This window comes from Nonomuraea sp. NPDC059023 (assembly GCF_042740095.1).
Taxonomy (GTDB): Bacteria; Actinomycetota; Actinomycetes; order Streptosporangiales; family Streptosporangiaceae; genus Nonomuraea.
In genome coordinates this window covers 281,698-396,047 of sequence record NZ_JBHYIO010000001.1, presented here as the reverse complement: position 1 = coordinate 396,047, position 114,350 = coordinate 281,698, and the positions used below count along the sequence as shown (strand labels likewise).

General features: G+C 70.3%; 98 protein-coding genes and 1 pseudogene (2 of these 99 only partly in view). 40 read left to right on the top strand and 59 right to left on the bottom strand.

Annotated elements, in window-relative coordinates; genetic code table 11:
* The 17 genes from atpD to rpmE form a co-directional block, all read right to left on the bottom strand.
* Positions 1-1,219, bottom strand: partial view of a F0F1 ATP synthase subunit beta gene (atpD, locus tag ACFWYW_RS01775; protein WP_379609106.1) — the 5' portion only. The gene continues 215 nt to the left of window position 1, outside the view; only the first 1,219 of its 1,434 coding nucleotides appear in the window; the start codon lies at positions 1,217-1,219; the stop codon falls past the left edge of the window.
* Between the two features lies 1 nt (position 1,220).
* Entirely contained in the window at positions 1,221-2,123 is a 903-nt protein-coding gene (locus tag ACFWYW_RS01770) for a F0F1 ATP synthase subunit gamma (protein WP_379609105.1), read from the bottom strand.
* 3 nt (positions 2,124-2,126) lie between these two features.
* A complete protein-coding gene (gene atpA, locus ACFWYW_RS01765; RefSeq protein ID WP_379609104.1) occupies positions 2,127-3,776 on the bottom strand; it encodes a F0F1 ATP synthase subunit alpha in 1,650 nt (549 codons plus the stop codon).
* 24 nt (positions 3,777-3,800) lie between these two features.
* Positions 3,801-4,610 carry a F0F1 ATP synthase subunit delta gene (locus ACFWYW_RS01760; protein WP_379609103.1) on the bottom strand — a complete coding sequence of 270 codons (810 nt, stop codon included), beginning with the start codon at positions 4,608-4,610 and terminating at the stop codon, positions 3,801-3,803.
* Between the two features lie 37 nt (positions 4,611-4,647).
* Positions 4,648-5,193: a F0F1 ATP synthase subunit B gene (locus tag ACFWYW_RS01755; RefSeq protein ID WP_379609102.1), complete on the bottom strand. Its 546-nt coding sequence runs from the start codon at positions 5,191-5,193 to the stop codon at positions 4,648-4,650.
* Positions 5,194-5,226: 33 nt separating this feature from the next.
* Positions 5,227-5,457: an ATP synthase F0 subunit C gene (gene atpE / locus ACFWYW_RS01750; RefSeq protein ID WP_101784104.1), complete on the bottom strand. Its 231-nt coding sequence runs from the start codon at positions 5,455-5,457 to the stop codon at positions 5,227-5,229.
* Positions 5,458-5,529: 72 nt separating this feature from the next.
* Entirely contained in the window at positions 5,530-6,330 is an 801-nt protein-coding gene (gene atpB, locus ACFWYW_RS01745; RefSeq protein ID WP_379609101.1) for a F0F1 ATP synthase subunit A, read from the bottom strand.
* Between the two features lie 67 nt (positions 6,331-6,397).
* On the bottom strand, positions 6,398-6,616 hold the full coding sequence (locus ACFWYW_RS01740) for an AtpZ/AtpI family protein (protein WP_379609100.1): 219 nt from the start codon (positions 6,614-6,616) through the stop codon (positions 6,398-6,400).
* A gap of 64 nt (positions 6,617-6,680) precedes the next feature.
* Complete coding sequence (locus tag ACFWYW_RS01735) at positions 6,681-7,103, bottom strand: hypothetical protein (protein ID WP_184965958.1); 423 nt, start codon at positions 7,101-7,103, stop codon at positions 6,681-6,683.
* 131 nt (positions 7,104-7,234) lie between these two features.
* The gene (locus tag ACFWYW_RS01730) at positions 7,235-8,404 is read right to left on the bottom strand and encodes an MraY family glycosyltransferase (RefSeq protein ID WP_379609099.1); all 1,170 of its coding nucleotides are present in this window, start codon (positions 8,402-8,404) and stop codon (positions 7,235-7,237) included.
* Between the two features lie 151 nt (positions 8,405-8,555).
* Positions 8,556-9,812: a serine hydroxymethyltransferase gene (gene glyA, locus ACFWYW_RS01725; protein WP_379609098.1), complete on the bottom strand. Its 1,257-nt coding sequence runs from the start codon at positions 9,810-9,812 to the stop codon at positions 8,556-8,558.
* A 67-nt stretch (positions 9,813-9,879) separates the two neighbouring features.
* A complete protein-coding gene (locus ACFWYW_RS01720) occupies positions 9,880-10,254 on the bottom strand; it encodes a hypothetical protein (protein ID WP_379609097.1) in 375 nt (124 codons plus the stop codon).
* Positions 10,254-12,074 carry a hypothetical protein gene (locus ACFWYW_RS01715; RefSeq protein WP_379609096.1) on the bottom strand — a complete coding sequence of 607 codons (1,821 nt, stop codon included), beginning with the start codon at positions 12,072-12,074 and terminating at the stop codon, positions 10,254-10,256. The genes ACFWYW_RS01720 and ACFWYW_RS01715 overlap by 1 nt, the downstream gene beginning before the upstream one ends.
* Before the next feature lie 80 nt (positions 12,075-12,154).
* A complete protein-coding gene (locus ACFWYW_RS01710; protein ID WP_379609095.1) occupies positions 12,155-12,802 on the bottom strand; it encodes an L-threonylcarbamoyladenylate synthase in 648 nt (215 codons plus the stop codon).
* A gap of 49 nt (positions 12,803-12,851) precedes the next feature.
* Complete coding sequence (prmC, locus tag ACFWYW_RS01705; protein ID WP_379609094.1) at positions 12,852-13,706, bottom strand: peptide chain release factor N(5)-glutamine methyltransferase; 855 nt, start codon at positions 13,704-13,706, stop codon at positions 12,852-12,854.
* Positions 13,703-14,755: a peptide chain release factor 1 gene (prfA, locus tag ACFWYW_RS01700; protein WP_379609093.1), complete on the bottom strand. Its 1,053-nt coding sequence runs from the start codon at positions 14,753-14,755 to the stop codon at positions 13,703-13,705. Before prfA ends, prmC begins: the two co-directional genes overlap by 4 nt.
* 90 nt (positions 14,756-14,845) lie before the next feature.
* Positions 14,846-15,064: a 50S ribosomal protein L31 gene (gene rpmE, locus ACFWYW_RS01695; protein ID WP_184965973.1), complete on the bottom strand. Its 219-nt coding sequence runs from the start codon at positions 15,062-15,064 to the stop codon at positions 14,846-14,848.
* Between the two features lie 241 nt (positions 15,065-15,305).
* Between rpmE and ACFWYW_RS01690 the strand changes: the two genes are divergently transcribed.
* Positions 15,306-16,388, top strand: coding sequence for a hypothetical protein (locus ACFWYW_RS01690; RefSeq protein ID WP_379609092.1), 1,083 nt, complete (start codon positions 15,306-15,308; stop codon positions 16,386-16,388).
* A gap of 42 nt (positions 16,389-16,430) precedes the next feature.
* On the opposite strand, the gene ACFWYW_RS01685 is transcribed toward ACFWYW_RS01690, so the two are convergent.
* The 5 genes from ACFWYW_RS01685 to thrC form a co-directional block, all read right to left on the bottom strand.
* Complete coding sequence (locus tag ACFWYW_RS01685; protein ID WP_379609091.1) at positions 16,431-17,066, bottom strand: response regulator; 636 nt, start codon at positions 17,064-17,066, stop codon at positions 16,431-16,433.
* 10 nt (positions 17,067-17,076) lie between these two features.
* Positions 17,077-18,327 (bottom strand): sensor histidine kinase, encoded by a 1,251-nt coding sequence (locus ACFWYW_RS01680; RefSeq protein WP_379609090.1) that lies wholly within the window; start codon positions 18,325-18,327, stop codon positions 17,077-17,079.
* 337 nt (positions 18,328-18,664) lie between these two features.
* Entirely contained in the window at positions 18,665-20,746 is a 2,082-nt protein-coding gene (gene rho, locus ACFWYW_RS01675) for a transcription termination factor Rho (RefSeq protein ID WP_379609088.1), read from the bottom strand.
* A 457-nt stretch (positions 20,747-21,203) separates the two neighbouring features.
* On the bottom strand, positions 21,204-22,124 hold the full coding sequence (thrB, locus tag ACFWYW_RS01670) for a homoserine kinase (RefSeq protein WP_379609086.1): 921 nt from the start codon (positions 22,122-22,124) through the stop codon (positions 21,204-21,206).
* A 27-nt stretch (positions 22,125-22,151) separates the two neighbouring features.
* Positions 22,152-23,210, bottom strand: a complete 1,059-nt coding sequence (gene thrC, locus ACFWYW_RS01665) for a threonine synthase (RefSeq protein ID WP_379609085.1) — start codon at positions 23,208-23,210, stop codon at positions 22,152-22,154.
* A gap of 146 nt (positions 23,211-23,356) precedes the next feature.
* Between thrC and ACFWYW_RS01660 the strand changes: the two genes are divergently transcribed.
* Positions 23,357-24,862, top strand: coding sequence for a glycosyltransferase (locus ACFWYW_RS01660; protein WP_379609084.1), 1,506 nt, complete (start codon positions 23,357-23,359; stop codon positions 24,860-24,862).
* A gap of 241 nt (positions 24,863-25,103) precedes the next feature.
* Here the strand turns inward: ACFWYW_RS01660 and ACFWYW_RS01655 are convergent, their stop codons facing one another.
* On the bottom strand, positions 25,104-26,732 hold the full coding sequence (locus ACFWYW_RS01655; protein WP_379609082.1) for a glycosyltransferase: 1,629 nt from the start codon (positions 26,730-26,732) through the stop codon (positions 25,104-25,106).
* On the bottom strand, positions 26,729-27,874 hold the full coding sequence (locus tag ACFWYW_RS01650; protein WP_379609081.1) for a glycosyltransferase family 2 protein: 1,146 nt from the start codon (positions 27,872-27,874) through the stop codon (positions 26,729-26,731). Before ACFWYW_RS01650 ends, ACFWYW_RS01655 begins: the two co-directional genes overlap by 4 nt.
* 228 nt (positions 27,875-28,102) lie before the next feature.
* On the opposite strand from ACFWYW_RS01650, the gene ACFWYW_RS01645 reads away from it, so the two are divergent.
* Genes ACFWYW_RS01645 through ACFWYW_RS01630 form a run of 4 tightly spaced genes read left to right on the top strand, consistent with a single transcriptional unit; the run spans position 28,103 to position 33,655 of the window.
* Positions 28,103-28,525 carry a hypothetical protein gene (locus tag ACFWYW_RS01645; protein ID WP_379609080.1) on the top strand — a complete coding sequence of 141 codons (423 nt, stop codon included), beginning with the start codon at positions 28,103-28,105 and terminating at the stop codon, positions 28,523-28,525.
* Positions 28,522-30,021, top strand: coding sequence for a glycosyltransferase (locus ACFWYW_RS01640; RefSeq protein ID WP_379609079.1), 1,500 nt, complete (start codon positions 28,522-28,524; stop codon positions 30,019-30,021). The genes ACFWYW_RS01645 and ACFWYW_RS01640 overlap by 4 nt, the downstream gene beginning before the upstream one ends.
* A gap of 32 nt (positions 30,022-30,053) precedes the next feature.
* Entirely contained in the window at positions 30,054-31,967 is a 1,914-nt protein-coding gene (locus ACFWYW_RS01635) for a glycosyltransferase (protein ID WP_379609078.1), read from the top strand.
* Positions 31,964-33,655 (top strand): glycosyltransferase, encoded by a 1,692-nt coding sequence (locus tag ACFWYW_RS01630; RefSeq protein ID WP_379609077.1) that lies wholly within the window; start codon positions 31,964-31,966, stop codon positions 33,653-33,655. The genes ACFWYW_RS01635 and ACFWYW_RS01630 overlap by 4 nt, the downstream gene beginning before the upstream one ends.
* A gap of 7 nt (positions 33,656-33,662) precedes the next feature.
* On the opposite strand, the gene ACFWYW_RS01625 is transcribed toward ACFWYW_RS01630, so the two are convergent.
* Together ACFWYW_RS01625 and ACFWYW_RS01620 are read right to left on the bottom strand one after the other, a co-directional pair.
* Positions 33,663-34,292: a response regulator gene (locus ACFWYW_RS01625; RefSeq protein ID WP_379609076.1), complete on the bottom strand. Its 630-nt coding sequence runs from the start codon at positions 34,290-34,292 to the stop codon at positions 33,663-33,665.
* Positions 34,289-35,431 carry a sensor histidine kinase gene (locus ACFWYW_RS01620; RefSeq protein WP_379609075.1) on the bottom strand — a complete coding sequence of 381 codons (1,143 nt, stop codon included), beginning with the start codon at positions 35,429-35,431 and terminating at the stop codon, positions 34,289-34,291. The genes ACFWYW_RS01625 and ACFWYW_RS01620 overlap by 4 nt, the downstream gene beginning before the upstream one ends.
* Before the next feature lie 87 nt (positions 35,432-35,518).
* On the opposite strand from ACFWYW_RS01620, the gene ACFWYW_RS01615 reads away from it, so the two are divergent.
* From ACFWYW_RS01615 to ACFWYW_RS01600, 4 genes are all read left to right on the top strand, one after another.
* Entirely contained in the window at positions 35,519-36,490 is a 972-nt protein-coding gene (locus ACFWYW_RS01615; protein ID WP_379609074.1) for a hypothetical protein, read from the top strand.
* A 35-nt stretch (positions 36,491-36,525) separates the two neighbouring features.
* Positions 36,526-39,132: an FHA domain-containing protein gene (locus tag ACFWYW_RS01610; RefSeq protein ID WP_379609073.1), complete on the top strand. Its 2,607-nt coding sequence runs from the start codon at positions 36,526-36,528 to the stop codon at positions 39,130-39,132.
* A 61-nt stretch (positions 39,133-39,193) separates the two neighbouring features.
* Positions 39,194-39,676 carry a cation:proton antiporter regulatory subunit gene (locus ACFWYW_RS01605; protein ID WP_379609072.1) on the top strand — a complete coding sequence of 161 codons (483 nt, stop codon included), beginning with the start codon at positions 39,194-39,196 and terminating at the stop codon, positions 39,674-39,676.
* 8 nt (positions 39,677-39,684) lie between these two features.
* On the top strand, positions 39,685-40,842 hold the full coding sequence (locus tag ACFWYW_RS01600) for a cation:proton antiporter (RefSeq protein ID WP_379609071.1): 1,158 nt from the start codon (positions 39,685-39,687) through the stop codon (positions 40,840-40,842).
* Between the two features lie 17 nt (positions 40,843-40,859).
* On the opposite strand, the gene ACFWYW_RS01595 is transcribed toward ACFWYW_RS01600, so the two are convergent.
* The 4 genes from ACFWYW_RS01595 to ACFWYW_RS01580 form a co-directional block, all read right to left on the bottom strand.
* Positions 40,860-42,140 carry a homoserine dehydrogenase gene (locus ACFWYW_RS01595; protein ID WP_379609070.1) on the bottom strand — a complete coding sequence of 427 codons (1,281 nt, stop codon included), beginning with the start codon at positions 42,138-42,140 and terminating at the stop codon, positions 40,860-40,862.
* Complete coding sequence (gene lysA, locus ACFWYW_RS01590; protein WP_379609069.1) at positions 42,137-43,519, bottom strand: diaminopimelate decarboxylase; 1,383 nt, start codon at positions 43,517-43,519, stop codon at positions 42,137-42,139. The genes ACFWYW_RS01595 and lysA overlap by 4 nt, the downstream gene beginning before the upstream one ends.
* Positions 43,520-43,635: 116 nt before the next feature.
* Positions 43,636-44,340 carry an anticodon-binding protein gene (locus ACFWYW_RS01585; protein WP_379609068.1) on the bottom strand — a complete coding sequence of 235 codons (705 nt, stop codon included), beginning with the start codon at positions 44,338-44,340 and terminating at the stop codon, positions 43,636-43,638.
* Entirely contained in the window at positions 44,340-46,181 is a 1,842-nt protein-coding gene (locus ACFWYW_RS01580; protein ID WP_379609067.1) for a hypothetical protein, read from the bottom strand. Before ACFWYW_RS01580 ends, ACFWYW_RS01585 begins: the two co-directional genes overlap by 1 nt.
* 98 nt (positions 46,182-46,279) lie before the next feature.
* On the opposite strand from ACFWYW_RS01580, the gene ACFWYW_RS01575 reads away from it, so the two are divergent.
* Entirely contained in the window at positions 46,280-47,923 is a 1,644-nt protein-coding gene (locus ACFWYW_RS01575) for an asparagine synthetase B family protein (RefSeq protein WP_379609066.1), read from the top strand.
* A 260-nt stretch (positions 47,924-48,183) separates the two neighbouring features.
* A complete protein-coding gene (treS, locus tag ACFWYW_RS01570; protein WP_379609065.1) occupies positions 48,184-49,875 on the top strand; it encodes a maltose alpha-D-glucosyltransferase in 1,692 nt (563 codons plus the stop codon).
* Between the two features lie 4 nt (positions 49,876-49,879).
* Here treS and ACFWYW_RS01565 read toward each other — a convergent pair whose 3' ends face one another.
* Genes ACFWYW_RS01565 through ACFWYW_RS01555 form a run of 3 tightly spaced genes read right to left on the bottom strand, consistent with a single transcriptional unit; the run spans position 49,880 to position 53,375 of the window.
* Positions 49,880-52,144, bottom strand: coding sequence for an ABC transporter permease (locus ACFWYW_RS01565; RefSeq protein ID WP_379609352.1), 2,265 nt, complete (start codon positions 52,142-52,144; stop codon positions 49,880-49,882).
* 2 nt (positions 52,145-52,146) lie between these two features.
* Positions 52,147-52,872, bottom strand: coding sequence for an ABC transporter ATP-binding protein (locus ACFWYW_RS01560; protein WP_379609064.1), 726 nt, complete (start codon positions 52,870-52,872; stop codon positions 52,147-52,149).
* Positions 52,869-53,375: a PadR family transcriptional regulator gene (locus tag ACFWYW_RS01555; protein WP_184966027.1), complete on the bottom strand. Its 507-nt coding sequence runs from the start codon at positions 53,373-53,375 to the stop codon at positions 52,869-52,871. Before ACFWYW_RS01555 ends, ACFWYW_RS01560 begins: the two co-directional genes overlap by 4 nt.
* A gap of 126 nt (positions 53,376-53,501) precedes the next feature.
* Here ACFWYW_RS01555 and ACFWYW_RS01550 point away from each other — a divergent pair, with 126 nt between their 5' ends.
* The 5 genes from ACFWYW_RS01550 (at position 53,502) to ACFWYW_RS01530 (ending at position 59,182) form a co-directional block, all read left to right on the top strand.
* A complete protein-coding gene (locus tag ACFWYW_RS01550; protein ID WP_379609063.1) occupies positions 53,502-54,740 on the top strand; it encodes an ABC transporter substrate-binding protein in 1,239 nt (412 codons plus the stop codon).
* Positions 54,741-54,748: 8 nt separating this feature from the next.
* A complete protein-coding gene (locus tag ACFWYW_RS01545) occupies positions 54,749-56,068 on the top strand; it encodes an ABC transporter substrate-binding protein (RefSeq protein WP_379609062.1) in 1,320 nt (439 codons plus the stop codon).
* Between the two features lie 12 nt (positions 56,069-56,080).
* Entirely contained in the window at positions 56,081-57,445 is a 1,365-nt protein-coding gene (locus ACFWYW_RS01540) for an ABC transporter permease subunit (protein ID WP_379609061.1), read from the top strand.
* The gene (locus ACFWYW_RS01535; protein ID WP_379609060.1) at positions 57,445-58,344 is read left to right on the top strand and encodes a carbohydrate ABC transporter permease; all 900 of its coding nucleotides are present in this window, start codon (positions 57,445-57,447) and stop codon (positions 58,342-58,344) included. The genes ACFWYW_RS01540 and ACFWYW_RS01535 overlap by 1 nt, the downstream gene beginning before the upstream one ends.
* A gap of 160 nt (positions 58,345-58,504) precedes the next feature.
* Positions 58,505-59,182 carry a uracil-DNA glycosylase gene (locus ACFWYW_RS01530; RefSeq protein WP_184966034.1) on the top strand — a complete coding sequence of 226 codons (678 nt, stop codon included), beginning with the start codon at positions 58,505-58,507 and terminating at the stop codon, positions 59,180-59,182.
* Here ACFWYW_RS01530 and ACFWYW_RS01525 read toward each other — a convergent pair.
* Entirely contained in the window at positions 59,179-59,604 is a 426-nt protein-coding gene (locus ACFWYW_RS01525) for a DoxX family protein (protein ID WP_379609059.1), read from the bottom strand. The genes ACFWYW_RS01530 and ACFWYW_RS01525 overlap by 4 nt on opposite strands.
* A 128-nt stretch (positions 59,605-59,732) precedes the next feature.
* Here ACFWYW_RS01525 and ACFWYW_RS01520 point away from each other — a divergent pair, with 128 nt between their 5' ends.
* From ACFWYW_RS01520 to ACFWYW_RS01505, 4 genes are all read left to right on the top strand, one after another.
* A complete protein-coding gene (locus ACFWYW_RS01520; RefSeq protein ID WP_379609058.1) occupies positions 59,733-60,884 on the top strand; it encodes a sensor histidine kinase in 1,152 nt (383 codons plus the stop codon).
* Entirely contained in the window at positions 60,881-61,501 is a 621-nt protein-coding gene (locus ACFWYW_RS01515; protein ID WP_379609057.1) for a response regulator, read from the top strand. Before ACFWYW_RS01520 ends, ACFWYW_RS01515 begins: the two co-directional genes overlap by 4 nt.
* A 17-nt stretch (positions 61,502-61,518) precedes the next feature.
* Positions 61,519-61,839: a hypothetical protein gene (locus tag ACFWYW_RS01510; protein WP_184966041.1), complete on the top strand. Its 321-nt coding sequence runs from the start codon at positions 61,519-61,521 to the stop codon at positions 61,837-61,839.
* Between the two features lie 309 nt (positions 61,840-62,148).
* Entirely contained in the window at positions 62,149-62,439 is a 291-nt protein-coding gene (locus ACFWYW_RS01505) for an MTH1187 family thiamine-binding protein (RefSeq protein WP_379609351.1), read from the top strand.
* A 306-nt stretch (positions 62,440-62,745) separates the two neighbouring features.
* Here ACFWYW_RS01505 and ACFWYW_RS01500 read toward each other — a convergent pair whose 3' ends face one another.
* Positions 62,746-62,907, bottom strand: coding sequence for a hypothetical protein (locus ACFWYW_RS01500; RefSeq protein WP_379609056.1), 162 nt, complete (start codon positions 62,905-62,907; stop codon positions 62,746-62,748).
* A 714-nt stretch (positions 62,908-63,621) separates the two neighbouring features.
* Here ACFWYW_RS01500 and ACFWYW_RS01495 point away from each other — a divergent pair.
* Positions 63,622-65,223: an FAD-dependent monooxygenase gene (locus ACFWYW_RS01495; protein WP_379609055.1), complete on the top strand. Its 1,602-nt coding sequence runs from the start codon at positions 63,622-63,624 to the stop codon at positions 65,221-65,223.
* A 193-nt stretch (positions 65,224-65,416) separates the two neighbouring features.
* Here ACFWYW_RS01495 and ACFWYW_RS01490 read toward each other — a convergent pair whose 3' ends face one another.
* The 9 genes from ACFWYW_RS01490 to glgX form a co-directional block, all read right to left on the bottom strand.
* Positions 65,417-66,190, bottom strand: a complete 774-nt coding sequence (locus ACFWYW_RS01490; RefSeq protein WP_379609054.1) for an SAM-dependent methyltransferase — start codon at positions 66,188-66,190, stop codon at positions 65,417-65,419.
* A gap of 135 nt (positions 66,191-66,325) precedes the next feature.
* Positions 66,326-67,231: a hypothetical protein gene (locus ACFWYW_RS01485; RefSeq protein ID WP_379609053.1), complete on the bottom strand. Its 906-nt coding sequence runs from the start codon at positions 67,229-67,231 to the stop codon at positions 66,326-66,328.
* Positions 67,232-67,421: 190 nt separating this feature from the next.
* A complete protein-coding gene (locus ACFWYW_RS01480) occupies positions 67,422-69,131 on the bottom strand; it encodes an ABC transporter family substrate-binding protein (RefSeq protein ID WP_379609052.1) in 1,710 nt (569 codons plus the stop codon).
* Positions 69,128-71,197, bottom strand: a complete 2,070-nt coding sequence (locus ACFWYW_RS01475; protein WP_379609051.1) for a dipeptide ABC transporter ATP-binding protein — start codon at positions 71,195-71,197, stop codon at positions 69,128-69,130. The genes ACFWYW_RS01480 and ACFWYW_RS01475 overlap by 4 nt, the downstream gene beginning before the upstream one ends.
* A complete protein-coding gene (locus ACFWYW_RS01470) occupies positions 71,194-72,039 on the bottom strand; it encodes an ABC transporter permease (protein WP_379609050.1) in 846 nt (281 codons plus the stop codon). Before ACFWYW_RS01470 ends, ACFWYW_RS01475 begins: the two co-directional genes overlap by 4 nt.
* Before the next feature lie 3 nt (positions 72,040-72,042).
* Positions 72,043-73,020: an ABC transporter permease gene (locus ACFWYW_RS01465; RefSeq protein ID WP_379609048.1), complete on the bottom strand. Its 978-nt coding sequence runs from the start codon at positions 73,018-73,020 to the stop codon at positions 72,043-72,045.
* Between the two features lie 168 nt (positions 73,021-73,188).
* Positions 73,189-74,901 (bottom strand): malto-oligosyltrehalose trehalohydrolase, encoded by a 1,713-nt coding sequence (treZ, locus tag ACFWYW_RS01460; RefSeq protein WP_379609047.1) that lies wholly within the window; start codon positions 74,899-74,901, stop codon positions 73,189-73,191.
* Positions 74,902-74,991: 90 nt separating this feature from the next.
* The gene (gene treY / locus ACFWYW_RS01455) at positions 74,992-77,178 is read right to left on the bottom strand and encodes a malto-oligosyltrehalose synthase (RefSeq protein ID WP_379609046.1); all 2,187 of its coding nucleotides are present in this window, start codon (positions 77,176-77,178) and stop codon (positions 74,992-74,994) included.
* Positions 77,171-79,264 carry a glycogen debranching protein GlgX gene (gene glgX, locus ACFWYW_RS01450; RefSeq protein ID WP_379609045.1) on the bottom strand — a complete coding sequence of 698 codons (2,094 nt, stop codon included), beginning with the start codon at positions 79,262-79,264 and terminating at the stop codon, positions 77,171-77,173. The genes treY and glgX overlap by 8 nt, the downstream gene beginning before the upstream one ends.
* Before the next feature lie 144 nt (positions 79,265-79,408).
* Here glgX and mscL point away from each other — a divergent pair, with 144 nt between their 5' ends.
* Positions 79,409-79,825: a large conductance mechanosensitive channel protein MscL gene (gene mscL, locus ACFWYW_RS01445; RefSeq protein WP_379609044.1), complete on the top strand. Its 417-nt coding sequence runs from the start codon at positions 79,409-79,411 to the stop codon at positions 79,823-79,825.
* Positions 79,826-79,918: 93 nt separating this feature from the next.
* Complete coding sequence (locus ACFWYW_RS01440) at positions 79,919-80,506, top strand: hypothetical protein (RefSeq protein WP_379609043.1); 588 nt, start codon at positions 79,919-79,921, stop codon at positions 80,504-80,506.
* On the opposite strand, the gene ACFWYW_RS01435 is transcribed toward ACFWYW_RS01440, so the two are convergent.
* Positions 80,503-81,417, bottom strand: coding sequence for a threonine/serine dehydratase (locus tag ACFWYW_RS01435; RefSeq protein ID WP_379609042.1), 915 nt, complete (start codon positions 81,415-81,417; stop codon positions 80,503-80,505). The genes ACFWYW_RS01440 and ACFWYW_RS01435 overlap by 4 nt on opposite strands.
* A gap of 84 nt (positions 81,418-81,501) precedes the next feature.
* On the opposite strand from ACFWYW_RS01435, the gene pip reads away from it, so the two are divergent.
* Positions 81,502-82,458, top strand: a complete 957-nt coding sequence (gene pip / locus ACFWYW_RS01430) for a prolyl aminopeptidase (protein WP_379609041.1) — start codon at positions 81,502-81,504, stop codon at positions 82,456-82,458.
* On the opposite strand, the gene ACFWYW_RS01425 is transcribed toward pip, so the two are convergent.
* Together ACFWYW_RS01425 and ACFWYW_RS01420 are read right to left on the bottom strand one after the other, a co-directional pair.
* A complete protein-coding gene (locus tag ACFWYW_RS01425) occupies positions 82,455-83,036 on the bottom strand; it encodes a phosphatase PAP2 family protein (protein WP_379609040.1) in 582 nt (193 codons plus the stop codon). The two genes, pip and ACFWYW_RS01425, sit on opposite strands and share 4 nt — an antisense overlap.
* 75 nt (positions 83,037-83,111) lie before the next feature.
* Complete coding sequence (locus ACFWYW_RS01420; RefSeq protein WP_379609038.1) at positions 83,112-83,420, bottom strand: hypothetical protein; 309 nt, start codon at positions 83,418-83,420, stop codon at positions 83,112-83,114.
* Positions 83,421-83,498: 78 nt separating this feature from the next.
* Between ACFWYW_RS01420 and ACFWYW_RS01415 the strand changes: the two genes are divergently transcribed.
* A complete protein-coding gene (locus ACFWYW_RS01415; protein WP_379609037.1) occupies positions 83,499-84,293 on the top strand; it encodes a universal stress protein in 795 nt (264 codons plus the stop codon).
* Here the strand turns inward: ACFWYW_RS01415 and ACFWYW_RS01410 are convergent.
* Both ACFWYW_RS01410 and ACFWYW_RS01405 read right to left on the bottom strand, forming a co-directional pair.
* Positions 84,286-85,395, bottom strand: coding sequence for a glycosyltransferase (locus ACFWYW_RS01410; RefSeq protein ID WP_379609036.1), 1,110 nt, complete (start codon positions 85,393-85,395; stop codon positions 84,286-84,288). The two genes, ACFWYW_RS01415 and ACFWYW_RS01410, sit on opposite strands and share 8 nt — an antisense overlap.
* Complete coding sequence (locus ACFWYW_RS01405) at positions 85,392-86,330, bottom strand: glucosyl-3-phosphoglycerate synthase (protein ID WP_379609035.1); 939 nt, start codon at positions 86,328-86,330, stop codon at positions 85,392-85,394. Before ACFWYW_RS01405 ends, ACFWYW_RS01410 begins: the two co-directional genes overlap by 4 nt.
* Before the next feature lie 105 nt (positions 86,331-86,435).
* On the opposite strand from ACFWYW_RS01405, the gene ACFWYW_RS01400 reads away from it, so the two are divergent.
* Together ACFWYW_RS01400 and ACFWYW_RS01395 are read left to right on the top strand one after the other, a co-directional pair.
* A complete protein-coding gene (locus tag ACFWYW_RS01400; RefSeq protein WP_379609034.1) occupies positions 86,436-87,386 on the top strand; it encodes a Gfo/Idh/MocA family protein in 951 nt (316 codons plus the stop codon).
* Positions 87,379-88,479 (top strand): zinc-binding dehydrogenase, encoded by a 1,101-nt coding sequence (locus ACFWYW_RS01395; RefSeq protein ID WP_379609032.1) that lies wholly within the window; start codon positions 87,379-87,381, stop codon positions 88,477-88,479. Before ACFWYW_RS01400 ends, ACFWYW_RS01395 begins: the two co-directional genes overlap by 8 nt.
* 9 nt (positions 88,480-88,488) lie before the next feature.
* On the opposite strand, the pseudogene ACFWYW_RS01390 reads toward ACFWYW_RS01395, so the two are convergent.
* The 3 genes and pseudogenes from ACFWYW_RS01390 to ACFWYW_RS01380 form a co-directional block, all read right to left on the bottom strand.
* Positions 88,489-89,610, bottom strand: a pseudogene (locus ACFWYW_RS01390) (hypothetical protein); the annotation flags it as partial.
* A 50-nt stretch (positions 89,611-89,660) separates the two neighbouring features.
* The gene (locus tag ACFWYW_RS01385) at positions 89,661-90,446 is read right to left on the bottom strand and encodes a sugar phosphate isomerase/epimerase family protein (protein WP_379609031.1); all 786 of its coding nucleotides are present in this window, start codon (positions 90,444-90,446) and stop codon (positions 89,661-89,663) included.
* On the bottom strand, positions 90,443-91,399 hold the full coding sequence (locus ACFWYW_RS01380) for a zinc-binding alcohol dehydrogenase (RefSeq protein ID WP_379609030.1): 957 nt from the start codon (positions 91,397-91,399) through the stop codon (positions 90,443-90,445). The genes ACFWYW_RS01385 and ACFWYW_RS01380 overlap by 4 nt, the downstream gene beginning before the upstream one ends.
* 191 nt (positions 91,400-91,590) lie before the next feature.
* Between ACFWYW_RS01380 and ACFWYW_RS01375 the strand changes: the two genes are divergently transcribed.
* The 5 genes from ACFWYW_RS01375 (at position 91,591) to ACFWYW_RS01355 (ending at position 96,840) form a co-directional block, all read left to right on the top strand.
* A complete protein-coding gene (locus ACFWYW_RS01375; RefSeq protein ID WP_379609029.1) occupies positions 91,591-92,478 on the top strand; it encodes a sugar phosphate isomerase/epimerase family protein in 888 nt (295 codons plus the stop codon).
* Positions 92,479-92,565: 87 nt separating this feature from the next.
* Positions 92,566-93,939 (top strand): ABC transporter substrate-binding protein, encoded by a 1,374-nt coding sequence (locus ACFWYW_RS01370; RefSeq protein ID WP_379609028.1) that lies wholly within the window; start codon positions 92,566-92,568, stop codon positions 93,937-93,939.
* On the top strand, positions 93,936-94,844 hold the full coding sequence (locus ACFWYW_RS01365; protein WP_379609027.1) for a carbohydrate ABC transporter permease: 909 nt from the start codon (positions 93,936-93,938) through the stop codon (positions 94,842-94,844). The genes ACFWYW_RS01370 and ACFWYW_RS01365 overlap by 4 nt, the downstream gene beginning before the upstream one ends.
* Entirely contained in the window at positions 94,831-95,676 is an 846-nt protein-coding gene (locus ACFWYW_RS01360; protein WP_379609026.1) for a carbohydrate ABC transporter permease, read from the top strand. Before ACFWYW_RS01365 ends, ACFWYW_RS01360 begins: the two co-directional genes overlap by 14 nt.
* Before the next feature lie 3 nt (positions 95,677-95,679).
* Positions 95,680-96,840, top strand: coding sequence for an ROK family transcriptional regulator (locus tag ACFWYW_RS01355; protein WP_379609024.1), 1,161 nt, complete (start codon positions 95,680-95,682; stop codon positions 96,838-96,840).
* On the opposite strand, the gene ACFWYW_RS01350 is transcribed toward ACFWYW_RS01355, so the two are convergent.
* A complete protein-coding gene (locus ACFWYW_RS01350) occupies positions 96,837-97,592 on the bottom strand; it encodes a helical backbone metal receptor (protein ID WP_379609350.1) in 756 nt (251 codons plus the stop codon). The genes ACFWYW_RS01355 and ACFWYW_RS01350 overlap by 4 nt on opposite strands.
* 140 nt (positions 97,593-97,732) lie before the next feature.
* On the opposite strand from ACFWYW_RS01350, the gene ACFWYW_RS01345 reads away from it, so the two are divergent.
* Positions 97,733-98,524 (top strand): SAM-dependent methyltransferase, encoded by a 792-nt coding sequence (locus ACFWYW_RS01345; protein ID WP_379609023.1) that lies wholly within the window; start codon positions 97,733-97,735, stop codon positions 98,522-98,524.
* Positions 98,525-98,527: 3 nt separating this feature from the next.
* On the opposite strand, the gene tpx is transcribed toward ACFWYW_RS01345, so the two are convergent.
* The 5 genes from tpx to ACFWYW_RS01320 all read right to left on the bottom strand — a co-directional run bounded on the left by tpx (position 98,528) and on the right by ACFWYW_RS01320 (position 105,832).
* On the bottom strand, positions 98,528-99,028 hold the full coding sequence (gene tpx / locus ACFWYW_RS01340) for a thiol peroxidase (protein ID WP_379609022.1): 501 nt from the start codon (positions 99,026-99,028) through the stop codon (positions 98,528-98,530).
* A gap of 36 nt (positions 99,029-99,064) precedes the next feature.
* Positions 99,065-100,798: a pyruvate dehydrogenase gene (locus ACFWYW_RS01335; RefSeq protein ID WP_379609021.1), complete on the bottom strand. Its 1,734-nt coding sequence runs from the start codon at positions 100,796-100,798 to the stop codon at positions 99,065-99,067.
* Positions 100,799-100,828: 30 nt separating this feature from the next.
* A complete protein-coding gene (icmF, locus tag ACFWYW_RS01330) occupies positions 100,829-104,008 on the bottom strand; it encodes a fused isobutyryl-CoA mutase/GTPase IcmF (RefSeq protein WP_379609020.1) in 3,180 nt (1,059 codons plus the stop codon).
* A gap of 86 nt (positions 104,009-104,094) precedes the next feature.
* Positions 104,095-104,898, bottom strand: a complete 804-nt coding sequence (locus ACFWYW_RS01325) for a CHAP domain-containing protein (protein ID WP_379609349.1) — start codon at positions 104,896-104,898, stop codon at positions 104,095-104,097.
* A gap of 163 nt (positions 104,899-105,061) precedes the next feature.
* Positions 105,062-105,832, bottom strand: coding sequence for a PP2C family protein-serine/threonine phosphatase (locus ACFWYW_RS01320; protein ID WP_379609019.1), 771 nt, complete (start codon positions 105,830-105,832; stop codon positions 105,062-105,064).
* A 76-nt stretch (positions 105,833-105,908) separates the two neighbouring features.
* Between ACFWYW_RS01320 and ACFWYW_RS01315 the strand changes: the two genes are divergently transcribed.
* The 3 genes from ACFWYW_RS01315 (at position 105,909) to ACFWYW_RS01305 (ending at position 110,183) form a co-directional block, all read left to right on the top strand.
* A complete protein-coding gene (locus ACFWYW_RS01315; protein ID WP_379609017.1) occupies positions 105,909-107,663 on the top strand; it encodes a class I SAM-dependent DNA methyltransferase in 1,755 nt (584 codons plus the stop codon).
* A 45-nt stretch (positions 107,664-107,708) separates the two neighbouring features.
* A complete protein-coding gene (locus ACFWYW_RS01310) occupies positions 107,709-108,605 on the top strand; it encodes a serine/threonine-protein kinase (RefSeq protein WP_379609016.1) in 897 nt (298 codons plus the stop codon).
* A 249-nt stretch (positions 108,606-108,854) separates the two neighbouring features.
* Complete coding sequence (locus ACFWYW_RS01305) at positions 108,855-110,183, top strand: MFS transporter (RefSeq protein ID WP_379609014.1); 1,329 nt, start codon at positions 108,855-108,857, stop codon at positions 110,181-110,183.
* Between the two features lie 76 nt (positions 110,184-110,259).
* On the opposite strand, the gene ACFWYW_RS01300 is transcribed toward ACFWYW_RS01305, so the two are convergent.
* On the bottom strand, positions 110,260-110,925 hold the full coding sequence (locus ACFWYW_RS01300; protein ID WP_379609013.1) for a response regulator: 666 nt from the start codon (positions 110,923-110,925) through the stop codon (positions 110,260-110,262).
* A gap of 437 nt (positions 110,926-111,362) precedes the next feature.
* On the opposite strand from ACFWYW_RS01300, the gene ACFWYW_RS01295 reads away from it, so the two are divergent.
* The 3 genes in view from ACFWYW_RS01295 to ACFWYW_RS01285 are tightly spaced (each overlapping or abutting the next) and all read left to right on the top strand, a layout consistent with a single transcriptional unit that may run on beyond the window.
* Positions 111,363-111,596 (top strand): hypothetical protein, encoded by a 234-nt coding sequence (locus tag ACFWYW_RS01295; RefSeq protein WP_379609011.1) that lies wholly within the window; start codon positions 111,363-111,365, stop codon positions 111,594-111,596.
* Entirely contained in the window at positions 111,593-112,342 is a 750-nt protein-coding gene (locus tag ACFWYW_RS01290) for an ABC transporter ATP-binding protein (RefSeq protein WP_379609010.1), read from the top strand. Before ACFWYW_RS01295 ends, ACFWYW_RS01290 begins: the two co-directional genes overlap by 4 nt.
* Positions 112,339-114,350, top strand: partial view of an FtsX-like permease family protein gene (locus tag ACFWYW_RS01285; protein ID WP_379609009.1) — the 5' portion only. 523 nt of this gene lie beyond the right edge of the window; the window shows 2,012 of its 2,535 coding nt (coding positions 1-2,012); its start codon is at positions 112,339-112,341; its stop codon lies beyond the right edge, outside the window. The genes ACFWYW_RS01290 and ACFWYW_RS01285 overlap by 4 nt, the downstream gene beginning before the upstream one ends.

The window sequence follows — 114,350 nt, the reverse complement described above, 5'->3', positions numbered from 1 at the left end:
TAACCGTGACCTTGTCCTCTTCGGACAGCTCGTCGATACCGAGGATCGCGATGATGTCCTGCAGCTCCTTGTACTTCTGCAGGATGCGCTTCGTCTCCTGGGCCACCGCGTAGTGCTCGGCGCCGACGATCTGCGGGTCGAGGATGCGGGAGCTGGAGTCGAGCGGGTCCACCGCGGGGTAGATGCCCTTCTCCGAGATCGGCCGCGACAGAACGGTCTGCGCGTCGAGGTGCGCGAACGCGTTGTGCGGAGCCGGGTCGGTGATGTCGTCCGCGGGCACGTAGATCGCCTGCATGGAGGTGATCGAGTGACCACGCGTCGAGGTGATGCGCTCCTGGAGCACACCCATCTCGTCGGCCAGCGTGGGCTGGTAACCCACGGCGGACGGCATGCGGCCGAGCAGGGTGGAGACCTCGGAACCGGCCTGCGTGAAGCGGAAGATGTTGTCGATGAACAGAAGCACGTCCTGCTTCTGCACGTCGCGGAAGTACTCCGCCATCGTCAGCGCCGACAGGGCCACGCGCAGACGGGTGCCCGGGGGCTCGTCCATCTGGCCGAAGACGAGCGCGGTGTCCTTGAGGACGTCCGCCTCCTCCATCTCCAGCCAGAGGTCGTTGCCCTCACGGGTACGCTCGCCGACGCCCGCGAAGCAGGACGTACCACCGAAGTTACGCGCGACTCGGCGGATCATCTCCTGGATCAGAACGGTCTTGCCGACACCGGCGCCACCGAACAGACCGATCTTGCCGCCCTGCACGTACGGGGTCAGCAGGTCGATGACCTTGATGCCGGTGACCAGCATCTCGGTACGCGACTCAAGCTGGTCGAACGCCGGGCTGGGGCGGTGGATGCCCCACTTCTCGGTGACCTTCAGGGAGGAGGTCGGCACGTCGAGGGACTCGCCGAGCGCGTTCCACACGTGACCCTTGACGACGTCGCCGACGGGCACCGAGATCGGCTCGCCGGAGTCGGTGACGGCCGAGCCGCGCACCAGGCCGTCGGTGGGCTGCATGGAGATGGCGCGGACCAGGTTGTCACCCAGGTGCTGGGCGACCTCCAGGGTCAGCTTCTTCGTCTCGCCGCCGAGCGTGACCTCGACGTTCAGCGCGTTGTAGATGTCGGGCATCGCCTCGACGGGGAACTCCACGTCGACGACGGGACCGTTGACACGAGCCACACGGCCCGTGCCGGTCGTGGTCTCAACAGCCTCTGCAGTCATTTCACTCTTTCCCCGCTGCGGCGTCGGCCAGCGCGTTGGCGCCACCGACGATCTCGCTGATTTCCTGGGTGATCTCGGCCTGGCGAGCCTGGTTCATCTGCTGGGTCAGAACCCGCATCAGCTCGTTGGCGTTGTCCGTCGCGGACTTCATCGCGCGCCGGCGCGCGGCCTCCTCGGAGGCCGCCGACTGCAGCAGCGCGGTGAAGATACGGGACTCGACGTAGCGCGGCAGCAACGATTCCAGCACGTCGCCCGCGGTGGGCTCGAACTCGAAGTACGGCGGGATCGTGTCCGTCGCCGTGGCCTCGGTCTCCTCGATCTCAAGCGGCAGGATGCGCTTGACCACCACGTTCTGGGTGAGCATCGAGACGAACTCGGTCGAGACGATGTGGATCTCGTCGATCCCGTTGTCGTCCTTGAACGAGTCGATCAGCTCGCCCGCGATGGTCTTGGCGTCGGCGTAGGAGGGCTTCCTGGAGAAGCCGACCCACTGCCCGCCCATCGAACGCGAGCGGAAGGAGTGCCAGGTGACACCCTTGCGGCCGGTCACGAACGGGATGACTTCGAGCCCGCGGCCCGCCAGCAGCCCGCGCAGGGCCTCGGCCTCGCGCAGGACGTTGGCGTTGAAGCCGCCACAGAACCCGCTGTCGCTGGTGACGATGAGGACGCCCGCCTTGGCGGGGTTCTCCTTCGCCACCGTCAGGGGATGGTCGACGCTCGCCGCGTTGCTGACGACGCCCGTGACGGCGCGAGTGATCTCACGCTCGTACGGCAGCGCCGCGTGCATCCGCTGCTGCGCCCGCACGATCCGTGAGGAGGCGATGAGCTCCTGGGCGCGCGTGATCTTGGCGGTCGAGGTGACCGACTTGATCCGCCGCCGCAGCAGCCTTAGCTGGGCACCCATGGCCTACTTCTTCTCCGCCGGCCGGACGACCTTCTTGATCTTCTCCTGGCCGACCTCGTCCGCGTCCAGCGGCGCGACCGGCTCGTCCTTGATCAGAAGCTCACCCGAGGAGGTGGTGAAGCCCTTCTTGAACTCCGTCACGCTGTCCTTGAGCGCGGTGACGGTGTCGTCCGACAGCTCGCGGGTCTCCCGGATGCTGTCGAAGATGCCCTTGTGCGCGCTCTGGATGTAGTCGAGGAACTCCGACTCGAAGCGGCGGATGTCCTCGACCGGGACCTCGTCGAGCTCACCGGTGGTGCCGGCCCACACCGACACGACCTCGCGCTCCAGCGAGAACGGGCTGTACTGGGGCTGCTTGAGCAGCTCGACCAGGCGCAGACCACGCTCGAGCTGAGCCTTGGAGGCGGCGTCGAGGTCGGAGGCGAACGCGGCGAACGCCTCCAGGTCGCGGTACTGCGACAGGGCCAGACGGAGCGTACCGGCGACCTTGCGCATCGCCTTGGCCTGCGCGGAACCACCGACTCGGGAGACGGAGATACCGACGTTGATGGCCGGGCGGACACCGGCGTTGAACAGGTCGGTCTCGAGGAAGACCTGGCCGTCGGTGATGGAGATGACGTTGGTCGGGATGAACGCCGAGACGTCGTTGCCCTTGGTCTCGATGATCGGCAGACCGGTCATCGAGCCGCCGCCCATGTCGTCGGAGAGCTTGGCGCAGCGCTCCAGCAGGCGGGAGTGGAGGTAGAAGACGTCGCCGGGGAAGGCCTCACGGCCCGGCGGGCGACGCAGCAGGAGGGAGACCGCGCGGTAGGCGTCGGCCTGCTTGGTCAGGTCGTCGAAGACGATCAGGACGTGCTTGCCCTGGTACATCCAGTGCTGGCCGATGGCCGAACCGGTGTAGGGGGCGAGGTACTTGTAGCCTGCGGCGTCGGACGCGGGAGCGGCCACGATGGTCGTGTACTCCAGCGCGCCCGCCTCCTCCAGGCGAGCCCTGACCTGCGCGATCGTCGAGCCCTTCTGGCCGACCGCGACGTAGACGCAGCGCACCTGCTTCTTCGGGTCGCCCGAGAGCCAGTTGTCGCGCTGGTTGAGGATGGTGTCCACGGCGATCGCGGTCTTGCCCGTGCCACGGTCGCCGATGATCAGCTGACGCTGGCCACGGCCGATCGCGGTCATGGCGTCGATCGCCTTGATGCCGGTGGCGAGGGACTCCTTCACCGGCTGGCGCTGGACGACACTGGGCGCCTGGAGCTCAAGGGCGCGCAGGCCCTCGGACTCGATGTGGCCCTTGCCGTCGAGCGGGTTGCCCAGGGGGTCGACCACGCGGCCGAGGAAGTTGTCGCCGACGGGCACGGACAGGACCTCGCCCGTCCGGCGGACCGTCTGGCCTTCTTCGATCTTGCTGAAGTCGCCCAGGATAACGACACCGATCTCGCGGGTGTCGAGGTTCAGTGCCAGACCGCGCGTGCCGTCCTCGAACTCGAGCAGTTCGTTCGCCATCGCCGAGGGAAGGCCGGAGACGTGGGCGATGCCGTCGCCACAGTCGACGACGGTCCCGATCTCCTCGCGCGCGGCGCCTTCCGGTTCGTACGCCTGGACGAAGCGCTCAAGCGCGTCCCGGATCTCGTCCGGCCGGATCGTAAGCTCCGCCATCTCTACTCTGTCTCCCTATTCGCCTTAGCCGGCCAGCCGGCGGCGGACTTCTTCGATTCGTCCCACAATGGTGGTGTCGATGATCTCGTCGCCGATGCGGACCGAGAATCCACCGAGCACACGCGGATCCACCTCGACGTTCAGGTGCACGTCGCGGCCGTAGGAGCCGCGCAGCCACGCCGTCAGGCGCTGCTTCTGCTCCTCACTGAGCGCGACGGCGCTGCGCACCACCGCGACGAGGCGCTGACGCTGCTGAGCGACCAGCTGCCCGTACTCCTCGAGGCCACCCTCCAGATTACGTCCTCGCGGGTGCGTGGCCAGCTGTGTGACCAGACGCAGCGTGGACGGTGCGACCTTGCCGCCGAGCAGATCCCGCAGCAGTTGCTGCTTGCCCTCGGCGGGCGCGGCCGCGTCGGTGAGAGCGAGGCGCAGTTCGGGGTTGGCGGCGACGATGCGGCCGAAGCGGAAGAGCTCGTCCTCCACGTCGTCCAGCTTGCCCTGCCCCTCGGCCTCGGCGGCGGCGGCGACCACGCCGAGCCGCTCCAGCACGTCGGTCAGGTCCCCGGCCCGCGACCACCTGGCCGCGACCGCGGCCTCGACGGTGCCGAGGGTCGCGTCGCCGACCTTGCCCTGGAGCAGGCCGCGGAGGGTCTCCGCCTTCTGCCCGGCGGGCCTGGCCGGGTCGGACAGGGCGCGGCGCAGACCGTGCTCGCGGTCGAGCAGGTCGGTGACCGCGAACAGCTCGTCGGAGAGCGCGCCGAGGTCGGCGCTGCCGGCCGCGGCGTTGAAGCGCTCCTCGACCTCAGCCAGCGAGGTCCTGCTCAGACCCCTCATGTGTCGCTCCGCTCAGTGCGTCGGGTTCGCTCCGGCATCAGCGCACCGCCGCGGAGTTCTCGAGCTCGTCGAGGAACCGGTCGACGGTACGGCGCTGCCGGACCTCGTCCTCGAGGGACTCGCCGACGATGCGTCCGGCCAGGTCGGTCGACAGGCGGCCGATCTCGTTGCGGAGCGAGGCGAACGCCGCCTGGCGGTCGGCCTCGATCTGGGCGTGCGCCGCCTCGACGAGACGACGGGCCTCGGCCTGCGCCTCCTCGCGGAGCTCGGCCTTGATCTGCGCGGCCTGCTCACGAGCTTCCTCGCGCAGACGAGCCGCCTCATGCCGGGCCTCGGCCAGCTGGTCGCGGTACTGCTGCTGCAGCGCCTGCGCCTCGGCCTGGGCCTCTTCAGCCCTCTTGATGCCGCCCTCGATGGCGTCGGTCCGCTCGGCCAGAGTCTTCTGGACACGCGGGACGAGCACCTTGATGAGGAAGAAGGCGACAACGGCGAACGCGAAGATACCGACGACGAGCTCGTACGTGTGCGGCAGGAGGGGGTTGTACCCCTCCTCCGCAGCGAGGAGCGTAGCTGCCTTAGTCATGGGTGCAGCCTTTCGTCAGGGTGGTCTACGTCTTTACAGGTTGGCGAAGATGAACGGCGCGACCAGACCGATCAGAGCCAGGGCCTCGGTGAGAACGAAGCCGAGGAGCATGTTCTGGCGGATCAGACCGTACGCCTCCGGCTGGCGGGCAATGGCCTGCACGCCCTGACCGAAGATGATGCCGACGCCGATGCCGGGGCCGATGGCGGCGAGACCGTAACCGATGGCGGTGACGTTGCCGGAGACCTCAGCGAGAACGCTCATTGCTGTTTTCCTTTACTGGACGGCCGGTGAAGCGGAGTCTCACCGGTCACGGACTGTTCCGGTATGTGGTTCTCAGTGCTCCGCGTGCAGCGAGCCGCCGATGTACATCGAGGCCAGCATCGCGAAGAGGAATGCCTGCAGGAACTGGATGAACATCTCGAAGCCGGTGAAGATGATGGTCATCACCACACCGAGCACGCCGATCGGGGCGCCCAGCGGGGTCAGCTTCTCGAACAGGAACCAGAAGCCCACCATGCTGAAGAAGGCCAGCAGCATGTGACCGGCGAACATGTTGGCGAACAGTCGCACCGCGTGCGTGAAAGGCGCGATGATCATGTTCGAGAGAAACTCGATCGGGGCCAGCAGGAAGTAGATCGGCTTGGGAAGTCCCGGGGGGAACATCATGTTCTTGAAGTAGCCGATGGCGCCCTGGTGCTTGACGCCGAGATACACCTTGAGGATGTAGATGGTGATCGCGAGCACCGCGGGGAAGGCGATGTGGGAGGCGACAGGGAACTGGACGAAGGGCACGACGCCCATCAGGTTCCAGACCAGCACCAGGAAGAACATGGTCAGGAGCAGGCCCATCCAGCGGTCGGCGTCCTTGCCCAGGAAGGGCCGGGCGACCTGGTCGCGCACGAACATGTAGCCGTACTCGGCGACGTTCTGGATGCCCCTGGGCACGATCTTCGGCTTCGCGAAGGCCGCCCAGCAGAAGCCGATCACGATGATCGAGCTGAGGATCGCGAGGAGAACCGGCTTGGTGAACCAGGCGACCCCGGGAATGATCGGGGCAAGGTCGAACAGTGACTCGGGCGTCGGCGCCCCGAACTCGCCAGGAGTGTCGGCGGCCAGGACCGTCAGCGCATTCACGCGGCGTCCCCTTCAACGTCGTAGTGGATCACAAGGGTTTCCTCAGCGAAGCGATCGCCAGGTGGGGTCAGCGACCGTACTTCCGGTAGACCAGGTAGACGGCGAGAGCGACCCCCACGACAATGCCTATGGGGAAGAGCGCGGACGTGCCGAACCAGCGGTCCAGCAACCAGCCCGCACCGCCGTAGATCGCCATCCCGGAGAGAAGGTAGCTGGGAATCGACCACGCGGCGTTGGCGAAGTCCTGGCCGTCGTCTTCGGGCCGGCGCTTCTTCTCTTCGCTCATCGCGCGCCCGACGATAGCAGGCAAGCAGAGGACTAGTCATATCGGACCCGCCCCTTTACCTTGCTCATGAGTCGCCCTGGCCCGGGACTTTGGCGTCGGGGTCCACGTACAGCATCTTCGTCTTCACGAAGGCCCTGACTTCTGCCGCGGTCCACACGATCGTGCAGATCACGACGCTCCAGGCGAAGGCCCTCGGGTTCCACACGGTGGTGTCACCGAACGTGGAGAGCATGACCATGATGACGACGACTTTGACGAGGTAGCTGACCATGGCGGCGGCGGCCATCATCTGCGGGGAGATTCTGGCGGCGTAGGAGACGACCACCACGCTGATGCTGAAGAAGACACCGACCAGCGCGAGCCCGACCAGGGCTCCGATGACTCCCTTACCCCCCGCGAGGAAGAAGGCCACGATGGCGGCAACGGCGCCCACGACCAGCGTGGGCAGCGCGGCGCTTTTGAGTACGCGCACGTCGTTGGCCTGCATCGGTGCTCCCGTAGCGAGTTATCAAGCGAGCGTTTGCTACCCCCAGAGCCGGTGCGTCCGGGGGGCCTTGCTCGTGAAAGATATCACAAGCTCATGGAAGACCGCTTTTACCTGCCGTTTCTAGTTCGCGATCATGAACCGCCGGGGAACGCCTGGACCGTGTTGCGCTCCTGGTTGGGGGACGGGCGGCGTACCTGCTGGGTGACCTCGTCGAACGGCTGGATGACGGGCATCGGGCCGGTCGGCGGGCCGTCGTCGTCATCGCCGGAGTCGCCACGCGGGGCGGCGTGCGCGCCGCCGCGGCCGCGGAACCGGGGCAGCGCCATCATGACCAGCACGCCGAGTGCGAGCAGAATCACAATCGGGAAGAGCAGGATCGGCACCCCGAACACCGACATCGTCACCAGGCCGAAGGCGAACAGGACCGTCCACGCGTACATGATCAGGACCGTGCGGCGCTGCGAGTGGCCGATGTCGAGCAGCCGGTGGTGCAGGTGACCCCGGTCGGGCGCGAACGGGGACAGGCCGTGGGACGTGCGTCTGACCACGGCGGTGATCAGGTCGGTCAGCGGCAGGACCAGCACGGCCACCGGCAGCAGCAGCGGCACCAGCGTGCCGAACTTGTTGATGCCCTCGAAGGAGAACGGGTCGAGCGGGGTCACCGTGATGAGCGAGCCGGCCAGCACCAGGCCCAGCAGCATCGCGCCGGTGTCGCCCATGAAGATCTTGGCCGGGTGGAAGTTGTGCGGCAGGAAGCCGAGGCACATGCCGATGAGGATCGCGGTGATGGCGGCCGTGGTGTTGATGCGGTTCTGCTCGATGGCCTGGTCGAGGAAGATGGAGTACATCCAGGTGGCCGCCGCGGCGATGCCGACGATGCCGGCCGCCAGGCCGTCGAGCCCGTCGACGAAGTTCACCGCGTTGATGGCCACGACCACGATCAGGATCGTCAGCACCGTGCTCAGGTTGTAGTCGAGCACGTACGCGCCGCCCCAGCTGTCCGGCAGCGGGATCGAGGTCAGGCGCATGTCGAAGAAGACCATGACGCCCGCCGCCGCGATCTGGCCGCCCAGCTTGATGAAGGGGTCCATCCCCCACCAGTCGTCCAGGAAGCCGGTCAGCGTGATCACGCCGCCCGCCACGATCAGCGCCAGTGTGGTCTGGTCCTGCGACAGGACGTAGCCGGTGCGGTTGAGGTTGCCCGCCACCAGCAGGCCCGCGACCAGGCCGAAGTACATGGCGAGACCGCCCAGGCGCGGGGTCGGCGTGGTGTGCACGTCGCGCTCGCGAACCTCGGGCATCGCTCCGATGCGAATGGCAAAGCGACGGACCAGCGGCACGAGAAGAAACGTCACCGCTGCCGCGACCAACGCCATGAAGAGGTATTCGCGCACGGGCACCAGTTTCCCGGATCCTCCGGCCTACTGTGACCGGAAAACGACACAGAACAGCTTATAATTCGCTGAGATAAGGCTGGTGTATGACCAGCAGCTCCGAAACCCGTCTCCGCACTTCAGCGACAGTGTCCGGATATCTCACCGCCTGCGCCACGAGTGTTGCCACTTCTTTCAGCTCCTCGGGTCCCATGCCCTGCGTGGTGACGCAAGGCGTGCCGACCCTGACTCCTGACGTGACGGCAGGTGGTTCGGGATCATACGGGATCACGTTGCGGTTCAGGGTGATCGCGGCCGCCGCGCACCGGCGTTCCGCCTCCGCCCCGGTGACGCCCAGCCCCCGCAGGTCGATCAGCGCCAGGTGGCTGTCGGTGCCGCCGGACACCGGGCGCATGCCCTCCTCCGCGAGCGTGTCGCTCAGCGCCCTCGCGTTGTCGACCACCCGCCTGGCGTAGTCGGCGAACTCCGGCCGCAGAGCCTCGCCGAACGCCACCGCCTTCGCCGCGACGGCGTGCATCAGCGGCCCGCCCTGCACGAACGGGAAGACCGCCCGGTCCACCCGCGCCGCGACCTCGCGCGTGCAGAGGATGCCGCCGCCGCGCGGGCCGCGCAGCGCCTTGTGCGTGGTGAAGGTGACCACGTCCGCGTACGGCACCGCGCTCGGGATCACACCCCCCGCCATCAGCCCGATCGTGTGCGCCACGTCGGCCAGGAGCCAGGCCCCGACCTCGTCGGCGATGTCGCGGAAGATCGAGAAGTTGACCAGGCGCGGATAGGCCGTCGCGCCGCAGACGATCACCTTCGGCCGGTGGCGCAGGGCCAGCGCCCTGACTTCGTCGTAGTCGATGAGTTCGGTGTCGCGCCGCACGCCGTACGCGATCACGTCGAACCATTTTCCGGAGAAGTTCACCTTCGAGCCATGCGTGAGATGGCCGCCGTGCGGCAGCGCCATGGCCAGCATCGTGTCGCCCGGCTGCAGCAGCGCCGCGTACGCGGCCAGGTTCGCCGAGGCCCCCGAGTGCGGCTGGACGTTCGCGTGCTCGGCCCCGAACAACTCCTTGGCCCGCGAGATCGCCAGCCGCTCCGCCCGGTCAACGACTTCGCAGCCGCCGTAGTAGCGGCGTCCCGGATAGCCCTCCGCGTACTTGTTCGTGAGGGTCGAACCCAGGGCGGCGAGCACGGCGGGCGAGGTGAAGTTCTCGCTCGCGATCAACTGGATCCCGCCGCGCACCCGGTCGAGCTCGTCGAGCAACACCTGGGCGATCTCGGGATCCTGCTGCTGCAGCAGGCCGAAGTCTGGCCCGTAGTAGGGCATTTTCTCAATGTACGCCCGTTTCCCTCACCCGACGCAGGTCCCCCTGGCACCACGCGCCGGAACGCCGTCAGGAGAAGGCATGCGGCGCCCCGGCAGAACTCGGCACCCAGCGCGGCGTGTCCGCGGCCTCGTCGCTGATCGCGGTCAGCACCGCCTGCCGGTAGAGGCCCAGCCGGGTACGCCACTCCGCGAGATCCTCGACGTAGCGCGCCCCCACCGGGGCGTCCCACGTCTGCGGGCTCCTGGCGAGCTGGTAGGCCTTGTCCAGAGCGCTCGTCAGCGACTCCAGCAGCGGCATGACGGCCTGCCAGGCGGTCACCAGGCGCTGGTACTCGGGATTGAACTCCCAGGCCCTCGGCTGGCCGTCCAGGGCGCCGGAGGCGGTGGCGGGCGGGGTCTCGCCGGGCTGGCGGGGCTGGGGGGCGGGCGGGTCCACGTACATCAGCGACTCCTCTCGCCCGGCTCCACCGCACCCGGCGGGCCGTCGGGCCGAATGTCCTCAGGCACCCACTTCCCCGTGCCCCACTCCCCCTTGGGCACCTCTACACTCGGCATCTCCATCGGCTGGACGTCGCGCACGTTGTCCATGAGCGTCTTGAGCGCCGCCGGGTCGAGCGGTTCGGCGTCCACGGACACCACATCACTGCCGTCGTCGGCCCACTGCTGGGGTCCCGCGCTGCCCGCCGCCGGGCCACTGCTCTCCGCTCCGGTACGGCCGTTCGCGGGGGTGCTGTACTCGGTCCCGGTACGGTCGCCGTTCCCTGCTCCGGTACGGTCACCCGCCTGACCAAGGTCACCGGAGGTCTCCGGGGTGCCGGGATCGGCCTTGGTGCCCGGTGCGGTGTCGTTTCCGCCGGTCTTCGCGCAGCCACCCTGCTCACCGGAGGCGTCCGAGGGCTGGTTGCCGACCGGCTGGGGCGGGGTGCCGGAGGTGTCCGGGGGCTGGTTGCCCACGGGCTGGGGCGGGGTGCCGGAGGTGTCCGGGGGCTGGTTGCCCGCAGGCTGGGTCGGTGTGGCCGGGTTGCCGTAGGCGTCGGAGGTCGCGGGCGGGTTGCCGACCGGTTGGGCGGGCGTGGCCGGGTTTCCGGAGGTTGCCGGTGGTGTGGCCGGGGTGCCGGAGGTGGTGGTTGGGTTGCCGTCGGGGTTCGGGGTCGTGGTGGTTGGGTTGCCGGGGTCGAGGGAGCCCGGCGGGCCGTCGGGTTTGATGTCCTGCGGCGCCCACTGGCCGTTGCCCCACTCTCCCTTGGGCACCTCCACCCCGGGCATGTCCATGGGCTGGACGTCCCTGACGTTCTCGATCAGCGCCCTCAGGGCGGCGGGGTCGATCGGCCTGGCATCCGCGGAGACCACGTCGCTGCCGTCGTTCGCCCAGGTGCTGAGGCCACCGGCGTCGACCGTCTTCCCGCCGGGCTGGATCTGGCCCGGAGTGGTGTCGCCGGCGAGCGACGGGGTGTCCTGGGGCTGGATGTCGTCGATGTTCCTGATCAGCTCCTCCAGCTCCTCGGCTGTGGGCGGATCGAGCGGAACCTGGAGGACCTTCACCCCGTCCACCTCGACGACCTGCGGCTTGGTCGGGTCGAGGGGAGGCTCGGCGCCCCGGTCGCGCCTGCTGTCACGCTCGTCGTCCTTGGGCTCGTCGCCCTTGACCGGGTCGTCCTTCTTGTCGTTCTTGTTCTCGTCGGAGGCGGCGACGTCATCGCTCTTGCGATCCGGCTTGTCGTCACCCTTCGGATCCGGCTTGTCCTCGGTCTTGACGTCGGGCTTGTCGTCCGTCTTCACATCGGGCTTGTCATCCGTCTTGACGTCCGGCTTGTCGTCGGTCTTGACGTCCGGCTTGTCCTCGGTCTTGACGTCCGGCTTGTCGCCCGGCTTCGGATCGTCCGCCCTGGGGTTGTCGTAGCGCGAGCGGTCGTCCCCGCGCTCTTCCTTCGGCTCGTCCTCGGGACCGGTCGGCGTCTTGGCGCCGTCCTTGGGCTCGTCGTTCCCGCCCAGAACACGCACCGGGTCCTTGCCCGCGTCCGCACCCCGAGGCGCGTCCTCACGCTTCTCCAGCACCGTCAGCCGGGTGTTGACGTCCTTGGACATCGTGTCGATGGCCTCGGCGACCTGACCCGGCCGATGCATGGCCCGGGTGGCCAGCCCCGCCCCGCTCATCACCTGGGCGACCCGGCCCTCGATCGCGCGCAGTTCCCCCGCCGCCCGCTTCACCTCGGCCAGCAGGTCACGCACCAGCTTCGGGTCCATGCCGTCGAACTTGCCCATGGGCGAGCCACCTCCGGGCACCACGGTAGGCCGCCCGTGCCCCCTGTGACTCGCGTGATAAACAGCGGGTATCGCTGGGATCAGCCGTCGGTGGCGACGTATCCGACAATCCCCCGCAACTTCTCCACCGGGATCGCCCCGCCCCGCAGCAACCGCGGCACCGCGGTGGTCAGGTCGAGGATGGTCGAGGGCGTGTTGTCACTCGTCGGTCCGGCGTCCAGGTAGACGGCCACGGACTCGCCGAGCTGGTCCTCCGCCTCGTCCGCGGTGGTGGCGGCGGGCGAGCCCGAGCGGTTGGCGCTGGAGACGGCCATCGGGCCGGTCTCCTTCAGCAGGTCGAGGGCGATCGGGTGCAACGGCATGCGCAGCGCCACCGTGCCCTTCGTGTCGCCGAGGTCCCACGACAGCGCCCGGTTGGCCTTGCACACGATCGTCAGCGGACCGGGCCAGAAGGCGTCGATGAGGTCCTGGCCGTAGGGGCCGAGGTCCTCGACCAGGGCGTTGGCCGCGCGTACGGTGCCGACCAGCACGGGCGGCGGCATCTCGCGGCCGCGGCCCTTGGCCTCCAGCAGTGCGGTGACGGCGCTCTGGGTGAAGGCGTCGGCGCCGATGCCGTAGACGGTGTCGGTCGGCAGCACCACGAGTTCGCCCCTGCGCACCGCGTTGGCGGCCTCGGTCAGGCCTTCGGCCTTCTGGTCGGCGTCCGAGCAGTCAAATCGTCGTCCCACGGCGCTGTCGGCCTCTCTGCGTTCTGAATGGGCGGTGCTCGCCCGCATCCTAGTCCTGGGCCAGCCTGGCGGTGACGAACCTGTCTCGCCGGGTGAGATCCTGGCGCAGCCGTACGTCCCGCCAGCCATTGTCCTCGGGGAAGGTCAGGTAGACCGACCGGCCCTGCTGGTCGGCGTGCTCCACGGCGACCCAGCCGCCCGGCCGCAGCAGGCGGAACGCCGTACGCTCCACCGCCCTGACCTCGTCGAGCCCGTCGTCGCCGGTGCCGTACAGCGCCCGCGAGGGGTCGTAGTCGCGCACCTCGGGGTCGCGCGGGATCGCGCCGGGCGGGATGTAGGGCGGGTTGGAGATCACCATGTCGACGGTGCCGTTGAGCTCCGGCAGCGCCTCCGCGAGGTCGTCGGGGTGCAGGTGGACGCGGCCCTGGCCGTGCTCGGCGATGTTGCGCTTGGCCCACGTGTACGCGCCGGGGTCGACCTCGACCGCGTGGACCTCGGCCAGCGAGACCTCCTGGGCGATGGACAGGGCGATCGCGCCGGAGCCGGTGCCGAGGTCGACGACGAGCGGCTGGGTGACGTCCATGGCGCGCAGGGTCTCGATGGCCCATCCGGCCATGACCTCGGTCTCCGGCCGCGGGACGAAGACGCCGGGGCCGACCTCAAGCTCCAGGTAGCGGAAGTAGGCGTGGCCGGTGATGTGCTGAAGGGGCTCGCGCGCCTCGCGCCTGGCGATGCCCTCCCAGAACAGGGCGTCGAAGTCGCCGTCCTTGACCGTGTGCAGCTCGCTTCTGCGCACGCCGTGGACGAACGCCGCGATCTCCTCCGCGTCGGTGCGCGGCGACGGCACACCGGCCTCGGCCAGCCGGGCCGTTGCGTGTGCGATCTCGTCCAGCAGAAATGTCATGAGTGTTGTGCGAGCTTCTCCGCCGTTTCGGCGTCGATCAGGGCCTGGGTGACGGCGGTGAGCTCGCCGTCGAGGACCTGGTCGAGGTTATACGCCTTGAAGCCGACGCGGTGGTCGGAGATGCGGTTCTCCGGGTAGTTGTAGGTGCGGATGCGCTCGGAACGGTCGACGGTGCGGACCTGCGACTTGCGCTCGGCCTGCGCGGCGGCGTCGGCCTCCTCCTGGGCGATGGCCAGCAGGCGGGCGCGCAGGATGCGCAGCGCCGACTCCTTGTTCTGCAGCTGGCTCTTCTCGTTCTGGCAGGAGACGACCACGCCGGTGGGCACGTGGGTGATGCGTACCGCGGAGTCGGTGGTGTTGACGCTCTGGCCGCCTGGTCCGCTGGAGCGGTAGACGTCGATGCGCAGGTCGTTGGGGTCGATCTGGACGTCGACCTCCTCCGCCTCCGGATAGATGAGCACGCCCGCGGCGCTGGTGTGGATCCGGCCCTGGGACTCGGTGGCGGGCACCCGCTGGACCCGGTGGACGCCGCCCTCGTACTTCAGCCTGGACCACACGCCCTCGTCGCCCTTGGCCCGGATGCCGACGGTGACGTCCTTGTAGCCGCCGAGGTCGGAGTGCTGGGCCTCGATGACCTCGGTCTTCCAGCCCAGTCGCTCGGCGTAGCGCAGGTACATCCGCAGCAGGTCACCGGCGAACAGCGCCGACTCCTCCCCGCCCTCGCCGGCCTTGATCTCCATGATGATGTCCTTGTCATCATTGGGATCGCGCGGGATGAGCAGGTGGCGGAGCTTCTCCTCCAGCTGCGGGATGCGGGCCGCGAGCTCCTCGGCCTCGGTGGCGAACGCCTCGTCCTCGCTCGCGAGCTCCTTGGCGGCGCTGAGGTCGTCGCGCACGCTCTCCAGCTCGCGGTAGGTGCCGACGATCGGGGTCAGGTGGCGGTAACGCTTGCCGAGCGTGCGGGCCTTGGACTGGTCAGCGTGCACGGCGGGATCGGCGAGCTGCGTCTCCAGCTCCGCGTACTCCTTGAGCAACTCGTCCAGGTTCACCGTGGGTCCCTTATGTCGTCCGTGCCGGCCGTATCACCAAGAACGCCGACCCGGCGCACCAGTGAGTGCGTCGGGCCGGCGTCAGGGGAGCTACTTGCTCTGGGCCTTCTTGCCGAAGCGCTGCTCGAAGCGCGCCACCCGGCCACCGGTGTCCAGGATCTTCTGCTTGCCCGTGTAGAACGGGTGGCAGGCCGAGCACACGTCGGCGTGGATGACGCCGTTCTTCGCGGTGCTGCGGGTCGTGAAGGAGTTACCGCACGTGCAGGTCACCTGCGTGACGTGGTACTCCGGGTGGATGTCGCTCTTCATGTGAGTCCTTTCGGGGTGCGGTCGCCGGGTCGCCTCAGCTGCTCTGCGCGCGGTCGCACACTGGATGTGGTGCGCGCGGCGGGAACCGGTACCGCTTCGGTTCAGCTACCAGTGTGCCAGACGTTGCAACCATCCCAGGCCACCAGGCATTCCCCGGATCTTGATGCCCAACTCACTCCTGTCGCACTAGGCTCCCGCGCATCAATCATTAGTTTTCCTCCCATAAAGGACATCAAAAGAGATGATGAGAAAGGTGCGGTTGCTGCTCGCGACCGCCACGGGGGCCGCCGTTCTCCTCGGAGGCGCTGGAATCACAGCCACGGCAGCCGGAGCCTCCACCTCCCTGACCGCCCGCACCGCGGCAGGGGACATCACGGGCGTCTCCGCCGGCAACACCTACGTGCCGAGCGACGGAACCGTCCAGGCCGGCATCAACTTCACGGTCAAGGACCCGCTGGGCACCGACCCGAACACCACGGTCCCGGCCGGCGTGACCGCCGAGATCACGCCGCCCGGCAAGGCCGCCCGTTCGGTGAACGTCTCCTACAGCCAGCCGTCCAAGGGGAGCGACGGCAAGCTGCCCACCTCGGCGTCCGGTACGGGTTCGTTCAGCATCTCCAGCGACGACCCGGCCGGCGACTGGTCGCTGACGTTCAAGGTCAGCCGCGGCGGATCGATCAGCAGCGACTCCTTCACCGTCAACGTGACGGGCAAGAAGGCGAGCATCAGCGCCTCGGTGACGCCCGACCCCGTCAACCTCAAGAAGGGCCGCGAGGTCCAGGTCGACGTCCGCGCCAGGGTCAAGGACGCCGGCTCGGTCAGCGCCCGCCTGGTCAGCGACGACACCAGCGAGTACTACGACCTCGGCACCCTGAGCCAGGACGGCTACGGCGTCTACACCGGCAGCACGTACTTCAGCGACGACACCGAGCCCGGCGCGTGGACCCTGGAGGTGAGCGCGACCCGGGGCAGCGAGACGTTCAAGGGCCAGGTGGCCTTCACCGTCAACGAGCCCGAAGGCGGCGTCTCCAAGAAGGCCAAGTCCAAGGTCACCCTCTCCGTGCAGAAAAAGGGCACGAAGGTCAAGGTGTACGGCAAGGCCACCCGCGCCGGCAAGGCCTACAAGGTCAAGATGCTGGCCGTCTACTACAAGGCCAAGGGCGCCAAGACGTACAAGCGCATCGCGTTCGTGAAGACGGACTCGGCCGGCAAGTACAGCACCAAGGTCAAGATCAAGAAGGACGGCTACGTCAAGGTGAAGGTCTCGGGCACCAGCAAGACCAGGAGCGCCTGGTCCCCGCAGAAGTTCGTGAACATCAAGTAGCCCGCGTCCGACCGGCCCGCGCCCTCGTCGGCGCGGGCCGTTTCAGCGCCCCAGGTAGGCCAGCACCGCCAGCACCCGGCGGTGGTCGTCGGGTGCCTGGCCGAGCGAGAGCTTGGCGAAGATGCCGGAAATGTGCTTCTCCACGGCCCCTTCCTTGACCGACAGACGGCCCGCTATGGCGGTGTTGGAGCGTCCCTCGGCCATGAGCGCCAGGACCTCGCGCTCGCGCGGGGACAGCATGTCCATCGCCGTACCCCTGCGCTGCCTGCCCAGGAGCTGCAGCACCACCTCGGGGTCGATGACCGTGCCGCCCTCCGCCACCTGCCGCACCACCGCCAGGAACTCGGCCACGTCGGAGATCCGCTCCTTCAGCAGGTAGCCCACGCCGGGGCCGATGAGCTCGGCCGCGTAGCGCTCCTCCACGTACTGCGACAGCACGAGGATCGGGAAGTCCGGCCGCCGCGCCCGCACGTCGAGGGCGGCGCGCAGGCCCTCGTCGGTGTTGCTCGGCGGCATGCGCACGTCGACGATCGCCAGGTCGGGCCGGTGGCGTTCGACCGCGCTGATCAGCGAGGGGCCGTCGCCCACCGCCGCCGCCGTCTCGATGCCGCCGTCGGCCAGCAGGCGGGCCAGGCCCTCACGCAGCAGCACCGAGTCCTCGGCGATCACCACTCGCATGCGCCCATGACTACCACTCACAAGGCAGTTCCGCGCGAACCAGCGTGGGCCCGCCCACCGGACTGTTCACCACGAGCACCCCGTCGATGGTCGCCGCCCGGTCGGCCAGCCCCGCCAGGCCGCCGCCGTGGCGCAGGGTCGCGCCGCCGATGCCGTTGTCCCAGACCTCGACGGTGACCATCTGGCCCGCGCGTACGACCCGCACCGACGCCTCCGTGGCCGCCGCGTGCTTGGACATGTTGGCCAGCGACTCGGCCACGATGTAGTAGGCGATGCTCTCCACGGCCGCAGGAGGCCGCTCGCCGACGTCCACGACCGCGTCGACCCCGATCGGCGCCCGCGCGGCCAGAGCCGACAGGGCGGCGTCCAGGCCCCGGTCGGTGAGGATCGCCGGATGGATGCCGCGCGCCAGGTCGCGCAGCTCGGCGATCGCGGCCCTGGTGCCCGTGTGGGCCTGCGCGATGAGCTCCTTGGCCTGCTCCGGGTCGTCGTCCAGCTTGGTGCGCGCCCGTCCCAGGTCCATGGCGACCGACAGCAGCAGCAGTTGCGCCCCGTCGTGCAGGTCCCGCTCGATCCTGCGCCGCTCGGCCTCGGCCGCGTCGATGCCCCTGGCCCGGCTGGCCCGCAGCCGCTCCTCCTCGCCGCCGCCCAGCAGCGCCGCCGCGAGCGTCCCGTGCAAAAGACTCAGCCCACGCACCGCGTACGCCAGCACCGCCACCAGCACGAACCCCACCAGAACAGCCAGCGCCCGCTCCAGAGGAGTGTTCACCACGAAGGCCTCGCCGATCATCAGCGCTTCCCTGAACGGCGCGAGAATCAACGCGACGGACATGCTCCCGAGCACCATCACGACGACGAACTCCAACAGGCTCAACGGCGCGAGCAGTATGAGATACCCCAGATCCCGCCAGGTGGCCGGATCCCGGAAGAGCCACTTGAGATGGTTCATGACGCCCCGCTCGGGCCGCCGCCGATAGGGATCCCGGATCCGCACCCCGAACGCCAGCCACAGCAGCCGCCGCTCCAGCATCGCCGCCCCACGCCAGACGAGCACGGTCACCAGCAGCAACGGGAACCCGACCCAGACCACCATCATGACCAGCGAGATCGTGCTCCCGAACGCCACGACCAGAAACCAGGTCAACCCAAAGCACAAGCTCACCAGCAGGTACGGCACCGCCCGCCAGGTACGCGGATCGACCACGACCCCGACCGGCCCGTTGGGCCCCAACGGCACCCGCTCACGCAACGGCACATCCACGGTTACAGCGTGCCTGGGACAACGAGATCCGTGAATGCCGGTGGCGCCCGCTTCATGGTGGGGTTAACCCCCGTATAGAGCCGAACCCACCGACGGCCGGAGGTTTCCGGAGAGCCGGGGGGGTCGGGGGGTTCAGGGGTTCTGGAAGTTCGGGGGGCCGCTTGACCGTGCCGCTGGGTTACGTGCCTTGTGGCGGCGGGGTGGGGGTGCGGTGGCGGTGGCGCGCCGACGGCGGCGGGCGGTGGTCCTGGCGGCTTGCCGTAACCACAAAAGCACGCAACGACGGACGGAACGCCAAAGGGCGGCGGGAAGACCCGCCGCCCTCAAGCACTGCCGTCTAGTCGCGGTCGTTGCTCACGGTGGTCTTCTGGACCTGGAGGAGGAACTCCGCGTTGGACTTCGTCTCCTTCATCTTCTCCAGAAGCAGCTCCAGCGCCTGCTGCATGTCGAGCGCGTGGAGCACCCGGCGCAGCTTCCAGACGATCTGCAGCTCGTCCTTGGCCATGAGGATCTCTTCCTTACGGGTGCTGGACGCGTCGACGTCCACCGCGGGGAAGATGCGCTTGTCGGCCAGGGAGCGGCTGAGCTTGAGCTCCATGTTGCCGGTGCCCTTGAACTCCTCGAAGATGACCTCGTCCATCTTGGACCCGGTCTCGACCAGGGCCGTGGCGAGGATCGTCAGCGAGCCGCCGTTCTCGATGTTGCGCGCGGCGCCGAAGAAGCGCTTGGGCGGGTAGAGAGCGGTGGAGTCGACACCACCGGACAGGATCCGGCCCGACGCGGGGGCGGCCAGGTTGTAGGCGCGGCCCAGGCGGGTGATCGAGTCCAGGAGCACGACCACGTCGTGGCCCAGCTCCACCAGGCGCTTGGCGCGCTCGATGGCGAGCTCGGCGACGGTGGTGTGGTCCTCGGCGGGGCGGTCGAAGGTGGAGTGGATGACCTCACCCTTGACCGAACGCTGCATGTCGGTGACTTCTTCGGGGCGCTCGTCCACGAGCACGACCATCAGGTGGCACTCGGGGTTGTTGCGCGTGATCGAGTTGGCGATCGCCTGAAGCACCATCGTCTTACCGGCCTTCGGCGGCGAGACGATCAGGCCGCGCTGGCCCTTGCCGATCGGCGAGACCAGGTCGATGATCCTGGTCGTCATGATGTTCGGCTCGGTCTCCAGGCGCAGGCGGTCCTGCGGGTAGAGCGGCGTCAGCTTGTTGAAGTCCGGACGGCTGCGCGCCTGCTCCGGGTCCATGCCGTTGACGGTGTCGAGGCGGACCAGGGCGTTGAACTTCTCGCGGCGCTCCCCGTCGCGCGGCTGCCGGACGGCGCCGGTGACGACGTCGCCCTTGCGCAGGCCGTTGCGGCGGATCTGGGCCAGCGACACGTAGACGTCGTTGGAGCCCGGAAGGTAGCCGCTCGTCCGCACGAAGGCGTAGTTGTCGAGGATGTCCAGGATGCCGGCGATCGGGATGAGCACGTCGTCGTCGCCGATGACCGGCTCGTTGCTGTCGAAGCGGTCGCGGCCACGGCCACGGTTGCGCTCACGGAAACGGCCACGCCGTCCGCGCCCGCGCTCGTCGTCGTCCGCCCCGCCGCGCGGGTCGCCACCGCGGGGGTCGCCGCCACGCTGGTCGCCACCGCGGGTGTCACCGCCGCGCTGGTCGTTGCCGCGCTGGTCACCGCGGCTGCCCGCGTCCACCGCGCGCTGGTCGGCACGGCCGCCTTCGCCCCGGTCGTTCCCCGCGCGCTCGCCACGGTCGCTCCCGCGCTCGCCACGGTCACCGCCGCGGTCACCGCGGTCGCCGCGCTCACCGCGGTCGCCCACACGGTCGCCGCGGTCACGGCGCTCGCCGCGGGTGCGGCGCTCACGGCGGCTCTCCCTGTCGCCGCGCTCACCGCGGTCGCCACGGGACTCGCCCTGGGGGTCGCTCTGTACGGCCTCGGCCGCCTGCTGCTGCTGCTCCACCACGGCGGGAGCCGCGGCCACGACCGGCTCGGCTGGGGCGGCGGCGGCCACCGGCTCAGGGGCCGTGACCACCGGTTCCGCTACGGGTGCGCTGGTCTCCTCGGTGCTCTTGGCCCGGGAACGTTCCCTCCTCGCGCGGGTGGGCCGCTCGGCGGCGGGCGCCTCGGCCACGGCCGCCGGAGCCTCCGCGACGGGCGGAGCCGCCGGGGCGCTGTCACCGGAACCGCCACCCTGCTTCTCCTGGATGGCCGCGATCAGCTGGCTCTTCCGCATGCGTCCGGTCCCGCTGATGCCGAGCTCGGCAGCGATCTTCTGCAGCTCGGGCAGCACCTTGGCGGACAGGCCGGTGCCGGAGCGACGCGCACGCGGCTTGGCCGCGGCACGAGTGGGGGTGTCGCCGGACGCGGGCTGCGCAGACGCGCCCGATGCGTCGGAGAGGAGTTCGGTGGTGTCGCTCAACTAAAAGGTCCTTCCCAGGGGTCGGGCGCCGGCTTTGCTGTACCGGGCGTCCCGGAGGTGCTGTCGATCCGGCGGGACAGACCGGGTCGGGATGCACGCTGCGATCTTCGGCCGCCGCGCAGGTCGGCCGCCACGATTGGGGAGGGGTTCGTCCAGGCCGCCACAGGACGGTGGCGCATGGAGGACACCCCCCAGATTGCTGTCGCCAGCCAGATGTCGAGGTGATTCGAACGCGCAGATCCCCATAGTCGTCGTCTCGTGGTGAACCAACCGGGTGTAGGTCCATGGGAGACGCCGGGTTCCGGGGAGACAGCCGCGCTGCCCACGCCTCGCGACGTGCAGCATGAAGCAGCGATGTGTGGCTGACAAGCACGCACCCACCAAGGGGGCATCTGGTGCGGCTATCAGCCTAACATCACCAGCGCACACGGCTATTCCCTGAAGGTCTAAAGAGGCATCAGCGTGTCTCGGGGAACTGAACGTTCGCACCATCCGGGTCGACGTCCATTAGCTGGATGTGCCAGTCATTACCCACTTCTGGCGCGATCAAATCCTGCGTATCCGGTGTGGAAAACGCAAGAACCGTGGGGCCCGCTCCCGAAACGACCGCGGGCACGCCCACCGCACGCAGACGTTCTACCAGATCCGCGCTGTCGCTCATCGCAGGCGCGCGGTATTTCTGGTGGAGACGATCTTCGGTGGCGGCGAGCAGCAGGTCGCTCTCCGGACGCAGGGTGAGCGCGGCGATCAGCAGCGCGGCCCGGCCGGCGTTGAAGGAAGCGTCCTTGTGGGGCACGTCCTTCGGGAGCAGCCCTCGAGCGGTCTCCGTGGACACCCGTGCCGATGGGACGAGCACGACCGGACGGATTCTCGCATCGGGGGTGACTTTCACCATATGCGGTGATCCCCCATGGTCGGTCCATGAAATCGTGAGATTTCCGGCCAAACATGGGGCGACGTTGTCCGGGTGGCCTTCCATCTCCGTGGCCAGGGCGAACACCTCGTCGTCCGACAACGTGCGCGCGCCGTCCGGCGATGTTCGCTGAGAGCCGAGAGCGCGCGCGGCGAGAATGCCCGCGCAGATGGCCGCGGACGACGATCCCAGCCCGCGCGCGTGCGGGATGCGGTTACGGCAGAGCAGCCGGATGCCGGCTGGCTGCGCCATGCCCATCCGGTCGAACGCCTTGCGCATCGCCTTGACGACCAGATGGCCCTCGCCGAGGTCGAGTTCGCCCTCCCCCTGGCCTTCCACGGTGACCTGGACGCGGTCTCCCGTGAGTTCGGCCTCGACCTCGTCGTACATGCCGAGCGCGAGGCCGAGCGTGTCGAAGCCGGGACCGAGGTTCGCGGAGGTCGCGGGCACGCGAACAGTGATCAATGTGTTGTTTCCCTCAGATCGAAGGGGTCAGGCGAGGTTGAGCGCGCCCGCCGCGGCGTGGACGTCGATCGGGATCGTCACCGGGGCCGGAGCGCCGGAGATGGCCCAGTCGGGGTCCTTCAGTCCGTTGCCGGTGACCGTGCAGACGATGCGCCGGCCAGGGTCGACCAGGCCGTTGGCGTGGGCCTGCAGGAGTCCCGCCACGCTCGCCGCCGAGGCCAGCTCGACGAAGACGCCCTCTTCCTGCGCCAGCAGCTTGTACGCGGCCGCGATCTGCCGGTCGGTCACCGACTGGATGACGCCGCCGGACTCGTCCCTGGCCGCCTCGGCGAGCTGCCAGGAGGCCGGATTGCCGATGCGGATGGCCGTGGCGATCGTGTGGGGACGGGCCACCGGCGCGCCGTTGACGATCGGGGCCGCGCCGCTGGCCTGGAAACCGAACATGCGCGGACGCCGCGTGGAGACGCCGTCCTGCGCGTACTCCTGGTAGCCCATCCAGTACGCCGAGATGTTGCCCGCGTTGCCCACCGGGATGCAGTGGATGTCGGGCGCGTCGCCCAGCGTGTCGACGATCTCGAAGGCGGCGGTCTTCTGGCCCTGGAGCCGGAAGGGGTTGACGGAGTTGACCAGCGCGATGGGGTATTCCGACGACAGCTTGCGCGTCATCTCCAGGCAGTCGTCGAAGGAGCCCTCGACCTGCAGCAGCGTCGCCCCGTGGACGAGCGCCTGGGCCAGCTTGCCCATCGCGATCTTGCCGCGCGGCACGAGCACCGCGCAGGTGAGCCCGGCGCGCACCGCGTAGGCGGCGGCGGAGGCGGAGGTGTTGCCGGTGGAGGCGCAGATGACGGCCTTCGCGCCCTCTTCGACGGCCTTGCTGATGGCCATCGTCATGCCGCGGTCCTTGAAACTGCCCGTCGGGTTGGCGCCCTCGACCTTGAGGTAGACGTCGCAGCCGGTCAGCGCGGAGACCCGGTGGGCGGGCACCAGCGGCGTGCCGCCCTCCAGCAGCGTGACGACGGGCGTCGTCGTGGTGACCGGAAGACGCTCTCGGTACTCCTCGATGAGGCCACGCCACGACCTAGCCATGATGACTCCCTACCTGCGGTGTTGGGCACCGAGTGTACGGGCTTCCGGCTCGGGACGAGGAGCCGAGTCCACAGCGTGGACACCACGCCTTTTCAGGAAATATTCAGCAACCCCGGCTAAGGTTTCCCGCCAGGGGGTCATCGACTATGAACGCGCGTCCTGCTGTGCGGCAGAACGACTTTTCACCGCTCACACCGCCGGAGCTGGGCGCCTGGTCGCCGTCGCTGTCGGTGAGCGTCGTGATTCCGGCCCATGGCGGGCCGTACCTGGAGTTCGCGCTGGCGGCGCTGGCCGCGCAGACCTACCCGGACCACCTCATGGAGGTCCTGGTCGTCGACGACGGCAGCCGTCCGGCGATCGAGCTGCCGGAGATCCGGCCGTTCAACACCCGGATCGTGCGGGTCACGGATGGATGGGGCATCTCCAACGCGGTCAACACCGGCGCGCTGGCCGCCGACGGCGAGATCATCCAGCGGCTCGACGCCGACATGGTGCCCTGCCGCGAGCACATCGAGGCGCTGGCCCGCTGGCACCACGTGACCGACTATCTGGTCACGATCGGCATGAAGCGCTTCGTCGAGCCGCCGCCGCTCAAGGCCGAGCAGATCTACCGGGCGGGACACCTGGAAGAGCTGTTCGACCTGGACGCCGCCGTGGCCAGTTCCACCGAGGCGACGATCGCCAAGACCGACGGGCTGCGCAAGAGCCGCAATCCCTACCACGTGTGCACAGGGCCGACGCTCGCCCTTCCCAGGGAGATCTTCCACGCCGTGGGCGGTCTCGACCCGAACGTGCACCGCGGCGGCGACACCGAGTTCGCCTACCGGCTGGCGATGCACGGCGTGGTGTTCATCCCGGACGAGGCGGCCAAGGCCGTACATCTCGGGCTTCCGGCGCAGCGGGTGGACAAGGACCGGGTCGTGCGGGCCGTCGAACCGGCCTTCTCGCACCGGATCCCGCTCCGCCGCGACCTGCGCAAGGATCGGGGGCGGCGGTGGCTGGTGCCGTACGTGGAGATCGTGTTCGAGGTGGGCGACACCCCCGCGGCCGTCGTACGGCAGGCCGTGGCGGCCGCCCTCGACGGCAAGCTGCAGGACGTCGTCGTGACGCTGGTGGCGCCGTGGTCGACGCTGCGCGACGAGCGGCGATCGGTCCTGGGTGACCCGAGCTTCGAACTGCGCATGATGCGCGACCTGTTCGCCTACGACGACCGCATCCGCCTCATCGACGAGGCCGCGCCGACGCCCGCGCCCATCCCGTTCCGCTACCGGGGGCCGGTGGACGTGCCGCTGCACCGGGCGACGTTGGAGCGGATGGTGGAGACGGTGCAGAAGGACCTCGACGGGGTGCTCGTGGTCGACGTGGGCGCCGGGCGCAGCGCGCGGCTTGAGCGCACGTCGGCGCTGGCGCGGGCCGTGTTGCTGGCGGGCGTCTCGGACGACCTGGACGCCGTGATCGACCAGACCCATGGTGTACGGCACGCCGCCCCGGCCCGCTACTGGCCCCCACCACCCCTGCCGGAAGCCCCGCCCACCACCGGCGCGAAGGCACCCGAACCCGTCCAGATCCCCGCACCACCGGCGGTACCGGCAGTACCGGCGGAGGAGAAGACCCTCCTGAACCGCCTCAAGTCCGCCCTCCGCCCCAACTGACCGACCCCCAGGCTTCCCCCTTGAGCGCACAAGGCCGCAAAGCGCCTTTTGCCCCGGGTGGGTGCGCGGTGGGATGTCCAGGGACGCGACCTGGCAGGTGGTGTCACCCGGGTGGGCGCGACGCCGGGCCTTGCCAGGTGAGGGCGTGTGCGGCGACGTGCCCAAAGGGCACATCCCGGGAAGGGCGGATGCGCTTGTCGGCCGCGCCCCGTGCGGGGGCGTGCCGTGGTGGGTGGGGTGGTCAGGGTGAGGGGTCGTCCGGTTTTCTGGTCCAGGCGCGTTTCAGGGCGGCGGCGAGGAGGGCGCGGAGGCTGCGCTGGTTGCGGTTGGCGGCCGCGAGCTGGCGGCGTAGTCCGCCCACCTCGCGCCGGAGCTCCACCGCGCTCTTACGCCACGTGCCCGCCTCCTCCCGCCACTTGGCGGTCTGGGCGCGCAGGCGGTCGACCTCCTTGCCCAGCCGGGCGGCCTCCGACTGGGCCTCCACGCGGGCGCGGAGCGCGCTGCGGCGGCCCACAGGTTCGGCGGGGGCTTCGGTGAAGCCGTAGCTCTCGCCTTCCACCCAGGTCACCCCGGACACGTCGTCCACGGCGTCGTCGAGGTCCTCGCCCGGCCCGGCCACGATGGCGGCCCTGGCGAAGGCGGAGGCCCGCTCCAGGCGGGCGCCGACCAGGCCGGAGGGCGACTCGCTGAGCAGGATGTTGACCAGGCCCAGGCCCTCTCCGGCGGCCAGGTCGAGCATGCGGGCCAGGCCGTCCTCGGCGGGCGCCCATCCGGCGGGCAGGCGCAGGATCCAGGGCACCGCGGGGTCCGGGGCGTCGGTGACGGCCAGCCGTACCCGCGGCTCGTGCAGGTAGTGGCCGTGGACCAGCACCAGGTCGAGGGCGGGGTCGCGCAGAGGGGCGCGGCGGTCGCGGTCGAGGGTGTCCCAGGGGCCGACGAGCACCACGCGGACGTCGGGGACGGTCCCGGCGAGCACCGCGTCCACGGTGGTGCGGACGGTCTCGTACCCGGCGGTGCCGTCCACGACGACGGCGACGTAGGGGACCTTCCACGCGCGGCCCGGGTGGGCGCGCAGCCAGCGGTAGGTGGGGATGCGGTCGGCGACGAAGGCGTGGCTGACCCGGTCGATGGGCGCTTTGTCGCGCATGCGCATGGTGGGGCCCAGGTGGTACGCGCGGGCCAGCGGTTCGGGCACGAACACGGCACCGGCCTGCGCGAGCCGGTAGCCCATCTCGGTGTCCTGGCCGAGTACGAGGTCCTCGTCCATGGGTCCGGCGGCGGCGACGAGGCGGGCGTTGACCGAGGTGGCGCCGCCGACGTGCAGGCTGAAGGGGCGCTGCGGGTTGTCGGTGAGCCCGCGGGTGCGCTCGACGAGGTCGACGATCCAGGCGTGCGGGCGGGCGGGTTCGAAGGCCTTCTCGAGGTCGTCGGGCAGTTCGGCGGGGACCTTGGCCTCGGTGAACCTGATGTAGCCGGTGACCGCCAGGTAGGGGGCGCGGTGGTGCCAGCGCATGTGCGCCTCGATCGCGCCGGGGGTGAGCAGAACGTCGGAGTCGAGCCAGTGGATGACGTCGCCGGTGGCCAGGGCCAGCCCGGTGTTGCGGGCGGCGGCGCGGCCCGGTCGCGGGCAGAGCGCGAGCGTGGTGTTCCCGGGGCGTTCCGGCGGCAGGCGCAGCGGCGGGTCGCTGCCGTTGTCGACGACGATGACCTCGGTGAGCCCGGCCGGGTAGGTCTGCCTGGCCAGCGCCCGCAGGACGAGGTCGAGTTCGTGCTGCCCGCCGTACGCGGGGATGACCACGCTGACCTTGAGCGAGGGCGTCCATCGCTCGGGCGGCGCGAGCACCCGGTAGTCGTTGCCCCGTACCCTCATGCCGCTTCCATGAGCCTGCTCGGCCGGAAGCCGCGCCACTGGTTGGCGGCCACTTTGAGGAAGTGCGACAGGGGCAGTTGCCAGGTGTGCTCGTCGCTGAGGGTACGGCGCAGCACGTACCCGAGCCCGTGGGTCCGGTAGATGCGCGCGCCCTGAGCCTGGGCGGCCTTGAGGAAGGCCTTGTCCACCGCCCGAGGCAAGGCAGGAAATCCCCCTAAAGACCGAAATTTCGCCGCAGCGAGGAGAATCGTGCCCCCCGCGACGTGGTCCGCCCACACCTCGCTCGGGTACGCCGCCCCGCTGGCGAAGGTGGTACGCCGGATCGTGGTGTTGAGCGGTTCGAGGTAGAAGAACTCACCGGTGGCCCCCACGATGTCGGCGCCCGTGGCCCGCATGGCCAGCAGCAGGTCCGACAGATGCTCGGGACCGTACCAATCGTCGTCGTCCCACTTGACGAGGTAGTCGCCGCTCGCGCGGGCCGCCGCCAGGTTCAGCACCTCGCCGAACACGGCCCGCGACACCACGCACGACACCGGCAGCGGGGCGGACTCGACGGCCGCGCGCACCGCCTCGTACGGCACGCCGTGCAGCCCGATCACCGCCTCGACCTCGACGTGCCGCTGCCGCGCCATCTGCGCGAGCGCCTCGGCCACCAGGTGCGGCCGCTTGGTGGACATGACCACGCTGACCTTGGGCCGCGCCGCGAAGGCGACCTCACCGGCGAAACTCGCCGGGAACTCCCCCGGCGTCGCGGCCAGCCGGGCGGCCACGCGGCGCAGCCGTACGCTGTGCTCCTCGCGGCGCAGGTCGGCCACGCAGCGCAGGCCGCCGGCGGGCTCGCCGGCCAGCCACTCGCGGTCGGCGAGCAGCTCGGCCAGGCGCGCGGGCACCCAGGCGGGCGCCTCGGCGGCGGTCAGCGGTACGCCGGCGGCGGCAAGCCGCACGATCTCCCCGAGCGGCACGGGCCCACCGGGCCAGTCGACCTCCAGCCCGCGTAACGGCCGCAGGGCGGGCAGGTCGAGGCGGCCGGGCGGGGCCGCGGGCAGCCCTTCTCCTTCGGCCGTCCAGCCGCGTCCGGCCCAGCGCAGGCGGGCCAGTCCCTTCTCCGGCGTACGCCGGAAGCCGCAGGGGGTGACGGTCATGAACGTGGCGCTCCTCGACGGCGGGGTTCGAAGACGGCGCCTACCTTACGCCGCTTTTACCGCCCGGTAGGAGGGAGGTCCCCCATTCGTTACGGCACCTGCCGCAGGTCACGCGGTGGCGGCTCCCAGATTCCGTTCAGGAACTTATGGCACGTTAACTCGTACCTGTTTATTAGGGTGTCAATATCCCCTGGTGCCTCTCAAGTCGTGACAAGGATAGATATGCGGATGCTCTCGACTCGCCGGACAGCGGCGACGGCCGCGATTCTTGGCGTTCTCGCCCTTGCCGCGCTCCTGGTCACAGGCGTCTTCACGCTCGCCGCCGCCGCCGTGGCCGCGGCGCTTCTGGTCTCGCTGGCCGCCCTCGCCTTCCTGGTGCTGACCGTGCGCCGCCTCGACGGCAAGGCCCAGCGCATCGACCAGCGCGTGAAGAAGAACGAGAGTTCGCACGCCGCCACCGCCGCCGCGCTCAAGCGCATCGAGAAGCGGCTGGAGGAGCTGTCGGCGGCGATGGAGGACGGCGCGGCCCGCCGTACCGAGGACCTCGGCGCCATCCTCGTCTCCCTCGGCGAGGACCGCGTCAACGCCATGACCCACGCCCGCGAGGTGGAGCGGCTACGCGAAGAGGTGCGGGCGCTGGGCTCGGCATGAGGCGGATCAGGCACAACGACTACGGGGCCCTGGAGCCGCCGGCCATCGGGAGCTGGCGGCCGGCCAAACGCGTCTCCGTCGTCATCCCCGCCTACAACGACCAGGACGGGCTCGACCGCACGCTGACCGCGCTGGCCAAGCAGACCTACCCGGCCGAGCTGACCGAGGTGGTCGTCGCCGACGACGGCAGCACGCCGCCCCTGTCGGCGCCGGGCGTACGGGTGGTGCGGGTGAGCGGGGGCTGGGGCCGCGGCGCCGCCCGCCAGGCGGGCGCGGACGCCGCGAGCGGTGACGTGGTCCACTGGCTCGACGCCGACATGATCCTGGACGAGGAGCACCTGGAAGCGCACATGCGCTGGCACCACCTGCTCGACCACGCGGTCGTGATCGGCGACACCCGGTTCGTGGACGAGCTCGGCGAGGAGGGCACCCGCACCGAGTACACCACCAAGACGCTCGAATCCACGCGCATGCTCCGCGACGCGGGCACCAGCGCCTACCTGCTGCACACCGGCGCCTCCAGCTCCGTCTCCGCCGCGCTGCTACATGCGGCCGGTGGCGTGGACGTGACGCTCAACATGGCCGAGGACACCGAGCTCGGCTACCGGCTGGCCCAGGCCGGCGCCGTCTTCATCCCCGACCCCGAGGCGAAGGGCTGGCATGTCGGGCCCTCCACCGTGATGTTGCGGGCGAAGGAGGTGCACCGGCACAACTGGTCCTTCCTGGGCGACCTCATCCCCGATCTGCGCTGGCTGCGCGGCCATCCCCGCAGGCGGTGGCGGGTGCCGTACGTGCGCGTCGTCACCGAGGCCGACGGCTACGAGCGCACCCGCGCCACCGTGGACGCGGCGCTGGCCGGCACGCTCGCCGACACCGCCGTCACCATCACCGGCCCCTGGGACGTGCTGACCGGCGACCGGCACGCCGCCCTCGACGACCCGCACCTCGACCTGCGCCTCCTGCGCAACCTCTACGCCTCCGAGCCGCGCGTCGCGTTCGCCGCCGACGCGCCCGCCTCCGTGGCGCCCGCCCCGTTCCTGCTGCGCGTCCCCGCCGGATGGGCGCCGGGCGCCGACACGATCGCCCAGCTCGTACGGCAGGCGGAACAGGAAACCCTGGGCCTGGTCTGCGCCGCCCTCACCGAGTCCGGCGCCGGCGTGGTCGCCGCCCGGCTGGAGCGCACCGCCGCCTTCGCCCGCGCCGCCCGCCACGAGGGCCCGGCCGACGACCTGGTCGACGAGATGTTCGGCGCGCTGTGGGTGAGCGGCGCCGAGTTCGGCTTCGCCACCGGAGACGACATCGAGCCGCCCGCCGGTGACCCGGCCAAGTGGCGGGCGCTGGCGACCAAGCGCGCCGCCGAGATCAAGGAACTGGAGGCGGAGGTGTCCCGGCTGCGGGCCGAGGTGGACGACCTCTCGCAGCCGCCGCCCGAGCGGCCAGAACCCGCGACCGGCCCGCTCGCCGCCCTGCTCAAGCACCTGAGGAAGACCGGATGACCACGCCAGCGGGTCGCCTCATGGAGGTTGCCATGATCTCTTCTCTCATCGCGGACATGCCGCAGGCGTGGGTCTTCGCCGTCGGCATCGACGAGGACGTCAAGGGCGTCGACCTCGACCGCGACATCCTGGAGCCGCCCAGCGGCAAGGAGCGGGCGCCCGAGGTGCTGGTGCTCGCCCGTACCCCCGCCGACCTGCGCCGGGTCGCCACCCTGCACAAGCTCCTTCCCGACACGCAGCGCGTGGTCGTGGCCGTGCTGGACGCGCCGCCCTCACATCCGGCGCCGGTCCCGACGCCCACCCCGGCGAACCGGTGGCGCTCGCTCAGTGATCTGCGGGTGTACCAGCCCAAGGATCGGGTCTGGGTGGTGGACGCGAAGTTCTCGGCGCCCACGCCGGCCGGCCGTACCGTGGCCGCGACCGCGCGGGCCTTCGCCGGGCACCGCCTCGACGTGATCGCGGCCCCCGCGGCGGCGATCGCCGGGGTCGGCGCGGCTGCCTGGCGGCCGGGCGACCCGAACGCCACCCCGGCGGAAGTCGGCGGCCCGGTGCCCGGACGGGTCGGCGCGCCCGGCAGCGACCTGGTCCTGCGCACGCTCGACGACCCCGACGTGAACCCGGGCTCGGCCGACTCGCCGTGGGAGGCCCCCTGGGAGGGCGACGAGACGCCGGTCGAGCGGCCCACGCTGCGCGCGGCGAGCTGGGAGCACCTCGGCCGGCCGGGCGGCGCCGAGCTGCCGCTGGCCGATCCCGAGGTGCTGGCGGAGCCGTCGATGATCCCGCCGGTCGACGAGCGGATGGTGAACCCGCAGGGCTTCGTGACCACTCCCTCGCGCGGCATGGCGGCGCTGACCGAGCGCGAGGGCCGCTGGTCCATCGTCCTCGACGGCAAGCCGATCATCGCCTTCGCCGAGTCCGGCGGCGTCACCGACTCCGACGTGGCCAGGCTCCGGCAGATCAGGGGCGTCGAGGTCGACTGGCAGCACGCCCACAGCGGGCCGCTGACCGCGGTGCGCGTGCTGGCCGGGCTGGCCGCGGCCGGGGTGCCGCTGGTGTCGCCATCCGTGCCGCGCTGGGCGGGGGCGCTGGGCGAGCCGCTGGTGCGGCTGATCGAGTCGGGTCCCGACCTCGCCGACCAGCTCCGGCGGGAGGAGCACAGCATCCGGCTGCGGCGTACGGCGCTGCGTACCCACGGCGTGGCCGCCCGCTGGGAACAGCTCGGCGCGCCCGCGCCGGTGCCGCCGCTGACCTCCGTGCTGCTGGCCACGCGCCGGGCGGACATGGTCGGGTTCGCGCTCGACCAGATCGCCAGGCAGCGGGACGCGCAGCTTGAGGTGATCCTGGCCCTGCACGGCGTGCCCGCCGGCCACCCGGACGTGGCCGCCGCCATCGCCGCCTTCGACGGGCAGGTCACCGTGTACGAGGCGGCCGCCGACCAGATCTTCGGCGAGGTGCTGAACGAGGCGGCGTCCAGGGCCTCCGGCTCGTTCCTGCTGAAGATGGACGACGACGACTGGTACGGCCCGGACTTCCTGTCGGATCTGCTGCTGGCCCACTCGTACTCGGGGGCGCAGGTGGTCGGCACCGTACCCGAGTTCGTCTACCTGTCCTCGATCGACGTCACCGTGCACCGCAAGCAGATCACCGAGCAGATCACCAGCTTCGTGGCGGGCGGCACGATCCTGGTCGAGCGCTCCGCCTTCCAGGCCGTCGGCGGGTTCCGTCCGCTGCGCCGTTCCGTGGACACGCAGTTCCAGGAGGCGCTGCAGGCGGCCGGCGGGCAGATCTACCGCACCCACGGCCTCGGCTACATCCTCCACCGCGGTCTGGCCGCCAACCACACCTGGCAGGAGCCGATCGGCACCTTCCTGCAACGCAATCGCCACCAGTGGCGCGGCTTCCGGCCGTGCGCGCTGATGGAACTGGAAGGGAGCGCCCGGGTATGAGCAGGGACGCGGCGCGTATCCGGCGCAACGACTACGGGATCCTGACCCCGCCCGCCCTGGGTGCCTGGACGCCCGAGCTGACCGTCACCGTCGTCATCCCCGCCCACGACCGGCAGGAGACGCTCGACCTCACGCTCGCCGCGCTGGCCGCCCAGAGCTACCCCGCGGACCTGCTCGACGTGATCGTCGTGGACGACGGCAGCGCGCCGCCGCTGCGCCTGCCGGACCTGCGCCCCGCCGCCACCCGGCTCGTGCCCAGCGCCCCGGGCGGGTGGGGGCGCGCCTGGGCCCTGCAGACCGGCATCGACGCCGCATCCGGTGAGATCGTGCTCGTCCTGGACGCCGACATGGTGCCGCACCGCGGGCATGTCGAGGCGCAGTCGCGCTGGCACCATCTCGCGCCCTACCTCGTCGTGCTCGGCTGGATCGACTTCACCGCCGACGCCGTCCTGCCCGCCCCCGCCGAGGTACGCGAGGCGCTCGACGCGGGCAACGAGGACAAGCTGTTCCACCTGTCGCCGCTCCGCCACGACTGGGCCGAGAAGATCATCGAGGAGCATGACGGCCTGCGCACCGCGCCCAGCGCGCTCGCCGCCCGCGTCCACGTCGGCGCCACCGCCTCCTACCCGGCCGCGCTCCTGCGCCGGATCGGCGGGCTCGACACCTCGCTCGTGCTCGCCGAGGACACCGAACTGGGCTACCGGCTGGCGCAGGCGGGCGCCGTGTTCGTGCCCGACCCCGACGCGCGGGCCTGGCATCTCGGGCTGCCCACCGCCATGCGGGACTGGGCGGCGCTCAAGCGCTACAACGACCCGTTCGTGGCCGACCGGGTGCCGCACCGCCGCTATCTGCGCGTGAACCAGGGCCGCCAGTGGCTCGTCCCCTACGTCGACTGCGTGGTGGACGGCGAGCACCCCTACGAGGACGTCCGCGCCACCGTGGACGGCCTGCTCGCCGCCTCCCTGCCCGACGTGCGCGTCACCGTCACCGGGCCGTGGCCGGACCTGGGCAGCGGCCGCCGCCACCCGCTGCACGACCCCGACCTGGACCTGCGCCTGATCCACGCCACGTTCGAGCATGATCCCCGGGTACGGCTCACGCCCCCGGAGAGCCCGCCCCCCGGTGCCGCCGCCCCCTACCGCCTGACGGTCCCGCCCGGCTGGATGCCCGGCCACGACACCCTGCAGCGCCTGACCGAGCACCTCGACGAGCACGACCTGGGCGCGCTCTGCGTCGCGCTGGCCGAGCAGAGCGACGGCGTCGTCGTCGCCCGCCTCGAACGCACCGCCGCCCTGGCCAGAGCCGCCCTGCTCACCGGGCCGGACGAGCACCCGGACGACGTGATCCACGAGGTGTTCGGCGTGGAGTGGGTGGACGGCGAGTCGTGGGGGTTCGTCCGCCGCCCCAAGGTCTACCCGCCGCGCCGCCGTCCCCTGACCGAGCTGGAGCAGCAGGCGCTCCAGCACGAGAAGGAGGTCACCCGGCTGCGCCGCAGGGCCGCCGCGCTGCAGGCGGAGATGTCGCAACTGCGCAGGGAGGCGGGCAAGGCGGAGCGCGACGCCGTCCGGTGGCGTGAGAAGGCCGAGGCGTGGCGGCAGGAGGCCGTCCGCCTGGCCAGGGCCAGGGAGCGCACCGTGCTGAAGCGCGCGGTGCGCCGGGTGCGCGACCTGACCTTTCCCGACCAGTAGCGGCCGCTTAGGTGTGGCCGTTCTCCCAGGCCCACGCGGCGATCCCGACCCGGTTGCGGACGCCGAGCTTGCGCTGGACGTTGGCCACGTGCGTCTTGGCCGTGCCCGCGGAGATGAAGAGCTCGGACCCGATCTCCGGGTTCGACCGGCCCTGCGCCACCAGCCGGACGATCTCCAGTTCGCGGTCGCTCAGCGTCTCACCCGCCACCCCGGTACGGCCCTGCGCGGGCGTCAGGCGGCGCAGCAGCCGTACGGTCACCGACGGGCTGATCAGCGCGTCGCCCGCCGCGGCCGCCCGGATCCCCTCGGCCAGCAGCCCCGCGCCCGCGTGCTTGAGCAGGAAGCCGCAGGCGCCGGAGCGCAGCGCCGTGTGCACGTACTCGTCGAGGTCGTAGGTGGTCACGACGATCACGCGGACCGTGTCGGACAGCCGCCGGGTCAGCTCAAGGCCGTCCATGCGCGGCATGCGGATGTCGGCCACCACCACGTCGGGGGCCAGCTCAGCGGCCAGTTCCAGCGCGGCGACGCCGTCCGGCGCCTCGCCCACCACCTCCAGGTCGGGCTGGGCGTCGATGATGGTGCGGAAGCTCCGCCGCACCGCCGGCTGGTCGTCGGCGACCAGCACCCGGATCGTCATGTCCGTCCTCCCGGGAAGGCGACCTTCACCAGCCACCCGCCGTCGCCCGCCCGGCCCGCGCCGAACGTCCCGCCCAGCGCCTCGACCCGCTCGGCCAGCCCGGCCAGCCCCACCCCCGGCCGCGCGGAACCGGGCAGGCTCGGCTGGGCGGGCGCGGCGGCCTGGTCGGCGACCGTGAGCACGGTCGCGCCCGCCTCGTCCGTCACCCGGATCGCCACGCTCGACCCCGCCGGCGCGTGCTTGCGGACGTTGGTGAGGGCCTCGGCGACGATCCGGTAGACCGTGGTGGCCACCTCGCGCGAGACCGACCCCGGTGGCGCCAGCTCCAGCTCCGTCTCCGGGTATCCGGCCTCGGCGAAGCGGCGTACCAGGCCGGGCAGGTCGTCCAGGCCGGGCAGCGGCTCGGCGGAGACCGGCTCGCCCTCCAGCTCACGCAGCATCCGGACGGTACGGTCCATGGAGGCCAGCGCCCGCGTGCCGTCCTCCTCGATCGCGCGCAGCGTCGTGGCCGCCTCCCTCGGCGAGCTCTCCAGCAGGATCTGCGCCGCCTGCGCCTGCAGGACCATGGCGCTGACGTCGTGGGCCACGAAGTCGTGCAGGTCGCGGGCGAGCTGCATCCGCTGGGAGCGCCTGGCCTCGCGCACCGCCCGCTCGCGGCGGGCGTCCAGCACGCGCAGGTACGCGCCCAGGCCTACGGCGCCGGCCGTACCGAAGGACCAGAACAGCCCGAACGCGACCGACTCCACCACCGACTTCACCGGCACGACCTGCAGCGCCAGCAGCGCCTCTGCCACCGCCGCCACCACCACGGCGGGAACCCCGCGCGGCAGGGGCGACCAGCGGACGGTCATCGTGATGAGCGTGAGCACGGCCAACGTGTGGAAGTAGGTGGCGGGACCGGCCGCGCCGACCGGGTCGCTCAGCCACACCAGCGTGCACGCCGCGCCGACGGCGCCCACGAGCGCGGTGAGCGGCGCCAGCAGCGGCCGCGTCCTGGGCGACCACGCGACGGCCGCGCTCGCCGCGGCCACCGCGAGCAAGGCGGGGGCCAAGATCAACGGCTCCGGGAACGGCGGCCTGAGCGAGATCGGCCAGACGGCGCACCAGAGCACGACCGCGCAGGCCAGCACCCGTTTCATGACCGCCACTTTAGCCAGGAGGGCGCGTGGGCGAATCTGCCGATCGGCAGATGTCCGGGCGCCGGTCCCGGCCCAGGCTGGGGAACCATGAAACGACGACTGATCCTCCACGGGGCGCTGATCTGGAGCGCGATCTACGGAGCGCTCGGCTACTTCTGGTGGTCGGGCGGCGGCGGCTTCCCCTTCGGCGACCCCAACGCCGCTGTCGGGATGAGCATCTTCGCGGGCGTGACGGCGGACGCGATGGCACCGGTCATCGCCCTCGCCTGTACCGCCGGCGTCCTGCTCGCGGCGGCGGCCCTCTGGTGGCCCAAGGTTCCCGCGCCGGTGGTCGCGGCGTACGGCTGGGTGGCCGGGGCGAGCCTCCTGTTCGTGCTCCCCGACGTCCGGCTGCTGCAGAACATGGCCTACTCCCTGCGCGGCTACTTCGGCCTGGTCGACTGGCCCGTGCTCAACCAGCTCGTGTGCGTCGCGGGCGGGGCGCTGTGGATCGGCGTCGCGCTGGGCTTCGTGCGGGGCGGCGCCGCGTCGTGGCCGTGGCGGCGGATCGGGCTCTGGGCGACGGTCGTCGCGGTGCTGTCGCCGCTGCCGTACGGCATGCAGCGGGCGGCCTGGTCGGCGGGCATCCCGATGTGGGTCGACCAGAGCTTCGTCGACGACCTCGCGGCCGACGCCGTGGCCAAGGGCGTGAGCGGGCTGGGGGCGTACTCGCTTCCGCTGCTCTGCCTGGGCGGGGCACTGCTCACGCTCGGGCTGGCGCAGCGGTGGGGGCGGGTCTTCCCGCGCTGGGTGCCGGTGCTCGGCGGGCGGGCGGTGCCCGAGGCGATGGCGGTCGTGCCGGCGTCGCTGGTGTCCGTGGCCCTCACCGTGACCGGGGTGACCTCGTGGAGCGGCCTGCTGGCCGGCGACATGGACTGGTCGGTCGGCGGCGTGGGCCTGTTCTTCCTGCCGTGGGGACTGTCGCTGGGCGTGGCCACCGTGGCCTACCACTACACGCGAGGTCACGTCCCTGCAACGCCGTTCACCCTGGCCCGTCCCCAGCCTGATATGCGGCCATAATTACGGGACGGCCGGGGTTTGCGGGGTGCGGAGAGATGACGGCGTTACTCGTGCGGGGTCCGGCGGGCTTCATCCGGCTGGTGCCGGGGCAGCGGCTGCTCGTGGGGCGCGAGGGTGACATCGCCATCGCCGACGCCCGCGTCTCCCGCCACCACGCCGAGGTCGTCCACGAGTCGGGCCGCTGGATCCTGCGCGACCTCGGCAGCCGCAACGGCACGTTCATCGGGCAGAACCGCATCTCGACCGTCCACGTGGCCGTCCCCTGCACGGTACGGCTCGGCGGCGCGGAGCACGGCCCCCGCCTCGACCTCGAACCCGAACCACCCCGCCCGACCGCCCCCCAGCCACAACGCCCCCCGGACCCGCGACACACCGGACACCAGACAACCGGCCACCCAACCCCGGGACACCTCGGCACGGGCCCTTCCACCCCAGGCCACCCAGGCACGGGGTACCCGAGCGCAGGCCACCCGAGCGCAGGGCATCAGGGCGCAGGCCACCCGAGCGGGGGCCACCCGAGCGCGGGACATCCGGGCGCGGGCCACCCGAGCGCGGGACATCCGGGCGCGGGCCACCCGAGCGCGGGACATCCGGGCGCGGGGTATTCCGGGGGTGGGCAGGGTTGGGGTGGGGTGTCGGAAGGGGTGACGCAGCTCGGGCGGCCGGCCGGACAGGGGCGGCCGAGCGAGATCCCCGAGCGGATCCTCCCCCTGACCGACGTCCTGCGGATCGGCCGGGCCGCCGACAACGACCTGGCCCTGCCCGACGACCTCCTGATCTCCCGCCACCACGCCGAGATCCACCGCTCCCCCAACGGCCCGTACGTCAGGGACCTGCGCAGCCGCAACGGCACCCACGTCAACGGCCACCGTGTCACCGACGCCTACGTCCAGCCGGGCGATCTGGTCTCGGTGGGCCACTACCAGCTGGTCGTGCACCGCGACCACGTGGCGATCCACGCCGACACCGGCGCCGTGTCCCTGCGGGCCGAGGAGCTGACGGTCAAGGCGGGCTCCGCCGTACTGCTGGACCGGGTGAGTCTGCGGCTTGACGCCTGCAGTCTGCTCGCGGTGGTGGGCCCGTCGGGCGCGGGCAAGTCGACGCTGCTCGGCGCGCTCACCGGCGCCAGGCCCGCCACGCACGGCCGGATGTCGTACGAGGGCCGCGACCTGTACGCCCACTACGACGACCTGCGCCACCGCATCGGCCTGGTCCCGCAGGACGACATCCTGCACAAGGAGCTCACGGTCGAGCGGGCGCTGGGGTACGCGGCGGCGCTGCGCTTCCCCCAGGACGTGACGCGGGCCGAGCGCCGAACCCGCATCGACGAGGTGATCGACCAGCTCGACCTGGCCGAACGCCGCAGGCTGCGCATCGACCGGCTGTCCGGCGGCCAGCGCAAGCGCACCAGCGTGGCGCTGGAGCTGCTGACGAAGCCGTCGCTGTTGTTCCTGGACGAGCCGACCTCCGGGCTGGATCCGAGCCTGGACAAAGAGGTCATGAACACGTTGCGGGAGCTGGCCGACGACGGCAGGACCGTGGTGGTGGTCACGCACAGCGTGCTGCACCTGAACGTCTGCGACCGCGTGCTCGTGTTGTGCCGAGGCGGCAAGGTCGGATATTTCGGCCCACCGGATGAATTGCTGGGATTTTTCGGGGCGACGGAGTACTCGGAGGTCTTCAAGAAGGTCAGCGACGAGGCCGATCTGTGGGCCGACCGCTTCCGCCGCTCCGCCTACTACACACGCTACTGCGGCTCCGCCTCCGGCGAGGGCCTCGACGGCCACACCGTGACCCCTCCCCCGGCGCCGCCCAAGCAGAGTATGGGACGGCAGTTCGCGATCCTTTCGCGGCGGATGTTCTCGGTGATCCGCGCCGACAAGCTGGCCGCGCTGTCGATGGTCGGCCTGCCGATCATCCTGGCGCTGATGACCCGTGTCGTGGAGGGCTCGGCGGGCCTGGCGCCGCCCGGCGGCAAGATCGGGCGCAGCGAGGAGGCCGGAACCCTCCTGATCATCCTGGTGTTCGGGGCAGCGCTGATGGGCCTGATCGGCGCGATCCGGGAGATCGTCAAGGAAGGCCCCATCTACCGCCGCGAACGTTCGGTCGGCCTGTCACCGGTGGCGTACCTGCTGTCGAAGGCCGCCGTGCTGGGCGCGATCAACGTGGTGCAGGCGACGTTGTTCGTCACGCTGGCCATGATCGGCCGCAAGCCTCCGGCCGATCCGCTGATCTTCGGCTCCGGCAGCGTGGAGATCATCGTCGTGGTCTCCGCGGTGGCCTTCACCTGCAGCCTGCTGGCCCTTCTGGTCAGCGCCCTGGTCAGCACCAACGAGCAGGCCATGCTGATCATGGTGGTGCTCGTGATGGCCCAGTTCGTCTTCATCGGCAAGCTGATCGAGGTGGTCGGCCGTACCGGCCTGGAGCAGCTCACCTGGCTCGTCCCCACCCGCTGGGGCTACGCCGCCGCCGCGGCCACCACCGACCTGCAGAAGATCGACATCGCCAAGCCCGAGGACGCCCTCTGGGACCACGACCTGGTGGGCTGGCTCCGCTCGATGGCCGTCCTGATCCTCATGTCGGCGGTCCTGGCCCTGGCCACCCGCCTCGCCCTGCGCCGCTACGAGGCCAAGTCCCGCTGAACCACAAGGTCATCCCCGGCCAATAGTATGAAGTTCAACAAAAGCAATGAAAGGGCACGCAATGGACGTCGAGCAGACGGCCCTGCCGGGGATCGGACTGCGGCACGAGTTCACCACCCAGTCCGGAAGGCGGATCGGCATCGTCTCGCATCGCAGCGGCCGGCGGGATCTGGTGATCTACGACAAGAGCGACCCGGACCAGGCGTGCGAGGCGGTCAAGCTCAACGACGAAGAGGCCGACGCCCTGTGTGAACTGCTCGGCGCCCCGCGCATCGTCCAGCGGCTCAACGAGCTGCACCGGCAGGTCGAAGGCCTGGTCAGCGTGCAGTTGCCGATCAGCGACGGCGGGCCGTACGCGGGCCGGCCCATGGGCGACACCCAGATGCGCACCCGCACGGGATCGTCCATCGTGGCCGTCGCGCGCGACGGCCGGGTGGTGGCCAGCCCCGGCCCGGACTTCGTGTTCGCCGCCGGTGACGTGGTCGTGGTCGTGGGCACGCCCGAGGGCACCTCGGCCGCCGCCGACATCCTGGCCGCGGGGTAGGCCCGCGGGTGCACGCAGGGATCCTTCTTCTCGAACTCGGTGCTGTCATCCTCGGTCTCGGCGTGCTCGGCGCGCTGGCCCTGCGCGGCGGCATCTCCCCCATCCCCCTCTACCTGATCGCGGGCCTGGCCTTCGGCACCGGCGGCATCCTGCCGCTGGCCACCAGTGAGGAGTTCATCCAGGTCGGCGCCGAGCTCGGCGTCATCATGCTGCTGCTCACGCTGGGCCTGGAGTACAACGCCGACGAACTGGTCACCAGCCTGCGCGGCAACCTCCGCGGCGGCCTCGTGGACCTGGTGCTCAACGCCGCGCCGGGCGCGATCGCCGCCCTGTTGCTCGGCTGGGGCCCGGTCGCCGCCGTCGCCATGGCCGGCGTCACCTACGCCACCTCCTCCGGCATCACCGCGAAAGTCCTGTCCGACCTGGGCTGGATCGGCAACAGGGAAACCCCCGTCGTCCTGTCGCTCCTGGTCTTCGAAGACCTGACGATGGCGCTCTACCTGCCCATCCTCACCGCGCTGCTGGCCGGCGCGAGCCTGCTGAGCGGGGCGGTGACGGTGGCGATCGCGCTGGCGACCGTGAGCGTGGTGCTCGTCTTCGCCCTCCGGTACGGCAAGCTCATCGAACGCTTCGTGGCCAGCCCCAACTCCGAGGTGCTCCTCCTGAAGGTCGTCGGCCTGGCACTCCTGGTCGCCGGGATCGCCCAGCAGCTCCAGGTGTCGGCGGCCGTCGGCGCGTTCCTGGTGGGCATCGCGCTGTCGGGAGAACTGGCCGAAGGCGCGCGGGCGTTGCTGGAGCCGCTGCGCGACCTGTTCGCCGCGGTGTTCTTCGTCTTCTTCGGCCTGCAGACCGACCCGGCGGCGATCCTGCCCGTGGCCGGGCTGGCCGCGGCGCTCGCCCTGGTCAGCATGGTCACCAAGCTCCTGACCGGCGCCTACGCCGCCCGCCGTGCGGGCATCGCCAAGGCCGGTCAGGCGCGGGCGGGCATCGCGCTGATCCCGCGGGGCGAGTTCAACATCGTCATCGCGGGGCTCGCGGTGGCCGCCGGGGTCCATCCGGACCTCGGGCCGCTGGCCGCCGCGTACGTGCTCATCCTGGCTGCCTTCGGTCCGCTGGCGGCCAAGGCGGTGCAGCCGCTGATCACCGCGATCGCCCGCCGTACCTGATCACTTGTGGGGGGCGGCTACTCGTCGCCCTCCACGCGCATCACGCTGGCCACCGCGCGGACGATGTCGAGCTTGCGCAGCCCCTCCATCGTGGCGGTGAGCGCGGCGTCGGTGGCGCGGTGGCTGACGATCACGAGCTGGGCGTCGTCGCCGTGGCCCTCCTGGCGTACCGTCTGGATGGAGACGTCGTGGCGGGCGAACTCCTCGGCCACCCTGGCCAGCACGCCCGGCTTGTCGGCGACGTCGAGCGCCACGTGGCAGCGGGTCACGGTCTCGCCCATCGGGTGCACGGTCAGCGAGGCGTACGTGGACTCCTCCGGACCGCGCGCCCCGGCCAGCCGGTTTCTGGCCACGGCCACCAGGTCGCCCAGGACCGCGGAGGCGGTGGGCGCGCCGCCGGCGCCGGCGCCGTAGAACATGAGCTGCCCAGCCGACTCCGCCTCCACGAACACCGCGTTGTACGCCTCGCGCACACCGGCCAGCGGATGGGTGCGCGGGATCATCGCCGGGTGGACGCGTACGCCGACGCTCCGGCCGTCGTCGGAACGTGCGCAGATGGCCAGAAGCTTGATGACGTACCCCATGGCCTTGGCCGAGGCGACGTCGGTGGCGGTGATCTCGGTGATGCCCTCGCGGTGCACCTGCTCGGCGGTCACCCGGCTGTGGAAGGCCAGCCCGGCGAGGATCGCGGCCTTGGCGGCGGCGTCGAAGCCCTCGACGTCGGCGGTGGGGTCGGCCTCGGCGTAGCCGAGCGCCTGCGCCTCCTCCAGCGCGTCGTTGAACGAGGCGCCCGTGGAGTCCATCTTGTCGAGGATGTAGTTGGTGGTGCCGTTGACGATGCCGAGCACGCGGTTGACGTGGTCGCCGGCCAGCGACTCGCGCAGCGGGCGCAGCAGCGGGATGGCCCCGGCCACGCTGGCCTCGAAGTAGAGGTCCCCGCCGCCGGCGCGGGCCGCCTCGTGCAGGGCGGAACCGTCCTCGGCCAGCAGCGCCTTGTTCGCGGTCACGACCGACTTGCCCTTGGACAGGGCCGCGACGATCAGCGAGCGCGCGGGCTCGATGCCGCCGATGACCTCGACGACGATGTCGACGTCTTCACGGGTGACGAGGGCCTCGGCGTCGGTGGTGAGCAGCGCGGGGTCGACGTCCACCTCACGTTTACGCCCCAGCCTGCGTACGGCGACGCCCGCCAGCTCCAGCGGCGCCCCGATCCGGGCGGCCAGGTCGTCGGCCTGCTCGCGCATGAGCCTGATGACCTGCGAGCCGACGACGCCGCATCCCAGCAGCGCGACCTTCACAGTTGCCCCCTCAGCAGATCGTCCTCGGTCTCGCCCCGCACGATCACCCGGGAGGAGCCGTCGGCGACGGCGACCACGGCGGGCCTGGGCAGATAGTTGTAGTTGCTGGCCAGCGAGCGGCAGTAGGCGCCGGTGGCGGCCACCGCGATGAGGTCGCCCGGCGCGAGGTCGGCCGGGAGGTAGAAGTCCCTGATGACGATGTCGCCGCTCTCGCAGTGCTTGCCGACCAGGCGGCTGAGCATGGGCGCGGCGGTGCTCTCGCGGTTGGCCAGCACCGCGGTGTACTCGGCGCCGTAGAGCGCGGTGCGCACGTTGTCGCTCATGCCGCCGTCGATGCTGACGTAGGTGCGGATGCCCTCGACGTCCTTGACGGTGCCGACCTCGTAGAGGGTGATGCCGCCGGGGCCGACGATGGTGCGGCCCGGCTCGACGGTGAGGTTGGGCACGGGCAGCCCGGCGCCGGTGCAGACCTTGGCGACGATCTCGCGCAGGCCGTCGGCCAGTTCCTTGATGTCGGGGGCCTCGTCGCCTTCGACGTAGGCGATGCCGTAGCCGCCGCCGAGGTCGAGCTCGGGCAGGACGACGCCGTGCTCGTCCTTGATCTGCACGAGCAGGTCGGCCAGGCGGCGGGCGGCCACCTCGAAGCCGGCGGTGTCGACGATCTGCGAGCCGATGTGGGAGTGCAGGCCGACGAGTTCGAGCTGGGGCAGCGCGAGGATGCGGCGGACCGCCTCCGCGGCGGCGCCGGTGTTGAGCGACAGGCCGAACTTCTGGTCGTCGTGGGCGGTCGCGATGAACTCGTGGGTGTGCGCCTCGACGCCGGTGGTCACCCGGATCATGACCTTGGGCCGCTTGCCGAGCTCGTCGGCGAGGTAGCCGACCCTGGCGATCTCCTCGTAGGAGTCGACCACGATGTGCCCGACGCCGACCTCAAGGGCCCGGGTCAGCTCGGCGACGGACTTGTTGTTGCCGTGGAGCGTGATGCGCTCGGGCGGGAAGCCGACGCTGAGCGCGACGGCCAGCTCGCCGCCGCTGGCCACGTCGAGGCCGAGCCCCTCGTCCTGCAGCCACCGGACGATCTCCCTGCACAGGAACGCCTTCCCGGCGTAGTGCACGTCGGAACCGGCGAAGGCGGTGGCGTAGTCGCGCATGCGCGAGCGCACGTCGGCCTCGTCGACGACGTAGAGCGGAGTGCCGTGCTCGGCGGCGAGGTCCCGCACGTCGATGCCGCCGACCGTGAGCGCGCCCTCGGTCCTGCTCGACGTTCGCGGCCAGATCGCGGGATTGATCCGGTTGAGGTCGGCGGGCGCCAGCGGCGGGCGCTCGTGGGGCAGCATCTCGGCGTGCCGGTCCCCTGCGGGATGGGCGAATCGACTCACCCAAAAGAGGCTATCGGAACGCGGGATCGCGCCGGACACCGTGCCCACCTATCGAGACACGATGTGCAGGAAATTGTAGAGTTTTTACACGTTTTCACGCCTTATGGCGTGAAATTTCAGATTCTGTCGGGTCCAGGAAGGACTTCCTGTACGGCCAGCGCCAGCCGCACCCGAGCGGTGTGCACCGGGGCGGCCGGTTCGTCCCCGACGGGCAGCGGCGCCGCGTGCTCATAGGCGTCGTGATAGGCCAGCGCGAGCCGTACCAGAAAGGCCGCCCACCCCGGCTCCGCGCTGACCCGGCGGCCGGGCAGCTCGGCCAGCACCCGCAACACCGCCCGATCGCGCGCCCCCGACAAACACGCGGGCTCAAACCCGCCAGAAACCCCAAGCCCGCCAGGCACCCCGAGCCCGTCAGACGCCCCAACCCCGCCGGACACCTCAAGGGCGCCGAGCACCCCATGCCCGCCAGACGCCCCAAGGGCGACGGGCACTCCGAGAGCGGCGGCTTCCCGCGCCACGGCCACCGCTCTGGCGCGCGCATATTTCACGACAAATCCGGGGTTGTCCCATGTCAGCGGTTCCGCCGGCCACCCCTGGTCGGCCACCGCGAACACGTCGGCCAGCACGTCGGCGGGCTCGGGCAGGACGATGCGCAGCAGCCCGTTCGGCAGCGCCACCGCCCCGGGCACGGACGCGGCCAGCTCGCCCGGGTCCACGCGGCGGCGCAGCGCGGCGGCCGACAGGTAGACCGCCTCCCGCGTCCAGTCGCCCTCGGGCGCGGGCGGCTCGCCGAGAAGCTCCGCGAGCTGCCCGGGTGTCATCAGATGAGCGCGTGGGGCTCGGCGGAGCCGTACTCGATGAGCTGGGCCGCCCCCAGGAGCCAGCGGTCCTCGTCGCGCACGCGCACGTAGCCGAAACGGTCGGCGGAGAAGACCTTCACCCCGTCCGTACGGCACTGCCGCATGAGTACCTCGTCCCAGCCCTCGGTCAGGTCGGGGAAGCCCAGCTCGCGCAGGGCGTTGCGGCGGGCGAGCAGCGTCGCCCCGGCGATCTCCGGCGTGTAGGTGTACTCGGCGTCCGGCTGCTTCAGCAGCGTGGCCTGGGCGTTGCGCAGGTGGGCGTAGAAGGCGGCCTTGCCCACGATGTCCGCGGTGCCGAACAGGAAGGCGCGGCTGAGGTCGGACAGGTAGTGCATGCCGTAGACGTCGCGCGGGTCCATGACCGCGACCAGGTCGGCCTCGCACAGGTCGAGCCCGTGGTTGAGCATGCCGCCCGTGGACAGCGCGGGGTCGAGGTCGCGGAAGACGACCTCGGCGTCCTTGATCACGTCACGGGCGCGCTCCCCCGCGCCGGGCGGGCCGAACAGGATCAGCTGCGTGACCCCGCTCTGCCTGGCGACCTGGGCGAGCGCGTGCTCCAGCAGCGCGGCGTCGGTGACCGGCAGGATCACCGAGACGTTCAGCGTCGCGCGGGCGCTGGGCAGCCCGATGCGCTCCAGCAGCTCGTCGACCCGCTCGGTCATCGTGCCGCCCGCGTAGGCGCGGCGCAGCGCGGCGTGGGCGCGGCGGGAGTCGGGCTCCGGTCCGATCGAGGTGCCGCAGGCGGCGATCTCCGACAGCCGCCACGTCGGCGTTCCCGGCGGCACGTCGACGGCGGCCGGCCAGCGGTAGGACGTCAGCACGTCCGGATACGACAGGTGCGGCGGCAGCAACTGCTCCAGCGTGAGCACCCGGTCGACCCGGCCGCCCGACAGCGGCAGCGGGTTGTGCACCCGCGGCTGCACGCCGAACAGCAGCCGCGGCCAGCCGCTCGCCGTGTCGACGCTGAAGCGGTGCTCGAACAGGGCGGCGGCCGCGGCGAAGCCGGCGGGGTCGCCCTGGGTGTGCCAGAAGACCGTGCGGATGCCCCGCTCGGCGCACCAGGCCAGCAGCGCGCGCAGGCCCTCACCCGGCTCGCCGGCGATCTCCTCGGCCCAGGGGCCCTCGGTGACCGACTCGACCACGAGCAGGTGGGGCACCTCCAGCGGCAGCACCCGGGCGAAGTCGCGCGGGGTGAAGCCGGTCGTCTGCCGCCACTCGTAGCGCAGCAGCGCCTCGGCGTGCGGGTCGGCGATGACGGCGGCGGTCAGGTGGGGGCGCGTGTTGGGGCCGGTCGGGATCCTGAACGGCTTCAGCCGGAACGAGGCGCCCTCTATCGTCCTGGTCGCGGCGGTGGCCTGGAAGGCGGCGCCGGGCCGCTCGGCCTTCTGATCGGCGGCGGCGACCGGCTTGCGCTTGGGCGCGACCGGGCGCGGGGCGGCCTTGGCGGCGCCCTTGATGCCCTTGGCGAGACGCACCGGGTTGGACTTGCCGGACTTCAGCGCGTCACCGAGCCGGTTCCAGCGGGCGACCTTGATGGAGGACAGCTTCCACTGCGCCACCTCGGCCTGGTAGCGCTGCTCGGCCAGTTCCTTGCGCAGCCGCTCCGCGTCGGAACGCTCGTCGTCGAGCCGGTCCTCCAGCTCCGACACCTGCGCGGCCAGCGCCTTGGCCTCCTGCGCGCTCTGCTCGGCGGCGGCGAGCTTCGCCTGGGCGGTGTCCAGCAGCCGCGCCAGCTCCGCCGCGTGCTCGGCCTGGGCGACCGCGTCCCTCAGCGCTTTGCGCGTGCTTTCCAGCTCCGTCATCGGCCTTCCTCCAGCAGGCCAACGACAAAGTTGGCTCGCTCGCTGCGCTCGCTCACGAGGCCAAAGGATACCCTTCAACCGGTAAGCGGCAGGAAGGGATGGATCCGGTGCAGTTCAATGTGCGGCCCTACGTCTGCGGAGCCCTCGGCCGGATCGACCCCGCCGTCGCGGCGAAGCTGGCCGCCGCCGGCCCGCGCTGCCGCCCCGCGCTCCAGACCGCCCACGCGGCGCTGTTCAGCACCGCTCCCCTGCCGCCGTACCACCGCTCCGAGGGCGAGTTCGCCTTCTCCTGGGGCGAGCGCAAGCCGCCGGCCGGGGACGCGTGGATGTCGGTCGCCGAGACCTACGAGACGCCCGGTCTCATCGGCGCGGGCGAGCGGGTCACGCTGCACGCGGGCGCGCTCGGGCTGGTCGACGTCTATTACGTACGGCTCGGCGACGCCGTCTACTTCTCCTCCCTGATCGCCCCCCTGCTCTCGCTGGTCCCGGTCGAGATCGACTGGGACGCGTGGGCCTCGATCCTTCAGGTGACCTTCCCGCTCGGGGAGGCGACACCATACCGGCAGATCAGGCGGCTGCCCGGCTCCAGCGCGCTGGTGTTCACGGGCGAGCGGCTGGCCACCGAGCGGCGGCTGCCGCGCTGGCTGCGGCGTGAGCCGTACGAGGCCTGGACCAGCGCGGACGCGATCCTGGAGATCCTGCACGAGGTCTACAAGGACTACGAGGGCCGGCGGCTGCTGGTCCCGGTCAGCGGCGGCTACGACTCGCGGCTGCTGGCCAGTGTGGCCGTGGCGCGCGGCTTCGACGTGGAGTCCTGGACGACCAGCCCGGACGACGGCACCGACACCGACATCTCCTTCGCCCAGGCGATCACCCGCGAGCTGGGCATCCCGCACCGCGTGGTCACCCAGGATCCCGGCGCCTATCCGGCCGACGCGCTGGAGGTGGCGCGCAGGCTCGAGTATCTGACGCCGCACCACGCCTGGTACGCGCCGTTCGCCAAGGAGGTCCACGGCGCCGGCCGCATCCTGGTGGACGGCCTGGCGGGCGGGCCGCTGCTGAAGAACTTCATGGTCAGCGGGGCGGCGCTGGAGGCCACCTCGCAGGCCGAGCGCTCGGCGGCGGTACTGAGTTCGCTGTCGCTGGGCGCGCCGTCGCGGCCGTTCCTGTCGGAGGCGGCGGCGGCCTGGATGGCGCAGACCGTGGGTGAGCAGTTCGCCGAGTCCACCTCGATGCTCCACGGACATCGGGCGGAGCTGCCGTTGTCGGTGCTGCACACGCGTACGGTGCGGGGCATCGCCCGTTCGGCGGTGAACCTGGTGGGGCCTGAGGCCTCGTTCGCGGCGCCGTTCATCCATCCGGAGTTCTTCGACGCGGCGCTGTCGGTGGGCGTGGCCCGCAAGGACAAGGGGCGCTTCTACCGCGAACTGCTGCACGCGGCCAGTCCGCGCGTGGCCGCGCTGCCGTCCACGAACGTGGTCAAGCAGCCGCTTCGGCGGGTGCCGCTGCGCTCGACCGCGGCTCCGGCCCGCGAGTACTCGCACCGGATGCTGGCCACGGTGGCCGAGCGGGTGCCCGGCCTGCTCTCGGATGACCTGCACGAGGTGATCGGCGGCGGGCCCGACGCGCTGACGCGTTTCAACGGCTGGAACGACCGGTTCTGGGTGCGCGGTCTGGTGCTGTTCGGCGCCTGGCTGCGCGATTACGGGCATGACCTGGGTGAACTGGAAGCGCCGTTCTAGCGAACGCTAAGTAACGTCGCGATTACACCGCGATCTCGTGGGTATTACATGCGGCACAGCACAAGCGGGTTCCGGAAGGCCGACGGGCTGGTAGTGTTCGGCCCGTAAGCGCCGCGAACAAGCGGGCACCGGGTCACAAATCCGGGCTCGCTCAGGGCATGGGGTTCGCAGGGATGACGACTCCAGGCGGCGCGGTCACCACAAAACGCCGGGGTATCCGGTGACTTCGTCCTGCCCACATCTCCTTCTGTGAGCGACACATGATCAACGCATCCCCAACACCTGAGCAGGTGCCCGAGACGTTCGTCTCGGAGGACCCGCACTGGTACAAGCGGGCTGTTTTCTATGAGGTCCTCGTCCGGGGTTTCAAGGACTCCAACGGCGACGGCACCGGAGACCTACGCGGCCTGGTCGAGAAGCTCGACTACGTGCAGTGGCTCGGTGTCGACTGCCTTTGGCTGCTGCCCTTGTACGAGTCGCCGCTGCGCGATGGCGGATACGACATCTCCGACTACATGAAGATCCTTCCGGACTTCGGGGACCTCGGGGACTTCGTCCAGCTCATCGAGTCGGCGCACGCCCGTGGGCTACGCATCATCACCGACCTGGTGATGAACCACACCAGCGACCGCCATCCGTGGTTCCAGGCCTCCCGGCACGATCCCGAGGGGCCGTTCGGCGACTTCTACGTCTGGTCCGACGAACCCACCGGCTACCCCGACGCGCCGATCATCTTCATCGGCGCCGAGGAGTCCAACTGGACCTACGACCCGGTGCGCAAGCAGTACTACTGGCACCGCTTCTTCCACCACCAGCCGGACCTGAACTACGACAACCCGGCCGTGCAGGAGGCGATGCTGGAGGTCCTGCGCTTCTGGCTGGACCTGGGCATCGACGGCTTCCGCCTGGACGCGGTGCCGTACCTGTTCGAGCGCGAGGGCACGGGGTGCTCCGGCCTGCCGGAGACGCACGCCTACCTCAAGAAGGTGCGCGCCGAGGTGGACCGCCTCTACCCCGACCGCGTCCTGCTGGCCGAGGCCAACGGCTGGCCGGAGGACGTGGTGGAGTACTTCGGCGACCCCACCACCGGGGGTGACGAATGCCATATGGCCTTCCACTTCCCGCTGATGCCGCGCATCTACATGGCGGTCAAGAAGGAGGCCCGCGAGCCGATCTCCGAGATCATGTCGCGGACCCCCAAGCTGCCCGACAGCGCCCAGTGGGGCATCTTCCTCCGCAACCACGACGAGCTCACGCTCGAGACGGTGACCGAGGAAGAGCGCGACTACATGCACAACGAGTACGCCAAGGACCCGCGCATGCGCGCCTACCTCGGCATCCGGCGGCGCCTGGCACCGCTGCTCGACAACGACCGCGACATGATCGAGCTCTTCCACGCCCTGCTGCTGTCGCTGCCCGGCTCCCCCGTCATGTACTACGGCGACGAGATCGGCATGGGCGACAACATCTGGCTGGAGGACCGCGACTCGGTCCGCACCCCGATGCAGTGGAGCCCCGACCGCAACGCCGGCTTCTCCAACGCCGACCCCGGGCGGCTCTACCTGCCCGCGGTGATGGACCCGATCTACGGCTACCAGGCGGTCAACGTCGAGGCGCAGCAGAAGCACGAGGGCTCACTGCTGCACTTCACCCGCCGCATGCTGCAGATCCGGCGCAACCACCCGGTCTTCGGCACCGGCGCGTACACCGAGATGTGGTCGTCGAACTCCAGCGTGCTGACGTTCGTCCGCGAAGAGGGCGACGACCTCATGCTGTGTGTGAACAACCTGTCCAAGTTCCCGCAGCCGGTCGAGCTCGACCTGCGCCGCTTCAAGGGCATGACCCCGGTGGAGGCGCGCGGCGGCGTGCCGTTCCCGCAGATCGGCGAGCTGCCGTACCTGCTGACGCTGCCGGGCCACGGCTTCTACTGGTTCGCCCTGAAACACATGTGATCGCTCAGCGGGCGGTGACGGGCACCTGGGCCCGTGCCGCCCGCCTGGCGGGGATCAGCGCCACCGCCAGCGCCGCGCCCACCGCCACCAGCACCGCGAGCACGAGCGTGGTGGCCGAGGGCGGGCGGCCGATGCCGGCGCCCACGCCGCTGGTGTGACCCTGCAGGTCGATCAGGCCCGTCACCACCGAAGCGCCCACGGCGGTGCCCGCGAGCACGCCCAGGATCACCAGCAGCCCGGTCCCGGTCACCAGCGTGGCCATGAGCTGGCGCGGCGTCAGGCCCATCGCCTTCAGCACCGCCAGGTCGAGCGCGTGGTCGCGCAGTCCGAGCGCGCTGGCGGTCAGCAGGTTCGCCAGTCCGATCAGCGACAGCACGAAGATGAGCGCCACGATCAGCACCCGGATGACGGTCAGCCGCTCAGCCGGGTTCACCACGCGCTGCACGTCGAGCCCCTCGCCGGAGACGGCGAGCAGCCGCGTGCGCACCTCCCCCGCGTCCGCGCCGTCCTTCAGCACCAGCGCGTAGAACTCCGGCGGCACCGTGTCCTTGGCCGCGAGGCTGTCCAGGCCGACCGAGAGCACCTCGCCGTCCAGATCGGGCTCCACGGTCCTGCCGACGATGCGCACGATGAGCGGCGAGTCGCCGACCGTCAGCCGCACCCGGTCGCCGATCTTGGCCCGCAGCAGGTCGAGCAGACCCTGCCCGGCCACGGCCTCGCCAGGCTGGGCGTACATGCGGCCCTCCACCACCGGGAAGGGGTACGGCTCCGCCGAGTTCCCGATCGCCCGCACCCGTACCGACCTGGCCTGCCCCGGGGCCAGCGCGTTGACGTCGGCCCCCTGGTAGACGGTGGCCACGCCCCGGTCGGCCTTGGCCATGCGCTCGGCCGAGGCCGACTCCAGCTTGCCGGGACGGACGTGGAGGGCGGCGTGCTGGCCCACCTGGGCGGGGTTGCGCTGGAAGTTGTCGAGGGTGGACCACACGCCCAGGCCGATGGTGATCATCATCATGGGTACGGCCAGGCCGAACACGGTCATGAACGCGGGCACCCGGCGGGTGAACGCGTCGCGGGCGCCCAGGACGAGGGCGGGCGGGAGCCGTACCAGGAGGGCCAGGCGCGCCAGACGGGACAGGTGGCCCCGGGGCGGCGCGGAGGGGGCGGCGGGGATCGGCGGGGTGCGGCCCCCGCGCCAGGCGGGCAGGCCGACGGCGGCCAGCACGACCAGGGCGGTGCCCGCGACGATGAGCAGCACGGGCGCCGGGGCGATCGCCGAGGGGCCGAGCACGAAGGCGATCACCGCCACGCCCGCGACGGAGCCGAGCGCGACGCCGACCAGGCCGAGCGCCCCGTGCTCGACCACGAGAAGGCCGGCGACCTGCGCCCGGGTGAACCCCATGGACTTCAGCGTGGCCAGGTCGCGCAACTGGCCGAGCACCCGGCCACCGGCGGCGTTGGCCAGCGCCAGCGCGGCGGCGACCAGCCCCACCACGCCGAACAACGCCAGCAGCGTGCCCAGGAGCCGGTTGTCGAGCTCCATGGCGGCCCTGACCTGCCGCCAGGTGTAGACGCGCTGGAGCTTGTCCTCCAGCATGACCACGACCCGCTGGGAGACGACCTGGGTGGCCTCGGGGTCGGTCAGACGCAGGCCGGTCACGTACTCGCTGCGGCCGAGCGCGGGCTCGATGCGGTCGAGCAGGTCGGGCAGCACCCAGGCCAGGCCGGGTGTCCACTCGGGGTAGAAGCCCTGCTCGGCGGTGTCGGCGATGCCGCGGACGTAGAGCGTGTGGCGGGCGCCGCTGAGCGCGGTGACGGTGACCGGCGCGCCGAGCCGCAGCCCCAGCTCGCGCGCGAACGAGCGCTCGACGACGACGCCGTCGAGCTGTCCCTGGTCGAGCCAGCGGCCCTCGGCCACGACCGGGTGCGCCACCTCGGGCGCGGCGGCGGGCAGCGCGCGCAGCGCCGCGGGCTCCTTCTTGCCGTCCTGCACGACGCTCACGGGCGCCGAGCGGTACGGCCCGGCCACCTGCGTGACCCCGTCGATCTCGCGCAGCCTGACCGCCTGGGGGACCTCCTGGGTGTGGATCCACACGTGGGCACCGTCGGTCTGGGAGAACAGGCTGCGCCAGGGGTTGGTGCCCTCCTCCAGCAGCGTCGCGGCGGTGATCAGCGCGGCGACGATCCCGGCGACGGCCAGGACGGTCAGCACGGCCTGCCCGCGCCTGGCCCGCAGGTCCGCCCTGACCCATCGGCTGCCGGCGTGTCTCATCGTCACCTGAGCTCGATGACCTCTCCGGCGTTGCCCTTGCGCCGCCTGGCGATCCGGCCGTCGTCGACGATCTCGCCGTCGAGCAGGGACACCACGCGGTCGGCGAGGCTGGCGACGCGGGCGTCGTGGGTGACCATGACGATGGTCTGGCCGTCCTTGTGCACCTGCCCGAGCAGGCGCAGCACGTCGCGCGTGTTGCGGCTGTCGAGGTTGCCCGTGGGCTCGTCGGCCAGCAGGACCGTGGGCTGGTTGGCCAGGGCCCTGGCCAGCGCGACCCGCTGCTGCTCGCCGCCGGAGAGCTGGCCGGGCGCGGCGTCGGCGCGCTCGGTGAGGTTGAGCGCGCCGAGCAGTACCTCCCTGCGCTCGCGGGCCTCGCCGGGCGTGGCCCCCGCCAGCAGAGCCGGCAGCTCGACGTTGTCGGCGACGGTCATGCTGGCGACCAGGTTGAAGAACTGGAAGACGAAGCCGATCTGGCGCCGCCGCAGCACCGCCCACGCCGACTCCGACAGCGTGTCCACGCGCTTGCCGCCGAGCCAGATCTCGCCGCTGGTGCGGGTGTCGAGACCGCCCAGCATGTGCACGAGCGTCGACTTCCCCGACCCGGACGGGCCCATGATGACGACGAACTCGCCCTCGTCCACCTGCAGGTCCACACCGCGGACGGCGGGCACGGGCACCCCGCCGTTCGAGTAGATCTTGACCAGGTTGACGGTTTTCAAAAGGGTCATATCAGGTCCTCCTGGCAGCGCTGCAGCCAGTCGAGGTCGGCCTGCAGGTGCAGCATGGCTCCCTCGATCAGCAGCGTAGCGACCCGGTTGGCCGGGTCCGTACGCTCCAGGAGGTCGTTGAGGTCGCGCATCAGCGCGAGATAGTGCCGGCGCTGGCGGCTGATCAGCGCCATCTGGTCGGAGATCCCGGTGAGCGGCGCGAGCACGAGCTTCATGAAGAACTCGTCGCGCACGCGCGGGCCCTCGGTCGGCTCGTCCACCCACTGCGTCAGGGCCTCACGGCCTTCCGCGGTCAGATAGTAGACCTTCTTGTTCGGCCGGTTGGACTGCTCGACGTCAACCGCCCTGACCAGCCCGTCCTTCTCCAGCCGGCCGAGTGTCACATAGATCTGGCCGATGTTGGGAGAGGGGTAAGCGCTGCCGAAGGTCAGCTCCAGGGCCTGTTTGAGCTCATACCCATGGGCAGGCTCCTTGGCCAGGAGCGCCAGCAGGTGCAGCCGCACCGCTCCACCTCCCGTACGTTACGCATGCGTTACGGAGATAACCGTTGACCATCAGATTACAGGTGTGCATAACATGAATGCATCTACCTAACACGTATGTAATCCTAGAAACGTGGAGGTAACAACGTGCGTCGTTTGATGCCGGTGCTGCTCGCCGCTCTGCTGACGGCAGGCTGCGCCGCGTCCGGCGACGACGGCGGCGGCGAGCCGGAGACGGGCGGGATCGGCCCGATCACCTTCGCCGTCGGGCGCGAGGGCACGACGTACTTGCAGCCACTGCTGGATCGCTGGAACCAGGCCCACCCGGCCGAGAAGGTGACGCTGATCGAGCTGCCAGAAGCGGCGGACGAACAGCGAGCCCAGATGGTCTCCAACCTTCAGGCACGCAGCGACAGGTATGACGTGCTCGTCCTGGACGTCGTGTGGACAGCGGAGTTCGCGGACAACGGCTGGATCATCCCCTTGGAGCGCGGGGCCTTCCCGCTCGACAAGTTCCTGCCGCCGGTCGTGGACACAGCGGTGTACAACGGCAAGCTCTGGGCAGTGCCGTACACGAGCAATGCGGGATTGTTGTTTTACCGCTCTGACCTGGTGAAAAAGCCGCCCAAGACCTGGGCGGACCTCCGGCGGCGAGCGCTTGACGTAACGAAAAAACACAATATTGGTGGCTATGCCGGGCAGTTCCTTGCGTACGAGGGGCTGACCGTGAACTTCTCCGAGGCCGTGGGCGGGCAGATCCTCAGCACCGACGGCCAGGAGGTGACGCTCGACAGCGCCAAGGCCAAGGCCGCTCTCGGCTTCCTCGCCCAGGGACTTCGCGAGGGCTGGATCCCGGACGACGCGCTGTCGTACAAGGAAGAGGAGTCGCGGCTCGCCTTCCAGAACGGCGACCTGGCCTTCGCCCGCAACTGGCCGCACGCCTACGGCTCCGCCAAGGCCGAGCTCGGCGACCGGTTCGCGGTCACCAGGCTGCCGGGCCAGAACGGGCCGGGCACCAGCGCCCTCGGCGGCCAGAACCTGGCCGTCAGCGCCTACTCCAGGCATCCGAAGACCGCCCGCGACTTCATCCACTACTTCACCAGCATGGAGACCCAGCGCCGGGTCCTGTCGGAAGGCTCCTTCCCGCCGGTGTGGACCGAGCTTTACGACGACCCCGAGCTGATCGAGCAGTTCCCCTATCTCCCGGTGCTCAAAGAGAGCATCCTGGCCGCCAAGCCGCGGCCGGTCAGCGCCAACTACAACCAGCTGAGCCTGGTGATCGCCAGTTCGGTCGCCAAGGCGCTCAGCCCGCCGTTCCCCGAGCCGAGCGACGCCGTCGTGGACTCGTTGAAGGCGGATCTGACGGAGTCATTGTCGACTCAGTGAGGCAAGACATGAGAAAGACAGCCATCGTCCTGGCAGGGCTCGCGGTAGCGGTCTCGGCCTGTGGCAACGCGCCGACGACCACCCCCACCCAGCCCGCCGGCACCGGCGCCGCCACCTCCGGCGGCGCGAAGCCCCTCCAGGGCCAGAAGATCGAGGTCGCCGCCAAGTGGACCAGCGACGAGGAGAAGTCCTTCCGCCAGGTGCTGAAGGCCTTCTCCGACAAGACCGGCGCCGAGGTGACCTACGCCTCCACCGGTGAGGACACCGGCGCGTACCTCGGCCCGCGCATCAAGGGCGGCAGCCCGCCCGACATCGCGATCCTGCCCCAGCCCGGCCTGGTCCAGCAGTACTCCGCCGACAAGGCGCTCAAGCCCCTCACCCCCGAGGTCATCAGCCAGATCGACACGAACTACACCCCGTACTGGAAGGAGCTCGGCTCCGCGGACGGCCAGGTGTACGGCGTGATGGTGAAGGCCGCGCATAAGTCGCTGGTGTGGTACCGCACGGCCAACTTCGAGGAGGCCGGCGTCCAGCCGCCCACCAACTGGGACGAGCTGCTCAAGGTCGCGCAGACCATCGCCGACTCCGGCACCGCCCCCTTCTCCTTCTGCGGCGCCTCCGGCTGGACCCTGACCGACCTGTTCGAGAACGTCTACCTCAGCAGCGCCGGCCCGGAGAACTACGACAAGCTCTCCAAGCACGAGATCCCGTGGACCGACCCCTCCGTCACCACGGCGCTGGAGAAGATGGCGCAGATCATGACCAAGAAGGAGTTCGTCCTCGACGGCAACTCCGGCGCGCTGCAGACGCAGTTCCCCGACTGCGTCACCAAGGTCTACGACCAGAAGAAGGCCGCCATGATCATTGAGGCGGACTTCGTGGCCACTCCGGTCGCCCAGTCCGGCGAGAAGGTCGGCGAGGGCGCCAAGACCTTCCCCTTCCCCAAGGTCGGCGAGACCAGCCCGGTCGTGCTCGGCGGCGACATCGCGGTCGCGCTGAAGGACACCCCCGGCGCGATGGCGCTGCTGGAGTTCCTGGCCTCCAAGGAAGGCGGCGAGATCTGGGCCAAGCTGCCCGGTTACCTGTCGCCCAACAAGAACGTCTCCCCCGACAACTACCCGGACGAGCTGACCAAGCAGCTCGGCCAGACCATCGTCTCGGCCGGTGACGCCGTCCGCTACGACATGTCCGACCTCGCCCCCAGCGCCTTCGGCGCCACCGACGGCAAGGGCGAGTGGAAGGTCCTCCAGGACTTCCTGCGCAACCCCGCCGACGTCAAGGGCGCTCAGGCGAAGCTCGAAGAAGAAGCCAAGAAGGCCTGGAAGTAGAGAGGTTAGGCCGTGACCGAACGGTTGGACGGCCCGCAGGCCCCGTCGCAGGACGGGGCCGCCTCCTCACGGGCTGACACCCCCAAGAAATTCCGCCTCGGCCCTTCCCCCGCGATCGCCGTCGTCTTCTTGCTGCCGGCCGCGATCCTGCTGGGAATCTGGGTGGTCTACCCGATCGTCTACTCGATCTTCCGCAGCCTCTTCGACGCCTCGGGCAGCGTGTTCGTGGGCGTGGAGAACTTCACCACGATCTTCACCGACCGCGGCACGCTGGTCACCATCAGGAACAACCTGATCTGGGTGATCGTCGCGCCGATCCTGGTCACCGTGCTCGGCCTGCTCTTCGCGGTGCTGACCGAGCGCATCAAGTGGTCCACGGCGTTCAAGCTGATCGTCTTCATGCCGATGGCGGTCTCGCTGATGGCCGCCGGCGTCATCTTCCGCCTGGTCTACGAGCAGGACCCCGACAAGGGCCTGGCCAACGCGGTGCTCACCACCGTGAGCGACACGTTCTCCTCCAGCCAGGGCTACCCGGACGCCCGCCCACGCGAGGGCGACGCCTCCCCGGTCGCGGCCAAGGACGGCGGGGTCGCCACCAAGCAGCCCGCGCAGGCGGGCCAGCCGGTGCTCATCCCGCTGGTCGGCATCAAGGCCAACACGATGCCCACCAACGCCGCCCCCGCGCTCGCCAACCCGCCACCGGGCGCGCTGTCCGGAACCGTCTGGTTCGACTTCACCCCGGGCGGCCAGGGCACCAGCGGCGCGGTCGACCCCCAGGAGAAGGGCCTGCCCGGCATGACCGTCGAGGCGGTCAAGGACGGCCAGGTCGCCGCGACCACCACCACCGCCGACAACGGATCTTTCCGTTTCGACGGGCTGGCCGCCGGCTCCTATGAGGTACGGCTCCCGCAGACCAACTTCACCGCCCCCTACCGGGGCCTGAACTGGCTCGGCGAGGCCCTCATCACCCCCGCGATCATCGGCGCGTTCGTCTGGGTCTGGGCCGGATTCGCGATGGTCCTCATCTCGGCCGGGCTCGCGGCCATCCCGCGCGACGCCCTGGAGGCCGCACGCATCGACGGAGCCACGGAGTGGCAGGTGTTCCGCAGGATCACCATCCCGCTCCTGTCCCCGGTGCTGCTGGTCGTCTTCGTGACGATGATCATCAATACCTTGAAGGTGTTCGACCTGGTCTTCATCATCGCGCCGGCCTCGGTGCAGCCACAGTCGAACGTGATCGCGCTGGAGATGTGGCGCGTGTCGTTCGGCGGCGGCAACAACCAGGGCCTGGGCAGCGCGCTGGCGGTCTTCCTGCTGATCCTGGTCCTGCCCTTCATGATCATGAATGTCCGCAGGTTCAGAAGGGAGGAGCGCTGATGGCCACGGCGACCGCCACCGTTGAGCGGGGTGTCGAGGCGGGCGCCCCCAAGCGCGGGCTGCTCAGCCGGGGCGTGGACAAGGTGGGCGGCGGCGCCGTCCAGGTCGTGATGATCCTGATCGGCCTGTTCTGGCTGGTCCCGACGCTCGGCCTGCTGGTCGTGTCGATGCGCTCGGTCGCGGTCAACAACGCCGAGGGCTGGTGGACGGTCTTCACCAAGCCCGCGGAACTCACCCTGGCCAACTACTCCAACCTGCTGGCCACCGGGTTCACCGCGTCGTTCTGGAACACCATCGCCATCACGGTGCCGACCACGGTTCTGGTCATCGGCATCGCGGCCATGGCCGCCTACGCGTTCGCGTGGATGGAGTTCCCCGGCCGCGACCTGCTGTTCCTCGTCGTCGTCGGCCTGCTCATCGTCCCCATCCAGGTCGCGCTCATCCCGATCGCCTCGTTCTACGGCAGCACCGGGATGTTCGGCTCGATCCCCAGCGTGGTGTTGTTCCACGTGGCCTTCGGCCTGCCGTTCGCGATCTTCCTGCTGCGCAACTTCTTCGTCGGCATCCCGGCGTCGTTGCTGGAGGCGGCGCGGATGGACGGGGCGCCGGAATGGAAGATCTTCGTCAGCATCGTCTTCCCCCTGGGCAAGCCGGCGATCGCGTCGCTGGGCATCTTCCAGTTCCTCTGGGTCTGGAACGACATGCTCATCGCCCTGGTCTTCGCCAACCCCGACTCCCAGCCGATGACCAAGGCACTGCAGTCCCAGATGCGACAGTTCGGCAACAACATCGACATCCTGTCGTCAGGCGCCTTCCTGTCGCTGATCATCCCACTGATCCTCTTCTTCGCCTTCCAGCGCTACTTCGTGCAGGGCATGATGGCCGGCTCGGTGAAGTAAACCCTCCGGGGGTCCGGGCCCGCCAACCCTGGATCCCCGGAACCCAACGCCTCTCGATCCGGCTCCCCACGGCCCGTGAGATCCGGGTCGTTGGGGGTTTTGGTCTTAGTTGGATGGATCCGCAGCGAAGCGCTAGCAGAGCTAGATAGGCTCAGTGGCCATGGCAGGTCGTCCCCTCAATGAAGTCGTCGAGGCCGGTTGGGCCGCGGCGCTCGAGCCCGTTTCCGAGCGAATCTCCACCATGGGTGAGTTCCTCCGCAAGGAGATCGCCGAAGGCCGGCAATACCTCCCCGCGGGCGCGCATGTCCTGCGCGCCTTCAGTCAGCCCTTCGACGAGGTCAAGGTGCTGATCGTGGGCCAGGATCCCTATCCCACCCCAGGCCACCCCATCGGGCTGTCGTTCTCGGTCGCGGCCGACGTACGCCCGCTGCCGGGCAGTCTGCTCAACATCTACAAGGAGATGGAGAGCGACCTCGGCCTGCCCAGGCCCGCCAACGGCGATCTGACACCGTGGGCCGAGCAGGGTGTGCTCCTGCTCAACAGGGTCCTGACCGTGATGCCGGGCAAGCCCGCCTCCCACCGCGGCAAGGGCTGGGAGGAGGTCACCGAGCAGGCCATTCGCGCTCTGGTCGCGCGTAGTAAGCCGATGGTGGCCATTCTGTGGGGCCGCGACGCCCGCAACCTCGCCCCGATGCTGGGTGACGTGCCGCGGATCGAGTCCGCGCACCCGTCTCCGCTGTCGGCGCGCAGCGGCTTCTTCGGCTCGCGGCCGTTCAGCCGCGCCAACGAGCTGCTGGTCCAGCAGGGCGCGGCGCCCGTGGAGTGGAAGCTCCCCTAACGCACCACGGCGAGGGCGCGCTTGCGCCGCCAGATGTTGTCGACGGCCAGTGCGCCGCCCTCGCTGAACGCGATCACCAGGCTGGCCGCGGCCAGCGTGAGGACGAACTCGTAGCCGCCCTCGCCGACGGAGAAGCCGTTCTTGAAGTGGACGAGGACGATGGCGCCGAGCATGTCCACGGCGAGCAGCGTGCCGACGATGGGCAGCGCCGCGCCCAGGATGAGGGCGACGCCGCCGCCCACCTCCAGGATGGCGACCACCGGCGCGGCCACACCGGGAAGCGGGACGCCCAGCGATGCGAAGAACCCGGTCACGCCCGGGATCCCTTCGCCGGTGAACTTCTGCAGGCCGTGCACGAGGAACACGGCCCCGAGCACCACGCGTCCGATCAGCAGGGAGAACGGCCGAATTTTGTCGATCATGTGAAGTCTCCTTTCCGGTCACGGTCAAGCCTTCCGGCCCGCGTCTGACGGCGGGACGGGCGCATGGTTGGTCTCCGATCATCCAAAAGGATGATCCGGCCATCGCACGCTCCTGGTACCAAGAAGGGATGAGCGTGCTTTCCCTGCGGCAGCCGATGACCTTCGAGGACGGTTTCCCGCGAGTCGTCCACCTGGGCTTTTATCTGACGATGGCGGCTTGTACCGTACGGATGCTCTCCTACGGCGGCGGCGTGTCGCAGCTCGACGTGATCAGGCTCGTCGCGGTGGCCGCTTTCTGTTCCCTTTATGCCGGCGGAGTCGCGTGGGCCAAGCCGGGACGGCAGCAGGTCGCCTGGCTGGGCGCGATGATCGCCGCCTGGACGCCGCTCACGCTGACCACGCCGTGCTTCAGCTGGTCGGCGATCCCGCTGTTCTTCCTTGTGCTGATCGTGCTGCCGATGCGGCTGGCCGTACCCCTGGTGGGATATCTCGCGGCGGTCGCCGCGGTCGTCGGCGAGTTCCACGCGCGCACCAACTGGGACCCCGCCCCGCTCGTCGCGCCGATCGCGATCGCCACGATGAGCATGTTCAACTACCGCCGTCTCCACCACGAGAACGTCCGCCGCCAGGAGCTCATCGACGACCTCATGCGGGCGAGGGACGCGCTCGCGGAGTCCGAGCGCGCCGCCGGCGTCCTCCAGGAGCGGGTACGGCTCTCGCGCGAGATCCACGACACGCTCGCCCAGGGCCTGTCCAGCATGCACATGCTGCTCAACGCCGCCGACCAGGAATGGGACGCCGACAACGGCAAGGCCCGCGCCCACGTACGCCAGGCCGCGGTGGCCGCCCGCGAGAACCTCGCCGAAGCCAGGCGCTTCGTCCACGACCTCGCCCCGCCCGCCCTCGACGAACGTTCCCTCCCCGAGGCGCTCCGCAAGGTCGCCGACTCCGTCCAGGTAAGGGTGGAAGGCACACCACGCAAGCTCGACCCGGGCGTGGAGGGCGAACTCCTGCGCATCGCCCAGGGCGCCCTCGCCAACGCCGCCCAGCACGCCCGCGCCGGCACCGTCGTGGTCACGCTCACCTATCTGCCCGACACCGTCACCCTCGACGTCATGGACGACGGCGTCGGCTTCGACCCCGCCAGCCCCAGTTCCAGCCGGGGCCGGGGCTACGGCCTGAAGGCCATCCGCCAGCGCGCCGAATCGCTCGGCGGCACGGCCACCGTGGACAGCGTGCCCGGAGAGGGCACCGTGGTCGCGGTGAAGGTGTACGCATGAGGATCCTGCTGGTCGACGACCACCCCGTGGTCCGGGCGGGCCTGGCCGCGATGCTCGCCGCACAGGACGACTTCACCGTCGCCGGTGAAGCCGCCGACGGAGAGGAAGCGGTACGGCAGAGCGCCTACCTGGCCCCCGACCTCGTCCTCATGGACCTCCAGATGGGTGAGGGCATCGACGGCCTGGAGGCCACCCGGCAGATCGCCGCCCTGCCGGGAGCGCCCAAGGTGGTCGTGCTCACCACGTACGACTCCGACGCCGACATCCTGCGCGCCCTCGAAGCCGGGGCCGTCGGCTATCTGCTGAAGGAGTCGCCCCCCGAAGAACTGTTCGCCGCCCTGCGCACCGCCGCGAGCGGCGAGACCGCCCTGTCGCCGCCCGTGGCCTCCCGGCTGGCCCAGCGCTTCCGCAGCCCCCAGCTCGCGCTCAGCCAGCGGGAGATCGAGATCCTCGAACTTCTGGCGGCCGGCCGTTCCAACCGGGAGATCAGCAAGGCCATGTTCATCAGCGAGGCCACCGTCAAGACGCATCTCGCCCACGTCTACGACAAGCTGGGCGTCGACAGCAGAACCGCGGCCGTCCGGTGCGCCGTGGAGCGGCGCCTGATCCGGCTGTAACCCGTAGAGTCAGCTCCATGAGTGATGAAGGTAAGTTCCTGCGTCTCACGGTCGAGCTGACCGTGGAGGTGCTCGACGTTGACGCGCTGCAGGCCGCGGCGCTGGGCGAGATCCGCCATGAGGACGCCGACCTCACCGACGAGGAGCGCAAGGAGCAGGCCGAACTGGTCAACGCCGACGAGACCGGGGCCACGGCGCTGCAATGGCTGATCGAGCCCGACCACGTGCTGTCGCTGGTCAACCACATCGACGAGGTTGAGCCGCGGGAGGCCGTGCTGGGCGTGGAGCCGTCGGACGGGCTGAGTGAGGACGAGGAAGAGCACGACCACGAGCACTGAGCACGACCCGGGGAGCCGCCACCCACCAACAACCAGCGGCTCCCCACCACCCTCCCCACCTCCAGCTCACCCCCACCCCCGCCTCTCCCAACCCCCAGGCCTCACCCCGCTTCCGGCCCTCCCCACCGGCGCCTCGGCCGCCCCGCCTTCACCGCACCCCGGCCGCGTCTCTCCCACGCCGATCTCTTCTCCCGGGCACACCACGCGACTGGGTGCCACCCGGGGCTGCTACCCGGTGCCGTTGAGCGGGTGTGGCGTTTGTAGGATCGGGAGCCTTCGGGCATGGCCGAGTTCGTGGGAGGTTGGTTCGTGATCGTCGCATTCTCCATCACGCCGCTGGGAGTGGGCGAAGGCGTCGCTGAGCCGGTGGCCCGTGCGGTCAAGGTGGTCCGGGAGAGCGGACTACCCAACCGGACAGACGCGATGTTCACCACGATCGAGGGCGAGTGGGACGAGGTGATGGCGGTCATCAAGCAGGCCGTCGACGCGGTGAAAGAAGTCGCACCCCGGGTCAGCATCGTGCTGAAGGCCGACATCCGCGAAGGCGTCACCGACGGAATGACCAGCAAACTGGACTCCCTCGAACGCCACCTGGACTGAACCCTCCCCCAAACACCTCCCTCTACCCGTTGCCGCCGTCACCAGGCTTGGGGCCATCGACCGGGTTGAGGCCGTCGCCATGCTGGGCGACCATGGGCCAAGGGCGCCGTCGGCTGGCTTGAGGCCGTCGACCGGGTTGAGCCCGTTGGCCTGGTTGAGCCCGTTGGCCTGTTGGGGACGGTGGCTTGGTTGAGGCACTTGGCTGGGTTGAGGCACTTGGCTGGTTGGGTTGACGGGGGTGGTGGATCTGGTCAGATATATCCGGCCTTCCGGTGTATTCGGGGTTTTCTCGCTGCGCTGAGCATGCTAGAAATCGCGAATGCGGACTCCCCTGGCGGTTCCGATCGTCATCGGAGCCTTCGCGCTGGCGCTCACGGCAAGCGCGGTGCTGGCGCTCTTCCAGGTGTTCACGGCGACCACCAGCATCAACACGACCACCCCGGCGGACACGCTCTCCACGGCGCCCATCGATCTCTTCCCCACGTCGGCCCCGCCCTCCGGCGACACCTTCACCAACGTGCCAACGCCCGGCACCGCCGGAGTCCCGCAGCCCGGCACCACCCAACCAGGCACCACCCAACCAGGCGCACCCCAGACCGGAGCACCCCAAACGGGCGGCCCACAGCAGGCGGTCCCGCAGACCGGGGTTCCGCAGAACGGCGTCCCCCAGGCGGGCCTGCCACAGACCGGCGCGCCCCAGGCAGGCGCACCACAAGCTGGGGCACCTCAGGCAGGCATGCCGCAGGCCGGAGCTCCGCAGAACGGCGCGCCTCCGGGCGGAGCCCCGCAGAACGGCACGCCTCTGGGCGGAGCCCCGCAGAGCGGTGCGCCTCTGGGTGGAGCGCCGCAGGATGGTGCGCCTCTGGGCGGGGTTCCGCAGGACGGGATGCCGCGGGGCGGGTTTCCGGAGGCTGGGCCTGATGGGGTGCCCGGCTTCTGAACCATCCAGCCGGTAGGCGGATCTCGTGACGGCGGCCTGCCCCGCGCGCGCCTCGTCAGCGTCTCCCTGAACGGGGCCCGGCCCCGTGCGGTGGGTGGCGGTGGGGGCGGCTGGGCCGTAAAAGATGGTGATCTTAACAAACCACCCACAAACGCGATATGTCTTGACCCATCGGAACACGCGACATATCGTGTCCTTCGGACGCGCTAACGCGATATTACGCGAAGCCGAGCATCTCGGAGGTGGAAAGGGTGGAGATGGAAGAGCGGGTGCCCGTTCTGGTGGTCGGTGCCGGGTATGCGGGGCTCAGTGCGGCGATGATGCTGGCGTGGCACGAGGTGCCGGTCATTCTGGTCGAACGGCATGCGAGCACGTCGATCCAGCCCAAAGCGTTCGGCGTGGGGCCGAGGGTGATGGAGCTCGTGCGGTCGGTGCCGGGGATCGAGGCGCAGCTCACCAGCATCTGGGAGGGCATCGGCGACGACATGCGCATCGCGATCGCCGGTAGCCTCGTCGACCCCAACCCGAAGATCATCGTGGACACCACCGAGGGCGACCTCGACTCCCTGATCGACATCACGCCGGTGCCGCAGGTGGGGGCGCCGCAGTCGGAGGTGGAGCGGGTGCTGCGGGCCAAGGCCGAGGAGTTCGGCGCCGACCTGCGCTTCTCCACCGAACTCATCTCCCTGGAGCAGGACGCTGACGGCGTCACCGCCGTGATCATGTCCGGCGACGCGGTGAGCACCATCCGCGCCGACTACGTCGTGGCCGCCGACGGCTACCGCAGCCCGTTGCGCACCTCCCTGGGCGTGCCGACCAGCGGCAAGGGCCAGCTGAACGAGATGTACTCGATCATGTTCGACGCCGACCTCACCGGCGTCGTGCGCGACCGCGAGGTCACCCTCTGGTACCTGCAGTCAGCCGACCTCACTGGCGCCATCATCACCGGCACCGGCGTCGGCAGCCACGTGTTCGGCGTCTACTACGACCCGGAGACCGACCCCGGCTTCACCGAAGAGCGTTGCCGCCATCTGGTACGGCAGGCGGTAGGCATCCCCGATCTGGACGTCACCATCAAAGACACCACCAGCTTCGCCTTCGCCCACATCCTTGCCGATACCTACCGGACGGGCCGCGTCTTCTTCGCCGGGGACGCCGCCCACACCATGCCGCCCACCGGCGGCCAGGGCGGCAGCACCGCGCTCCAGGACGGCATCGACCTCGCCTGGCGTCTGTGGCTCGTCCACACCGGCCAGGCCGGACCGGACTTCCTGGACACCTACGACGCCGAACGCCGTCCCATCGGCGCCCTGACGGCCGACGGCCAGCTGGCCAACATGGCATTCCGCATGCCGTCCGAGCAGACGCGGGGCTTCCCTCCGCCGATCACGGACCCCTTCTCGGTCATGATCGGCTACCGCTACCACTCGACGGCGATCTTGACGGAGCCCGGCGACGACGGCTCCATCCTGGAGGACCCCCGCACCGCCACCGCCCGCCCCGGCAGCCGCGCCCCCCACATGCTCCTCGACTGGGACGGCCACCCGATCTCCACGATCGACCTGTTCGGAACGGGCTTCGTCCTGCTGGTCGGGCCGAGCGGCCGGGCGTGGGAGACGGCGGCGCGCAAGCTGAGCGAACGTCTGTCGCTCCACCTCACCCCGTTGCCCATCGGCGTCGAGCTCAAGGACATGGAGGGACGCTGGCAGGAGCGCTACGGCGTCGACGACACCGGCGCCGTCCTGGTCCGCCCGGACGGCTACGTCGCCTGGCGCGCCCCCTCCCTGCCCCCGTCCCCCGAGACCGCCCTCCACGAAGCCCTCACCAAAATCCTCAGCCTCTGACCCGTGGGCAGCCATCAGCGGCTGGGCAGTGCGTCCGCACACCTCGGAACCAGAGCCGGGTAGCAGGACACTCGAGCCGAGACCGCTCCCCGGAGGACTGCGCAACGCGTTCGCGAGCCACAGACCGAGTGGGGTGGGAACTGCAGAGGCCACGCGGAGGACCCCGAGGCTGAGACTAGGGCGCGGAGGGTGGTCAGGAAGGGCGTTTGGCCACGGCGGCCCAGCCGAGGGGGGCGAAGCGGCTCAGGATGTGGGGCGAGATGAAGTGGTCGGGGGTCAGTACCTCGTAAGGGCCGAAGAAGCGGCGGATGTCCGGCACCGTGCGGGGGTGGACGCCTGAGCTGGCGCGCGAGTACACCTCGCGGACCGAGTCCGTGTCCGTGCTGCGCCTCTCCTGCATGGACATGTGTGTGATCACCATGTGGCTGCCGGGCGGGAGCATGTCGCGGAGCTGGGCGACGTCGTCGTAGGGGTCTTCGAGGAAGTGCAGGACGGCCACCATCAGCAACGCCACCGGCTCCTCGAAGTCGATCAGCGTGGTGGCGGCCACCTTGGCCCGGAGGGTCTCGGGTTCGCGCAGGTCGGCCTCGACCATGGCCACGGTGGGGGTGTTGGCGAGCAGGGCGCGGCCGTGGACGCAGACGATCGGGTCGTTGTCGACGTAGACCGTGCGGGCCGTCTTGTCGACGGAGTGGGCCACCTCGTGGACGTTCCGCTGAGTGGGCAGGCCCGCCCCGATGTCGACGAACTGCCGGATCCCCGCCTCATCGGCCAGATACCGGACGGCGTTGCCGAGGAACTCGCGGTTGAGCTGGACGCCTTCCCGGGACTCGGGGAACGATTTGAGTATCTGCTCAGCGGCCTCACGGTCGGCGGCGAAGTTGTCCTTGCCACCGAGCATGTAGTCGTAGATCCGGGCGACGTTCGGCGTGTGGACGTCTATGCCCGCGGGAGCCCGCTCGCTCATCGTTCTCCTCCCGTGCCGGCCAGCAGCACCGGCAACCACATTGGCGCAGAGACTATCGCACGCCACCCCGTCCGCACCGTCCACCCAGGTACGGCCCCGCCCCGGGGCATGGGCGCGTACCTGATGGGCGGCGTTTCAGGCGGCGGTCAGGTAGGTGACCGGAGAGGCGCCCTGGGTGGAGCAGAGCCAGTCGTTCAGGGTGCCGGTGAAGTCGGACGGCGGGCCCACCTTCAGGCAGGTGATCTGGCCGGAGCCGGGAGCGGGGCCGACCTTCAGGCGGCGGATCGAGCCGGGGCTCTCGCAGGGCGTCAGGCGGACGCCGAACGACTGGCGGTCGGAGAACAGGGCCTGGTCGTGGATGCGCAGGTGGTCGTCGATGGTGCGTTCGCGGGCCTCGGGGTTGGCCGACAGGAAGGCCAGGTGATCGGCCAGGAGGCGCTGGGCCACGGCGCGCAGCAGGTTGACGGCGCACAGGTTGTGGGCGCAGGCGGCGCCGTCGAGGGTGATCTCGGGGAGGGCGAAGCGGCGCAGGCCCCGTGACGTCACGCGCAGGCAGTCGCAGGCCCGGGTGTCGGCGGGATTCCAGGGCGGGCAGGTAGCCGTGTCGTGGACGTCCACGCTCCAGCCCAGCCAGTCGTCGGTGAGACGGAACGAGGACGGTTCGCCGGCGCAGCGGGCGCAGGACGGCAGGGCGTAGCCGGCCAGCGGGTCCACCACCATGCCCGCGCACTCCTCGGCTATGGCTCGCGCGGCGGCCCTGGCGACCTGGAGGCTCGCCGGCAGTGCCTGTGGCGGCGCGGTGCTGGAGACCAGCACGTGCTGGCGGGTACGGCGCAGCAGCCGGCGTTCGTCCTCGGTGAGGTCGACTCCGCCGGGCCGCCACTGGACGGTGCTGTGGGTCAACGTCAGCAGCGGCGTGCCCAGCGCCGCCATCGCGGCTCTTCTGTGGGGTCTGCCCATGCGCCACGGCAGCATGCCCTCGATGTCGAAGCGCAGACGTTCGATGGCCACCACGAACAGGGCCGTCAGGGACACGGGCATGGGGAAGGTGATCTGCACAGGGGGCCTCCGGAAGAACGGTGAGGCCCTCAGAGTGCCGAGGCGCAGGTGCGGGAAGGGGACGCGAACGAGGTTCTGTGGAAAGAGCCGCCGCCATGGCAGCAGGGCTGTGGAAAAGCAAAGGGCCCCGGCCGGACAACCCGGCCAGGGCCCGAAGCGAACCGGTCAGGAGCTACTTCTTCAGCCCGACAGCGGTCCAGTCACGGTCGGAGAACCCGAACGCACCGTAGTTGGCCAGCCCGGACTTGGCGGCCACGATGTTCGGCCGCTGGAACAGCGGAAGCACACCGGCCTGGTCCCAGATCAGCTGGTCCGCCTTGTTACCAAGCTCGACGGCCTTGGCCGGGTCGATCTCGGAGGCAGCGGCGTCCATGGCGGCGTCCAGCTCGGCGGAGCCCACGCGGGTGAAGTTGTTGTTGAACAGCTTCGAGTCCGGCGGGTTGCCGTACAGCTGGAACAGGTTGCCCAGCGGGAACGGCGTGCCCTCCCACACGAACGGCGTGACGTCGAAGTCGCCCTCGTTGATCCGGTCGAAGAACTTGTCCGGAACGGCCGCGTCCAGGGTCACCTTGACCCCGATCTCCTTGAGCATGGCCTGGGTGAGCTCACCCTCCTGCTTCGCCACGGCCAGGTCGGCCGAGTACATGAAGCGGATGTTCAGCTCCTTGCCGTCCTTCTTGCGGACGTCGCCCTCGAGCTTCCAGCCGGCCGCGTCGAGCAGTTGCTTGGCCTTGTCGGGGTTGTAGGTGTTCAGCCCGCCCGAGTTGTCCTGGTAGCCCTTCTGGGTGTTCACGTAGACGTGGTTGTCCTGGGGCTGCATCGGCCAGTCGAGGCCCTGGAGGTCCGACTGGAGGATGGGCGTGCGGTTGATGCCCATGAAGATGGCGTGGCGGACGTTCTTGTCCTTCAGGGCCTCGGAGGCGCCGTTGAAGGTGAAGTGACGCCAGATCGGACCGGCGGCCTTGCGCATGTCGGCGCCGGCGACGTCCTTGGCCTGCTGGTACTTGGCGCCGTCGGCGCCGATGACCACGGCGTCGATCTCGCCGTTGGCGAAGGCCGGGACGTGGCCGGACAGGTCGATGGCGCGGAAGACGACCGAGTCGAGCTTGGACTTGCGGCCCCACCACTTGTCGTCACGGACCGCGGTGACGGTCTTCGCGGTCTGGTCGATCTTGCCGAGCTTGAACGGCCCGGCGGTGACCGGGATCTTGTTCAGGTACGCCTTGTTGAAGCCCTCGGGGGTCCCGTTGACCGACGCCGGGTAGAGCGGGCTGAACAGGTCCTGCCAGGCCGGCCAGACCTTGGAGAACTTGACGACGACGTCCTTGTCGGTGGCGCCCTTCTCCACCGACTCGATGCGGTCGTAACCGTCGGGCGATGAGATCAGGAAGTCCTTGTTCTTGCCGTTCAGGGCCTTCCACTGAGCCTGGAAGTCCTTGTAGCTGATCGGCTCGCCGTCGGACCAGGTGGCCTTCTCGTTGATCTTGTAGGTGACGGTCTGCTTGCCGTCGGCGACCTCGGACTTCCACTCGGAGATGTAGTCCGGGTTGTTGGTGACCTGCCCCTTTTCATCGGCGACGCGGATGAACGGCATCATGGGCGACATGGCGTCACGGACGTCACCCTTGGTGCCCTGGGTCTGGCTGTAGTTCCACTGCGTCTGCCAGGACTGCAGCGCCAGCTTCACCGTGCCGCCGTCCGGGACCTGCTCGTACGGCGTCTCGTTGATGGACACCTCCGGCAGCGCGGCGGCCTGCTGCTGGGCCTGCTGCGACTGCTCGGCACTGGGCTTCTTGGCGTCGCTGCCGCCACCACCGCCACAGGCCGCGACGGCCATGGCGAGGACCGCGATTCCGGCCGCTGCCCGGTAACGAACCTTCACTTTTCCTCCTGATCGTCCGAGGCCGTGATGACCTCGATCTCCTCCGCGTAGTGGCAGGCGGCACCGTGGTCGACGGCGTTCGCGAGCCGAGCAACTGAGGGCTCTTCCTCCACACACCGCCGCCGCTCGGCCTCGCTGAGGCGGGCGAACTTGGGGCAGCGGGTGCGGAACCGGCAACCCGATGGCGGGTCGGCCGGGCTGGGCAGGTCGCCTTCGAGCAGGATGCGCTTGCGTGTGCGCTCCATCTCGGGGTCGGGCAGCGGGATCGCTGACAGCAGCGCCTGCGTGTAGGGGTGGGCCGGGCGGTCGTAGACGTTCTCGACGGTGCCGATCTCGGCGATCCGGCCGAGGTACATGACGGCGACGCGGTCGGCGAGGTGCCGTACCACGGCCAGGTCGTGCGCCACGAACAGGTAGGACAGCCCGAGCGTGTTCTTCAGCTCCTCCAGCAGGTTGATGACACCGGCCTGGATGGAGACGTCGAGGGCGGAGACCGGCTCGTCGAGGACGAGCATCCTGGGCTCCAGGGCGAGCGCGCGGGCGATGCCGATGCGCTGGCGCTGGCCGCCGGAGAAGTGCTGCGGGTAGCGCTCGGCGTAGCTCGGGTCGAGGCCGACCAGCGTGAGCAGTTCCGCCACACGTTGGCCGACGTTCTTGCGGCCGTGGGCGCGCAGCGGCTCGGCGACGATGTCGCCGACCGGCATGCGTGGGTCGAGCGCGGCCATCGGGTCCTGGAAGACGATCTGCAGGTCGCCGCGGAGCGCCTTGCGGTCCTCCTTGCCGAGCTTGGCGCTGTCCTTGCCGAGCACGACGATGCGGCCGCTCTGCGGCGGCTCCAGCTGCATGATCTGCTGGAGCGTGGTCGTCTTGCCGCAGCCCGACTCGCCGACCAGCGCCAGCGTCTCGCCCTCGGCGATGTCGAAGCTGATGCCGTCCACGGCGTGCACGGTGCCGACGCGGCGCTTGAAGACCGCGCCCTTCATCAGCGGGTAGTGCCGGATGAGGTCGTCGAGCTCCAGCACCGTGGGACGCTGCTCGCGCGGGATCCGCACCACGTCGCTCGGCGGGATCACCGGGACGGGGAAGACGTCGGCGCCGGTCAGGCCTTTGTGCTCGATCTCGCGCGAGCGGATGCAGGCCACGTGCCGCCCGCCGCCGATCTCGGTGAGCGGCGGCTCCTCGTCGTCGCAGGCGTCGATCTTCATCGGGCAGCGCGGCGCGAACGGGCAGCCGGGCGGCAGCGCCGCCGGGGAGGGCGGGTTGCCCTCGATGGGGACCAGCGGCCCCTCCTCGCCGTCGATGCGCGGGATCGAAGCGAGAAGCCCCATCGTGTACGGCATGCGCGGCCGGTAGTAAAGCTCGTCCACCGGCCCCTGCTCGACCGGCTTGCCCGCGTACATCACGAGCACCCGGTCGGCCATGCCGGCGATGACGCCCAGGTCGTGGGTGATCATCACGATGCCGGCGCCGGTCTCCCGCTGCGCGGTCTTGAGCACCTCCAGCACCTGGGCCTGGATCGTGACATCCAGGGCGGTGGTGGGCTCGTCGCAGATCAGCAGGTCGGGGTCGTTGGCGATGGCCATGGCGATCATCGCGCGCTGGCGCATGCCGCCGGAGAACTCGTGCGGGAACGACTTGGCCCGCACGCCGGGGTGCGGGATGCCGACCAGGTCGAGCAGTTCGACGGCCTTGCGGGCGGCCTTGTCCTTGCCCACCTTCTGGTGGATGCGGACAGCTTCCGCGATCTGGTCGCCGATCGTGTAGACGGGAGTGAAGGCCGACAGCGGATCCTGGAAGATCATGCTGATCGTCTTGCCGCGTACCTTGATCTGCTCGTCTTCCGACATGCCCAGCAGTTCGCGGCCGTGCAGCTTCACCGAGCCGCTGACCACGGCGTTGCGCGGCAGCAGGCCCATGACGGCCAGGGAGGTCACGGACTTGCCCGAGCCGGACTCGCCGACGATGCCGAGTACTTCTCCGCGCGAGACCGAGTAGTTGACGCCGCGCACGGCCTCGATGCCGCCGGGGAACGTGACGGTGAGGTCCTTCACCTCGAGGATGCTCATGAGGTGCTCCCGGGGTCGAGCGCGTCGCGCAGGCCGTCGCCGATCAGGTTGACGCTGAGCACCAGCGCCACCAGGAGGCCCGCGGGGAAGAGGAAGAGCCACGGATACGAGATGACCGTGCTGGTGCCGGAGCCGTCGGCGATCAGGGTGCCGAGGGAGACGTCGGGCGCCTGGACGCCGAAGCCGAAGAACGACAGCGAGGTCTCACCGATGATGGCGCCGCTGACGTTCAGCGTGGCGTCGATGATCAGGAGCGACGACAGGTTCGGCAGCACGTGCCGCAGGATGATCCGCCAGCCGGGGATGCCCATGTACCGGGCGGCCAGCACGTATTCACGCTCGCGCAGCGACAGCGTCATGCTGCGGACCACCCGGGAGGTGATCATCCATCCGAACAGCGCGAGCAGCAGGACGAACAGCAGCCAGGTGCCGCCCTTGAGCCGCGGCGAGAGGATGGCGATGATCAGGAAACTGGGCAGGACCAGCAGCAGGTCGACGCCCCACATGAGGAGGCGGTCGACCCAGCCGCCGAAGTAGCCGGCGGCGGCGCCGACGAGGGCGGCGAGGCCGGTGGAGATCAGCGCCACGAGGAAGCCGATGACGAGCGACTTCTGCAGGCCGCGCAGCGTGTTGGCGAAGACGTCGCCGCCGGTCTGCGTGGTGCCCCACCAGTGGTCGGGCCCCGGGGGCTGCATGAAGGCCATGAAGTCCTTGTCGGACCAGTCGTAGGGGGCCACGAACGGGCCCACGTAGGCCAGGATCAGCAGGAGGAGCACGCCGATGAGGCCATAGCGCGTCTGCTTGTTCTTGACCAGGCGTCGGAGAACGACCTTGCTACGCATCTGTCAGCTCACCCGGACTCGGGGGTCGAGGGCGGCGACCGCCAGGTCGGACAGGAAACCGGCCACGAGGACGCAGGCGGCCGCGAAGGTGCTGACCGCCGCCACGGAGTTCACGTCGTGCTGGTTGATCGAGTCGACCAGCCAGGCGCCCATGCCGTGCCAGCCGAAGATCTTCTCGGTGAACGTGGCGCCGGTGAGCAGCGTGCCGAAGGCGAAGGCGAAGTAGGTCGCGGCGGGGATCAGCGCGGTGCGCAGCGCGTGCCTGAACAACGCGGTACGGCGCCGCAGCCCCTTGGCCATGGCCGTGCGGACGAAGTCCTGGCCGAGTACGTCGAGCATCATGTTCCGCTGGATCCGGCTGTAGAAGGCGATCTGGCCGAGGCACAGGGAGATCGTCGGCAGGATCAGGTGGACGAGCCGGTTGGCGAACTGGTCCCAGCCGGTCAGGCCGGGCGAGTATTCGCCCACGAACTCGATCAGCTTCGATCCCGCGGCGTTGTTGAGCCCGGTCGCGGCGAGGATCAGCATCGTGGCCATGACGAAGACCGGCACCGCCATGATCACGAATGACGAGACGCCGATCACCCGGTCGCTGAGTTTGTACTGGCGCACCGCGGCGAAGGCGCCGATGAGCACGCCGAGCCCGGAGCCGAGGATCGTTCCGATCAGCAGGAGGCGCAGGCTGACGCCCATCCTGCGGCCCATCTCCTCGTTGACCGAGTCGCCTTCCCACGTCTGGCCGAAGTCGCCCCTGACCACCCCGGACGCCCACGTGCCGTACCGCTCGAGCAGCGGCTTCTTGGGGTTCAGGTTGTACTGGTCGAGCGTCTTGTCGATGGTCGCCTCGGGGACGGGAGGGTTACGTCCCTTGAAGTTGACCTGGGGGTTGAGACTCGACGCGGCGAGGAGGTAAGCCAGGCTGGCCGCGATAGCGACCAAGAGCACATTCGTCGCCAACCTGCGCAGCAGGTACTTGCCCATTACCCTCCGTTCGCGCTGAACGGGGGCCAGAAGGTCCTGGGGTGGAGAGTTCGCCCCCGCAACGAAAAGGCCGTTCCGCGTGGTGAGAAATCACTTGACGCATCAGTCACGGCCGAAGCGCAGAATATCTGGCGAAACGTAACAGTCCGCAACGGGGCAAAGTAACGGTCAGATTACTGAACGGTAGATCACCACTGACTGTCCAGGGACCAGTAAACCCTTCGGACCTGCGGAAACAGGGTCATCCGCAGCCAGAATTACAGTGCCTCCACGGAGTGGCAGTGTCACAGAATCCGGACAAAAATTTACGATTACGCAAAGTGACCCCCGCCACAGAATCAACCAGCGGTCAAGAGGTCCCACCTCCACCCGGACCCGGTCCAGACGGGGATCGGCGAGCTCGGGAAACGCCTTCCGCAGCGCGATGAGATCCCGGTACCAGCTCAGCAGCGTCCAGTGCTCCTCGTCCTTCAACTCGTTCCAGTCGAGCTTGGAACGCAGGAACGCCTCCTCCGACGACGGGTCCGGCGCGTCCCAGTCGTACCCGAAACCCTCGAACTCCCGCGCCCGGCGCGCCGACTCGCCCTCGCGCAGCGAGGGCTCCACGTGGTCGGAGAAGAACAGGAACGGCGAGCGCGCCCCCCACTCCTCCCCCATGAACAGCATCGGCGTGTACGGCGAGGCCAGCAGCAACCCGGCCCCCAGCTTCAGCGCGGTCATCGGCAGCCGGTCGCCGGCGGGGCGGTTGCCGATCTGGTCGTGGTTCTGCAGGCAGCAGACGAAGCGGTGTCCCGGCACCCCGCGCGCCGAGGCGCCGTGGGAGCGGCCGCGGAAGGTGGAGTAGCCTCCGTCGTGCACGAATCCCGAGGTCAGCGCCTTGGCCAGCGACTCCAGGCCGGCGAAGTCGCCGTAGTAGCCGTGGTTCTCGCCGCTGACCGCGCAGTGCAGGGCGTGGTGGACGTCGTCGTTCCACTGCGCCGTCATGCCGAGGCCGCCGGCCTCCAGCGGCGTGACCATGCGCGGGTCGTTGAGGTCGGACTCGGCGATCAGCGACAGTGGGCGGCCGAGCGCGCACGACAGCGCGTCCACCTCCGCCGACAGCTCCGCCAGCAGGTGCGTGGCGCGGCGGTCGTGCAGCGCGTGCACCGCGTCGAGCCGCAGCCCGTCCACGTGGTAGTCGCGCAGCCACTGCAGCGCGTTCTCGATGAAGTAGCGGCGTACCTCGTCCGACTGCGGGCCGTCCAGGTTGACCGCCTCGCCCCAGTAGCTGCCCTGGGTGCCGGTCAGGTACGGGCCGAACGGGTGCAGGAAGTTGCCCGACGGGCCGAGGTGGTTGTAGACCACGTCCAGGACGACGCCCAGGCCCTTGCCGTGGCAGGCGTCCACGAACGACTTGAACCCGTCGGGCCCGCCGTAGGTCTCGTTGACCGCGTAGAGGTCGACGCCGTCGTAGCCCCAGTTGCGCCCGCCGGGCACCGGGACGATCGGCATGACCTCCACGAAGTCGACGCCCAGCTCGACCAGGTGGTCCAGCCGCTCGATCGCCGCGGCGAACGTGCCCTCGGGGGTGAACGCGCCGATGTGCAGCTCGTAGATCACCGATCCGCGCAGGTCGCGGCCGGTCCAGTCGTGGTCGCTCCACGTGTAGTGGGCGTGGTCGTAGACCATGCTGGGGCCGAAGATCCCCTCGGGCTGGCGCCGCGAGCGCGGGTCGGGGTAGGGGCCGTCGCCGTCCAGCACGAAGGAGTACGGCGTGCCGTGCCCCGCCTCCGCCACCTCGGCGCCCCACCAGCCGCCCTTGCCCGCCCGCAACGGCCGCCGCCCCTCCGGCAGCTCGATCTCGACGGTCGTGGCACGAGGCGCCCACACGTCAAATCGCATCTCAGGTCTTCTCCCTGCTCATCATCGCTCACCTTCCTCATTCGCTCCGCGGAGTCCCTCCTCCGTCGGGCCTCCACTCCACTCACTGCGTCAGGTTCGCTCCAGCAGCGCGACGGGGTTGCGGCACAAAAGGTGGGCCAGGGGGATGCGGCCGGTGTAGCGGCTGCCGGTCAGCAGGTCGTGCCAGGATCCCGGCGGCAGCATGAGCGTGGTGGCGGCCCAGCCGCCGCGGCGCGCCAGCCGTACCGGAAGGCGGGTGGCGACCGCGACCGCTGCGTTTGATGGTCGCGCCCGCTTCGGAGCTCGTTGGCTCGTGCCTCGCTCTCTCCCTCCGAGCTCCTGCGCTCCGATGCAGCCGCGCGCGAAGGCGATCGCGTGCTCCTCCGCCTCGCCCGTCGCGAACAGCGGCAGGTACGGCGCGGCGGGCGGCAATCGGCGGCGCAGGCGCAGCGCCTGGCTGGTGAGCAGCAGCTTCGTGGCGTCCCACGCGTTGGCCGGGCGGCGGCCGAAGTCGACGGGCCGCCGGTTGTCCGGGTCGACGAGGGAGAAGTCGGTCATCTCATTGCCCTGGTAGACGTCGGGGACGCCGGGCATCATCAGCTGCACCAGCTTGGCCCCGAGCGAGTTCGCCATCGCGTACGGCTCGATCCGCGCCGCGAACTCCCCCACCGGCAGCTGCGTCGCCTGGACGGCGAACTCGCGCAGCCCCTTCTCATACGCCGCGTCCGGCTTGACCCAGGACGTCCGGGTCTTGGCCTCCCGGGCGGCCTTCAGCAGATAGCCGGCGAAGCGCTCAGGCGTGATCGGCCAGGCGCCGAGCAGGTTCTGCCAGGCCAGGTAGTCGAGGTGCGGGTCGAAGCTCAGGGCCGCCGACCAGTCCGACACCGCCCGCGCCCACTCCTCGGGCATCTCCGACAACACCGACAGCCGGGCCCGCACGTCCTCCGAGCGCTTGGTGTCGTGCGTCGACAGCGTCGTCATCGTGTGCGGCCGCATCCCGGCGCAGAACTCGTGGAACTCCTTGACCTCGATCCCGAAGACGTCCGGCTCCCCGCCCACCTCGTTGAGCGCGGCCAGCGGGTACCACCGGTACAGCGCCGTGTCCTCCACGCCCTTGGCCATGACCGGGCCGGTGCTCTGCTGGAACCTGGTGACCGCCTCGGCGGGGCCGTACAGGATCTTCTGGGCGAGTTCCCGCGTCTTCGGCGTGGCGATCTCCTCGATGAGCTCGACCGACGCGGGTGGCGGCGGCACGCCGGGCGTCACGTAGGCGCGGTAGACCGGCATGGCGGCCAGCAGTTCCGCGACCTCGGCCGGATCGGCGCCGGCCGCCCGCGCCAGCCGCTCGACCTCGGCGGTGAAGAACAACTCGATGACCTCGCGCTTGGAGCGCGCGACCACCGCCCGGTAGTCGGCGCTCTGCCCGGTACGCCGGACGAACTGGCTGATGAGCGGATCCGCCCCGGCTGGGTCGACGAACAGGCGGGTGATCCGGTTCAGGACCTCGTATCCGGTCGTGCCGTCGCAGGCCCAGTCGTCCGGCAGCCGCTCCTCGCCGATGAGGATCTTCTCCACGACCGTCCACACGCCGCCGGAACGCCGGCGCAGCGACTCCAGGTAGCCGCGCGGGTCGGCCAGGCCGTCCGGATGGTCCACCCGCAGCCCTTCGACCAGCCCCTCGTCGAGCAGCCAGAAGATCACCTCGTGGGTGGCGAACAGCACCGCGGGGTCCTCCACCCGCAGCCCGATCAGCGACGACACGTCGAAGAAGCGCCGGTAGCCGGGCCCCTCGGTGTAGGGAACCAGCCGGTAGTGCCCCGGATAGGGATATTCATGCTCGTAGTAGCGCAGCACCTCGCCGTCGACCTTGGGCTCGGCGCCGTCGCCCAGCACCGGCAGCGCGACCTTCCCGCCGGTCCACTCGATGTCGAACCAGTTCGCGTACGGCGAGGCCGGACCGTCCTTCAGGACCGACCGGAACTGCGCGTTCTCGGTGTTCATGTGGTTGGGCACGATGTCCATGACGATGGCCAGATCGTGCGCGGCCAGTTGCTCGGCCAGCTCGCGCAGGCCCGCCGCGCCGCCGAACTCCGCCCGGATGCTGGAGTGGTCGATGACGTCGTAGCCGTGCAGCGAGCCCGGCGTCGCCTGGAGGATCGGCGACAGGTACACGTGGCTGACGCCCAGCTCCCGCAGGTAGGGGGCGATCTCGGCCACCTGCGCGAAGCCGAAGTCCGGCGTGAGCTGGACGCGGTAGGTCGAGGTCGGCTTAGACACGGCGCAGCACCCGCACGCTGCGGCCGGTCACGGCCACGCTCTCCCCGGCGCGGCACGTCGCCACGCCCACGCTGATCGGCATCGCGGTATCGATCTCGGTCTGCCACATGTCGCCGTAATCCTTGGGGACGGTGAATCGGATGGTGTCGTGGTGCGCGTTGAACAGCAGCAGGAACGAGTCGTCCCTGATCGTGCGGCCGCGGCGATCGGGCTCGGTGATGGCCTCGCCGTTCAGGAAGACCGCCAGTGACTTGGCGAAGCCGGCCTCCCAGTCGCCGTTGGTCATCTCCTCGCCCGCCGGGGTCAGCCAGGCGATGTCGGCCAGGCCGCGCACGGGCCGGCCGTAGAAGAAGCGCCTGCGGCGGAAGACCGGGTGCCGTCTGCGCAGCGCGGCCAGCCGCTGGGTGAACTCCAGCAGCAGCCAGTTCTCCCGCACGTCCGACCAGTCGACCCAGGTCAGCTCGTTGTCCTGGCAGTAGCCGTTGTTGTTGCCCTGCTGCGTGCGGCCCAGTTCGTCGCCGTGGGAGATCATCGGCACGCCCTGCGACAGGAAGAGCGTGGTCAGGAAGTTGCGCTTCTGCTGCTCGCGCAGCGCCTCGATCTGGGGCCCCGCCTGGCCCTCCGCGCCGCAGTTCCAGGAGCGGTTGTCGTCGGTGCCGTCGCGGTTGCCCTCCTGGTTGGCCTCGTTGTGCTTGTCGTTGTACGAGACCAGGTCCTGCAACGTGAACCCGTCATGGCAGGTGACGAAGTTGATCGAGGCGGCGGGGCGGCGGCTGTCGTCCTGGTAGAGGTCGCTGGAGCCGGTGAAGCGCGAGCCGAACTCGGGCAGCGTCGCCGGCTGCCCGCGCCACAGGTCGCGGATGGTGTCGCGGTAGCGGCCGTTCCACTCGGTCCAGCGGGAGGGGAAGTTGCCCACCTGGTACCCTCCCGGCCCGAGGTCCCAGGGCTCGGCGATCAGCTTGACCTGCGACAACACCGGGTCCTGCTGCACCAGGTCGAAGAAGGCGCTCAGCCGGTCCACCTCGTGCAGTTCCCTGGCCAGCGTCGAGGCCAGGTCGAAGCGGAAGCCGTCCACGTGCATCTCGATCACCCAGTAGCGCAGCGAGTCCATGATCATCTGTAGGACGTGCGGGCTGCGCATGAACAGGCTGTTGCCCGTGCCGGTCGTGTCGAGGTAGTGGCGCGGGTCGCCGTCGGCCAGCCGGTAGTAGTGGGTGTTGTCGATGCCCTTGAAGCTCAGCGTGGGGCCCAGGTGGTTGCCCTCGGCCGTGTGGTTGTAGACCACGTCGAGGATGACCTCGATGTCCGCCTCGTGCAGCGCCCTGACCATCGCCTTGAACTCCAGCACCTGCCCGCCGCGCTGGCCCTGGCTGGAGTAGCGGTTGTGCGGCGCGAAGAACCCGATCGAGTTGTAGCCCCAGTAGTTGCTCAGGCCGCGCTGGCTCAGGAAGTCGTCGGTGACGAACTGGTGCACCGGCATCAGCTCCAGGGCGGTCACCCCGAGCTTCGTCAGGTGGTCGAGGGTCTCCGGGTGGCCCAGGGCGGCGTAGGTCCCGCGGATCCGCTCGGGGATCTTCGGGTTGGTGATCGTCAGTCCCCGGACGTGCGCCTCGTAGATGACCGTGTCATGGTACGGCGTCGCCGGCGGCCGGTCGTGACCCCAGCCGAAGAACGGGTTGACCACCACCGACCTGGGCACGAACGGGGCGGAGTCCGCCTCGTTCATCGTCTCCGGTCGGCCGAACATGTAGCCGTAGACCGCCTCGTCCCAGGTCACCTCGCCCTCGATCGCCTTGGCGTACGGGTCCAGGAGGAGCTTGGCGGGGTTGCAGCGCAGGCCCCTGGCCGGGTCGTGGGGGCCGTGGACGCGGTAGCCGTACCGGTGGCCGGGGCCGATGCCGGGCAGGTACCCGTGCCAGACGAACCCGTCGCACTCGCTCAGCCGTACCGCGCTCTCCTTGCCGTCCTCGTCGAACAGGCACAGCTCGACCCGCTCGGCCACCTCGCTGAAGAGCGCGAAGTTGGTGCCCGCCCCGTCGTAGGTCGCACCCAGCGGGTAAGGGTCTCCCGGCCAACGCTCGATCATCGACGGCTCCCTCGCGATCCATCCCATGTTCCGTTCCCCTGCCGCCGGCGACAAGGGCGGGAGCACCGACCTACCCGCAAACCTCCACCACCACGCCCCCGGCTCCAGGTTTCGAGGGCGTTCTGTCGGCAATGTGCCGCTCCCATGGGCGGATTCAAGAAATTCCTGCTGCGCGGCAACATCGTCGAGCTGGCGGTCGCGGTCATCGTGGGCGCCACCTTCAGCGGGCTCGTGCAGGCCTTGGTCGCCGACCTGATCACACCGTTGATCGGGGCGATGACCGGCGGCCGCGAGCCGGACTTCGCCAGTTACTCCTTCACCGTCAACGGCAGCGTGTTCAAGTACGGCGACTTCCTCAACCACCTCCTCGCCTTTCTGATCATCGCGGCCATCGTGTACTGGCTGGTCGTCATGCCGATGTCCCGGCTGGTCAGCCTCTTCGAGCGGGACCAGGCGGCGACGACCAAGCAGTGTCCCGACTGCCTGAGCGAGGTCCCGGCCGAGGCCCGGCGGTGCGCGTACTGCACGGTCGAGCTGGTCCCCCAGTCCGAGCAGCCGTGACGCCACGCGGAGAAGCCACGGCCAGCAAGCGGATCTTGCGCCCTATGCTGGCGAATGCCCAGACTGAGGCGATCGTCCGGTTAGATGGGGCGAGTGAGTGTTGAGCTGATGCTCTGGCGGGAACCAGAGCCGATCACCCGAGATCTCGCCCGCAAGGGGTACTTGGCGGCCAAGAAGGACGCTCCGGGCGGCACGCTGCCGCCGTACGCCGGCGAGCTGCCCGGGAAGCTCACGGCCTACACCGGCGGGCACGTGCTGGTGACCATGGACCTGGAGTCCATGGACGAGATGTCCGGCCGGGTCTTCGCCGTCGCCGGCGCACACGGCCTGGTCTGCTACGACCCCCAGCGCGACCTCGTCCACAACGCCGGGCCACGCGGCGCCTACGCGGGCATGCAGCTCCACACCGGCGACGGCATGATCGTCACCGACCCGGACCTGGGCCTCGTCCACGACGCCCTGGCCACGCTCTCCGCCCAGAACCCCTTCGTCGCCCTCGTCAACTTCGGCCGCCACTTCATGCAGGTCTCCCCCGAGCCGGGGGGTTACGAGCTGGAGTACAAGGAGGGCGGCACCCTCCACCGCACGCTCGTGCCCGACCTCGCGGAGATCCAGCGGGCCTTCGGCGAGTACGCCCGCGACGAGCGCGGATTCCTGACCCGGCTCGCCTGGTCGTCCTAGATCACCGAGCGGAAGAGCTCGGGATCCACGTTGCCCCCCGACAACACGATCACCGTCCGCCCGGCCGGCGCCCGCCCCGCCAGATAGGCAGCGGTCGCGGTCGCCCCGCTGGGCTCGGCCACCAGCCGGGCCGTCCTGGCCAGATGGCCCATGGCGGCACGGATCTCGTCCTCGGAGACGGTCACGATGTCGTCCAGCCGTTCCCGCAGATGGGCGAAGGTCAGCTCGGACAGGTCCGCCCGCAGCCCGTCGGCGATCGTCCTGAACGTCCTGGCCGGCTCCCACGACACCACCCGCCCCGCGCGCAGGCTCTCCCGCGCGTCGGCCGCCAGTTCCGGCTCCACCCCGACGACCTTGGCCTCCGGCCTGAGCGCCCTGACCGCCGAAGCGATCCCGGAAGCCAGCCCACCCCCGCTCACCGGAACCAGCACCACCTCGACATCCGGCAGATCAGCCACGATCTCCAGCCCGATCGTCCCCTGCCCCGCGATGACCGCCGGATGGTCGTACGGCGGCACCATCGTCATCCCCCGCTCGGCCGCCACCTTCTCCGCCGCCGACACCCGCTGCTCCGGCGGCACCACCACCAGCTCGGCCCCGTGCCCGACGATCGCCTCCGCCTTGACCCGAGGCGTCCCCTCCGGCACCATCACGACACACGGCACACCCAGCAGCTTCGCCGCGTACGCCAGCGCCTGCCCGTGGTTCCCCGAAGAGTGGGCCACCACCCCCTGCGCCCCCGCCAGGGAGACGGCCGCGTTGTAGGCGCCCCGGATCTTGAAGGAGCCGACCCGCTGCAGGCTCTCCGGCTTGATCCACGCCTCACCCATGGCCACCAGCGGAGTCCTCACCACCACGGGGGCGATCCGCTCGGCAGCGGCCCTGATGTCATCCAGCCCAACCAGCTTCATGTCGCCCATCATGCTTCATCTCCCAGAAAATCCCCGTTGAGCACGTGCCTTGGCCAGAGGCCACGCATGGAATCATGCCGAACCATGAGACAGCTCTACCCGGCCATCGAGCCCTACGATTCCGGCCTTCTCGACGTCGGAGACGGCGACCAGATCTACTGGGAGGTGTGCGGCAACCCGGACGGCAAGCCCGCGGTCATGCTCCACGGCGGGCCGGGCGGCGGGTGCACCGGCAAGCACCGCCGCCAGTGGAACCCGGAGCTGTACCGCATCGTCCTGTTCGACCAGCGCAACTGCGGGCGCAGCACGCCCCACGCGAGTGACGCGGCGGTCTCGCTGGAGCACAACACCACCTGGAACCTGGTGGCGGACATGGAGAGGCTGCGCGAGCACCTCGGCATCGAGCGCTGGCAGGTGTTCGGCGGGTCGTGGGGCAGCGCGCTGGCGCTGGCCTACGCGCAGAAGCACCCGGAGCGCACGACGGAGCTGGTACTGCGCGGCATCTTCACGCTGCGTCCCCAGGAGTTGCACTGGTTCTACCAGGAGGGCGCCTCCCACCTGTTCCCCGACCTGTGGGAGGGGTTCGTGGCGCCGATCCCGCCCGGGGAGCGCGGCGACCTGCTGGCCGCCTACCGCGCGAGGCTGGAGAGCTCCGATCCGGCGGTGCGGGTGCCGGCCGCCAAGGCGTGGGCGCAGTGGGAGGGCTCGACGGTGACGTTGCTGCCCGATCCGGAACTGGTGGCGGAGTTCGGCGAGGAGCGGATGGCGCTGGCGTTCGCGCGCATCGAGAACCATTACTTCACGCACGACGGGTGGTTCACGCCGGAGCAGCTCATCCGGGAGGTCGGGAAGATCCGGCACATTCCCACCGTGATCGTGCAGGGCCGCTACGACGCCTGTACGCCCATGGCGACCGCCTGGGACCTGCACAAGGCGTGGCCGGAGGCGGACTTCCACGTGGTGAACGACGCCGGGCACGCCTCGACCGAGCCCGGCATCGTGGACCGCCTGGTGGAGGCCACCGACCGGTTCGCCCGTTAGGCGGCGAGGGCCAGCCGGTCGCGTACCAGGCGGACGAGGGGTGTGACCGCGCCGACGCACAGCAGCGCGACCAGCGGCGCGATCACGAGCCCGAGCGCGAACCCGGCGGCCACGTCGTGCGGGTAGTGCGCGCCGACGAACACGCGGGAGAACGCCATGATCGCCGCCAGCGGGAGCACGACCCAGGCGAGGGCCCGCCACGCCAGGATGAGCGCGCCCGCCGCTCCGGCGGCGATCACGGAGTGGTTGCTCGGGAACGACCAGTCCCCGGCCGGCGGGCAGGCGGCCACCGTGGTGATGCCGCGGCACGGCCGTTCCTCGCGCACGATCAGCTTCACGATCTCGCTCACGACATAGGCGACGATCACCGCCGCGGGTCCGACGAGGGCGATGGCCAGTTCGCGGGCGGGTGCGCGGCGGGCGCGCCACCAGCACAGGACGAACAGGGCGGCGAACACGAAAAGCCCGGCGTCGGTGCCCACCTCCGCGAAGGTGTGCACCCAGCCGGGCGTGCCGAGGGCGAAGTCGACGATGTCGCGGTACAACACATGTCCAATCGATGAAGAAACGATGGACATGACCTTAATGATCTTACCGAGTGGTTTCGTCGGCAGTTCGGCCAGGCGTCATCGGCCATTCGGCCGATAGCGGGGTCAGGCGGTACCGGTGAGGATGCGGGCGAGATCGAGCTGTCGCTGCCTGAGCTCGCCCTCCGTGATCAGCCCGGTCTCGAAGGCGTCCTCGGCCGCCGCGTGCTCGGCGACGTAGTAGGCGGCCATGATCTCGCTGCGCAGCGGGGTGAAACCGCGCTGTACGCACTCGGCGAAGACGCTGACCTTGCCTTCGAGGGTTTCGCGGGAGATGGTGCAGTCCAGTTCGTGCGCCTTGAGCTGCTTCACGGCTTCCCTGAGGGTGACCTGACCGCCGGAGCCGTTGAATTCCGTGTCTGGTGTGATCTTCACTTCGCGTGCGCCTCCAAGAGTTCACAACGTCTGACGGAATCCGCGTATTCCCTGCTCAGAGCGGGTAGAGAGGGATGCGTGATCGGTGCGCACGTGATCGTCGGGTACACCGGCGACGCTGGAGGACGGGACGCGCTCGCGCTGGGGACCGCGATCACGCAGGTCACCGGCGGTGAGCTCACGGTGGCGACCATCTACCCGCCGGGCAGCCCCGGCCAGGCGGTCGAGGCGCAGGCGAACCTGGCCCACGCCGCGGGCGAGCTCGGCGAGCGGCCCGCGGAGTACATGGCGTTCGAGAGCCGCGGCGCCGGCCGCGGCCTGGCGGTGCTGGCCAGCCGGATCAAGGCGGACCTGATCGTGGTCGGCTCCGCGGACGGCGGGCAGCACGGCCGCATCGCGATCGGCAGCACCTCCGACCACCTGCTGCACCTGTCGAGCGAGGCGGTGATGCTGGCCCCGGCCGGCTACCGCCCGCCGGCCGCGCCGACCCGGCTGACGCTGGCGTACGTGCACCGGCCGCAGTGCGACGAGGCCGTGGAGCGGGTGGCCCAGGCGGCGCTGCTGCTCGGGGTGCCGCTGCGGCTGATCACGCTGGACCTGCGCACCGACGACGCCGGCCGGCTGCGCGACGACCTCGCCCTCGCCGTACGGCTGGCGTGGGAGGGCACCGGCATCGAGGCCGAGGCGGAGATCGCCGAAGGCTACGACGTGGCGGCCGCGATCGGCGCGGTCGAGTGGCCGCCCGGCGACCTGCTGGTCTGCGCGAGCAGCGAGGACGCTCAGGCGCACCGGGTCTTCCTGGGCGAGCTGGCGATGAAGGTGCTGCGCGCCTCGGTCTGCCCGGTGGCGGTACTGCCGCGGGGCTTCAACTGAGCCGGGCGTAGAGCTCCAGGTAGCGCTCGGCCATCACGGACGGGGTGAACCGGGCGCGGGCCTCGCGGCGGCACTCCTCCGGGTCGAGGTCGCCGACGCGCCCCAGCCACTCGGCGAGTTCCCCCTCGCTGTCCGCCAGGAAGCCCGTACGGCCGTGCTCGACCAGTTCGGGCAGGCAGCCGCGGCGCAGGCCGACCACCGGGACGCCCAGGGCCAGGGCCTCGACCACGGCGGTGCCACCCGGCTCGTCCCACTGCAGGGGGAAGAGGGCGGCTCTGGCGCTGCCGTAGAGCTCGTCGCGCCGGTCCCCGGCGACGCCGCCGGCCCAGCGGATCAGCTCGCCGTCCAGGTGGGGGGCGATGTGGTCGCGGTGGTAGCGGACGTCGGGGTGTCCGTGGAGCGGATGTTCCGGGTCTTCCAGGACACGTTCCAGCTCGGCGGGGCCGCCGAGGCCGCTGACCGGGCCGGCCAGCACCAGCGGCAGGCCGAGCTTCTGGCACACGCGGACGGCGACGTGCTGGCCCTTGAGCGGGCAGATCCGGCCCATGACCACGAGGTGCGCGCCGCGCGGGAAACGCAGGTCGCGCTCGGCCAGCGGGGTGGCCAGGTGGACGGCGCCCACGGCGGCGGCGCGCAGGGCGGCGGGAGCGCGGGTGAGCTGGTCGTGGGAGACGCCGTTGACGGCGATCTCCCGGGGCCAGGCGCCGTAGAAGCCGGGGTGCTTGCGCAGGTCCCAGTGGAGGGTGTGGAGCACCGGCGGCCCGCCGAGCGCCGACAGCACCGCGGGGCCGACGACCTCCAGATGATCGTGGACGAGGTCGATGTCGTCGCGGCCGCGTAACTCCCGCGCCACCCGCGCCTGGTGGGCGTGGGCAAGCCCCATCACCTGGTTGTACGGCTTCTGCAGGTGGGCGAACTGCCCCTCGGGGAAGGCGGCGACCAGTTCGTCGGCCTCGACGGTGCTGGACCCCACCGAGGCCAGCACCACGCGTACGCCCCGCTCGCGCAGCGCGGGCACCAGCGTGGCCACCACGTTCTCGATCCCGCCGTAGCCGGGCGGCGGCACCTCCAGCCACGGGCCGGCGTTCATCAGGATGTTCACGCGACGTCCTCCTCGATGGCCAGCGAGGCCAGCGGCGGGCGCTCGGCCACGGACACGTCGGCGCGGGCGGCCCGCCGTTCGGGGTCGAACTGGAGCAGGCTGTGCGCGGGCGCCGCCGCCGACACCACCCGGCCCTGGCGTTCGAGCCTGGTCCACGCGGTGAGCATGATCTGGGCGGCCATGCGGCCGAGCGCCGCCGTGGACTGGTGCGCGTGGGTGCGGCAGCCCAGGTCCACCTGGGCCATGGCGTCCAGGCCGACGAGTTCGAGCAGGTCCACCAGCAGGCCGAGCTCCACCCCGTACTCGGTCGCGAACGGCACGCGTTCCAGGGCCGTCCGCCGGCCCGCGTACTCGCCGCCTAGCGGCTGGACGAACCCGGACAGCTCCGGCCACCACAGGTTGAGCAGGGGCCGGGCGACGAGTTCGGTGACCCGGCCGCCCTCGCCGCGCCGGCCGTTCAGCGGCCGTTCGTAGGCGCCCTTGACGAAGTGCACCCCCGTGTCCAGCAGCAGCGGCCCGAGCAGGCCGGTGACGAAGGAGGAGGGGAAGTCGCGTAAGTCGGCGTCGACGAAGACGACGAGGTCGCCGGAACTGGCGGCCAGCCCCTTCCACAGGGCCTCGCCCTTGCCCGACAGCGGCGGCAGGTGGGCCAGCACGTCGTCCTGGCGCACGACCGTGGCGCCCGCGGCGGCGGCCACGGCGGCGGTGGCGTCGGTGGAGCGGGAGTCCACGACGACGATCTCGTCCACCAGGTCGGCGAGGTCGCGGCGGATCACCGAGACGATCGGCCCGACCGTGCGTTCTTCGTCGCGGGCCGGGAGAACCACGCTCACCGTGGTCGCCCCCTTGGCGGCCACCAGTGTGTCCGGCGACCAGTCGGCGGCTCTGCTGGTGCGCCGCCGGTACCAGTCCCGGACCCGCGGATCCGTCTCCATGCGCTCACCCCGATCGTCTCAGGTCACGGATGGCGACACATGCCCTGCCGATAGGAGTTCGAACATTTTCGTTTGTTCATCAGCGGATGTGGGATATGCCATCCTGTGTCGCCAATAACTCGAATCGGCATCATAGGTGCTGGAAATGTCGCCGCCCGTCACGCAGACGTGCTCTCGTCATTCCCCGACGTGACGATTGCCGGAATCGCCGACGCGGTTCCCCACAAGGCCGAAGCACTGGCCTCTCGGCATGGCTCCCTGGCCTACGGGAGTCACACCGACCTGCTGGACGCCGGCGGACTGGATGCCGTCTACGTGTGCGTGCCGCCTTTCGCGCACGGTAACCCGGAGACAGATGCTTTGTCGTGCAATCTCCCGCTTTTTGTAGAAAAGCCGTTAGCAACTGATCTAGAAACCGCGGAAAAGATCGCCGCCGAGATAACCCGCCGCGACCTTCCCTCCGCCGTCGGTCACCACTGGCGTTACCTCGACATCCTGGGGAAAGCCCGCGAACTGCTCGCCGGCCGCCCCGTACGGCTGGCCCTCGGCCACTGGCTCGACAAGGTGCCGCCCGTGGACTGGTGGCTGCGTACCGAGACCTCCGGCGGCCAGATCGTCGAGCAGGCCGTCCATGTGCTGGACCTGGCCAGGGTGCTGGTGGGCGAGGTCGCGATGGTGCACGCCGTACCGTCGGAGGGGGCCGCGGACGGCGAGATCGACCGGGCCACGGCGGCGGTGCTGCGCTTCGCGGGCGGCGCGGCGGGCACGCTGGCCGCCACCAGCCTGTGCGCGGGCAAGCAGCGCGCCGGGCTGGAGGTGCACGCCGAGGGCGTCACGCTCGACCTGGGCGAGGAACGCCTGGTCGTCGACGGGCGCACGGTGATCGAGGACGGCGGGGCCGCCAAGATCCACGTGGACAGGGAGTTCGTCAACGCGGTGCGGGGGAAACCGGCCGACGTACGCGTGCCGTACCACGAGGCGCTGAAGACGCACCGTCTGGCGCAGGCGGTCGCGCGGTCGGCGGCCACGCGGGAGCCGGTGGTGCTGGATGGCTGAGGTGCTCAGCATCGACGGGCCTGAGCGCGTCAGCCTGATCTCGGAGCCGATGCCCATGGCGGCGCCGGGCGGCTTCCTGGTGGAGACCGTCTACAGCGGCGTCTCCGCCGGGACCGAGCTGACCTACGTCAAGGGCACCAACCCCTACCTGAACACCTCGTGGGACCCGGCGCTCGGGTTGTTCGGCACCGGCGGGCCGGTGATGGCCTACCCGGTGCGCGGCATCGGCTACATGCAGGTGGGGATGGTGGTGGACAGCCGCACCGACGCGGTCGCCGTGGGGCGGATCGTCGCGATGGCCTACGGGCACCGCACCGCCTACGCCGCCGACCCGCTGCGCGACCGCTTCGTCGAGCTGCCGGCCGACCTCGACCCGCTGCTCGGGATCTACGCCGCGCACATGGGGCCGATCTGCGCCAACGGCCTGCTGCACGCGGCGCACGACCTGCTCGGGCCCGGCGCGCGCGACCTGCTCGACGGGGTGCGCGGGCGGCGGGTGGCGGTCGTCGGGGCGGGCGTGGTCGGGCTGCTGGTGGCGGCGTTCGCGGCGGGCGCGGGAGCCGGGACCGAGGTCGTGGTGGTCGACGAGACCCCCGCGCGGCTGTGCGTGGCCGCCGCGCTCGGCGTGGAGACGCTGCTGGCCGAGGACGCGTTCCAGCTGAAGCGCCGCTGGCGGCACGGCCCGAACGACCACGGCGCCGACGTGGTCTTCCAGTGCCGCGGCCAGGAACGGGCGCTGGCACTGGCGCTCAAGCTGCTGCGCCCCCAGGGCAGCGCGATCGACCTGGCCTTCTACACCGGCGGCGCCGGCCTGGTACGGCTCGGCGAGGAGTTCCACCACAACGGCCTGAGCCTGCGCTGCGCGCAGATCGGCCGGGTGCCGCGCGGCATGGCCCACGCCTGGGACCGCGACCGCCTCTCGCGCGAGACCGTCGAGCTCCTGCACCGCATCGGCCCGTGGCTACGTGAGCACGTGATCACCGACGTCGTCCGCTTCGGCAAGGCGCCCGAGCTCCTTCGCGACCTCGCCGCCCGCCGCAGGGAGGCCCTCCAGGCCGTGCTCTGCCGCGACGTCCAGGATGAGCGCGGCTGACCAGCTGAAGTCCCGGCAGCCGTGCCCGGCGCGGGTGAACGGGTCGAAGTACTCGCGAAAGCCCGACCGGGCCACCGCGCCGACCATGCCGTCGGCCAGCGCCTCGGCCAGGTCGGGCCGGCGGTGCCGCAGCCCCTGCCAGACCAGCCAGGTCAGGTTGAGCCAGCTCGGCCCGCGCCAGTAACGGGCCGGGTCGAACTCGGGGGTGCCGGGGGCGTAGCTGGGCAGCAGCCCGTTCTTGATCTCGAAGCGGTCGAGTGCGGTGCCGATGAGCGCGTGGGCGATCTCGCGCGGCAGGTCGGGCAGCATGAGCGGGACGAGCCCGGCGGCGCTCTGGGAGCGGATCGGGCAGCCGGTGCTCGCGTCGCGGGCGTGGAACAGGCCGTCGTCGTAGAGGTGGGCGACCATGGCCGCGGTGATCTCGGCGGCCTCGCGGTGGTGCGGGTCGGGGTCGAGGCCGATGGCCTTGGCGATGCGGGCCAGTGACGTCTCGGCGACGCCGTACGCGGCGTTGAACAGCGGATCCTCGACCGCGAACGCACCCGCCCTGCGGTAGCCGGTGTCGCGGTAGGCGCGGGCCAGCGCGGTGTAGCGCTCGTAGTCGCGGTCGGTGGGCCGCTCGTCGGCGCTGACGTGGGCGAGGTCCCTGCGCCGCGCGCCCATGGGCCCGGCCTGGACGGCGGCCAGCGGCTCGTCCCAGGCGGGGCTGTTGTCCATGCCGGACTCCCACGGGTGCACGATCGAGATCAGGCCGTCCGCCGAGCGGCGCGCGGTACGCAGGAACCGCTGCTGGGCCACGAGCCGCGGGTAGATGCGGCGCAGGAAGGCGGGATCGGGGTCGGCCAGGTGGACTCGCCAGGCGGCCAGCGCGTGCACCGGCGGCTGCACGATGCCCGAGGTGGCCGAGCCGGAGGGCGCGCGGACCTCCCAGACGTCGGGGCCGGGGAAGTAGGCGCCGTCGGGCACCTCCGGGTTGAAGACGATGTGCGGCACCCGCCCGTCGCGCCACTGCGCGCCGAACAACGACAGCAGCTCGGACCTGGCCCGTCGCGGCGACCAGCGGGCGTTGCCGATCGCGACGAAGGCCGAGTCCCAGCTCCACTGGTGGGGATAGAGCCGCCGCGAGGGCACGGTGTAGCTGCCGTCCCAGTTGGCGACCAGGACGCGCACCGCCTCGCGGATCACAGGAACTTCCTGACGAACGCCGCGGTCTGCGGCAGCACGATCTCCGGCTCGCCGCGAAGCCGGCACTCCAGCGCCAGATAGCCCTCGTACCCGGTGGCGTCCAGCGCGGCCAGCTGGGAACCCCAGTCGAGGTGCCCGGTGCCGGGCTGGTTCCTGTTGGACTCGCTGATCTGCATGTGCGCGAGGTACGGCGCGGCCTCCACCAGCGATCGGCAGGGATCGTCCTCCTCGATGTTCATGTGGTACGTGTCGCCGACGACCTTGATCGCGTCCATGGAGCAGTAGGACACCGCCTCGGCCAGGGTGTTGACCATGTGGTTCTCGTAGCGGTTGAGCGGCTCCAGCATGATCAGCACGCCGTTGCGCTGCGCGTGCTCGCCGAGCACCCCGAGCGCCTCGGCCAGCACCTCGCGGTCCTCCCCCGGGCTGCGCGGCGGCTCGAACGGCGGCAGCCGCCGCGAGAACTGCCCCCACGAGGCGGGCGTCATGACCCCGATCCCGCCCAGCTCGGCGATGACCGTGAGCTGGGAGCGCACCTGCTGGATGGCGTCGGTGCGCTTGGCGGCGTCGAAGTCGCCGATGAAGTGCGGCATGTCCACGCAGACGGTCGGCATGACCACGCCGTCGGCGAGCGCCCGCTTCAGCTCGGTCAGCCGCCCGGCGAAGTGGAAGTCGCCCTTCCCACGCAGCTCGATCGCGTCGAATCCGGCATCGACCGCGAAGGCGAACTTCTCCTGCAGGGTGCGCCCCGGCAGCAGCTGCTCCTGTACGGCAAGCTTCACGCTGGCTCCTTGAACTTGAAGACGAGTTGGAGCACCTCCGACGGGCGGCGGTCGATCAGCTCGAAGGCCTCGGCCGCCTGGGCGGCGTCCATGACATGGCTGACCAGGTCTTCCGCGCGAACCTCGGCGCGGTGGACGAGCTCCATGAACGTGCGCTGGAGCCGTTCCACGTCCCATCGGTGCGCCAGCCACGCGGCCACGCCGCCGATCTGCGAGGCGATGAGCTGCACCTGGTTGTGGTGGAACTCCTCGCCGAGCCGCAGCCCGAGCCCGTCGCCCTGGTAGAAGCCGGCCGCGACGACCCGGCCGCCCCTGCGGACGGTCCTGATGGCCTCGTGCAGGCCGGTATGGCTGCCGCTGAGCTCGATGGCGACGTCGGCGCCCACGACGCGCTTGCGGATGAACTCGGCCACCGAGCCCTCGCGCACGTCGTAGGTCTCGGCGGCGCCGAAGCGCCGGGCGAGTTCGAGCCGCTCGGGGATGGCGTCGGCGGCGACCACGCGGGCGCCGCTGAGCACGGCGAGGCGGGTGGCGAGCAGGCCGATGACGCCCTGGCCGAAGATCGCGACCTGGTCGCCCAGGTGCAGGTCCGCCGCGTGGACGGCGTTGAGCGCGATGGCGCCGACGCGGGCGAAGACGCCGGTCAGCGGGTCCGCGCCGGGCGGCATGAGGTGCCCGGCGAGCCGCTCGGCGGGCACGACGGCCTCCTCGCGGTGACCCCAGATGCCCCAGACGACGTTGCCCACCACCGGCTCGCGTACGTCGGGAGCGGCCTCGACGACCTCGCCGACCTCCTGGTAGCCCCAGCCGGTCAGCGGGTAGGCGTGTGTCCGGCCCTCGACGAACAACCGCTGTTCGGTATCCCACTTTTTCGTGAGATACGGGTTGGTGCCGCGATAGGCGGTGAGTTCCGTCCCCGCCGAGACACCTGAGTAGATCGTGCGGACCCGCACGCAGCCCGGCTCCAGCTCACCGGTTGGCTCCAGACTGACGCGGACAGCACCTGGCCCTTGAATGGTGATGACGTGCATTCCCCACACTTACGCTTTTTTATCAAACAAAAGTCACGGATTTAGTGCTTGTTTGCACGCGATAGTTGTGTAATCAGCACTCGCAAGTCTACGACTTTTGTTGGAGGTAGCCGATGAAATTGGGGTTCCTAACAGCGTGTCTTCCGGAAAGCAACCTTTCCGACATCGCACGCTGGGCCGTCGACCAGGGATTCGAAGCCCTGGAAGTAGCCGGATGGCCGGCAACGGATGACCGAAATCACATCAGAGTAGAGCGTTTCGATGAGATCGAATACGAGCGGGTCAGGCGAATCTTCGCGGACACCGGACTCACCCTTTCCTCGATCGCCTACTACGAGAACAACCTGCACCCAACCGAAGGGCCGCAGGTGAACGCGCACGTGCGGCACTGCGTCGAGGCGGCCGCCGCGCTCGGCTGCCCGACCGTGGGCACCTTCGTCGGCCGCGACGCCGCGATGACCGTGCACGACAACCTCAAGAAGGCCGAGGACGTTTTCGGCCCGCTGGTCGAGCACGCCAAGGGGCACGGGGTCGATCTCGTCATCGAGAACTGCGTCATGAAGAGCTGGCACCCCGATGGATACCCGGGCAACCTGGCCTACTCGCCCGAGCTGTGGGAATGGATGTTCGGGCTCGGGCTCAAGCTCAACTACGACCCCTCGCACCTGGTGGCGCTGGGCATCGATCCGGTGGCGGCGGCGCGGCCGTACGTGTCGGAGATCGCGCACGTCCAGGCCAAGGACACCGAGATACTCGGCGGCCTGATCGACCACACCGGGTTCCACGGCCCGATCGGCGGCGAGAAGGGCTGGTACCGCTTCCGGGTTCCCGGCCGCGGGCAGGTCGACTGGACCCGGGTCATTGACGCACTTCAGGAAGGCGGGTACGACGGGGTGGTGTCGGTAGAGCACGAGGATCCGGTGTGGAGTGGCGACCCGGCGAGGGTCCGGACCGGTCTCGGGATCGCCTATCACACGTTGCGGCCGCTCATCGCGGGGTAAAGGCGGCCCAACCCCTTTCGCGGGGGCCTTGCCGGAGACCTGGCGTCGGGCTGCTCGGAGCGCCGGGTGCAGACCGAGGAGCGTGCCATGCCAGGAAAGGCAACCGCCGTTCTCAGCGCCGCCGCGCTGGTCGCGGCCATGACCGCCTGCGGGGACGGCGGCGGGGGCAGCCGGCCCGCCGCCGCCACCGAGATCACCGTCTGGACCGAGGAGAACCTCCCGGACCGGATGGACGTCCAGAACAAGATCGTCAACGAGTTCACGCAGAAGACCAAGATCAAGGTCAAGCTGGTGCCGGTGGCCGAGGACCAGTTCAGCCAGACGCTGACCGCGGCCGCCGCCGCCGGCGACCTGCCCGACGTGATCGGCGCGCTCCCCCTGGCGGCGGTACGCGAGATGGAGGCCAACGACCTGCTCGACACCGAGACGCCGGGCAAGGTCGCCGACCGGCTCGGCCGCGCCACCTTCTCCAAGCGGGCGCTCGACCTCAACACCGCCGACGGCAAACTGCTGGCCGTGCCCAGCGACGGCTGGGCCCAGCTGATCCTCTACCGCAAGGACCTGTTCGAGAAGGCCGGGCTGGAGCCGCCGGACACCTACGAGCGGCTGCAGGCCGCCGCCGCCAAGCTGCACGGCCCCGACGTCGCCGGCATCACGCTGGCGGTCGCGCCCAAGGACTCCTTCACCGCCCAGAGCTTCGAGCACGTGGCACTGGCCAACGGCTGCGAGCTGGTGGACGGCTCGGGCAACGTCGCCCTGGCCTCGCCCAACTGCGTACGGGCCTTCACGTTCTATTCCACGCTGGCCAAGCAGTACTCGGTCAAGGGCAAGCAGGACGTCGACTCGACCCGGGCCACGTACTTCTCCGGCAAGGCGGCCATGATGATCTGGTCGTCGTTCATCCTCGACGAGATGGCCGGGCTGCGGAACGACGCACTGCCTTCCTGCACGGCGTGCCGTACCGACAAGGAGTGGCTGGCCGCGAACACCGGCGTGGTGACCGCGCTGAAGGGCCCGGACGGCGCCGCGCCCGCGCAGTACGGCGAGATCGTCTCCTGGGCCGTCACCCGCGACGCCGCCAAGGACTCGGCGGCCACGTTCGTCGCGTACATGATGAACGAGGGCTACGAGCGCTGGATGGGCATGGCGCCCGAGGGCAAGTTCCCCACCCGGCCGGAGTTCGCCGGCGTGTGGGCCAAGCTGCCCGCCGGGGTGGACACCAAGAAGCCGCTGGCCGAGCTGTACCCTGCCGCGACGCTGGAGGCGCTGCGCAAGAGCCCCGACACCTTCGGCCGCTGGGGCATCCCGCAGGGGCAGGGCAAGCTGGTCGGTGTCACGATGGGCGAGCTGCCGGTGCCCAAGGCGCTGAGCGGGATCGTCGAGGGCTCGCTGACGCCCGAGGCCGCCGCGGCGCAGGCCAAGGCGGACGTGGAGAGCATCAAACGCGGGATCCGCCAGTGAGGGGGACGCTCCGGCAGCAGGAGGGCAGGGCCGGGCTCGCGCTGATCTCGCCCACGCTGGTGGTCACGCTGGTCGTGGTCGTGGTGCCGCTGTTGTGGGCGGTCATGCTGGCCTTCCAGGACGTCCGGCTGATCAACATCAGGCGGGTCGGGATCTTCGGCCACTACACGCTGGAGAACTTCACCTACGTGATCTCCGAGCCGGGCTTCTGGTCGGCGCTGGTCAACACGCTCGTCTACACGGTCGCCGGCACCGCGCTGTCGATCGCCGTCGGGCTGGTGGCCGCGCTCGCGCTCCGGGACAGGTTCCCGGGTCGGACGCTGGTCAGGGCGTCGATCCTGGTGCCGTACGTGGCGCCCGTGGTGGCCGTGGCGTTCCTGTGGGAGGTGATGCTGAACCCGCAGTACGGCATCGTCAACACCTGGCTGAGCGAGCCGATCGCCTTCCTGTCGCAGGCCCGCGGCACCTTCCTGGGCATCGAGGTCCCGGTGGCGCTGCTGACGGTGATCGCCTTCGAGGCCTGGCGGTACTTCCCGTTCGCCTTCCTGTTCATCCTGGCCCGGCTGCAGGCCCTGCCCAAGGAACTCGACGAGGCGGCCGTGGTCGACGGGGCCACGCCCACGCAGCGCTTCCGCTACGTGATCATGCCGCAGCTCTGGCGGATCATCGCCCTGCTGTCGGTGCTGCGCTTCGTCTTCACCTTCACCAAGTTCGACGACGTCTACCTGCTGACCGGCGGCGGCGCCGGCACCGAAGTGGTCTCGGTGCGCGTCTACAACTTCCTGACCGCCCGCGACGACATCGGCGCCTCGGCCGCGCAGGCCATCGTGCTGGCCGCGGTGCTCGTCGTCTTCCTGGTGATCTACCTGCGCTTCTTCTCGGGAGGTGCGCGTGAGCAGGGATAGGTTCGAGCGCGCGCTGCTTCGCGCGCTGCGGCCGCTGGTGATCGCCTTCCTGTTCGTGATCACCGCGTTCCCGTTCTTCTACATGGTGATGCTGTCGGTACGCGACATCCAGGAACTGATACTCGAACCCGGATCGCTCTGGCCGAACGCCTTCACCCTGAGCACCTACGCCGACGTCCTGACCCGGCAGGGCTTCCTGACCTTCATGGGCAACAGCGCGATCATCGCCGTCTCCTCGGTGGCGGTCACGCTGCTGATCTCCATCCCGGGCGCGTACGCCGTCGCCAGGCTGCGCTTCTTCGGCCGCCGGCAGGTGCACTTCCTGTTCCTGGCCGTCTACCTCTTCCCCGCCATCGTGCTGGCCATCCCGCTGTTCGTGCTGTTCACGATGATGGGCCTGCGCGGCTCCCTGGCCGGTCTGATCCTCGTGTACATCGCCCAGACCGTCCCGGTCACCGTGTACATGCTGCGCAACTACTTCGAGACCGTCCCGCAGAGCGTCGAGGAGGCGGCGGCCATCGACGGCTGCTCCCGGGTGGAGACCATCTGGCGGGTGGTGCTGCCGCTGTCCAAGCCGGCGCTCATGGCGACGGGACTGTACGCCTTCATGATCGCCTGGAACGAGTTCTTGTTCGCCCTGCTCTTCCTGGTCGAGCGGCGGGAAAGATGGACGGTCTCCCTCGGGCTCTCCCAGCTCGCGGGCAGTATCGAGATCCCGACCACGGTTCTCATGGCAGGATCGGTGGTTCTGACGCTGCCCATCGTGATCGTCTTCTTCGCCAGCGAGCGGCTGCTGACCGAAGGGCTCACCGCCGGGGCGGAGAAGGGATAGGCCATGCTCACGGCAGGGCAGGTGCTCCAGCTCATCAGGAACGGCTCCTGCCGCACGCGCAAGGAACTCATCGAGTTCACCGGCCTGTCCCGCTCGACGATCACCGACCGGGTCGACCGGCTCATCGAGGCCGGATACATCCACGAGTCCGGCGTCGCCATCTCCGGCGGCGGGCGCCCGCCGTCGGTGCTCGACATCGACTCCACCAACCGGTTCGCGCTCGTGGCCGACCTCGGCGCCGGCCACGCCCGCGTGGCGCTGACCGACCTCGCCGCCCGCCCGCTGGCCGAGGAACACACCGAGATCCGCATCGAGCTCGGCCCCGAACCCGTCCTGACCTGGGTGCGCCAGGCCTTCCAGCGCCTGCTCGACCGGACCGGGCACTCCCGCGACCGGGTCTGCGGCATCGGCGTCGACCTGCCCGGCTCCGTCGACCACGCCTCGGGCCGGGCCGTCAGGTCGTTCCTGATGCCCGGCTGGGACGAGTACCCGATCGCCCAGGCCATCGGGGCCGGCTTCGACGTGCCGATCCTGGTGGAGAACGACGCCAAGGCGATGGCGCTCGGCGAGTGGTGGACCCACTGGCGCGAGACGCCCTCCCTCCTGCTCATCAAGGTCTCCACCGGGATCGGGGCGGGCATCGTCATCGACGGCCAGATCTACCGGGGCGTGGAGGCGGCCGCGGGCAACCTCGGCCACGTACGGCTGCGCGACAGCGACGACCGGGTCTGCACCTGCGGCTCACGCGGCTGCGTCGCCTCGCTGGCCAGCGGTCACGCGCTCGCCGTCGACCTCGGGCAGGCCTCCAGCCGCGACGTCGTCCGGCTGGTGCAGGCCGGTGACCCCACGGCCATCGCGCGGGCCCAGGAGGCGGGCCGTACGCTGGGGATCGTGCTGGCCACCGCGGTGAGCCTGCTCAACCCGGGAGTCCTGGTGCTGGCCGGTGACATGGCCGAGACCCGGGAGCATTACCTGACGGGTATCAGGGAGAGCGTCTACCGGCGGAGCCTGCCGTACACGACCCGCAATCTCGACATCGTGACCAGCGCGCTCGGCGGGCGCGCCGGCATCGTGGGCACGGCGGTCATCGTGACGGAGCACGTCCTGTCCCCCGACGCCGTGGACGCGGCGCTGGAAGGTCCCCCGCTGGCCGATCGCGCCTAGGTACGGCCCAGCGCCTGGCCCAGCAGGGCGGGGGCGACGGCCAGCGACGGCCCGTACCACGTGAGCAGGCGCCCGCTCACCAGCGCGCACGGCAGCCCGGGAAAGGCCTCGGGGCCGTCGCCGGCGGAGAAGGCGTAGGGCTCGTCGGGCAGCACGACCAGGTCGGGGGCGGCGGCGACCAGGTCGGGCAGCGGGATCTTGGGATAGCGCTCGGCGTGCCCCTCGTAGAGGTTGTCGACGCCGAGCCGCCGCAGCACGTCACCGGTGAAGGTGCCGCTGCCCACGACCATCCACGGGCGCCGCCAGATCGGTACGACGGCGCTCGCGCGTACGGCGGGCTCCGGCAGGTCCCAGGCCGCCCGCGCCGCGGCCAGCCAGGGCGGCGCCGTGGTACGGCAGGCCAGCTCGAACATCCTGGCCAGCGAGGTGAACGCCTCCTCCACCGTCCTGATCACCGTCACCCAGACCGGGATTCCGGCCTCCCGCAGCGCCAGGATGTCCGGCTCGCGGTTCTCCTCGAAGTTGGCGAGGACCACGTCGGGCCGCAGCCGCACGATGGCGTCGAGGTCGGGGTTCTTGGTGCCGCGCACGCGGGTCACGTCCAGGTCCGCGGGGTGCGAGCACCAGTCGGTCGCGCCGACCAGCGACTCGGGCACGGTGGCGGCGACCGACTCGGTCAGCGAGGGGACCAGCGAGACGATCCGCTTCACCTGGTCCGGCACCGCCGAAGGGGCGCCGGTGTCGTCGCTCAGCACACGGCCCAGTATCGCGTACCGCGTCCTATAGCACGGTGATCCCCTCCCGGACGTTATGGCCGATCTCGCGCCACGTCACGGGTTGAATACGTAGGATCGCAGCAAAGGCCGACTATTCGTGATCGGGGGATCACCGGTTGGACCAGAGGAGTTCGAGGGGCTTCGATCCGAACAAGCCCAACGCCGCCCGGCTGTACGACTATTACCTGGGCGGCAAGGACAACTTCCCGGCCGATCGGGCGGCGGCGGAGAAGATCTTACGGGTGGCGCCCGAACTGAGGGCCGCCGCCCGCGCCAACCGCGCCTTCCTGGGACGTGCGGTGAGACACCTGTCGGGGCAGGGGATCACGCAGTTCCTGGACATCGGCACCGGCCTGCCCACGCAGGGCAACGTGCACGAGGTCGCGCCGCCCGGCGCACGGGTGGCGTACGTGGACAACGACCCGGTCGTGCTCGTTCACGCCAGGGCGCTGCTGGCCCTCGACAGCGACACCTCCGTGGTCCACGGCGACCTGCGCCATCCCGAGGAGATCCTCAAGGACGGCGAGCTCGGCATCGACTTCGACCGCCCGGTCGGCATCCTGCTCGTGGCGGTGCTGCACTTCGTCGCCCGTTCGGAGGACCCGGGCCGGATCATCGCGACGCTCAGGGACGCGATGGCGCCCGGCAGCTACCTCGTCCTGTCCCACGGCACCAGCGACGCCCGCGCGGCGGCGGTGACCAAGGGCACCGAGGTCTACCAGAACTCCGCCAGCCCGCTGACGCTGCGCAGCAGGGACGAGATCGCGGCGTTGTTCGACGGCTTCGCGATGGAGGAGCCGGGTGTCGTCTGGCTGCCGGAATGGCGTCCCGACGACACCGACATGATCGACTTCCCCGGCCAACCGGAGAAGTCGCTCATCCTCTGCGGAATCGGCCGGAAGACCTGACCCTTACTTGAGTGCCTTGAGCGCGCCCTCGTAGTCGGGCTCCTGCACGATCTCCGGGACCAGCTCGGAGTAGACGACCTTGTTCTCGCCGTCGAGCACGACGACCGCGCGGGCCGCGAGACCGGCCAGCGGGCCGCTCTCCTGCGCCACGCCGTAGTCGGACAGGAACTCCCTGCCGCGCATCAGCGAGAGCGTCACCACCTTGTCCAGCCCCTCGGCGCCGCAGAAGCGGCCCTGCGCGAACGGCAGGTCGGCCGAGACGCACAGGACGACGGCGCCGGGGTGGTCGCCGGCCACCTCGTTGAAGCGCCGCACCGACGCCGCGCAGACCCCGGTGTCGATGCTCGGGAAGATGTTGAGGACCTTGTACTTGTCGCCGTAGTCGGCCAGCGAGACGTCGGACAGGTCCTTGGCCACCAGCGTGAAGCCGGGCGCGCTGTCACCGGGCCGCGGGAACGTGCCGCCGACCGTGACCGGGTTGCCCTTGAACGTGATCTCGGACATGAAAACCTCCAGTTAGCTGTGCTCCCCAGCAGGCGATCATATGCCCTTCACATTCCGGAGGTTCGACCTGGCCATGTCCACCATCTTGCCGACCCCGCCGGACAGGACGATCTTCCCGGCGGCCAGCGCGAACCCCTTCATCTGCTCGGCCGAGACCTTCGGCGGGATCGACAGCGCGTCCGGGTCGGTGATCAGGTCCACGAGGTAGGGACCGTCGGCGTCGAACGCCTTCGTCAGCGCCTCGCGGATCTCCCCCGGCCTGGTCACGGTGACCGACGGGATGCCGACGGCCGCCGCCACCGCCGCGTAGGACACCTGCTCGTGGTCGGTGCCGAAGTCGGGCAGGCCGTCCACGAGCATCTCCAGCTTCACCATGCCGAGCGAGGAGTTGTTGAACACCACCGTTTTCACCGGCAGGTTGTGCAGCTTGACCGTGATCAGCTCGCCGAGCAGCATGGCCAGCCCGCCGTCGCCGGACATGGAGACGACCTGGCGGCCGCGGTCGGCGAACGCGGCGCCGATGGCGTGCGGCAGCGCGTTGGCCATCGAGCCGTGCTTGAAGGAGCCGATCACCCGCCGCCGGCCGTTCGGGGTGAGGTAGCGGGCCGCCCAGACGTTGCACATGCCGGTGTCCACGGTGAAGACCGCGTCGTCTGCGGCCACCTCGTCCAGGATGCTCGCCGCGTACTCGGGGTGGATGGGCGCCCTGTCCTTGATGTCGCGTGTATAGGCCTCGACCACGTGCTCCAGCTTCTTGCAGTGCTCGCGCAGCATCTTGCCGAGGAAGCGCCGGTCGCTCTTCTGCTCCACCTTCGGCAGTACGGCCCGCAGCGTCGTGGCCACGTCGCCGTGCACGGCCAGGTCCAGCGGCGTCCGCCGGCCGAACACCGCCGGGTCGGCGTCGATCTGCACGGTCTTCGTGCCCGGCAGGAAGTCGGTGTAGGGGAAGTCGGTGCCGACGAGCACCACCAGGTCGGCCTCGCTCATCGCCTCGTAGCAGGCGCCGTATCCGAGCAGGCCGCTCATGCCGACGTCGAACGGGTTGTCGTACTGGATCCACTCCTTGCCGCGCAGGGCGTGGCCGACGGGCGCGTTCAGGCGCGCGGCCAGCGACATGACCTCGTCGTGGGCGCCGCGCACGCCCGCGCCGCAGAACAGCGTGACCTTCCCGGCCGCGTTGAGCGCGCCGGCCAGCTGGGCGACCTGGTCGGCCGGCGGGTGCACGACGCCGCGCCGCACCAGCATGTCGTGCCGCCCGACCGGGGCCGCCGCCTTCTGGTGGGCCACGTCGCCGGGCAGGACGACGACGCCGACGCCGCCGAGCCCGATCGCGTGCTGGATCGCGCTGCGCAGCACCTTCGGCATCTGGGCCGGCCAGTTGATCGCCTCGCAGTAGACGCTGCACTCGGTGAACAGCCGCTCCGGGTGGGTCTCCTGGAAGTAGCCGGTGCCGATGTGCGTGCTCGGGATGTGCGAGGCCAGCGCGAGCACGGGCGCGCCGCTGCGCTGGGCGTCGTACAGGCCCTGGATCAGGTGGGTGTTGCCGGGACCGCAGCTGCCGGCGCACACCGCCAGCCGCCCGGTCACCTGGGCCTCGGCGGCGGCGGCGAACGCCCCGGCCTCCTCGTTGCGCACGTGTGCCCACTCGATGGAGCCGGAGCGCCTGATCGCGTCCACGATGGGGTTGAGGCTGTCGCCCACGACCCCGTAGACCCGTTCCACACCGGCCTGAATCAAGACCTGTACAAACTGCTCAGCAAGGGTCGTCATGCCCCGAACCATGACCGAGTTGGGGACGACCTAAACGTTGCGCCGGTACTGCCCGCCCGCCTCGAACAGCGCGTCGGTGATCTGGCCCAGCGAGCACACCCGGGCCGCCTCCATCAGCGCCGCGAAGGCGTTGCCGTCCGACATCGCCGCCTCACGCAACCTCGCCAGGGCCGCCGGGGCCTCGGCGCGGTTGCGCTCGTGAAAGGCGTGCAGCCGGTCGAGCTGCGAGCGCTTCTCCTCCTCGGTGCCGCGGGCGAGCTCCAGCTTCTTGTGCGGCTCCCCGCCGTCGTCGCCGTTGCGGAAGGTGTTGACGCCGATGATCGGCAGCGAGCCGTCGTGCTTGCGGGTCTCGTAGAGCATCGACTCGTCCTGGATCTTGCCGCGCTGGTAGCCGGTCTCCATCGCGCCCAGCACGCCGCCGCGGTCGGACAGCCGCTCGAACTCCCGCAGCACCGCCTCCTCGACCAGGTCGGTGAGCTCGTCGATGATGAACGCGCCCTGCACCGGGTTCTCGTTGCGGGCCAGGCCCCACTCGCGGTTGATGATCAGCTGGATGGCCATCGCGCGGCGCACCGACTCGGCCGACGGCGTGGTCACCGCCTCGTCGTAGGCGTTGGTGTGCAGGCTGTTGCAGTTGTCGTAGATGGCGATCAGGGCCTGCAGCGTGGTGCGGATGTCGTTGAAGTTCATCTCCTGGGCGTGCAGGGACCGGCCCGAGGTCTGGACGTGGTACTTGAGCTTCTGGGAGCGCTCGCCCGCGCCGTACCTCTCCCTCATCGCCACCGCCCAGATGCGACGGGCCACGCGCCCGAGCACCGAGTACTCGGGGTCCATCCCGTTGGAGAAGAAGAACGACAGGTTCGGCGCGAAGTCGTCCACGTTCATCCCGCGCGCCAGGTACGCCTCGACGTAGGTGAACCCGTTGGCCAGGGTGAAGGCGAGCTGGCTGATCGGGTTCGCCCCGGCCTCGGCGATGTGGTAGCCGGAGATGGAGACGGAGTAGAAGTTCCGCACCCGGTTCTGGATGAACCACTCCTGGATGTCGGCCATCATCCGCAGCGAGAACTCCGTGGAGAAGATGCAGGTGTTCTGGCCCTGGTCCTCCTTGAGGATGTCCGCCTGTACGGTCCCCCGCACCTTGGCCAGGGTTGCGGCTCTGACCGCGTCCGGGTCCGCGTCGGGATCGCGCTCCAGGGCCCGGTCCATGGCGGCGTTGAGGAAGAAGGCCAGGATGGTCGGGGCGGGGCCGTTGATGGTCATGGAGACGGAGGTGTTCGGGGCGGCCAGGTCGAAGCCGTCGTAGAGCACCTTCATGTCGTCCAGGGTCGCGATGGACACGCCGCTGGTGCCGACCTTGCCGTAGATGTCCGGGCGCAGGTCGGGGTCGTGGCCGTACAGGGTCACCGAGTCGAACGCCGTGGACAGGCGGGTGGCCGGCTGGCCCTCCGACAGCAGCTTGAAGCGCCGGTTGGTGCGGAACGGGTCGCCCTCTCCGGCGAACATCCGGGTCGGGTCCTCGTCGTCGCGCTTGAACGGGAAGACGCCCGCGGTGAACGGGAAGCGTCCGGGCAGGTTCTCGCTCCTGAGGAAGCGCAGCAGCTCGGCGTGGTCCTCGAAGCGCGGCAGGGCCACGCGGGGGATCCGGTTGCCCGACAGGGTCTCGCGCCAGAGCGGCGTGTGCAGTTCCTTGTCGCGGACCTTCACCACGAGCTCGTCGGCCTGGTACGCCTCCTTGGTGGCGGGCCAGTCGTCGAGCAGGGCGCGGGACTCGGCCGACAGGTCGGACTCGGCCCGGCCGAGCAGCTCGTCCAGGCGCGAGGCGTCCTCTCCCAGCATGTCGCGGACGCCGGCGAGCTGCTGGCGGCGGCGGGCCACGTCCATCTGGGCCAGGGTCTCGGCGTGGTAGGCGCGCACGCCCTCGGCGATCTCGGCCAGGTAGCGCACCCGCGCGGGCGGGACGATCGCCGCCGACACCTGCGAGGTGCGGCCCTGGACCCTGGCCAGCAGCCCCGGTCCGGCCTGCAGCCCCTTCTCCGCCAGCAGCTCCTTGACGTGCTGGTAGAGGGCGGTGACACCGGCGTCGTTGTAGCGGGCGGCGATGGTGCCGAAGACGGGCATGTCCTCCGGCTTGGCGCCGAAGGCTTCACGGTTGCGCACGATCTGGCGGCGTACGTCGCGCAGGGCGTCCTCGGCGCCGCGCCGCTCGTACTTGTTGATGGCCACGGCCTCGGCGAAGTCGAGCATGTCGATCTTCTCCAGCTGGGAGGCCGCGCCGAACTCGGGCGTCATCACGTAGATGGGCACGTCGACGTGGGGGACGATGCCGGCGTCGCCCTGGCCGATGCCCGGCGTCTCCACGATCACCAGGTCGTAGCCGGCCGCCCGGCAGGCGGCGACCACGTCGTCCAGGTGCTCGGGGACCTCGGCGACCGCGCCGCGGGTGGCCAGGGAGCGGAAGAAGGTCTGGGCGCCCAGGCTGTTCATCCTGATGCGGTCGCCGAGCAGGGCGCCGCCGCCGCGCCTGCGGGTCGGGTCGATCGCGATGACGGCGATGCGCAGCTTGTCGTCGTTGTCCACGCGCAGGCGGCGGACCAGCTCGTCGGTCAGCGAGGACTTGCCGGAGCCACCGGTGCCGGTGATGCCGAGCACCGGGGCGTGCCGCTGGGCGCCGCGGATGCCGGCGAGGAGGTCCTCCGCGGCGCGGCCCGACTCGATCAGCGTGATCGCCCTGGCGAGGGCTGCCTGGTCGCCGGAGAGCACGGCCTCGGCCGAGGGGGCGCCGCCGAGCTCGACGTCGCACTCCTCGATCAGCTTGTTGATCATGCCGGGCAGGCCGAGCCGCTGGCCGTCCTCGGGCGAGAAGATGCGGGTGACGCCGCGGGAGTGGAGCAGGTCGATCTCGTCCTGGACGATGACGCCGCCGCCTCCGCCGTACACCTTGACGTGTCCGGCGCCGCGCTCGCGCAGCAGTTCGACGAGATAGGAGAAGTACTCGACGTGGCCGCCCTGGTAGGAGCTGATGGCGACGCCCTGGACGTCCTCCTGGATGGCGGCGGTGACGACCTCGTCCACCGAGCGGTTGTGGCCGAGGTGGATCACTTCCGCGCCCTGGGTCTGCAGGATGCGGCGCATGATGTTGATCGCGGCGTCGTGGCCGTCGAACAACGCCGCCGCGGTCACGAATCGGACAGGGTGGGCCGGAACGTGCACGCCAGATCACTCCTTCGTGAGGGGCCTCACCTACAAACTACTAGGACGTCCTACTAAATGCCCAGCGTCGCAGGTGACCGCCCCTCTCAGAGGCGTTCGTACGGCCTGCGGCCCCGCGTTCTGACATGGGTGCGATGGATCGGCGGCGGCCCTTCGTGGAAGCGGTTGGGCGCGCGTTCGCGCACCGGAGGTTCCGCCGGTTCCTGTGGGGGCTCCGGGGTTGGCGCGTTCCATGGGACGAGATCGCGAAGGACCCTGCGGTGCGTGCCACGGCTGCGGCCGGCCAGGCGGAAGCTGACCACGACGGTGGTCAGCACGATGAAGGCGAGCAGGGCCTGCGGGGTGCCGAGAAGGTCAAGCGGGGAATCGCCGGCGGGGGTCTCGGTGTAGGTCTTGAGCTCGGGGGCGTAGGCGGTGGGCTGCTCGGTGGGCTTGAGCGTGCCGGCCAGCATCTTCTCCTTGACCACGCGGGGCAGGCCGTAGCCGACGACTTTCTCCTGGTCACGAAATTTCCGCTTTAACCAGACTTTGTCGACATTCGCCTCGATGGTGCGGATCTTGGTGCCGTCGACCTTCTCCACGATGCCCACGTGGTCGACGCCCTTGTAGCTCTTGCCGCCGCTCCAGTCGTAGAAGACCAGGGCGCCGGGCTCGGGCGTACGCGACCAGGCGCCCTGCTTGATGAACCAGGCGGCGTGCGAGGGCGTCCAGGCGAACTGGCCGACGTACTCGCCGACGCCCGCCTTCTCCGCGGCCCACGCGATGAACATGTCGCACCACGGCGCGTTCTTGTACTGGGGATCCTGGAGGCGATCCGCGTACCACTCGCCGAACTTGGTGTGCTGCCCGCCCTTTTCCCGGTATCCGAGCTCCGGGCGGACCTTTTCCAGAAGATCTTCAGCGATCGGGTCCAGGACGACTCCTCCCAGATAACCGGCAGATCACGATGGACTGTAGTAGCGCCTTCGTGATCGCGTGCCGTACATCCGGAAGATAGTCACTGGGGTGGCAAAATGTGGCTTTTGTGACGCGGGTGACTAGCTACTACGCGGCTTAGGAACCAGCCCCGACGCGGAAGACCTTCGCGTCGCCCTCACCCGGCGACACGACGTCCGCCACGATGACGGTGACGTTGTCCGGCGAGCCGCCCTGGTTGGCAAGATCGATCAACCTCTGGACGGCGACGGCCGGGTCGGCCACAGTGGTCAGAATCTCGTGCAGGATCTCGGGCCCCAGGACCCCGGTCAGCCCGTCGGAGCAGAGGAGGTAACGATCTCCAGGATCGGCCTCGCGCAGCGACATGTCCGGCTCCGCCCTGCCCTCGCTGCCCAGCACGCGCAGCACCATCGACCGGCGCGGATGCACCGCCGCCTGGTCCTCGGTAATCCGCCCTTCGTCCACCATGGACTGCACAAGTGTGTGATCCTTGGTGATCTGGTAGAGAGCACCGTCGCGAAGCAGGTACCCACGGGAGTCACCCAGATGAGCCAGCGCGAAGCGGTAGCCGTCCCACAACGTGGCGGTGACCGTGGTGCCCATCCCCCGGCGCGCGGGGTCGATGTCGGCCAGCTCGACCAGCCGGCGCGCCGCCTCGTGCACGGCGCCTTCCAGCGCGGCCTCCAAATCGGCGCCCGCCTCGGGAAGCGACGCATCCAGCTCGCGCATGACGGCGATCGCGGCCGAGCTCGCCAGCTCTCCCGCCGCGTGCCCGCCCATGCCGTCCGCCACGACGAGCAGGCGGGCGCTCGCGAAGCCCGCGTCCTCGTTCTGCTCTCTGCGGCGGCCCACGTCTGATCCCGCGGCATAGCGGATGTTGTGCTTCATACCCTGCAGTAAATCATTGGTTGAAAGACTTCACAAGCAGATGCGCTGAAGACTCTTGTGAACTACTGTGGGCGTCATGAGCCACGACCCCACCGTCAACGCCGGGGACATCGCCCGGCTCGCCGGTGTCGGGCGTGCCGCGGTCAGCAACTGGCGCCGCCGCCACGACGACTTCCCCCAGCCGGTCGGCGGAACCGCCAACCAGCCGTTGTTCCTGCTGCGCCAGGTCGAGGCCTGGCTGCTGCGCTATGGGAAGTCCTACCAGGTATCACTGGCCGACCGGGTGTGGCAACGCCTGAAAGCCGCCGGAGATTTGCGGCTCGGCGAACTCGTCGCCGAGGCCGGCGCGCTGCTGACCGGCGGCGAGAGCGTGCCGGACCCGGAACTGGCCGCGATGATCACCGAGCTGGCCGGCGAGGAGGGCGCCGCGGCGGCCTACGACTTCCTCTGCGAGCGCTACCTGGAAGCCCACTCCCGCCAGTTGTCCGTCACCCGCGAGGAAGTGGCCGCGCTGATGGTACGGCTGGCCGTACCGGAGGGCGGGACCGTTCTCGACCCGGCCTGCGGCGTCGGCACCCTCCTCCTGGCCGCCGCCGGCGCCGTCCCCGGGCCGCGCTACCTCGGCCAGGACCTCAGCGCCTCCTCCGCCCGCATCGCCGCCGCCCGGCTGCGGCTCGGCGGCCACGAGGCCGAGATCGTCGCCGGCGACTCCATGCGCCGCGATGGCTTCGCCGGCGCCAAGGTCGACGCCGTCGTCTGCGACCCGCCCTTCAACGAGCGCGCCTGGGGCTACGAGGAGCTCACCGGCGACCCCCGCTGGGAGCACGGCCTGCCGCCGCGCGGCGAGTCCGAACTGGCCTGGGTACAACACTGCCTCACCCACGTCCGGCCCGGGGGCACGGTCGCGATCCTCATGCCGCCCGCCGCCGCCAGCCGCAAGCCCGGCCGCCGCATCCGGGCCAACCTCCTGCGCGCCGGCGCCCTGCGCGCGGTGATCGCGCTGCCGGGCTCCGACCTGTGGCTGCTGCGCCGTCCCACGCAGGGCGAGCGCCCGCCGTCCGACGTGCTGATCGTGGACGCCACCGACGACCTGTCCGCCGTCGAGCCCGCCTGGCGCGCGCACCTGGAGGACCGTTCCGAGCAGACGGTACGCATCATCGACCTGCTCGCCGACGAGGTCGACATGACCCCGGCCCGGCATCGCCGCCTGGAGGATCTGGGCAGGGCGTTCACCGAGGCCCGGGACAGGTTCCTGGCGGCCTCCGCCGTACCGCCGGATCTGAAGGTTCTCGACCAGCCGCTGGAGCGGCCCGTCACCACGGTCGGCGACCTCATCAAGGAAGGGCTGGTCGCGGTGCTGCAGGCGCCGCCGCGCATGGCCGCCGACGGCGGCGAGCTGCCCGTGCTGACCGCCGACGACGTGGCGCAGGGCTCGCCGCCGTCCGGCCGCACCACGCCGTCCACCGGTCTGGTCCCGGTACTGCCCGGCGACGTCGTGGCCTCCTACTCCAGCGTCCGCGTCATCGGCGAGCCCGACGGCGTGCTCGGCCCGCACCTCACCCTCTACCGCGTCGACCCGCGCCGCCTCGACGCCGACTTCCTCGCCGGTTTCCTGCGCGGCGCGGGCGGCCGCGCCACGACCGGTTCCAGCCGCTTCGACGCCCGCCGCACGCGCCTGCCCCGGGTGTCCATGGAGGAGCAGCGCGAGTACGGCGCCGCCTTCCGCCAGCTGGCCGATCTCGAAGACGCGCTGCGCGAGGCCAGCGCGCTGGGCCAGTCCTTGATCCGTCTCGGCCTCGACGGCTTGATCGACGGGCATCTGCACCCGTAGTCCTGACGGTGTAGTTTTTTCCCGAAAGGCTGCGGGGAGGGGCGAATGGTCATCGGCGACCGCTATGAGCTCGACGACCTCCCGCTCGGGCAGGGCGGCATGGGCGCGGTCTACTCCGGGCACGATCGCCACCTCGACCGCAGGGTCGCCGTGAAGCTCCTGCACATGCGCGGATTCAGCGCCGACGACGAGGAACTGGAGCGGCGCTTCATCCGCGAGGCCCGCATCCTCGCCCGCCTGGAACACCCCGGCGCCCCCGTCCTGTACGACTTCGGCACGCACGAACAACGACTGTTCCAGGTCATGCAGTTCATCGAGGGCGTCACCGTGGCCGACGTCGTCAGCGAGCACGGGCCGTTGCCGGTGCCATGGGCCTGCGCCATCGCCGCCCAGGCCGCCGCCGTCCTGTCCGCCGCGCACGCGCTGACGATCTGCCACCGCGACCTCAAACCCACCAACCTCATGCTCTGCCCGGACGGCAGCGTCAAAGTCCTCGACTTCGGGCTCGCCATGCTCCGCGAAACCGACCTCGGCCAGTTCACCCGCATCGGCCAGATCCTCGGCACACCCGCGTACATGGCGCCCGAACAGATCCAGCGCGGCCTCGCCGACCCGCGCAGCGACCTGTACTCCTTGGGCTGTGTCCTGCACGAGATGCTGACCGGCAGCCAGCTGTTCACCGGCCCCACCGACTACGTGGTCTTCGAACAGCAGGTGAAAGAGTCGCCGCCGGACATCCCCGGCCTGCCTCCCGAACTGGCCGCGATCCTGGCCGCCCTGCTGGAGAAGAAGCCCGAATCCCGCCCCGCCGACGCCGCCACCCTGTACCGCCGCCTCGACCCCCTGGCCCAGGGCCTGCCGATGCTCCCCGGCTTCCTCGCCCCCGACCCCAGTCCTGGCCGCATGTACGCCCGAATCGTAGGCCGAGCCCTAACCCCCTAACCCACCCCGCCCTCCCTCTCGCGGTCCCCGGCGCCCGCCCTCGTGGCCCGCCCGCTACCGACTGCTCCCCTGGCCCTCTCGGCCGCTCTCCCCTCCGGCCCCGGCCGTCTCCTCCCCTGGTTCCCGGTATCCCTGTGGTGCTCGGTCTCCATGGGCTCTGGGCGGTGGGGAGCGCAGGTGGCCGATGAGTTTTTGTCAGTCCCGAGGTCAATAGTGGTGCCCATCACATTCCCCGAGGAGACTCTCACCATGACCGAGCCCGTAGCCGGACAGGGTGCGCGCTGGCTGCGCGGACCGCTCCGCCCGTTCCAGCACGGCCAGTACCGACTGCTGACAGGCTCTCTCACCGCGTCCATGCTGGGCGAGGGCCTGTGGCTGATGGCCATGGTCTGGCAGGTGATCGCCCTCGACGGCAAGGCGGGCGAGCTTTCCATCGTCTCCACCGGCGCCGCGGTCGGCATGGTGGCCACGGTTCTGCTCGGCGGTGTGATCGCCGACCGGGTCCCGCAGCGCCGCGTACTCCTGACCACCGAGCTCGTCCTCGCCGCCTCCGCCACTGCGATCGCCGCCCTGGCCCTGACCGGCATGATCGAGATCTGGCACCTGGCCGTGGTCGCCTTCGTACGCGGCATAGGCAGCGGCTTCTACTACCCGGCCTACTCCGCGATGCTCCCCTCCATCGTCCCCGCCGACCACCTGCTGGCCGCCAACGGCGTCGAGGGCGTCCTGCGCCCAGTGGTCATGCAGGCGGCCGGCCCGGCGATCGCGAGCTTCCTGGTGGCCGCCCAGTCCCCGGCCACCGCCCTGGCGGTAGGCGCCGGTACGCAGGTCGTGGCCACGATCTTCCTGGTCTTCATGCGCCCAGTCCCGCTGCGCAGGGACCAGAGCGAGGGAGACACCAGCCACCCCATCAGATCCATGGCCAAGGACCTGCGCGACGGCTTCGTCTACATGCTGAAGACCCCGTGGCTCCTGGCCACCCTGCTCTTCGCCTCGCTGATGATCCTGGTGACGATGGGCCCGATGGAGGTGCTCATCCCGTTCGCGGTGAAGGACGGCGCGGGCGGCGGCCCGAAGGAACACGCCATCGTCATGGCCGCCTTCGGCATCAGCGGCGCCCTGGCCTCCTTGGTGATGGCCAGCCGCAAACTCCCCAAGCGCTACCTGACCGCCATGAACCTCATGTGGGGCCTGGCCTGCCTCCCCTTCATCCTCATCGGCGTGGCCTCCAACATCTGGCTGATCGTCCTGGCCGCGTTCATCCTGGGCGCCCTGTTCAGCGCGCCGATGGTCATCTGGGGTACGTTGCTGCAGCGCCGCGTACCCCCGGAACTCCTGGGCCGTGTCTCCAGCCTCGACTTCTTCGTCTCCCTGGTCTTCATGCCCGTCTCCATGGCCCTGGCCGGCCCGGTAAGCGTGGCCATCGGCCTGACCCCGACGTTCATCATCGCCGGCATCCTGCCGCTCCCGATCGCCATCATCGCCATCCTGCTGGCCCGCATGCCCGCCGACGAACTAGCCCACCCCCTGGACCACGAACCAACCCCAGAACCCAACCCCCAACCCACCAACCCATAACCCACCCACCGATCCCCCAGCCCTGCCCAAGGCCCGTCTTCGGCGCCCGGGGCTTGTACGGAAAGGGGTGGGGTTGTTATCTGGTTGGGTTTGGGTCGGGGGGTGTGTTGTCCAGGTAGGCGAGTACTGCTGCCACCCGCCGGTCCACGCGGTCGGTCTGGGCCAGGTCGAGTTTGGCGAAGATGTTGCGGATGTGCTTGTGTACCGCGCCTTCCGAGATCACCAGCTTCTCGGCGATGGCCATGTTGCCCAGGCCTTGGGCCATGTGGGAGAGGACTTCGCGTTCGCGGGTGGTGAGCTGGTCGAGGGGGTCGCGGCGGCGGGCGAAGAGCTGGGCGACCACGTCGGGGTCGATCGCGGTGCCGCCGTCGCCGACCCTGGTCAGCGCGTCCAGGAACTCCTCGACCTTGCCGACCCGCTCCTTGAGCAGGTACCCGATGCCGCGGGTGCCGACGGACAGCAGGTCGGTGGCGAACGCCTGCTCCACATACGCGGACAGCACCAGAACGCCCAGTTCCGGATGCAGGCGCTTGGCCTCCACCGCCGCCTTGATGCCCTCGTCGGTGTGGGTGGGTGGCATGCGGACGTCCACGACGGCCACGTCCGGGCGGTGTTCCTCGACGGCGGCCAGGAAGCCCTCCGGCTCCCCCGCGGCGGCGGCCACCTCGATGCCTTCGCCGGTCAGCAGCAGGACCAAGCCCTCACGCAGCAGGGCGTCGTCCTCGGCGATCACGACTCGCACGGCAGTTCCACCTCGATCATGGTCGGCCCTCCGTCGGGGCTGGTCAGGGTCATCGTTCCGTCGTGCGCCTCGACTCGGCGGCGGATCCCGGCCAGACCGCTTCCGGCCTCGTCGCGGGTGCCGCCTTTCCAGCGTCGTGTACCAGTATGCGCAGCGTGGGGCCCCGCACGCGCTCGGGCCCCAAGTTCGCCGACGGCCAACCGGCAGCGGAACATCCGGCCGCGGTCCGCGTGCGGCCGGGTCGTGACCGGGCCCGCCGGGTTGGGACCGGGCCGGGCGGGTCGTGGCCGGGGTTGGTCGGCGTTGGCTGGGCGTTCTGTGTAGCTTGCGGTCGGGCTGGTCGGGGATCGGACGAAGCTTCTTACCGCCTGCACTACCGCGACGTGGGTAGCTCGCGGGATTCCCGCAGCTCAGGGTGCTTTCTAGGGTTTCTTCTCATGAACGATCCCTACCGCATCAGCCCGAAGAGCGCTCCCGGCAAGCGGAGCCCCGTGGGCAGAACCGCCACCCGTGCCGTCCTCTGGCTCGTCCTGACGGTGAGCGCGGTGGTGAACGTGATCGCCAACAACATCCTCAATGGAACCGCGGCGATCGGCATCGTCGCCGGGCTCGTCGCCGTCGCGTGCATCGCCGGGCTCATCGTCAGCCACGTCTCGGGGCGGAAGGCATGAGCCACGTCGTCACCCTCACCTCGGTCACGAAGAAGTACGGCGAGCTCGTGGCACTCGACAACGTTTCGCTCGGCTTTCCGCAGGGCCGGTTCGTGGCCGTGATGGGCCCGTCGGGCTCGGGCAAGAGCACGCTGATCCAGTGCGCCGCCGCCCTCGACCAGCCCACCTCGGGCTCGGTCACGATCGGTGGCGTCGACGTCGGCTCATTGAACGAGACCAAGCGCACCATCCTGCGCCGCGAGCACATCGGCTTCGTCTTCCAATCCTACAACCTGCTGCCCGCGATCACCGTCGAGGAGAACCTGACGTTGTCGCTGCGGCTGGCGGGCAAGCGGCCCGATCGTGCCTGGATCGGCGAGTTGGTGGAGCGGGTGGGGCTGCAGGATCGGTTGCGTCACCGGCCGGCGGAGCTGTCCGGCGGGCAGCAGCAGCGGGCGGCGATCGTTCGGGCGCTGGCCGGGCGGCCGGACGTGGTCTTCGCCGACGAGCCCACGGGCGCGCTCGACCTGCGCAGCGCCGCCCAGGTGCTGGACCTGTTGCGCGGTCTGGTGGACGACCTCGGGCAGACCGTCGTCATGGTCACCCACGATCCGGCCGCCGCCGCTCGCGCGCACGACGCGCTCGTGATGGCGGACGGGAAGGTGGTCGACGTCCTGGCCGAGCCGTCGGCGGAGGACCTGGCCGCGCGGCTCACCCAGCTTGCCCGGGGCGGGCTCGCCGTACACGCTGTGGGGGGTGCGCTGTGATCAGGACCGCGCTCGCGATGTCGGGGCTCGGCGGGCTGGTCGTGGCCTTTTTCGCGGTGTTCGGCGGCATGGCGCTGATCACCGGGACCGGCGTGATCATCGAGTCTGGGCTGCGTTCGAACATCTCCGGCCAGCGGCTCGTCCACGCCGACGTGCTGGTCTCGGCCCCGCAGAGCCTCGCGCAGGAGGGCGATCTGTCCGTCGCGCTGCCCGAGCGTGCCGTGGTGCCGTCCGAGTTGGCCGGTGAACTGGCCCACCTCGACGGCGTCGCCTCGGCCACGGGCGACGTGAGCTTCCCCGCCACAGCTCTGGGCGACCTCAAGCGCTACGCGCCGTCTCCGGGCTACGGGAAGAGCGACGCCAAAAGCGAGGTGGAGGGTGGCGCCGCATCGGCGGGCCATGCCGTGGCGGGCACTGGGCATGGGTGGGCTTCTGCGGCTCTGGCCGGGGGGAAACTGGTCAGTGGCCGGGCGCCGCGGGCCGGTGACGAGATCGTGATGCCCAAGGCGCTGGCCGTACGGCAGGGCGCGAGCATCGAGGTCGTGGCAGGCGGCAGGCGGGGCGAGTACCGGGTCACCGGTGTGGTCGACGGGCCCGATCTGTATTTCGCCGACCGTACCGCCGCCGAGCTGGCCGGGCGGACGAGCGGACCCCGCGCGGGCACCGTCGACCTGATCGCGCTGCGCGCCGCACCGGGCACCGACCCAGCGACCCTGGCCAAGGCCGTACAACGCAAGGTGGGTGAACGCTATGAGGTCCGCACAGGACCGGGCAAGGGCGACGCCGAGTCCCCCGGTACGGCCGCCGCCCGCGGCATGCTCATAGCCCTGCCCAGCTCGATCAGCGGCATCAGCCTGCTCATCGTCGGCTTCGTCGTGGGCGGCGGCATCTCGCTGTCGATCACCCGCCAGCGCCGCGACCTGGCCCTGCTGCGCGCGGCCGGCGCGACCCCGCGCCAGGTGCGCAAGCTGGTCACCGTCCAGGGCATGACCGCGGCCGTGGCGGCCCTGCTGCCCGGCGCCGCCGCCGGCTACTACCTGGCCGCCCACTTCGGCGACCTGCTGATCCACCTGGGCCTGCTGCCCCGAGAGCTCCCGCTGACCTACAGCCCGATCCCGGCCGCCGCCGCGGCCCTGGTCCTGCTCGGCGTGATACGGGTGTCAGCCTGGGCGGCATCGATCTCGGCGTCCAAGATGCCCGCTGTGGCAGCGGTCCGCGATGCGCAGAGCGAGCCACGCCGGCCAAGCGCCGTACGCTTCAACAGCGGCCTGCTGATCATCCTGGCCGCCATGGGCCTGTCGACGATGCCGTTGTTCCTGCGCGGGGAGGTCGCGATCCTCGGCCCGAGCCTGGGCGGCCTGCTGTCGGTGATCGGCCTGGCGCTGGCGGGTCCGAAGCTGGTGCAGAAGGCCACCGGCCTGCTGGTCCGGGTGCTGCCCGCCCGTGTGTCCCCGCCGCTCTGGCTCGCGGTGTCCAACACCCACGGCTACGCACTCAGGACGGCCGGCGCGGTCGCCGCGCTCGGCATGGTCATCACGCTGGGCACCGGCAACGCGCTGACCCACACCACCGTCATGCGGGCGACGGCCGACGAGACCGCCCGTACGCTCAGGGCCGACGCCGTCATCACCGCGCCCGCCTATGGCGGCATCCCGCGCGACCTGCTCGGCGAGGTACGGGCCGTGCCCGGCGTGACCTCGGCCGTCACCGCCTCGACCACGACCGTCATCGGACGCGGCCTCGCCCTGGGCGACGGCGCCGAGTCGGCGACGGCGCGTTCCGCGATGGTCCTCGGCCCGGAGGCGCGCGGCCTGGTCGACCTGGGCGTCACCAAGGGCAGCCTGGCCGATCTCAAGGGTGCGTCGATCGCGATCGACGAGCGTTCCGGCGCGGTGGGCGAGCATCGCGACCTCGTGCTGGGCGACGGCGCCAAGGTCAGGGCCCGCGTCGTGGCCACCTACAGCCGGGCTCTCGGCCTCGGCCCGATCGTGCTCGGGCGCGACCTGGT

What these genes read in the sequence shown, in the direction of transcription:
- ACFWYW_RS01475 (WP_379609051.1), bottom strand. Translation starts at nt 71,197, where the DNA reads ATGAGCATCCTCGAGGTGAAGGACCTCACCGTCACGTTCCCCGGCGGC.
- mscL (WP_379609044.1), top strand. Translation starts at nt 79,409, where the DNA reads ATGGGCGGATTCAAGAAATTCCTGCTGCGCGGCAACATCGTCGAGCTG.
- ACFWYW_RS01735 (WP_184965958.1), bottom strand. Translation starts at nt 7,103, where the DNA reads ATGCAGGCCAACGACGTGCGCGTACTCAAAAGCGCCGCGCTGCCCACG.
- prmC (WP_379609094.1), bottom strand. Translation starts at nt 13,706, where the DNA reads ATGACATTTCTGCTGGACGAGATCGCACACGCAACGGCCCGGCTGGCC.
- ACFWYW_RS01485 (WP_379609053.1), bottom strand. Translation starts at nt 67,231, where the DNA reads ATGCCCGTGTCCCTGACGGCCCTGTTCGTGGTGGCCATCGAACGTCTG.
- ACFWYW_RS01310 (WP_379609016.1), top strand. Translation starts at nt 107,709, where the DNA reads ATGGTCATCGGCGACCGCTATGAGCTCGACGACCTCCCGCTCGGGCAG.
- ACFWYW_RS01435 (WP_379609042.1), bottom strand. Translation starts at nt 81,417, where the DNA reads ATGAAGCTGGTTGGGCTGGATGACATCAGGGCCGCTGCCGAGCGGATC.
- ACFWYW_RS01465 (WP_379609048.1), bottom strand. Translation starts at nt 73,020, where the DNA reads ATGGGCAAGTACCTGCTGCGCAGGTTGGCGACGAATGTGCTCTTGGTC.
- ACFWYW_RS01525 (WP_379609059.1), bottom strand. Translation starts at nt 59,604, where the DNA reads ATGATCGACAAAATTCGGCCGTTCTCCCTGCTGATCGGACGCGTGGTG.
- tpx (WP_379609022.1), bottom strand. Translation starts at nt 99,028, where the DNA reads ATGTCCGAGATCACGTTCAAGGGCAACCCGGTCACGGTCGGCGGCACG.
- ACFWYW_RS01625 (WP_379609076.1), bottom strand. Translation starts at nt 34,292, where the DNA reads ATGACGATCCGGGTGCTGGTCGCCGACGACCAGCCGGCGGTGCGGCGG.
- ACFWYW_RS01425 (WP_379609040.1), bottom strand. Translation starts at nt 83,036, where the DNA reads ATGTCCATCGTTTCTTCATCGATTGGACATGTGTTGTACCGCGACATC.
- ACFWYW_RS01510 (WP_184966041.1), top strand. Translation starts at nt 61,519, where the DNA reads ATGAGTGATGAAGGTAAGTTCCTGCGTCTCACGGTCGAGCTGACCGTG.
- ACFWYW_RS01755 (WP_379609102.1), bottom strand. Translation starts at nt 5,193, where the DNA reads ATGACTAAGGCAGCTACGCTCCTCGCTGCGGAGGAGGGGTACAACCCC.
- ACFWYW_RS01730 (WP_379609099.1), bottom strand. Translation starts at nt 8,404, where the DNA reads ATGCCCGAGGTTCGCGAGCGCGACGTGCACACCACGCCGACCCCGCGC.
- ACFWYW_RS01740 (WP_379609100.1), bottom strand. Translation starts at nt 6,616, where the DNA reads ATGAGCGAAGAGAAGAAGCGCCGGCCCGAAGACGACGGCCAGGACTTC.
- ACFWYW_RS01315 (WP_379609017.1), top strand. Translation starts at nt 105,909, where the DNA reads ATGAGCCACGACCCCACCGTCAACGCCGGGGACATCGCCCGGCTCGCC.
- ACFWYW_RS01470 (WP_379609050.1), bottom strand. Translation starts at nt 72,039, where the DNA reads ATGCGTAGCAAGGTCGTTCTCCGACGCCTGGTCAAGAACAAGCAGACG.
- treZ (WP_379609047.1), bottom strand. Translation starts at nt 74,901, where the DNA reads ATGCGATTTGACGTGTGGGCGCCTCGTGCCACGACCGTCGAGATCGAG.
- ACFWYW_RS01575 (WP_379609066.1), top strand. Translation starts at nt 46,280, where the DNA reads ATGGATCCGGTGCAGTTCAATGTGCGGCCCTACGTCTGCGGAGCCCTC.
- ACFWYW_RS01635 (WP_379609078.1), top strand. Translation starts at nt 30,054, where the DNA reads ATGATCTCTTCTCTCATCGCGGACATGCCGCAGGCGTGGGTCTTCGCC.
- thrC (WP_379609085.1), bottom strand. Translation starts at nt 23,210, where the DNA reads ATGGCTAGGTCGTGGCGTGGCCTCATCGAGGAGTACCGAGAGCGTCTT.
- glgX (WP_379609045.1), bottom strand. Translation starts at nt 79,264, where the DNA reads ATGATCGAGCGTTGGCCGGGAGACCCTTACCCGCTGGGTGCGACCTAC.
- ACFWYW_RS01320 (WP_379609019.1), bottom strand. Translation starts at nt 105,832, where the DNA reads ATGAAGCACAACATCCGCTATGCCGCGGGATCAGACGTGGGCCGCCGC.
- ACFWYW_RS01500 (WP_379609056.1), bottom strand. Translation starts at nt 62,907, where the DNA reads ATGGGCGCCGTGGAGAGCGTGTCCGCCGGGGTGGTCGTGTTGATGCTG.
- ACFWYW_RS01720 (WP_379609097.1), bottom strand. Translation starts at nt 10,254, where the DNA reads ATGTACGTGGACCCGCCCGCCCCCCAGCCCCGCCAGCCCGGCGAGACC.
- ACFWYW_RS01515 (WP_379609057.1), top strand. Translation starts at nt 60,881, where the DNA reads ATGAGGATCCTGCTGGTCGACGACCACCCCGTGGTCCGGGCGGGCCTG.
- pip (WP_379609041.1), top strand. Translation starts at nt 81,502, where the DNA reads ATGAGACAGCTCTACCCGGCCATCGAGCCCTACGATTCCGGCCTTCTC.
- ACFWYW_RS01355 (WP_379609024.1), top strand. Translation starts at nt 95,680, where the DNA reads ATGCTCACGGCAGGGCAGGTGCTCCAGCTCATCAGGAACGGCTCCTGC.
- ACFWYW_RS01580 (WP_379609067.1), bottom strand. Translation starts at nt 46,181, where the DNA reads ATGACGGAGCTGGAAAGCACGCGCAAAGCGCTGAGGGACGCGGTCGCC.
- ACFWYW_RS01305 (WP_379609014.1), top strand. Translation starts at nt 108,855, where the DNA reads ATGACCGAGCCCGTAGCCGGACAGGGTGCGCGCTGGCTGCGCGGACCG.
- ACFWYW_RS01715 (WP_379609096.1), bottom strand. Translation starts at nt 12,074, where the DNA reads ATGGGCAAGTTCGACGGCATGGACCCGAAGCTGGTGCGTGACCTGCTG.
- ACFWYW_RS01685 (WP_379609091.1), bottom strand. Translation starts at nt 17,066, where the DNA reads ATGCGAGTGGTGATCGCCGAGGACTCGGTGCTGCTGCGTGAGGGCCTG.
- ACFWYW_RS01370 (WP_379609028.1), top strand. Translation starts at nt 92,566, where the DNA reads ATGCCAGGAAAGGCAACCGCCGTTCTCAGCGCCGCCGCGCTGGTCGCG.
- ACFWYW_RS01560 (WP_379609064.1), bottom strand. Translation starts at nt 52,872, where the DNA reads ATGACCCTTTTGAAAACCGTCAACCTGGTCAAGATCTACTCGAACGGC.
- ACFWYW_RS01395 (WP_379609032.1), top strand. Translation starts at nt 87,379, where the DNA reads ATGGCTGAGGTGCTCAGCATCGACGGGCCTGAGCGCGTCAGCCTGATC.
- rpmE (WP_184965973.1), bottom strand. Translation starts at nt 15,064, where the DNA reads ATGAAGAGCGACATCCACCCGGAGTACCACGTCACGCAGGTGACCTGC.
- ACFWYW_RS01290 (WP_379609010.1), top strand. Translation starts at nt 111,593, where the DNA reads ATGAGCCACGTCGTCACCCTCACCTCGGTCACGAAGAAGTACGGCGAG.
- ACFWYW_RS01545 (WP_379609062.1), top strand. Translation starts at nt 54,749, where the DNA reads ATGAGAAAGACAGCCATCGTCCTGGCAGGGCTCGCGGTAGCGGTCTCG.
- ACFWYW_RS01615 (WP_379609074.1), top strand. Translation starts at nt 35,519, where the DNA reads ATGAAACGACGACTGATCCTCCACGGGGCGCTGATCTGGAGCGCGATC.
- glyA (WP_379609098.1), bottom strand. Translation starts at nt 9,812, where the DNA reads ATGCCCTACTACGGGCCAGACTTCGGCCTGCTGCAGCAGCAGGATCCC.
- ACFWYW_RS01760 (WP_379609103.1), bottom strand. Translation starts at nt 4,610, where the DNA reads ATGAGGGGTCTGAGCAGGACCTCGCTGGCTGAGGTCGAGGAGCGCTTC.
- ACFWYW_RS01585 (WP_379609068.1), bottom strand. Translation starts at nt 44,340, where the DNA reads ATGACACCCGGGCAGCTCGCGGAGCTTCTCGGCGAGCCGCCCGCGCCC.
- ACFWYW_RS01520 (WP_379609058.1), top strand. Translation starts at nt 59,733, where the DNA reads ATGAGCGTGCTTTCCCTGCGGCAGCCGATGACCTTCGAGGACGGTTTC.
- ACFWYW_RS01490 (WP_379609054.1), bottom strand. Translation starts at nt 66,190, where the DNA reads ATGAGCGAGCGGGCTCCCGCGGGCATAGACGTCCACACGCCGAACGTC.
- ACFWYW_RS01335 (WP_379609021.1), bottom strand. Translation starts at nt 100,798, where the DNA reads ATGACGACCCTTGCTGAGCAGTTTGTACAGGTCTTGATTCAGGCCGGT.
- ACFWYW_RS01610 (WP_379609073.1), top strand. Translation starts at nt 36,526, where the DNA reads ATGACGGCGTTACTCGTGCGGGGTCCGGCGGGCTTCATCCGGCTGGTG.
- treS (WP_379609065.1), top strand. Translation starts at nt 48,184, where the DNA reads ATGATCAACGCATCCCCAACACCTGAGCAGGTGCCCGAGACGTTCGTC.
- ACFWYW_RS01650 (WP_379609081.1), bottom strand. Translation starts at nt 27,874, where the DNA reads ATGACCGTCACCCCCTGCGGCTTCCGGCGTACGCCGGAGAAGGGACTG.
- ACFWYW_RS01620 (WP_379609075.1), bottom strand. Translation starts at nt 35,431, where the DNA reads ATGAAACGGGTGCTGGCCTGCGCGGTCGTGCTCTGGTGCGCCGTCTGG.
- ACFWYW_RS01405 (WP_379609035.1), bottom strand. Translation starts at nt 86,330, where the DNA reads ATGGAGACGGATCCGCGGGTCCGGGACTGGTACCGGCGGCGCACCAGC.
- ACFWYW_RS01295 (WP_379609011.1), top strand. Translation starts at nt 111,363, where the DNA reads ATGAACGATCCCTACCGCATCAGCCCGAAGAGCGCTCCCGGCAAGCGG.
- ACFWYW_RS01605 (WP_379609072.1), top strand. Translation starts at nt 39,194, where the DNA reads ATGGACGTCGAGCAGACGGCCCTGCCGGGGATCGGACTGCGGCACGAG.
- ACFWYW_RS01660 (WP_379609084.1), top strand. Translation starts at nt 23,357, where the DNA reads ATGAACGCGCGTCCTGCTGTGCGGCAGAACGACTTTTCACCGCTCACA.
- atpE (WP_101784104.1), bottom strand. Translation starts at nt 5,457, where the DNA reads ATGAGCGTTCTCGCTGAGGTCTCCGGCAACGTCACCGCCATCGGTTAC.
- ACFWYW_RS01630 (WP_379609077.1), top strand. Translation starts at nt 31,964, where the DNA reads ATGAGCAGGGACGCGGCGCGTATCCGGCGCAACGACTACGGGATCCTG.
- ACFWYW_RS01535 (WP_379609060.1), top strand. Translation starts at nt 57,445, where the DNA reads ATGGCCACGGCGACCGCCACCGTTGAGCGGGGTGTCGAGGCGGGCGCC.
- ACFWYW_RS01375 (WP_379609029.1), top strand. Translation starts at nt 91,591, where the DNA reads ATGAAATTGGGGTTCCTAACAGCGTGTCTTCCGGAAAGCAACCTTTCC.
- ACFWYW_RS01530 (WP_184966034.1), top strand. Translation starts at nt 58,505, where the DNA reads ATGGCAGGTCGTCCCCTCAATGAAGTCGTCGAGGCCGGTTGGGCCGCG.
- ACFWYW_RS01645 (WP_379609080.1), top strand. Translation starts at nt 28,103, where the DNA reads ATGCTCTCGACTCGCCGGACAGCGGCGACGGCCGCGATTCTTGGCGTT.
- atpA (WP_379609104.1), bottom strand. Translation starts at nt 3,776, where the DNA reads ATGGCGGAGCTTACGATCCGGCCGGACGAGATCCGGGACGCGCTTGAG.
- ACFWYW_RS01565 (WP_379609352.1), bottom strand. Translation starts at nt 52,144, where the DNA reads ATGAGACACGCCGGCAGCCGATGGGTCAGGGCGGACCTGCGGGCCAGG.
- ACFWYW_RS01655 (WP_379609082.1), bottom strand. Translation starts at nt 26,732, where the DNA reads ATGAGGGTACGGGGCAACGACTACCGGGTGCTCGCGCCGCCCGAGCGA.
- ACFWYW_RS01640 (WP_379609079.1), top strand. Translation starts at nt 28,522, where the DNA reads ATGAGGCGGATCAGGCACAACGACTACGGGGCCCTGGAGCCGCCGGCC.
- ACFWYW_RS01770 (WP_379609105.1), bottom strand. Translation starts at nt 2,123, where the DNA reads ATGGGTGCCCAGCTAAGGCTGCTGCGGCGGCGGATCAAGTCGGTCACC.
- ACFWYW_RS01690 (WP_379609092.1), top strand. Translation starts at nt 15,306, where the DNA reads ATGATGAGAAAGGTGCGGTTGCTGCTCGCGACCGCCACGGGGGCCGCC.